108 protein-coding genes and 8 pseudogenes (1 of these 116 cut by a window edge) are annotated in these 111,167 nt (G+C 59.4%); 38 read left to right on the forward strand and 78 right to left on the reverse strand.

Annotation, left to right across the window (positions count from 1 at the left end; all coding sequences use genetic code 11):
- Nucleotides 1-41 precede the first annotated feature (41 nt).
- The 12 genes and pseudogenes from HYI44_RS17005 to HYI44_RS17055 form a co-directional block, all read right to left on the reverse strand.
- Nucleotides 42-677: a TetR/AcrR family transcriptional regulator gene (locus HYI44_RS17005; RefSeq protein WP_225569999.1), complete on the reverse strand. Its 636-nt coding sequence runs from the start codon at nt 675-677 to the stop codon at nt 42-44.
- A 31-nt stretch (nt 678-708) separates the two neighbouring features.
- A complete protein-coding gene (locus HYI44_RS29640) occupies nt 709-1,536 on the reverse strand; it encodes a methyl-accepting chemotaxis protein (RefSeq protein WP_412548496.1) in 828 nt (275 codons plus the stop codon).
- Nucleotides 1,537-1,566: 30 nt separating this feature from the next.
- Nucleotides 1,567-2,337 (reverse strand): annotated as a pseudogene (locus HYI44_RS29645) (cache domain-containing protein); the annotation flags it as partial.
- A gap of 65 nt (nt 2,338-2,402) precedes the next feature.
- Nucleotides 2,403-3,554, reverse strand: coding sequence for an acyl-CoA dehydrogenase family protein (locus tag HYI44_RS17015; protein ID WP_225570001.1), 1,152 nt, complete (start codon nt 3,552-3,554; stop codon nt 2,403-2,405).
- An 18-nt stretch (nt 3,555-3,572) separates the two neighbouring features.
- Complete coding sequence (locus tag HYI44_RS17020; protein ID WP_225570002.1) at nt 3,573-4,661, reverse strand: enoyl-CoA hydratase/isomerase family protein; 1,089 nt, start codon at nt 4,659-4,661, stop codon at nt 3,573-3,575.
- A 2-nt stretch (nt 4,662-4,663) separates the two neighbouring features.
- The gene (gene mmsB / locus HYI44_RS17025) at nt 4,664-5,554 is read right to left on the reverse strand and encodes a 3-hydroxyisobutyrate dehydrogenase (protein WP_225570003.1); all 891 of its coding nucleotides are present in this window, start codon (nt 5,552-5,554) and stop codon (nt 4,664-4,666) included.
- A gap of 25 nt (nt 5,555-5,579) precedes the next feature.
- Nucleotides 5,580-6,353, reverse strand: coding sequence for an enoyl-CoA hydratase (locus HYI44_RS17030; RefSeq protein WP_225570004.1), 774 nt, complete (start codon nt 6,351-6,353; stop codon nt 5,580-5,582).
- A 45-nt stretch (nt 6,354-6,398) separates the two neighbouring features.
- On the reverse strand, nt 6,399-7,907 hold the full coding sequence (locus HYI44_RS17035) for a CoA-acylating methylmalonate-semialdehyde dehydrogenase (RefSeq protein WP_225570005.1): 1,509 nt from the start codon (nt 7,905-7,907) through the stop codon (nt 6,399-6,401).
- A 101-nt stretch (nt 7,908-8,008) separates the two neighbouring features.
- A complete protein-coding gene (locus HYI44_RS17040) occupies nt 8,009-9,712 on the reverse strand; it encodes an AMP-binding protein (RefSeq protein ID WP_225570006.1) in 1,704 nt (567 codons plus the stop codon).
- Nucleotides 9,713-10,079: 367 nt separating this feature from the next.
- Nucleotides 10,080-11,330, reverse strand: coding sequence for an OprD family porin (locus tag HYI44_RS17045; RefSeq protein WP_225570007.1), 1,251 nt, complete (start codon nt 11,328-11,330; stop codon nt 10,080-10,082).
- A 168-nt stretch (nt 11,331-11,498) separates the two neighbouring features.
- Nucleotides 11,499-13,148 (reverse strand): cation acetate symporter, encoded by a 1,650-nt coding sequence (locus HYI44_RS17050; protein WP_225570008.1) that lies wholly within the window; start codon nt 13,146-13,148, stop codon nt 11,499-11,501.
- Nucleotides 13,145-13,474 carry a DUF485 domain-containing protein gene (locus HYI44_RS17055; protein ID WP_225570009.1) on the reverse strand — a complete coding sequence of 110 codons (330 nt, stop codon included), beginning with the start codon at nt 13,472-13,474 and terminating at the stop codon, nt 13,145-13,147. The genes HYI44_RS17050 and HYI44_RS17055 overlap by 4 nt, the downstream gene beginning before the upstream one ends.
- 397 nt (nt 13,475-13,871) lie before the next feature.
- On the opposite strand from HYI44_RS17055, the gene HYI44_RS17060 reads away from it, so the two are divergent.
- The gene (locus HYI44_RS17060) at nt 13,872-14,822 is read left to right on the forward strand and encodes a LysR family transcriptional regulator (RefSeq protein WP_225570082.1); all 951 of its coding nucleotides are present in this window, start codon (nt 13,872-13,874) and stop codon (nt 14,820-14,822) included.
- Nucleotides 14,823-14,928: 106 nt separating this feature from the next.
- Here the strand turns inward: HYI44_RS17060 and pqqE are convergent, their stop codons facing one another.
- The 7 genes from pqqE to HYI44_RS17095 form a co-directional block, all read right to left on the reverse strand.
- Nucleotides 14,929-16,062, reverse strand: a complete 1,134-nt coding sequence (pqqE, locus tag HYI44_RS17065) for a pyrroloquinoline quinone biosynthesis protein PqqE (protein WP_225570083.1) — start codon at nt 16,060-16,062, stop codon at nt 14,929-14,931.
- A gap of 13 nt (nt 16,063-16,075) precedes the next feature.
- Nucleotides 16,076-16,351, reverse strand: a complete 276-nt coding sequence (pqqD, locus tag HYI44_RS17070) for a pyrroloquinoline quinone biosynthesis peptide chaperone PqqD (protein ID WP_225570010.1) — start codon at nt 16,349-16,351, stop codon at nt 16,076-16,078.
- Entirely contained in the window at nt 16,348-17,100 is a 753-nt protein-coding gene (gene pqqC / locus HYI44_RS17075) for a pyrroloquinoline-quinone synthase PqqC (RefSeq protein ID WP_225570011.1), read from the reverse strand. Before pqqC ends, pqqD begins: the two co-directional genes overlap by 4 nt.
- A 286-nt stretch (nt 17,101-17,386) precedes the next feature.
- Nucleotides 17,387-18,298: a pyrroloquinoline quinone biosynthesis protein PqqB gene (pqqB, locus tag HYI44_RS17080; RefSeq protein WP_225570012.1), complete on the reverse strand. Its 912-nt coding sequence runs from the start codon at nt 18,296-18,298 to the stop codon at nt 17,387-17,389.
- A gap of 126 nt (nt 18,299-18,424) precedes the next feature.
- The gene (gene pqqA, locus HYI44_RS17085; protein ID WP_003243383.1) at nt 18,425-18,496 is read right to left on the reverse strand and encodes a pyrroloquinoline quinone precursor peptide PqqA; all 72 of its coding nucleotides are present in this window, start codon (nt 18,494-18,496) and stop codon (nt 18,425-18,427) included.
- A gap of 120 nt (nt 18,497-18,616) precedes the next feature.
- Nucleotides 18,617-20,713 (reverse strand): PQQ-dependent dehydrogenase, methanol/ethanol family, encoded by a 2,097-nt coding sequence (locus tag HYI44_RS17090; protein ID WP_225570013.1) that lies wholly within the window; start codon nt 20,711-20,713, stop codon nt 18,617-18,619.
- Nucleotides 20,714-20,767: 54 nt separating this feature from the next.
- Nucleotides 20,768-21,700: a transporter gene (locus HYI44_RS17095; RefSeq protein WP_225570014.1), complete on the reverse strand. Its 933-nt coding sequence runs from the start codon at nt 21,698-21,700 to the stop codon at nt 20,768-20,770.
- Between the two features lie 258 nt (nt 21,701-21,958).
- On the opposite strand from HYI44_RS17095, the gene HYI44_RS17100 reads away from it, so the two are divergent.
- A complete protein-coding gene (locus tag HYI44_RS17100) occupies nt 21,959-23,869 on the forward strand; it encodes a sigma-54-dependent Fis family transcriptional regulator (protein WP_225570015.1) in 1,911 nt (636 codons plus the stop codon).
- Between the two features lie 61 nt (nt 23,870-23,930).
- On the opposite strand, the gene HYI44_RS17105 is transcribed toward HYI44_RS17100, so the two are convergent.
- On the reverse strand, nt 23,931-24,203 hold the full coding sequence (locus tag HYI44_RS17105; protein ID WP_225570016.1) for a DUF4242 domain-containing protein: 273 nt from the start codon (nt 24,201-24,203) through the stop codon (nt 23,931-23,933).
- 98 nt (nt 24,204-24,301) lie between these two features.
- Complete coding sequence (locus HYI44_RS17110; RefSeq protein WP_225570017.1) at nt 24,302-25,792, reverse strand: aldehyde dehydrogenase family protein; 1,491 nt, start codon at nt 25,790-25,792, stop codon at nt 24,302-24,304.
- Nucleotides 25,793-26,203: 411 nt separating this feature from the next.
- Here HYI44_RS17110 and HYI44_RS17115 point away from each other — a divergent pair, with 411 nt between their 5' ends.
- The gene (locus HYI44_RS17115) at nt 26,204-27,499 is read left to right on the forward strand and encodes an NAD(P)/FAD-dependent oxidoreductase (RefSeq protein ID WP_225570018.1); all 1,296 of its coding nucleotides are present in this window, start codon (nt 26,204-26,206) and stop codon (nt 27,497-27,499) included.
- 280 nt (nt 27,500-27,779) lie between these two features.
- Here the strand turns inward: HYI44_RS17115 and HYI44_RS17120 are convergent, their stop codons facing one another.
- Both HYI44_RS17120 and HYI44_RS17125 read right to left on the reverse strand, forming a co-directional pair.
- Nucleotides 27,780-28,358: a transporter gene (locus tag HYI44_RS17120; protein WP_225570019.1), complete on the reverse strand. Its 579-nt coding sequence runs from the start codon at nt 28,356-28,358 to the stop codon at nt 27,780-27,782.
- A gap of 111 nt (nt 28,359-28,469) precedes the next feature.
- Nucleotides 28,470-29,654 (reverse strand): serine hydrolase domain-containing protein, encoded by a 1,185-nt coding sequence (locus HYI44_RS17125; RefSeq protein ID WP_225570020.1) that lies wholly within the window; start codon nt 29,652-29,654, stop codon nt 28,470-28,472.
- Nucleotides 29,655-29,922: 268 nt separating this feature from the next.
- Here HYI44_RS17125 and HYI44_RS17130 point away from each other — a divergent pair, with 268 nt between their 5' ends.
- The 3 genes and pseudogenes from HYI44_RS17130 to HYI44_RS17140 all read left to right on the forward strand — a co-directional run.
- The gene (locus HYI44_RS17130) at nt 29,923-30,351 is read left to right on the forward strand and encodes a tyrosine-type recombinase/integrase (protein WP_225570021.1); all 429 of its coding nucleotides are present in this window, start codon (nt 29,923-29,925) and stop codon (nt 30,349-30,351) included.
- Nucleotides 30,348-31,337, forward strand: coding sequence for a tyrosine-type recombinase/integrase (locus HYI44_RS17135; protein WP_225570022.1), 990 nt, complete (start codon nt 30,348-30,350; stop codon nt 31,335-31,337). Before HYI44_RS17130 ends, HYI44_RS17135 begins: the two co-directional genes overlap by 4 nt.
- Nucleotides 31,334-32,107: pseudogene (locus HYI44_RS17140) on the forward strand (tyrosine-type recombinase/integrase); the annotation flags it as partial. The gene HYI44_RS17135 and the pseudogene HYI44_RS17140, both read left to right, overlap by 4 nt.
- Before the next feature lie 120 nt (nt 32,108-32,227).
- Here HYI44_RS17140 and HYI44_RS17145 read toward each other — a convergent pair.
- Genes HYI44_RS17145 through HYI44_RS17155 form a run of 3 tightly spaced genes read right to left on the reverse strand, consistent with a single transcriptional unit; the run spans nt 32,228 to nt 35,402 of the window.
- On the reverse strand, nt 32,228-33,226 hold the full coding sequence (locus HYI44_RS17145) for a site-specific integrase (protein ID WP_225570023.1): 999 nt from the start codon (nt 33,224-33,226) through the stop codon (nt 32,228-32,230).
- Nucleotides 33,223-34,167 (reverse strand): tyrosine-type recombinase/integrase, encoded by a 945-nt coding sequence (locus HYI44_RS17150; protein WP_225570024.1) that lies wholly within the window; start codon nt 34,165-34,167, stop codon nt 33,223-33,225. The genes HYI44_RS17145 and HYI44_RS17150 overlap by 4 nt, the downstream gene beginning before the upstream one ends.
- On the reverse strand, nt 34,164-35,402 hold the full coding sequence (locus tag HYI44_RS17155; RefSeq protein ID WP_225570025.1) for a site-specific integrase: 1,239 nt from the start codon (nt 35,400-35,402) through the stop codon (nt 34,164-34,166). Before HYI44_RS17155 ends, HYI44_RS17150 begins: the two co-directional genes overlap by 4 nt.
- Before the next feature lie 169 nt (nt 35,403-35,571).
- On the opposite strand from HYI44_RS17155, the gene HYI44_RS17160 reads away from it, so the two are divergent.
- From HYI44_RS17160 to HYI44_RS29650, 10 genes and pseudogenes are all read left to right on the forward strand, one after another.
- A complete protein-coding gene (locus tag HYI44_RS17160; protein WP_225570026.1) occupies nt 35,572-35,790 on the forward strand; it encodes a hypothetical protein in 219 nt (72 codons plus the stop codon).
- 671 nt (nt 35,791-36,461) lie between these two features.
- On the forward strand, nt 36,462-36,779 hold the full coding sequence (locus HYI44_RS17165) for a DUF485 domain-containing protein (RefSeq protein ID WP_225570027.1): 318 nt from the start codon (nt 36,462-36,464) through the stop codon (nt 36,777-36,779).
- Nucleotides 36,780-36,804: 25 nt separating this feature from the next.
- Nucleotides 36,805-37,167: pseudogene (locus tag HYI44_RS17170) on the forward strand (integrase core domain-containing protein); the annotation flags it as partial.
- A gap of 189 nt (nt 37,168-37,356) precedes the next feature.
- Nucleotides 37,357-38,133: an ABC transporter ATP-binding protein gene (locus HYI44_RS17175; RefSeq protein ID WP_225570028.1), complete on the forward strand. Its 777-nt coding sequence runs from the start codon at nt 37,357-37,359 to the stop codon at nt 38,131-38,133.
- A complete protein-coding gene (locus HYI44_RS17180) occupies nt 38,130-38,852 on the forward strand; it encodes an ABC transporter ATP-binding protein (protein ID WP_225570029.1) in 723 nt (240 codons plus the stop codon). The genes HYI44_RS17175 and HYI44_RS17180 overlap by 4 nt, the downstream gene beginning before the upstream one ends.
- A 108-nt stretch (nt 38,853-38,960) precedes the next feature.
- Nucleotides 38,961-40,175, forward strand: a complete 1,215-nt coding sequence (locus HYI44_RS17185) for an ABC transporter substrate-binding protein (RefSeq protein WP_225570030.1) — start codon at nt 38,961-38,963, stop codon at nt 40,173-40,175.
- Nucleotides 40,176-40,246: 71 nt separating this feature from the next.
- Nucleotides 40,247-41,134: a branched-chain amino acid ABC transporter permease gene (locus HYI44_RS17190; protein ID WP_225570031.1), complete on the forward strand. Its 888-nt coding sequence runs from the start codon at nt 40,247-40,249 to the stop codon at nt 41,132-41,134.
- A 5-nt stretch (nt 41,135-41,139) separates the two neighbouring features.
- Nucleotides 41,140-42,141 carry a branched-chain amino acid ABC transporter permease gene (locus tag HYI44_RS17195; RefSeq protein ID WP_412548497.1) on the forward strand — a complete coding sequence of 334 codons (1,002 nt, stop codon included), beginning with the start codon at nt 41,140-41,142 and terminating at the stop codon, nt 42,139-42,141.
- Nucleotides 42,142-42,408: 267 nt separating this feature from the next.
- Complete coding sequence (locus HYI44_RS17200; protein WP_412548498.1) at nt 42,409-43,623, forward strand: OprD family porin; 1,215 nt, start codon at nt 42,409-42,411, stop codon at nt 43,621-43,623.
- A 116-nt stretch (nt 43,624-43,739) separates the two neighbouring features.
- On the forward strand, nt 43,740-43,913 hold the full coding sequence (locus HYI44_RS29650; protein ID WP_225570034.1) for a TetR/AcrR family transcriptional regulator: 174 nt from the start codon (nt 43,740-43,742) through the stop codon (nt 43,911-43,913).
- Nucleotides 43,914-43,966: 53 nt separating this feature from the next.
- On the opposite strand, the pseudogene HYI44_RS17210 reads toward HYI44_RS29650, so the two are convergent.
- Nucleotides 43,967-44,124, reverse strand: a pseudogene (locus HYI44_RS17210) (transposase domain-containing protein); the annotation flags it as partial.
- Between the two features lie 22 nt (nt 44,125-44,146).
- On the opposite strand from HYI44_RS17210, the pseudogene HYI44_RS17215 reads away from it, so the two are divergent.
- Nucleotides 44,147-44,362 (forward strand): annotated as a pseudogene (locus tag HYI44_RS17215) (transposase domain-containing protein); the annotation flags it as partial.
- Between the two features lie 3 nt (nt 44,363-44,365).
- Nucleotides 44,366-44,803, forward strand: a pseudogene (locus HYI44_RS17220) (plasmid pRiA4b ORF-3 family protein); the annotation flags it as partial.
- 643 nt (nt 44,804-45,446) lie between these two features.
- Here the strand turns inward: HYI44_RS17220 and HYI44_RS17225 are convergent.
- From HYI44_RS17225 to HYI44_RS17280, 12 genes are all read right to left on the reverse strand, one after another.
- Nucleotides 45,447-45,872 (reverse strand): hypothetical protein, encoded by a 426-nt coding sequence (locus tag HYI44_RS17225; protein ID WP_122840616.1) that lies wholly within the window; start codon nt 45,870-45,872, stop codon nt 45,447-45,449.
- A 327-nt stretch (nt 45,873-46,199) separates the two neighbouring features.
- Nucleotides 46,200-46,430: a hypothetical protein gene (locus tag HYI44_RS17230; protein ID WP_046038414.1), complete on the reverse strand. Its 231-nt coding sequence runs from the start codon at nt 46,428-46,430 to the stop codon at nt 46,200-46,202.
- Nucleotides 46,431-46,542: 112 nt separating this feature from the next.
- Entirely contained in the window at nt 46,543-46,764 is a 222-nt protein-coding gene (locus HYI44_RS17235) for a hypothetical protein (RefSeq protein WP_045058297.1), read from the reverse strand.
- Between the two features lie 135 nt (nt 46,765-46,899).
- A complete protein-coding gene (locus tag HYI44_RS17240) occupies nt 46,900-47,946 on the reverse strand; it encodes a DNA topoisomerase IB (protein ID WP_225570035.1) in 1,047 nt (348 codons plus the stop codon).
- 75 nt (nt 47,947-48,021) lie between these two features.
- Nucleotides 48,022-49,101, reverse strand: a complete 1,080-nt coding sequence (modC, locus tag HYI44_RS17245; protein ID WP_225570036.1) for a molybdenum ABC transporter ATP-binding protein — start codon at nt 49,099-49,101, stop codon at nt 48,022-48,024.
- Between the two features lie 3 nt (nt 49,102-49,104).
- The gene (gene modB, locus HYI44_RS17250) at nt 49,105-49,785 is read right to left on the reverse strand and encodes a molybdate ABC transporter permease subunit (RefSeq protein WP_122840612.1); all 681 of its coding nucleotides are present in this window, start codon (nt 49,783-49,785) and stop codon (nt 49,105-49,107) included.
- Nucleotides 49,786-50,553 (reverse strand): molybdate ABC transporter substrate-binding protein, encoded by a 768-nt coding sequence (gene modA / locus HYI44_RS17255; protein ID WP_225570037.1) that lies wholly within the window; start codon nt 50,551-50,553, stop codon nt 49,786-49,788.
- Nucleotides 50,554-50,707: 154 nt separating this feature from the next.
- Complete coding sequence (locus tag HYI44_RS17260; protein WP_225570038.1) at nt 50,708-51,775, reverse strand: NAD(P)H-dependent flavin oxidoreductase; 1,068 nt, start codon at nt 51,773-51,775, stop codon at nt 50,708-50,710.
- Between the two features lie 93 nt (nt 51,776-51,868).
- A complete protein-coding gene (gene ada / locus HYI44_RS17265; RefSeq protein ID WP_122840609.1) occupies nt 51,869-52,969 on the reverse strand; it encodes a bifunctional DNA-binding transcriptional regulator/O6-methylguanine-DNA methyltransferase Ada in 1,101 nt (366 codons plus the stop codon).
- 87 nt (nt 52,970-53,056) lie between these two features.
- The gene (gene alkB / locus HYI44_RS17270) at nt 53,057-53,722 is read right to left on the reverse strand and encodes a DNA oxidative demethylase AlkB (protein WP_122840608.1); all 666 of its coding nucleotides are present in this window, start codon (nt 53,720-53,722) and stop codon (nt 53,057-53,059) included.
- 49 nt (nt 53,723-53,771) lie between these two features.
- Nucleotides 53,772-53,942 carry a hypothetical protein gene (locus HYI44_RS17275; RefSeq protein WP_163019503.1) on the reverse strand — a complete coding sequence of 57 codons (171 nt, stop codon included), beginning with the start codon at nt 53,940-53,942 and terminating at the stop codon, nt 53,772-53,774.
- A gap of 35 nt (nt 53,943-53,977) precedes the next feature.
- Nucleotides 53,978-54,280, reverse strand: coding sequence for a DUF1883 domain-containing protein (locus HYI44_RS17280; protein WP_045058306.1), 303 nt, complete (start codon nt 54,278-54,280; stop codon nt 53,978-53,980).
- 210 nt (nt 54,281-54,490) lie between these two features.
- On the opposite strand from HYI44_RS17280, the gene HYI44_RS17285 reads away from it, so the two are divergent.
- Both HYI44_RS17285 and HYI44_RS17290 read left to right on the forward strand, forming a co-directional pair.
- Entirely contained in the window at nt 54,491-54,847 is a 357-nt protein-coding gene (locus HYI44_RS17285) for a hypothetical protein (protein WP_122840607.1), read from the forward strand.
- 72 nt (nt 54,848-54,919) lie between these two features.
- Nucleotides 54,920-55,150: a hypothetical protein gene (locus tag HYI44_RS17290; protein WP_045058308.1), complete on the forward strand. Its 231-nt coding sequence runs from the start codon at nt 54,920-54,922 to the stop codon at nt 55,148-55,150.
- 11 nt (nt 55,151-55,161) lie between these two features.
- On the opposite strand, the gene HYI44_RS17295 is transcribed toward HYI44_RS17290, so the two are convergent.
- Nucleotides 55,162-55,443 (reverse strand): lipoprotein, encoded by a 282-nt coding sequence (locus HYI44_RS17295; RefSeq protein WP_045058309.1) that lies wholly within the window; start codon nt 55,441-55,443, stop codon nt 55,162-55,164.
- Between the two features lie 150 nt (nt 55,444-55,593).
- Nucleotides 55,594-55,785 carry a hypothetical protein gene (locus tag HYI44_RS17300; protein WP_045058310.1) on the reverse strand — a complete coding sequence of 64 codons (192 nt, stop codon included), beginning with the start codon at nt 55,783-55,785 and terminating at the stop codon, nt 55,594-55,596.
- Between the two features lie 280 nt (nt 55,786-56,065).
- Here HYI44_RS17300 and galU point away from each other — a divergent pair, with 280 nt between their 5' ends.
- Together galU and gorA are read left to right on the forward strand one after the other, a co-directional pair.
- Nucleotides 56,066-56,905: a UTP--glucose-1-phosphate uridylyltransferase GalU gene (galU, locus tag HYI44_RS17305; protein ID WP_010460715.1), complete on the forward strand. Its 840-nt coding sequence runs from the start codon at nt 56,066-56,068 to the stop codon at nt 56,903-56,905.
- Between the two features lie 129 nt (nt 56,906-57,034).
- Nucleotides 57,035-58,393: a glutathione-disulfide reductase gene (gene gorA, locus HYI44_RS17310; protein WP_225570039.1), complete on the forward strand. Its 1,359-nt coding sequence runs from the start codon at nt 57,035-57,037 to the stop codon at nt 58,391-58,393.
- On the opposite strand, the gene HYI44_RS17315 is transcribed toward gorA, so the two are convergent.
- Nucleotides 58,390-59,400, reverse strand: coding sequence for a DNA-binding protein (locus tag HYI44_RS17315; protein WP_225570040.1), 1,011 nt, complete (start codon nt 59,398-59,400; stop codon nt 58,390-58,392). The genes gorA and HYI44_RS17315 overlap by 4 nt on opposite strands.
- Nucleotides 59,401-59,714: 314 nt before the next feature.
- Here HYI44_RS17315 and HYI44_RS17320 point away from each other — a divergent pair, with 314 nt between their 5' ends.
- The 3 genes from HYI44_RS17320 to ahpF all read left to right on the forward strand — a co-directional run bounded on the left by HYI44_RS17320 (nt 59,715) and on the right by ahpF (nt 63,055).
- Entirely contained in the window at nt 59,715-60,653 is a 939-nt protein-coding gene (locus tag HYI44_RS17320) for a site-specific integrase (protein WP_225570041.1), read from the forward strand.
- A gap of 138 nt (nt 60,654-60,791) precedes the next feature.
- Nucleotides 60,792-61,355 carry an alkyl hydroperoxide reductase subunit C gene (ahpC, locus tag HYI44_RS17325; protein WP_045058314.1) on the forward strand — a complete coding sequence of 188 codons (564 nt, stop codon included), beginning with the start codon at nt 60,792-60,794 and terminating at the stop codon, nt 61,353-61,355.
- Between the two features lie 137 nt (nt 61,356-61,492).
- A complete protein-coding gene (ahpF, locus tag HYI44_RS17330) occupies nt 61,493-63,055 on the forward strand; it encodes an alkyl hydroperoxide reductase subunit F (protein WP_122840603.1) in 1,563 nt (520 codons plus the stop codon).
- A gap of 80 nt (nt 63,056-63,135) precedes the next feature.
- Here ahpF and gloA read toward each other — a convergent pair whose 3' ends face one another.
- Entirely contained in the window at nt 63,136-63,657 is a 522-nt protein-coding gene (gloA, locus tag HYI44_RS17335; RefSeq protein WP_225570042.1) for a lactoylglutathione lyase, read from the reverse strand.
- A gap of 145 nt (nt 63,658-63,802) precedes the next feature.
- On the opposite strand from gloA, the gene HYI44_RS17340 reads away from it, so the two are divergent.
- Entirely contained in the window at nt 63,803-64,315 is a 513-nt protein-coding gene (locus tag HYI44_RS17340) for a DUF4946 domain-containing protein (protein WP_225570043.1), read from the forward strand.
- 197 nt (nt 64,316-64,512) lie between these two features.
- Here HYI44_RS17340 and HYI44_RS17345 read toward each other — a convergent pair whose 3' ends face one another.
- Nucleotides 64,513-64,878: a histone-like nucleoid-structuring protein, MvaT/MvaU family gene (locus HYI44_RS17345; RefSeq protein WP_045058318.1), complete on the reverse strand. Its 366-nt coding sequence runs from the start codon at nt 64,876-64,878 to the stop codon at nt 64,513-64,515.
- A 229-nt stretch (nt 64,879-65,107) separates the two neighbouring features.
- On the reverse strand, nt 65,108-66,643 hold the full coding sequence (locus tag HYI44_RS17350; protein WP_225570044.1) for an EAL domain-containing protein: 1,536 nt from the start codon (nt 66,641-66,643) through the stop codon (nt 65,108-65,110).
- Nucleotides 66,644-67,050: 407 nt separating this feature from the next.
- Here HYI44_RS17350 and hppD point away from each other — a divergent pair, with 407 nt between their 5' ends.
- Nucleotides 67,051-68,127, forward strand: coding sequence for a 4-hydroxyphenylpyruvate dioxygenase (gene hppD, locus HYI44_RS17355; protein ID WP_122840599.1), 1,077 nt, complete (start codon nt 67,051-67,053; stop codon nt 68,125-68,127).
- 89 nt (nt 68,128-68,216) lie between these two features.
- Here the strand turns inward: hppD and rarD are convergent, their stop codons facing one another.
- Nucleotides 68,217-69,098 carry an EamA family transporter RarD gene (rarD, locus tag HYI44_RS17360; RefSeq protein ID WP_045058321.1) on the reverse strand — a complete coding sequence of 294 codons (882 nt, stop codon included), beginning with the start codon at nt 69,096-69,098 and terminating at the stop codon, nt 68,217-68,219.
- Nucleotides 69,099-69,255: 157 nt separating this feature from the next.
- Here rarD and HYI44_RS17365 point away from each other — a divergent pair, with 157 nt between their 5' ends.
- The gene (locus HYI44_RS17365; protein ID WP_225570045.1) at nt 69,256-70,443 is read left to right on the forward strand and encodes a pyridoxal phosphate-dependent aminotransferase; all 1,188 of its coding nucleotides are present in this window, start codon (nt 69,256-69,258) and stop codon (nt 70,441-70,443) included.
- Between the two features lie 73 nt (nt 70,444-70,516).
- Here HYI44_RS17365 and HYI44_RS17370 read toward each other — a convergent pair whose 3' ends face one another.
- The 8 genes from HYI44_RS17370 to HYI44_RS17405 all read right to left on the reverse strand — a co-directional run bounded on the left by HYI44_RS17370 (nt 70,517) and on the right by HYI44_RS17405 (nt 80,990).
- Nucleotides 70,517-71,494 carry a 2-hydroxyacid dehydrogenase gene (locus tag HYI44_RS17370; protein WP_122840597.1) on the reverse strand — a complete coding sequence of 326 codons (978 nt, stop codon included), beginning with the start codon at nt 71,492-71,494 and terminating at the stop codon, nt 70,517-70,519.
- A gap of 13 nt (nt 71,495-71,507) precedes the next feature.
- Nucleotides 71,508-72,803, reverse strand: coding sequence for an MFS transporter (locus tag HYI44_RS17375; protein WP_122840596.1), 1,296 nt, complete (start codon nt 72,801-72,803; stop codon nt 71,508-71,510).
- A gap of 66 nt (nt 72,804-72,869) precedes the next feature.
- A complete protein-coding gene (locus tag HYI44_RS17380) occupies nt 72,870-73,895 on the reverse strand; it encodes a sugar kinase (RefSeq protein ID WP_225570046.1) in 1,026 nt (341 codons plus the stop codon).
- Nucleotides 73,888-74,670 (reverse strand): sugar phosphate isomerase/epimerase family protein, encoded by a 783-nt coding sequence (locus tag HYI44_RS17385; RefSeq protein WP_225570047.1) that lies wholly within the window; start codon nt 74,668-74,670, stop codon nt 73,888-73,890. Before HYI44_RS17385 ends, HYI44_RS17380 begins: the two co-directional genes overlap by 8 nt.
- Before the next feature lie 107 nt (nt 74,671-74,777).
- The gene (locus HYI44_RS17390; protein ID WP_122840593.1) at nt 74,778-75,803 is read right to left on the reverse strand and encodes a LacI family DNA-binding transcriptional regulator; all 1,026 of its coding nucleotides are present in this window, start codon (nt 75,801-75,803) and stop codon (nt 74,778-74,780) included.
- 115 nt (nt 75,804-75,918) lie between these two features.
- On the reverse strand, nt 75,919-76,560 hold the full coding sequence (locus HYI44_RS17395; RefSeq protein WP_122840592.1) for a DUF1345 domain-containing protein: 642 nt from the start codon (nt 76,558-76,560) through the stop codon (nt 75,919-75,921).
- 158 nt (nt 76,561-76,718) lie between these two features.
- Nucleotides 76,719-79,817, reverse strand: a complete 3,099-nt coding sequence (locus HYI44_RS17400) for an efflux RND transporter permease subunit (RefSeq protein ID WP_225570048.1) — start codon at nt 79,815-79,817, stop codon at nt 76,719-76,721.
- 15 nt (nt 79,818-79,832) lie between these two features.
- Nucleotides 79,833-80,990 carry an efflux RND transporter periplasmic adaptor subunit gene (locus HYI44_RS17405; protein ID WP_122840590.1) on the reverse strand — a complete coding sequence of 386 codons (1,158 nt, stop codon included), beginning with the start codon at nt 80,988-80,990 and terminating at the stop codon, nt 79,833-79,835.
- A 295-nt stretch (nt 80,991-81,285) separates the two neighbouring features.
- Here HYI44_RS17405 and HYI44_RS17410 point away from each other — a divergent pair, with 295 nt between their 5' ends.
- Together HYI44_RS17410 and HYI44_RS17415 are read left to right on the forward strand one after the other, a co-directional pair.
- Nucleotides 81,286-81,987, forward strand: coding sequence for a response regulator transcription factor (locus tag HYI44_RS17410; protein WP_045058331.1), 702 nt, complete (start codon nt 81,286-81,288; stop codon nt 81,985-81,987).
- 4 nt (nt 81,988-81,991) lie between these two features.
- Nucleotides 81,992-83,293 carry an ATP-binding protein gene (locus tag HYI44_RS17415; protein ID WP_122840589.1) on the forward strand — a complete coding sequence of 434 codons (1,302 nt, stop codon included), beginning with the start codon at nt 81,992-81,994 and terminating at the stop codon, nt 83,291-83,293.
- Between the two features lie 67 nt (nt 83,294-83,360).
- On the opposite strand, the gene HYI44_RS17420 is transcribed toward HYI44_RS17415, so the two are convergent.
- The 5 genes from HYI44_RS17420 to HYI44_RS17440 all read right to left on the reverse strand — a co-directional run bounded on the left by HYI44_RS17420 (nt 83,361) and on the right by HYI44_RS17440 (nt 86,965).
- On the reverse strand, nt 83,361-83,894 hold the full coding sequence (locus HYI44_RS17420; protein ID WP_225570049.1) for a tetratricopeptide repeat protein: 534 nt from the start codon (nt 83,892-83,894) through the stop codon (nt 83,361-83,363).
- Nucleotides 83,895-84,009: 115 nt separating this feature from the next.
- The gene (locus tag HYI44_RS17425; protein WP_225570050.1) at nt 84,010-84,963 is read right to left on the reverse strand and encodes a D-2-hydroxyacid dehydrogenase family protein; all 954 of its coding nucleotides are present in this window, start codon (nt 84,961-84,963) and stop codon (nt 84,010-84,012) included.
- A 13-nt stretch (nt 84,964-84,976) separates the two neighbouring features.
- Nucleotides 84,977-86,002: an alpha/beta fold hydrolase gene (locus HYI44_RS17430; protein WP_122840586.1), complete on the reverse strand. Its 1,026-nt coding sequence runs from the start codon at nt 86,000-86,002 to the stop codon at nt 84,977-84,979.
- An 82-nt stretch (nt 86,003-86,084) separates the two neighbouring features.
- Nucleotides 86,085-86,519 (reverse strand): YqaA family protein, encoded by a 435-nt coding sequence (locus HYI44_RS17435; protein WP_122840692.1) that lies wholly within the window; start codon nt 86,517-86,519, stop codon nt 86,085-86,087.
- On the reverse strand, nt 86,519-86,965 hold the full coding sequence (locus HYI44_RS17440) for a DUF411 domain-containing protein (RefSeq protein WP_045058336.1): 447 nt from the start codon (nt 86,963-86,965) through the stop codon (nt 86,519-86,521). Before HYI44_RS17440 ends, HYI44_RS17435 begins: the two co-directional genes overlap by 1 nt.
- 251 nt (nt 86,966-87,216) lie before the next feature.
- Between HYI44_RS17440 and HYI44_RS17445 the strand changes: the two genes are divergently transcribed.
- Nucleotides 87,217-87,405, forward strand: a complete 189-nt coding sequence (locus HYI44_RS17445; protein WP_045058337.1) for a hypothetical protein — start codon at nt 87,217-87,219, stop codon at nt 87,403-87,405.
- An 18-nt stretch (nt 87,406-87,423) separates the two neighbouring features.
- Here HYI44_RS17445 and HYI44_RS17450 read toward each other — a convergent pair whose 3' ends face one another.
- Nucleotides 87,424-87,795, reverse strand: coding sequence for a fe2+ zn2+ uptake regulation protein (locus tag HYI44_RS17450; protein WP_122840585.1), 372 nt, complete (start codon nt 87,793-87,795; stop codon nt 87,424-87,426).
- A 244-nt stretch (nt 87,796-88,039) separates the two neighbouring features.
- On the opposite strand from HYI44_RS17450, the gene HYI44_RS17455 reads away from it, so the two are divergent.
- A complete protein-coding gene (locus HYI44_RS17455) occupies nt 88,040-90,355 on the forward strand; it encodes an acylase (RefSeq protein ID WP_225570051.1) in 2,316 nt (771 codons plus the stop codon).
- A 63-nt stretch (nt 90,356-90,418) separates the two neighbouring features.
- Here the strand turns inward: HYI44_RS17455 and HYI44_RS17460 are convergent, their stop codons facing one another.
- Nucleotides 90,419-91,423 carry a FecR family protein gene (locus HYI44_RS17460; protein WP_122840583.1) on the reverse strand — a complete coding sequence of 335 codons (1,005 nt, stop codon included), beginning with the start codon at nt 91,421-91,423 and terminating at the stop codon, nt 90,419-90,421.
- 281 nt (nt 91,424-91,704) lie between these two features.
- Here HYI44_RS17460 and HYI44_RS17465 point away from each other — a divergent pair, with 281 nt between their 5' ends.
- The gene (locus HYI44_RS17465) at nt 91,705-92,745 is read left to right on the forward strand and encodes an Ldh family oxidoreductase (protein WP_225570052.1); all 1,041 of its coding nucleotides are present in this window, start codon (nt 91,705-91,707) and stop codon (nt 92,743-92,745) included.
- Between the two features lie 65 nt (nt 92,746-92,810).
- Here the strand turns inward: HYI44_RS17465 and HYI44_RS17470 are convergent, their stop codons facing one another.
- The gene (locus HYI44_RS17470; RefSeq protein WP_045058342.1) at nt 92,811-93,128 is read right to left on the reverse strand and encodes a DUF883 family protein; all 318 of its coding nucleotides are present in this window, start codon (nt 93,126-93,128) and stop codon (nt 92,811-92,813) included.
- 163 nt (nt 93,129-93,291) lie between these two features.
- Between HYI44_RS17470 and HYI44_RS17475 the strand changes: the two genes are divergently transcribed.
- On the forward strand, nt 93,292-93,543 hold the full coding sequence (locus HYI44_RS17475; protein ID WP_045058343.1) for a hypothetical protein: 252 nt from the start codon (nt 93,292-93,294) through the stop codon (nt 93,541-93,543).
- 74 nt (nt 93,544-93,617) lie between these two features.
- On the opposite strand, the gene HYI44_RS17480 is transcribed toward HYI44_RS17475, so the two are convergent.
- The 6 genes and pseudogenes from HYI44_RS17480 to HYI44_RS17505 all read right to left on the reverse strand — a co-directional run bounded on the left by HYI44_RS17480 (nt 93,618) and on the right by HYI44_RS17505 (nt 99,198).
- Nucleotides 93,618-93,977, reverse strand: a complete 360-nt coding sequence (locus HYI44_RS17480) for a response regulator (protein WP_225570053.1) — start codon at nt 93,975-93,977, stop codon at nt 93,618-93,620.
- Nucleotides 93,978-94,000: 23 nt separating this feature from the next.
- Nucleotides 94,001-95,443 (reverse strand): ATPase domain-containing protein, encoded by a 1,443-nt coding sequence (locus HYI44_RS17485; RefSeq protein WP_163019504.1) that lies wholly within the window; start codon nt 95,441-95,443, stop codon nt 94,001-94,003.
- A gap of 163 nt (nt 95,444-95,606) precedes the next feature.
- A pseudogene (locus HYI44_RS17490) lies at nt 95,607-97,470 on the reverse strand (TonB-dependent receptor).
- 76 nt (nt 97,471-97,546) lie between these two features.
- Nucleotides 97,547-97,960 carry a DUF2946 domain-containing protein gene (locus tag HYI44_RS17495; RefSeq protein WP_225570054.1) on the reverse strand — a complete coding sequence of 138 codons (414 nt, stop codon included), beginning with the start codon at nt 97,958-97,960 and terminating at the stop codon, nt 97,547-97,549.
- A 144-nt stretch (nt 97,961-98,104) separates the two neighbouring features.
- Nucleotides 98,105-98,593 carry a copper chaperone PCu(A)C gene (locus tag HYI44_RS17500; RefSeq protein WP_225570055.1) on the reverse strand — a complete coding sequence of 163 codons (489 nt, stop codon included), beginning with the start codon at nt 98,591-98,593 and terminating at the stop codon, nt 98,105-98,107.
- The gene (locus tag HYI44_RS17505; protein WP_163019502.1) at nt 98,593-99,198 is read right to left on the reverse strand and encodes an SCO family protein; all 606 of its coding nucleotides are present in this window, start codon (nt 99,196-99,198) and stop codon (nt 98,593-98,595) included. The genes HYI44_RS17500 and HYI44_RS17505 overlap by 1 nt, the downstream gene beginning before the upstream one ends.
- Nucleotides 99,199-99,440: 242 nt before the next feature.
- Here HYI44_RS17505 and HYI44_RS17510 point away from each other — a divergent pair.
- Nucleotides 99,441-99,809 (forward strand): annotated as a pseudogene (locus HYI44_RS17510) (response regulator transcription factor); the annotation flags it as partial.
- Nucleotides 99,810-99,896: 87 nt separating this feature from the next.
- Here the strand turns inward: HYI44_RS17510 and HYI44_RS17515 are convergent.
- The 3 genes from HYI44_RS17515 to HYI44_RS17525 all read right to left on the reverse strand — a co-directional run bounded on the left by HYI44_RS17515 (nt 99,897) and on the right by HYI44_RS17525 (nt 101,515).
- Entirely contained in the window at nt 99,897-100,346 is a 450-nt protein-coding gene (locus HYI44_RS17515) for a PTS sugar transporter subunit IIA (RefSeq protein WP_122840575.1), read from the reverse strand.
- Between the two features lie 250 nt (nt 100,347-100,596).
- Nucleotides 100,597-100,770 (reverse strand): hypothetical protein, encoded by a 174-nt coding sequence (locus HYI44_RS17520; RefSeq protein WP_225570056.1) that lies wholly within the window; start codon nt 100,768-100,770, stop codon nt 100,597-100,599.
- A 130-nt stretch (nt 100,771-100,900) separates the two neighbouring features.
- Nucleotides 100,901-101,515: an NADPH-dependent F420 reductase gene (locus tag HYI44_RS17525; protein WP_225570057.1), complete on the reverse strand. Its 615-nt coding sequence runs from the start codon at nt 101,513-101,515 to the stop codon at nt 100,901-100,903.
- Between the two features lie 122 nt (nt 101,516-101,637).
- Here HYI44_RS17525 and HYI44_RS17530 point away from each other — a divergent pair, with 122 nt between their 5' ends.
- The gene (locus HYI44_RS17530) at nt 101,638-102,537 is read left to right on the forward strand and encodes a LysR family transcriptional regulator (RefSeq protein ID WP_225570058.1); all 900 of its coding nucleotides are present in this window, start codon (nt 101,638-101,640) and stop codon (nt 102,535-102,537) included.
- Between the two features lie 80 nt (nt 102,538-102,617).
- Here the strand turns inward: HYI44_RS17530 and HYI44_RS17535 are convergent, their stop codons facing one another.
- A complete protein-coding gene (locus HYI44_RS17535) occupies nt 102,618-103,535 on the reverse strand; it encodes a LysR family transcriptional regulator (protein WP_225570059.1) in 918 nt (305 codons plus the stop codon).
- 156 nt (nt 103,536-103,691) lie between these two features.
- On the opposite strand from HYI44_RS17535, the gene HYI44_RS17540 reads away from it, so the two are divergent.
- Nucleotides 103,692-104,678 carry an aldo/keto reductase gene (locus HYI44_RS17540; RefSeq protein ID WP_122840572.1) on the forward strand — a complete coding sequence of 329 codons (987 nt, stop codon included), beginning with the start codon at nt 103,692-103,694 and terminating at the stop codon, nt 104,676-104,678.
- A 69-nt stretch (nt 104,679-104,747) separates the two neighbouring features.
- On the opposite strand, the gene HYI44_RS17545 is transcribed toward HYI44_RS17540, so the two are convergent.
- From HYI44_RS17545 to HYI44_RS17565, 5 genes are all read right to left on the reverse strand, one after another.
- Nucleotides 104,748-105,194 carry a PAS sensor domain-containing protein gene (locus tag HYI44_RS17545; RefSeq protein ID WP_045058345.1) on the reverse strand — a complete coding sequence of 149 codons (447 nt, stop codon included), beginning with the start codon at nt 105,192-105,194 and terminating at the stop codon, nt 104,748-104,750.
- A gap of 144 nt (nt 105,195-105,338) precedes the next feature.
- Nucleotides 105,339-105,899 carry a GTP cyclohydrolase I FolE gene (gene folE, locus HYI44_RS17550; protein WP_122840571.1) on the reverse strand — a complete coding sequence of 187 codons (561 nt, stop codon included), beginning with the start codon at nt 105,897-105,899 and terminating at the stop codon, nt 105,339-105,341.
- A gap of 90 nt (nt 105,900-105,989) precedes the next feature.
- On the reverse strand, nt 105,990-106,454 hold the full coding sequence (locus HYI44_RS17555; protein WP_201147893.1) for a thiol-disulfide oxidoreductase DCC family protein: 465 nt from the start codon (nt 106,452-106,454) through the stop codon (nt 105,990-105,992).
- Between the two features lie 194 nt (nt 106,455-106,648).
- Entirely contained in the window at nt 106,649-107,560 is a 912-nt protein-coding gene (locus HYI44_RS17560; RefSeq protein WP_122840569.1) for a magnesium transporter CorA family protein, read from the reverse strand.
- Between the two features lie 3 nt (nt 107,561-107,563).
- Entirely contained in the window at nt 107,564-109,144 is a 1,581-nt protein-coding gene (locus tag HYI44_RS17565; protein ID WP_225570060.1) for a RimK family protein, read from the reverse strand.
- Nucleotides 109,145-109,238: 94 nt separating this feature from the next.
- Between HYI44_RS17565 and HYI44_RS17570 the strand changes: the two genes are divergently transcribed.
- Nucleotides 109,239-110,333 (forward strand): GNAT family N-acetyltransferase/peptidase C39 family protein, encoded by a 1,095-nt coding sequence (locus tag HYI44_RS17570; protein WP_225570061.1) that lies wholly within the window; start codon nt 109,239-109,241, stop codon nt 110,331-110,333.
- A 118-nt stretch (nt 110,334-110,451) separates the two neighbouring features.
- Here HYI44_RS17570 and HYI44_RS17575 read toward each other — a convergent pair whose 3' ends face one another.
- Nucleotides 110,452-111,167, reverse strand: the 3' portion of a protein-coding gene (locus tag HYI44_RS17575; protein ID WP_225570062.1) for an ABC transporter ATP-binding protein. The gene runs 85 nt beyond the window's last position; only the last 716 of its 801 coding nucleotides appear in the window; the start codon falls outside the window, past its right edge; it ends in the stop codon at nt 110,452-110,454.

Genomic DNA, 111,167 nt, shown 5'->3' on the forward strand with positions numbered 1-111,167 from the left:
GAGCCACTTGTCACGGGATAGGTGCCTACACGGCCAGAGGCCTAAGTTGCCCGCAACGCACCCTGAAGAGCACTCATCACCATGTCATGCAGCAACTTGCGGCGTGCTCCCTTGCTTGCCTGGGGCTCCGCAACCCAGGCCGGCAGTTGGTTTAGCAGGGAAACGATGCTGCTCAAGGTGGCGCGTCGGGTGGCGTTGGCCGGTTTGCCGGTGAGCTGCTCTATCGTTTCCACCAGGTGCTCCTCGTAGCGTCGGCGCAGGCTCAGGATCGAGGCATGCTGTTCGCTGCTCAGGCAATGGAGGTCGTATTCCGCCAGACGGAAATGCGCCCCCATTCGCTCGTGCAGCAGCAGATGAGCGTCAAGCAGGCCTTGCAGTCGTATAGCGGGGGTAGATTTGCGACGATTTACCAGGTTGGCGCCATGAAGCAACTGTTCGTAGAGTTCCTCGATCAGTTCGAACAGCAGTGCCTCCTTGCTTTCGATGTGGTTGTAAATGGAGCCAGCCTTGATCCCCAGATAAGTGGCCAGGTCGCGCATGCTTACCCGGCTGAAACCACACTTCGCGAACAGCTCAAGAGCCTTCTGGCGGGTTTCCAGGTAGCGCGAGTCGATGGCCACCGGCAACAGGGTATTCGATTTGGCGCAACGCGACGTGAATGGCTGGGTGTGGGTCATGAAATCAGACCTCCATCGTTGCTCATCCACCTCATACGCGAAACTGCCCCAATAGCCGATTGAGCTGGCCCGCCAATTGTCCCAAATGCTGGCTGGCCTCGTTGGACCGGTCTGCTGCCTGGGCATTCTCGTAGGCCAGCGAAGCTGCGCGGGTGACATTCTGGTTGATGTCCTCGACCACGTGGGACTGCTCCAGAGTGGCACTGGCGATCGAGGCATTCAACTCGGTGAGGTTGCGTAGCGCGCTGGTGATCTGGTGCAGGCTTTCACCGGTTTGGCGTGCCTGTTCCACGGTTTGTTGAGCAGCTTCGCTGCTGGCATTGATGACATTCACCGCCGCCTCCGAATTGCCCTGCAGGCGCTCGATCATGCCCTGGATCTGCGCGGTGGACTGCTGGGTGCGCTGGGCCAGCAGGCGTACTTCGTCTGCCACCACGGCGAAGCCGCGACCTTGCTCGCCAGCGCGCGCCGCCTCAATGGCGGCGTTCAGCGCCAGCAGGTTGGTCTGTTCGGCGATCGCACGAATCACTTCCAGCACACTGCCGATCTGGGTGCTTTCCTGGGCCAGGTTCTGGATCACAGCGACGGCCTGGCCGATGGTCTCGGACAACTGGTTGATTTGGCGCAGGCTGCTATCGATGTTGTGCTGGCCCTGGCGTGCCTGCTCATCGGCCTGGCGTACTTCGTTGGCGGCGTGTTCGGCGTTCTTCGCCACTTCCTGCACGGCGTAGGACACCTCGTGAATGGCGGCGGCCACCAGTTCCATCTGCTGTGACTGCTGCTGACTGTGGCGCTGGCTGTCGCTGGCAATCTCACCGAGCGATTGCGAGGCCTTGTCCAGCCTGCCAGCGGTATGCATAGACTGGCCGATCACCGCGCGCAGTTTGCTGGTGAACGCGTTGAAGTGGCCGCTCAGAGCAGTCAGCTCGTCGCGCCAGCGGTTATCCAGATTGCGGGTCAAGTCAGCTTCGCCACCGGCGATGTTCTCCATGGCATCGACCACCTGCGCCAGCGGCGAGGCGATGCTGCGGGCAATCAGCAGGATCAGCGCGCTGAGCAGCAGGGCGATCGTCAAAAGTATGACGAAGGCCTGTATCAGTTGGCGGCGGAACTCGACTTGCACGTCGTCGATGTAAATGCCTGAGCCGACTATCCAGCCCCAAGGCTTGAACAATTCGACGTAGGACACCTTCTCCACCGGCGCATCGGTTCCCGGTTTGGGCCAGCGGTAATGCACCAGCCCCGCGCCATCGCGTTTGGCCACGGCGACCATTTCGTCGAACAACGCCTTGCCGTCAGGATCGCGTGTACCAGCCATGCGCTTACCTTCGAGTTTGGCATTGGGGTGCATGACCATGCGTGTGTCGAGATCTTCGAGCCAGAAGTAATCCTCGTGTTCGTAGCGCAAATCGCGCATCACTGCGATGGCCTGTTGCTGCGCCTGCTCACGACTCAGGCCTTGGCCTTCCAGGCTTTGGAAGTGGCGCAGGATGCCGCTGGCGGTCTCGACCACGTGGCGGGTTTTTAGCGCCTTGGCTGCATACAGGTCGTCATGGCTCTGCTTGAGCATCAGGCCGGCGAGCACTATCAGCATCAGGATGGATGCCAGCAAGATCAGCCACAGACGGCGGCTAATGGAAATATTGCGCAAGCCGAACATCGGTAACTCCGCGAGAGGGAATACAGTGAAGTCCGGACGCGGCAGGCGCGTCCGGCTGGAGGGGGTCAGAGCGCGTAGTGACTCAGTTCGCGGGCGATCACTAAGCGCTGGACCTCGCTGGAGCCTTCGTAGATCTGAGTGATACGCGCGTCGCGATAGTAACGCTCCACCGGGTAATCCTCCAGGTAGCCGTAGCCGCCATGGATCTGCATCGCGCTGGAGCAAACGCGCTCGGCCATTTCCGAGGCGAACAGCTTGGCCTGCGAGGCTTCGGACAGGCACGGTTGCCCGGCGCTTTTCAGGCGTGCGGCATGCAACACCAGCAGTCGGGTAGCATTGAGCCGGGTGTGCATATCGGCGAGCAAGTTGGACACGCTCTGGTGTTCGATAATTGGTTTGCCGAATTGGATGCGTTCGCGGGCATACCCCAGCGCGGCCTCGAAGGCGGCGCGAGCGATACCCAGGGCTTGGGCGGCGATGCCGATGCGACCGCCCTCGAGGTTGGACAGGGCAATGGCCAGGCCTTTGCCGCGTTCACCCAGCAGGTTGGCTTCGGGAATGGTGCAGTTGTTCAAGGTCACCGCGCAGGTATCGGAGGCCTTAATACCCATCTTGTGTTCGCGTCGGTCGACCACGAATCCGGAGTTGTCAGTGGGGACCAGGAAGGCCGACAGCCCTTTCTTACCCAGTTCCGCATCAGTGACGGCGAAGACGATGGCCAGCTTGGCCCGCTCCCCGTTGCTGACGAACTGCTTGGCACCGTTGAGAATCCACTGGCCGTCGCGCAGTTCGGCACGGGTGCGCAGGTTGTGCGCCTCGGAGCCGGCCTGTGGTTCGGTCAGACAGAAACAGCCGATCGCTTGACCACTGACCAGCAGCGGCAGCCAGCTGTCTTGCTGGGCGGGGGTGCCGTATTTGAGTAGCGGGCCGCAGCCCACTGAGTTGTGGATGCTCATCAGCGCGCCGAGGGCACCGTCGCCGGCCGAGATTTCTTCCACGGCCAGAGCGTAGGCCACATAGTCGGTATAACTGCCGCCCCAGGTGTCCGGTACGATCATGCCTAGCAGGCCCAGCTCGCCCATCTGCGTCACCACCGCGTCATCGATCCAGCCAGCCTTCTCCCAGGCTTGGGCATGCGGCGCGACTTCGCTGCGGGCGAAGTCGCGCGCCATGTCGCGGATCATGCGTTGCTCTTCGGTCAATTCGATATCGTGCATTGTAAAGTCTCCTGTCGATCAGGCGGTGCGTACGGGCTTGCCGGAGGCGCGTTCAAAGTCGTTGAAAAAGGCTTGCACCCGGGCAGGAACCAGCTCTGCCAAGGTTGGTGGGTTCCAGCAAGGGCGCTTGTCCTTGTCGATGATCAGGGCGCGCACGCCCTCCATCAGGTCGCCCTTGTCGAACCACTGGTAGTCGAGGTGCAACTCCAGGGCGAAGCACTCGGCCAGGTTCAGGTAACGACCACGACGCAACAACTCAAGCGTCGCAGCCATCGCCAGCGGCGAGCGGCTGTCGAGTAGCTTCACTGTCTGTTCGGCCCAGTCTTGCAGCTCGGGGCGTTGTTCGCGCTGCAGCGCGGCGCGAATGGCCGGGACATCGGACAAGGCGAAATATTCGTCGATTGCCTGGCGACAGGCCTTGAGCTCGGACCCGGCCAGACGCTCGGTGGCCATGTCGGAGAGCAGCTCCTGCAAGTCTTCGGCGGGTGCAGCGGTCCAGATCAAGTGGTCGATTCTGGCATCCAGTTCGGCCAGCCGTTCGCTGGGCAGGTAGTAGTCGGCAAGGTTCGCATAGAGGGCATCGGCGGCACGCACCTGACAGCCGGTGAGACCCAGATAGGTGCCTAGTTCACCTGGCAAACGCGGCAGGAAATAGCTGCCACCGACATCAGGGAAAAAACCGATGCCGACTTCCGGCATGCCCATCCGCGTGCGCTCGGTGATCACCCGTAGCGAGGCGGCCTGGGCTAGGCCCATGCCGCCGCCGAGGACGAAACCATCCAGCAGTGCCAGCACGGGTTTGGTGTAGCCGTGCAGGTACTCGTCGAGGGCGTACTCCTCCTCGAGGAACAGCTCATGCTGGTTGTCGCCGGCCTTGTAGCTGTCGTACAGCATGCGAATGTCGCCGCCGGCGCAGAAGGCCTTTTCACCGGCTCCGCGAATGGTCACGGCGACGATCTCCGGGTCCTGCTCCCAAGCCCACAGGTGCCGGCAAAGCAGACGCACCATGGGCAGGTCCAGGGTGTTCAACGCGCTTGGCCGATTCAGTGTCAGGTGGCCGATGCGGTTACGCACGCTGGCCAGTACTGGGGCTTGCTGCTCGCTCATGCTCAGGCTTCCCCGCGGAACAGTTTGATGATGGCGGAGAAGTCCAGACCGCCATTACCTTGCAGGCTGAAGGTCTGGTACAGCTGCTGGGCGGCAGCACCGAGCACCACCGGCTGACGCGCATGCTTGGCTGCTTCGGTGGCCAGGCCGAGGTCCTTGAGCATCAGGTCGGTACCAAAGCCGCCACTGTAACCACGCGAGGCCGGAGCGTTTTCCAGCACACCCGGGAACGGATTGTTGATCTCCGAGCTCCAGCAGCGACCGGTGGAGGTACCGATGACACCGGCCAGCACCTTGGCGTCCATGCCCAGGGCCACACCCAGGGCCATGGCTTCGGCGACGCCGACCATGGAGATGCCGAGCAGCATGTTGTTGGCGATCTTGGCCACCTGGCCGTTGCCCGCTGCACCGCAGTGGACGATGTTCTTGCCCATGGCGGAGAGGATCGGCAGGGCCTGGTCGAACACACTGTCCGGGCCGCCGACCATAAAGGTCAGGGTGCCTGCCGCCGCGCCGCCGGTGCCGCCGGATACTGGCGCGTCGAGCATCGGGTTGCCCTGGGCAAGGGCGTACTTGGCCACCTCGCGGGTGCTCAGCGGGTCGATCGTCGAACTGTCGATCAACAGCACGCCCTGGCCAATATTGGCCAACAGGCCGTCCTTGCCGCGATAGACCTGCTTCACATGGTCGGCGGTCGGCAACATGGTGATGATCACCTCAACCTTGGCTTTGGCCACGGCGGCGGGCGAGTCAGCGGCGCTGGCACCGGCCTCCACCAGGGCGGCGACCGCCTGCGGGAAAGGATCGAAGACGGTCAGGCTGTGGCCAGCCTTGAGCAGGTTGCGGGCCATTGGGCCGCCCATGTTGCCGAGGCCGAGAAATCCGATATGCATGATGACTACCTTTTGTGAGTGGGGATCAGCGGTGCAGGAAATTCGGCACGCGCTTTTCGACGAAGGCTTGCATGCCTTCCTTTTGGTCGTGGCCGGCAAACAGCGAATGGAACAGCCGGCGCTCGAAACGTATGCCTTCACTGAGGCTGATTTCTTCGGCGCGATTGACGCATTCCTTGATCATCATGGCCGCCGGCAGCGACTTGCCGGCAATGCCGCGGGCGACTTCCAGGGTCCGTTCCAGCAACTCCGCGACGGGGAAAACACGGGCCACCAGGTTGGCGCGCTCAGCTTCCTCGGCGCCGAGTTGGCGGCCGGTCAGGCACATCTCCATGGCCTTGGACTTGCCAACGGCGCGGCTCAGGCGCTGGGTGCCACCGATCCCGGGGATCACTCCCAGGTTCAGCTCCGGCAGACCGAAGCGGGCGTTATCGGCGGCGTAGATGAAGTCGCACATCAGCGCCAACTCGCAGCCGCCACCCAAGGCATAGCCGGCTACTGCGGCAATCATTGGCTTGCGCCGGGCGCCGATGCGGTCGGCGGCGGCGAAGAAATCGTCCAGGTAGATCTGCGGATAACCCAGCGCGGCCATCTCTTTGATGTCAGCGCCGGCGGCAAAGGCCTTGGTCGATCCGGTGATGACCATGCAGCCGACTTCGGGGTCGGCCTCCAGGCGGTGCAGAGCCAGGTTCAGCTCGGCGATCAACTGACTGTTCAGCGCGTTGAGCGCCTGCGGCCGGTTGAGCGTAATCAGGCCGACGCGCTGTTGCACATCAACCAGTAATGTCTGGTATTCCATCGTTCAGCTCCTGGCCGGCCGACGCTGGGCGCCGGCCGGCAGAGATCATTTCAGGGTGATGGTGGTGTTCACCGAGCCGCCGGTGTCATCCTCGTCGAACCAGCGCTGGGTGACCGTCTTGGTCTGGGTGTAGAAGGTCACCACTTGCTTGCCGTAAGGGCCCAGATCACCGAGCTTGGAGGCGCGCGAACCGGAGAAGGAGAACAGCGGAACCGGTACCGGGATCGGCACGTTGATACCCACCTGGCCGACGTCGATTTCTTCCTGGAAGTGACGGGCCGCAGCGCCGGAGCGGGTGAACAGGGCGGTACCGTTGCCATTCGGGTTGGCGTTGATGATCTCGATTGCCTCGCTCAGGCTGGCGGCATGCATGACGCACAGCACCGGGCCGAAGATTTCTTCGCGGTACACGGACATTTGTGCAGTGACGCCGGAGAAGATGGTCGGGCCGACGAAGTTGCCGTCCTGGTAGCCCGGCACGCTCGGGTTGCGTCCATCCAGTTCGAGCTTGGCGCCTTCTTCGATGCCGCTGGCGATCAGGCTGTTGACGCGATCCAGAGCCGCGCAGGAGATCACCGGGCCGATGTCGGTGCCAGGTTCGGTGCCGCCATTGATCTTGAGGGTCTTGGTCCGCTCGATCAGGTCCGGCAACCAGGTCTGCGCTTCACCCACCAGGATGACCACCGGCAGGGCCATGCAGCGCTGACCGGCGGCGCCGAAGGAGGCTCCCAGCAGGTTGTTCAACGTCTGCTGCTTGTTGGCATCGGGCAGGACGATGGCGTGGTTCTTCGCGCCCATCATGCACTGTGCACGCTTGCCGTTCTGCGTAGCGCGGTTGTAGACATGGGTGCCGACCTTGGTCGAACCAACGAAGGACACGGCTTTGATGTCCGGGTGGTCGCAGATCAGGTTTACCGCGTCGACGCCGCCGTGGATGACATTGAGCACGCCCTTGGGTACACCGGCCTCCAGGGCCAGTTCGACCAGGCGCATGGTCACCAGCGGGTCTTGCTCGGACGGCTTGAGGATGAAGGTGTTGCCGGTGGCGATGGCCATCGGGAACATCCACAGCGGGATCATCGCCGGGAAGTTGAACGGGGTGATGCCGGCGCACACGCCCAGCGGCTGCATCAAGGTATAGGTGTCGACGCCATTGGCGACGTTGTTGGCCAACTCGCCCATCTGCAGGTTGCCGATGGAGGTGGCGTGCTCGACCACCTCCAGGCCGCGGAACACATCACCTTCGGCATCCGGCAGGGTTTTGCCTTGTTCCGCGGTGAGCAGAGCGGCCAGTTCCTTGATGTTCTCGCGGATCAGTTGCTGGTATTTGAAGAAGATCCGGGAGCGGGCACCGATCGGAGTCTTGCGCCAGGTCTTGAAGGCTTCCTTGGCGCTGGCCACGGCGGCGTCCATTTCCTCGGCGGTGGCGAAGGGCACGCGAGCCAGGACTTCCTGGGTGGCCGGGTTGACCACATCGCGCCACTGGGTGCTGCGCGATTCGACGAATTCGCCGTTGATGAGGAGCTTGACGGTTGGAATGCTGGAAGAGGTCATTTTCAGTTCTGCCTACTTTCTTTGGGTCGAGTGAGGCCGCTCGGCCTGGTTGGCCGAGCGGTCGGATTTGAATTCAGAATGGCCGGCGTACCGGCCCGGGTTCAGCCCTTGAGCTGTGGGAAGTCTTCTTCGAAGTACTCTTGAGAGCCGCGTGTATCACTCTGCCGGCGCTGCACTTCCATTTGCCGCAGTTCCACCCGGCGAATCTTCCCGGAGATGGTCTTGGGCAGCTCACTGACAAATTCGATACGTCGCACCCGCTTGTAGGGCGCCAGGTGCTCGCGGGCGAAGGCGAGGATGTCGGCGGCGAGTTCGTAGCTGCCCGATGCGTCATGGGCCAGGATCAGATAGGCCTTGGGCACTGCCAGGCGCACCGGATCAGGGCTCGGCACCACGGCCACTTCCATCACCGCCGGGTGCTCGATCAGCGCGCTTTCCAGTTCGAAGGGGCTGATGCGGTAGTCGGAAGCTTTGAACACGTCGTCGGCACGGCCGACGAAGGTGATGTAGCCCTCTTCGTCGATCTGTGCGGTATCGCCGGTGCGGTAGTAACCGTCGCGCATCACTTCGGCGGTTTTTTCCGGGCTGTCCTCGTAGCACAACATCAGACCGAGGGGTCGCACGTCCAGCGGCAGGGCTACTTCACCCTCATTGCCGGGTACGCCATCGGGGTCAAGCATGGTCACTCGGTAGCCCGGCAGCGGACGGCCCATGGAGCCGGGTTTGAGCAGTTGGCCGGGTGTGTTGCCGACCAGGGCGGTGGTTTCCGACTGGCCGAAGCCGTCACGCAGCGGCAAGTCCCAGGCATGCAGGATCTGCTCGATGATCTCCGGGTTCAGCGGCTCACCGGCGCCCACCAATTCACGCAGGTTCAAGCGCTCCTTGTAACTGGCCAGGTCTTCCTGGATCAGCATGCGCCAGACGGTGGGTGGGGCGCACAGGCTGGTGACGCCGTAGCGCTCCAGCGCGCCGAGCAGAGCCGTGGCGCTGAAGCGCGCGACATTGTGGATGAAGATGCAGGCGCCGGCGTTCCACGGTGCGAAGAGGCAGCTCCACGCATGCTTGGCCCAACCCGGTGACGAGATGTTCAAGTGCAGGTCACCCGGCTGCAGGCCGATCCAGTACATGGTCGACAGGTGGCCGACCGGGTAGCTCTGGTGGCTGTGCAGCACCATCTTCGGCTTGGAGGTGGTGCCGGAGGTGAAGTACAGCAGCATCGGGTCAGTGGCCAGGGTGAGGCCCTCGACTTCGAACTGCTCTGAATATTCGCTGGCGGCGCTGTGCGGGGTCCAGCCGGCGGGGGACGGACCGACGCAGATGCGACTGCAGCCGTCACCCAGGCCGACGAACTTGTCGACATGGGCGCTGCCGACCACCAGGTGACGAACCTGGCCGCGCTCGATGCGGTCGCCCAGGTCATCGGGGGTCAACAGGGCGGTGGCGGGAATGACCACGGCACCGAGTTTGAAGGCGGCCAGCATGGTTTCCCACAGGGCGACGTCGTTGCCGAGCATCAGCAGGATGCGCTCGCCGCGGCGCACGCCAAGGGCACGCAAGTGGTTGGCCACCTGGTTGGAGCGCGAGGCCAGCTGCTCGAAGCTGTAGCGCTGTTCGCTGCCGTCTTCTTCGACTATCCACAAGGCGTTGGCGTGATTGCCCTGCGCCATAGCATCGAAGTAATCCAGCGCCCAGTTAAACTCGCTCAGTTGCGGCCAGCGGAAGTCACGCACCGCCGTGGCGTAATCGGTACGGTGGGAAAGCAGGAAGTCGCGAGCGGCGAGAAAGGGTTGGCTGTTGGTGTTCATTGTTCTCTCCATCATTCAAGGTGTCGATCGGCACGGGTAGCGAGTACGAAGCAGTCACGCGGCGAGAGTGGCATCGCTGTGCGCCGCGGGGCGTACGGGATAGGTGCGCAGACCTGATGATGGAGAAGCGGCCAGCAAGAATGGTTTCACGGTGGATTCCCTTGTTTATTTTTGTCGGGACTGACCTGGTTCACGACCAGATTTGAATCGAGTATAGGCATGCATAAAACAAATATGAATACCTAAAAAAGCCGGTATGTTGTGCAAAAATGCATGGGTCTGTTTGGCCTATGACGAGACAGAACCGCAAGGCGAATGCCACTCCCACCGCCAAGCGCTGGGAGTAGCATCCGGCGCGCGGGCATATTTACCAGAGCTTCAGGGTGTAGCTGATGATCAGGCGGTTTTCATCCAAGTCGCTGCCGAAGTTGGTCGAGCGCACCGTTGCGTTACGCCACTTCACCCCGACATTCTTCAACGGCCCGCTCTGCACGACATAACCAATGTCGGTATCGCGTTCCCATTCCTTGCCTTCCGGGCGGTTGCCGCCCAGGTCGATATTGTCGCCGGTGAGGTAGCGGGTCATGAAGGTCAGGCCCGGAACACCGATGGCCGCAAAGTTGTAGTCGTAGCGCGCCTGCCAGGACTTTTCGTCCTTGCTGGCGAAGTCGCCGATCTGCACGAAGTTCACCAGGAACGCATCGGTGCCGTTGACGTAGGCGTAGCCGGTGTCGCCGCTCATGCCTTGGTAACCCAGGCCCAACGCATGCCCGCCGAGGTTGTAGGTGAACATCGCGCCGATGGCATTGTTATCGACATTGCTGCCACCGTCGTCCGTGGAGCGAGCGAAGCGCAGATCCGTCTTCAGCGACTGGCCCGTCGTCATGGGCAACACGTAGGTCAAGTTGACCAGGTGCTGGCTGTAGAAATTGTCGAGGTGACCGTAGCTGTAGCCGGTGGCGAGGTTGCTGGTCCATTTGTAGTTCAGGCTGGCGAAATCGAAACTGTCGCTGTCGACATGACGTGTGGTAATGCCCTTGGCGCCGGTGCGGGTGATGCCCATGTCCTCGTAGTCCGAGGAGTCGCGCTGATTGACCTGCGTCAGTCGCCCGGCATCCACAGTCAGGCCTTCGAGTTCCAGCGACGTCAACTGACCGCCCTTGAAGGTTTGTGGCAACAGCCGCGAGTCGTTGGCCAGTACCGTAGGCAGTTTCGGCAACAGCGTGCCGAGTTTCAGCGTGCTTTTCGAGACACGCACTTTGGCGGTCAGGCCCAGTTCGCCGTACTCGTCCTGCGCACCTTTGCTCGTGTCGCGGTGACGTTTGAGCAGGCCGGAGCCTGCGCGATCAGGGCTGGAATCGAGCTTGACGCCGACCAGACCGATGGCATCGAAGCCGACACCGATCAAACCTTCGGTGAATCCCGATTCATAGCGCAGCAGGAAACCCTGCGCCCATTCCTCTTGTTTGGATTGGGCGGCGTTGTCCTGGCGATAGTCACGGTTGAAATAGAAGTTGCGTAGCTCAAGGCTGGCCGTGCTGTCTGCGAAGAAGTCGGCGTGAGCCTGTGCGGCGAGGCCGCTGCCGGCCAGGAACAGGGTAAGGGTGGTGGGTTTCATTGGATGCCTTTTGTTGTTTTTGTTGTCGACGAGCCGCTCCCGCGCCATTTGGAATTGGCGAGAGAAGGGCGCGGGTGTCCTGCGCCGCTCGGCGCAGGTCGGGCGTAAAAAAGCGCGAAGCAAAGGAGCGGACTCGCGCTCGGGACATCAGCCCCGGAAAAAGCAGCGTCAGTGACTGCTGGCCATGGAAGCTCCAAGGCCGGTCTGGGCACGGACGAATTGGTCGGCATAGGCGGCGCGCTCGCGATCGGCGCGCTCGCTACGGTCCAGCTTGGACGCCGCCACGATGACCAGGAAGGCCAGGGGCATTGAGAACAGCGCTGGCTGGTCGTAAGGGAAGAGCGCCTGGGCATGCCCCAGTACACCGACCCACACCGACGGAGAGCCGATGACCAGGGCTAGGGCGCTGATCAGGCCAGTCAGACCGCCATAGAGGGCGCCACGGGTGGTCAGGCCACCCCAGTACATGGCCATGATCAATACTGGGAAATTCGCAGAGGCCGCTATGCCAAACGTCAGGCCGACCAGGAAGGCGATGTTCTGGCCCTCGAACAGAATTCCGAGGGAAATCGCGACGATGCCCAGACCGACAGTGGCGATGCGCGACACGCGCATTTCCTGCTTCTCGTCGGCCTTGCCCTTCTTCAGTACCGAGGCATAAAGGTCGTGAGAGATGGCCGAGGCGCCGGCCAGGGCCAGGCCAGCCACCACTGCAAGGATGGTGGCGAAGGCCACGGCGGAGAGGAATCCGAGAAACAGGTTGCCGCCCACCGCCTTGGCCAGATGCATGGCCACCATGTTGCCGCCGCCGATCATGGCGCCGCCGAGCTTACCGTCGACATAGTACTGCGGGTCTGTGCCGACGATGACGATGGCGGTGTAGCCCAGGATGCAGACCACCAGAAAGAAGAAGCCGATGAACACCGTGGCGAATAGCACCGATTTGCGCGCCTCTTTGGCATTGGGCACGGTGAAGAAACGCATCAGAATGTGCGGCAGGCCGGCGATGCCGAAGACCAGTCCGAGGGACAGTGACACCGCGTTGATCGGGTCGGCCAGCAAAGTGCCCGGGCCCATAATCTGCACGCCGCTGGCATGCACCGCCACGGCTTGGGCTGCCAGCGTCTCGAAGCTGAAGCCGAAGCGGCTCAGGGCCATCAGCATTAGGGTCGTGCCGCCGGCCAGCAGCAGGACCGCCTTGGTGATCTGCACCCATGTAGTGGCGAGCATGCCGCCGAAGATCACGTAGACCAGCATCAGCAGGCCGACCACCACCACCGCCGTGCGATAGTCGAGGCCGAACAGCAGCTTGATCAACTGCCCAGCGCCGACCATTTGCACCACCAGGTAGCAACACACCACCGTCAGCGAGCCGAGGGCGGCGAAGCTGCGTACGCGAGTTTGATCCAGGCGGAAGGAGACGATGTCGGCGAAGGTGTAGCGGCCCAGGTTGCGCAGGCGCTCGGCCATCAGGAAGGTGACGATGGGCCAGCCAACAAAGAAGCCAATGATATAGATGAAGCCGTCATAGCCTTTGGTGAACACCAGGCTCGAGAGGCCCAGCAAAGTGGCCGCCGACATATAGTCACCGGCGATCGCCAGGCCATTCTGAAAACCCGTTATACCGCCGCCGGCGCTGTAGAAATCGGCGGCGGAGCGCGTGCGGCGGGAAGCCCACCAAGTGATCAGCAACGTGGCGAGGACGAAGACGAAGAACATGCCGATGGCATGCATATTGAGCGGTTGCTTCTCCGCGGTGATGGGTGCGGCGTTGGCCAGCAGGGGGCTGAGGGCGAGAAGGGCGAGTAGGCGTTTCATACGCGGGTCTCCTGGAGGATCTGCGCGCTGAGCGCGTCGAAACGGGTGTTGGCGGTATTCACGTACCAGGCGGTAAGCAACCAGGACAGCAGGATAATTGTCACGCCGATCGGCATGCCGAGGCTGAGGTGACTGCCGTCGTACAGCGGCAGGTGCAGCCAGGCAGGTGCGAAGGCCACTACCATGATGAAGCTGTAATAGACAGCCAGGACCACGCCGCTCAGTGACCAAGCTAACAACGCGCGCTGGCGGGTGAGGCGCTGGAACTTGGGATTGGCCCTGACCTGGGCGCAGGTCTGGGCGTGGTTCGGATGATCAGTCGTCATAGTGAGGCTCCGCTTTTAATTGTTGTTGTTTGCCGGCCTTTTTAGGGGCGTACGGGTACCCGGGCGACGTCCCGAAGTGGAGCGTCACCTGAATGCTGCTGGAGTCGTTGCTGCCCTGGCGATCTTCCGGAGGCGAGGGGATGTTGCAATGGCAGGTGTGGGCCGACAGGAAACCCGCCGTATGAGCCCTCGGCGGGCGCGAAAGTGGCAGTGATTGCGCTGCCGCGCAGCTGCCTGTTTTCGGCTTGAAAGCAGGCTTTTTACTCTGCATTCATGCCGTTAGCCCTGGTTGAAATCGGGGCCTTTCCGGTTGAGAAACGATGCTGGTCAAACCAGGCTGAATGCGAGTATATGTTGGCTAATTTCCAATATGTATTGGCAGAAAAGCCTGATGAATATGCAAAAACGCACAACGCAAAGTCACGTGAATTGGGACGATATGCGTTTCTTTCTCGAGGTCGCCCGTGCTCGCACCGCCAGTGGCGCAGCGCGCCGTTTGGGGGTGGACTACACCACGGTGTCGCGGCGCATCCGCGCCCTTGAGCAAAGCCTTGGCGCCCTGCTGTTCGAGAAGTCCCGAGCGTCGGGCTTCGTCATGACTGTCGAGGGGCAGCGCCTGGTCAGTCACGCCGAAACTCTGGAAAGTACGCTGCTGGCAGCCTGCGAGCAGGTTTGCGGCACCACCGGGGGGCTCGCCGGGCACCTGCGTATCGGCTGCACCGAAGCTTTCGGCTCCTGCTTCGTCACCACGCAGATGAGCCACTTCATCATTCACTATCCGCATATCTCCGTGGACATCCTGCCGGTCCCGCACTTCGTCAACCTGTCACGGCGCGAGGCAGACATCGCCATCACCCTGGAGCGGCCTGAGCGCGGTCCGTACGTGTGCTCGCGGCTGTGCGACTACCGTCTGCGTCTGTATGCGACACCGGAGTACCTGGCCAATCATTCGCCGATTACCAGTCGCGAGGATCTGGCCGGTCACCCATTCGTGACCTATGTCGAGGATCTGGCTTTCAGCTTCAAGCTGCTCTACCTGAACGACCTGCTGCCCGGCGCGCACAGCCGCCTGCGCAGCACCAGCGTAGTCTCCCAGTACCATGCGGCGCTGGAAGGGCGCGCGCTGGCCATCCTTCCCTGTTTCCTCGCCGGTCCGGATCCGCGCCTGTGTGAAGTGTTGCCGGATCAGGTGGAGGTCACTCGACAGTTCTGGATGTACTACAGCGAGGATCTGCGCAAGCTCAAGCGGATCACCTTGGTAGCCGACTACCTGCGCGCCTGCGCGGAGCTCAATCGTCCGCTGCTGATGGGCGAGTCGCACGTGATGGCCTATCTGCCGTCGCTCTGAGTTGCAAGTATGGGTCGCGGCTGCCGGCGCGTGCCCGGCGGCGCGGCGCCTACAGTCGCCGGCGAGGGCTCATTGGCTTGGCCACGGTGAGCCTGGATTCATGCATTCAGCGGACCTTGGCGATCAGCCGCGAGTTACGCGCATTGCGAAAGGCCAGTTGTTCGATGGTCTGGGTCGCGTGCTCGGCTTCTTCGCGGGCCTGGAGAATCACGCCGTGATGTTCCGACTTGCTGCACACCGGGTCGGCGTTGCTGGCGTCACCCGTGAGCATGAACGCCTGGCAGCGGCAGCCGCCGAAGTCCTTTTCTTTTTCATCGCAGGAGCGACACGGCTCAGGCATCCAGTCGTAGCCGCGAAAGCGGTTGAAGCCAAATGAGTCGTACCAGATGTGCTGCATGCTGTGATCGCGTACATTTGGGAACTGCACCGGCATCTGCCGCGCGCCGTGGCACGGCAGGGCGGTGCCGTCCGGGGTGACGGTGAGGAAGAGGCTGCCCCAGCCATTCATGCAGGCTTTGGGGCGCTCTTCGTAGTAGTCCGGGGTGACGAAAATCAGCTTGCATGGATGCCCTTCGGCTTCCAGTTTGACGCGGTATTCATTGGTGATGCGCTCGGCACGAACCAGTTGCTCTTTGGTCGGTAACAGGCCTACGCGGTTGAGCTGCGCCCAGCCATAGAACTGGCAGGTGGCGAGCTCGACGAAGTCGGCTTCCAGCGCGATGCACAGTTCGATGATGCGGTCGATTTTGTCGATGTTGTGCCGATGGGTGACGAAGTTCAGCACCATCGGATAGCCGTGGGCTTTCACCGCACGGGCCATTTCGAGTTTCTGTGCGAAGGCTTTTTTCGAGCCGGCCAGCAGGTTGTTCACCTGTTCATCGCTGGCCTGGAAGCTGATCTGGATATGGTCCAGCCCGGCTTTTTTGAAGTCGCTGATTTTCTGCTCGGTGAGGCCGATGCCCGAGGTGATCAGGTTGGTGTAGAAGCCGAGTTTGCGTGCTTCACCGATCAGCTCCGCCAGGTCCTGACGCACCAGCGGTTCACCGCCGGAAAAGCCCAGCTGTGCTGCGCCCATTTCCCGTGCTTCACGGAACACCTTGATCCACTGCTCGGTGCTCAGCTCCTTGCCCTGTTCGGCGAAATCCAGCGGGTTCGAGCAATAGGGGCATTGCAGCGGGCAACGGTAGGTCAGCTCGGCCAGCAGCCACAAGGGCAGGCCGATCTCAGCCTTGGGCGGCATCGGCTGCGCCTGCTCAGACAAGTTCGATCCAGTGCTGTGCACGGGCGACCTCCATGAATTGCTCTATGTCGTCACCAAGCTCGGGGACGCCGGGGAATTTGGCGTCCAGTTCGGCAATGATCGCTGCGACGTCGCGCTCACCATCGATGAGGCCGCCAATCAGCGCGGCACTTTCGTTGAGTTTGATCATGCCTTCGGGGTACAGCAGCACATGGCCTTTTTGCGCCGGCTCGTACTGGTAACGGTAGCCGGTCCGCCAGGCTGGGGTCTTGCTGCGATCGAAACTCATAGGGTGATTCCCTTATGCCAGACCCGCTGTTCGGTGACGCTGTGATAGGGCGGGCGGTTCAGTTCGTAGGCCATGCTCATGGCATCGAGCATGCTCCAAAGAATGTCCAGTTTGAACTGGAGAATTTCCAGCATGCGCTCCTGGCCTTCTCGCGTAGTGTAGTGCTGCAAGGTGATCGTCATGCCATGTTCCACATCACGTCGAGCCTGACCCAGACGAGTGCGGAAGTACTCATAACCGGCCGGGTCGATCCACGGGTAATGCTGTGGCCAGCTGTCGAGGCGTGACTGGTGGATTTGCGGGGCGAACAGTTCAGTCAGCGAGCTGCTGGCGGCTTCCTGCCAACGGGCCCGACGGGCGAAGTTGACGTAGGCGTCCACGGCAAAACGCACGCCGGGCAGGACCAGTTCCTGGGAGCGCAGCTGATCCGGATCCAGGCCGACTGCCTGGCCCAGACGCAACCAGGCTTCGATGCCGCCGTCTTCACCGGGCGCGCCGTCGTGGTCGAGCAGACGCTGAATCCACTCGCGGCGGACCTCGCGGTCCGGACAGTTGGCCAGGATTGCGGCGTCCTTGAGCGGAATGTTCACCTGATAGTAGAAGCGATTGGCGACCCAGCCCTGGATCTGCTCGCGGGTCGCCCGGCCTTCATACATCGCCACGTGGTAGGGGTGATGGATGTGGTAGTAGGCGCCCTTGGCGCGCAGCGCCTGTTCGAACTCGGTGGGGGACAGTGGTTGGTCAGTCATCTGGGCTCTCCGGTGAACAACTTCATGTCATCTGGGTAAACCGCCTTCGCGCAAACCCTGTGGTGAGGGGGCTTGCCCTAATACCGGTCAGTTAACGCAAATATTTAGTCTGGTGGGCATTTGTGGCGAGGGGGCTTGCCCCCGCTCGGCTGCGCAGCAGTCGTAAAGTTGGTGAACGCGGTGTGTCTGATACAAAGCGTTTGCAGGTTTTAGGGCCGCTACGCGCCCCAGCGGGGGCAAGCCCCCTCGCCACAGTTGCTCGCGATTGATCGTGAGACGATCTCGGTTACAGCTCAATACTCATTCCGTCGTAAGCCACCTCGACCTTTCGTCGTAGAAGTTCGGCACGTTCGGCCGAGTCTTCGTCGAGGATCGGGTTGGTGTTGTTGATGTGGATAAGCACTTTGCGCTGCCTGGGCAATTGCTCCAGCACTTCCAGCATGCCGCCGGGGCCGTTTTGTGCCAGATGGCCCATTTCCCGACCGGTACGGGTACCAACGCCACGACGCTGCATTTCGTCGTCGTCCCACAGCGTGCCGTCCACCAGCAGGCAGTCACTGCTGGCCATGATTTCCAGCAGCGGTGCATCGACCTTGCCCAGGCCTGGCGCGTAGAACAGCTTGCCCCCGGTGCGCAGGTCTTCGACGATCAGCCCGATGTTGTCGCCGGGATGCGGGTCGAAGCGGTGCGGCGAGTAGGGCGGCGCGGCACTGCGCAATGGCAGTGGGGTGAAGCGCAGGTTCGGACAGGCCGGGATGGTGAACGCGCCTTCGAGCTCGATGCGGTTCCAGTTCAGCCCGCCATTCCAGTGGGTGAGCATGGTGAACAGCGGGAAACCGCTGCTCAGGTCTTCATGGACCATGTCGGTGCACCAGACTTGATGCGGGCAACCTTCGCGCAGGCTGAGCAGACCGGTGGTGTGATCGATCTGGCTGTCCATCAGGATGATTGCGCTGATCCCGGTATCACGCAGGGCGCGGCCCGGTTGCATCGGGGCGAAGTTCTGCAACTGCGCGCGGATGTCCGGCGAGGCATTGCACAGCACCCAGTTCACGCCATCGTCGGAAATCGCGATGGACGACTGGGTGCGCGACTGCGCGCGCAAGCTGCCGTCGCGCATGCCGTGGCAATTGGGGCAGTTGCAGTTCCACTGGGGGAAGCAGCCACCTGCGGCTGAGCCAAGAATCTGGATGTGCATGGCCGGTTCCGACAGGCAGTCACGCGGGAGCGCGACTGCGGAAAAAAGGTCCCCAGCGAGCTGGGGCAAGGTTCGCGTGGCGCGACGCTCGTGGAGCGGACGGAGGCGCAGCACCACGTTCAAGGGTCAGCGGTTGGCGAAGTACATGGTGACTTCAAAGCCAATGCGCAGGTCGGTGTAGGCAGGTTTGGTCCACATGGTCGAGTTCCTCATTGTTTTTTGGATGGTAAATTCAAAAGCCTGTCGCGCATCCTTGCCCGGTATGGGGGCGAGTCCGGTCATTCTGACTCACCCCCCCATTGCGCTACCGCTGCGCAATCATGGCGTGGCCTTGGCCGCGGCCGGTTGCTGTTCCTTGAGGTAATCGGCGTATTCCCGACTCATCACGTAGAGCTTGATCTTCTCGACATCGGCGGGCTCCAGGCTGTCCTTGAAGGAGGGCATGCCCAGAGGCCGGAGTATCCCGTCCAGGACGATCTGCTGGAACAGGTGGCGTCGGGATTCGTCGGACTTGCGCAGGTCGGGGATCAACCCACCGCTGAGCGCGCCGACACCGTGGCAGACGGAGCAGTAGCCGCCGTACAGCTGCTGGCCGGCGGCGATATCCGCGGCGGGAGCGTCGACCGGTTTTGGCGTGCGGTTTACGGCCACCACGGTTTTCTCTGGCAGCGGCGGCAGGGAAGCCTTGCCTTCGAGCTTGAACACCAACAGGCGGCTGACGTTGCCCACTCCCGGCGCCAAGGCAGCATCGCCTCCGATCAGCGGGGCGACACCACCCCAGCCAGCCATCACGGCGATGTACTGCTCACCCTCCAGGCTGTAGGTCATGGGGGCGGCGACGATGCCGGTCTGTGCGCCGAACGACCAGAGCTTCTTGCCCTTGTCTGCAGAGTAGGCGATGAAGTTGCCATCGGCCGTGCCCTGGAACACCAGGTTGCCGGCGGTGCTCAGGGTGCCGCCGTTCCAGTAGTGAGAGTAGGGTACGCGCCAGGCTTCCTTCTGCTTGACCGGGTCCCAGGCCAGCAGTGCCCCGGAAACGGCCTCGCGGGGAATCTCGGTGGCGTCGGAGAAGCCTGCGCCGGTGTTGAAGCCCTTGCGCTTGACGAAGTCCTTGCCTTCGTTGCGATAGACACCTGGAATCTCCTGATAGGGGATATAAACCAGGCCGGTTTGCGGGTTGAATGACATCGAATGCCAGTTGTGCGCGCCGAAGGGGCTCGGCCACATGACGATGGGCTCTTTCTCGTAGCGCATACCGGGGGCCTCCACCGGCTTGCCGGTAGCCAGATCGATCTTCTCGGCCCAGGTTACCTTGCCGAACTTTTCGGCAGAAAGCAGTTCGCCGGTCTGGCGGTCGATGACATAGAAGAAGCCGTTCTTCGGGGCTTGCATCAGCACCTTGCGCGGCTTACCGCCGATCTCCAGGGTAGCCAGGGTAATCTGCTGGGTGGCAGTGAAGTCCCAGGTGTCGCCCGGGGTCACTTGATAGTGCCAGGCCAGCCGGCCGCTGTCCGGGTTGAGCGCGAGGATCGAGGACAGGTAGAGGTTGTCGCCGCCACCAGGGCTGCGCAGCTCGCGGTTCCACGGTGAACCGTTGCCGGTGCCGATGTACAGCAGGTCCAGTTCAGGGTCATAGGCCATGCCGTCCCACACCGTGCCGCCGCCGCCGAGCTTCCAGTACTCGTCACCCTTCCAGGTTTTGGCCGCTTCGGCCAGCTCAGGGTGTTCGTAGGGTTTGTTCGGGTCGCCGGGTACGGTGTAGAAACGCCAGGCCATCTCGCCGCTCTCGGCATCATAGGCGGAGAAGTAGCCACGCACGCCGTACTCGGCGCCGCCGTTGCCGATGATGACCTTGCCCTTCACTACACGCGGCGCGCCGGTGATGGTGTAGGGCTTGCTGTTGTCGGTGGTCTGCTGACTCCACACCTGCTTGCCGGTTTTTGCGTCGAGGGCAATCAGTCGGCCGTCCAGGGTGCCAATGAAGACTTTGCCGTTCCACAGCGCGACACCGCGGTTGACCGCGTCACAGCATGCGTCACGGGCCTTGTCGCGGGCGATCTGCGGATCGAAGGTCCAGAGCGTCTTACCGGTGCGTGCATCCACCGCGATCGCGCGGCTCCAGGACAGCGATGCGTAGAGCACGCCGTCGGCGAATAGCGGCGTGGCTTGCAGGCCGCGGTGGTTATCAAGGTCGAGGGACCAGGCCAGGCCCAGCTTGCCGGCGTTCTTCGCGGTGATCTGGTCCAGTGGGCTGAAGCGCTGTTCGTCATAGGTGCGGCCGTGGCTGAGCCATTGGCTACCGTCTTGCTTGCTGGCAATGATGGCGGCCTGGTCGACCTGTGTGGCGACGGCCAGCGGCGCCAGCAAGGCGAAGGCCAGGCCAGCGAGAATTCGGGATGCAGACTGCGTGTTCATAGACGCAGGACTCCTGTTATTTAATTGGAATGAGACCCTGGCGAGCGGCGGTGGCTAGAACAGCTGGAGGATGCGCAAGTTGATGCGGCTGTCCTCCTCGAAGCCGTTGTCCACCGCGATGTCCTGACCGTAATTGACCATCAACTGGGTGCTTGGGGTGACGAAGTACGACGTGCCGACAGTGAATTTGCTGGTGCCGGGCTTGTCGTCCATGTCCAGGTCACGGATGTTGCTTTCGCCGCCCCAGAGCTTCGAAATGCCAGCGCGCACATCGAAACGCTCGGTGAAGTTGTAGCGCAGAAAAGCCTGGCCCTGATACAGCGGGTCCTGTTTCTGGGTGACACTGGCGCTGCCGTAGTCATCGTTGTCGCCGAAGAAGGTCACGTCGCCGACCAGATCAAGGGTCAGCTTTTCGGTCAGGCCGGTGATGTAGCCGGCTTGCAGGGCGAACTTCCAGCGGTTCTCGCCGAGGTTGATCGCGTGGTCGTTGTCGTAGCTGCCGGTGGGCACGAAGAGGAAGGGGGTGATACCGAAGTAACGTCGCTTTTCCGGTTCATTCAGCAGCCAGACGGTGGCGGCGAGGATCAGGTCGCCAGTGCCGCTATCGTTGCCCAGGTCTTGCAGGTCATCCTTGGCTCGCACGTTGCCGAACGGCAGGAGGAACTGCGGGTCGACGATGTAATCGCCGATCTTGGTGAAGTGCACGCCGCGCAGGATACCGATGTCGGAATCCAATCCAGCCTTGATCGGTACCTTGTGGCCGTCGGCGTACAGTGCGTTGCGCTCGGCATGCTGGTAATAGACCAGTCCCAGGTTGGTGCCTTCGGGAAGGGCGGTATAATCGCCAGCATCGACGTCCACGGCCGAGGCGCTGAAGGAGATACCGGCCAGCAGGCCGAATAGCGAAGCGTGCAACAGATGCGCCAAACGGCGCTCGTGTGGCAGCCAGTCAGGGCTGCGGCGAGCCGGCTCTGTGCTCATTTTCATGACATCACCTTTATTGTTTTTGTTTATGATCAAACTTAGTGCCGGAGCGCTTATCCGACCTACCGTGAAGTCATTGAGCAGAGCCTGTGCCACTTTTTCATTTTTTGTAAAAGTGCTTTTAGATCAATGGCTTGAATAACAATAAGAGTTGTCGAACGAAGCGCGGGAGTCATCCCGCTGTATCGCTGCCTCAAATTGAGACAGCAGCTTGGGTCCGGGCTGGCCCAGTTCGAGACATTCGCCCGCGAGACGCATGCCATGCACAAGTTCAACACCCCTGCGACGCCCCCTTCGCGCGAGCGTTTCGTCGACCCCCAAGTGGTCGCACGCTCCTGGCAGCGCTCGCAGAACTACGGCTTGTCCCAGCGCGACCGTCTGTTGTTCGACGCCCCGGTGGTCGCCAGCGGCGCGCAGATCGCCGAAAGCAATCGCCTGCTACTTACCTGCTCCACCCCGGAGATGGAGCAGCTGCACGCCGCCCTGTCGCCAAAGGACTGGGTGCTGGCCTGCATCGATCTGGAAGGCGTGGTGCTCAGCAGCCTGGGCCGCCGCAGCTCCGACACCCGCGAGTTGAACCAGGTGTTCCGCATCGGCGCGCAGATTTCCGAGCAGAACGTCGGCACCACCGCGCCGAGTTGCGCCCTGACCGAGCGCGACTCGGTGTTTTTCGTCGGCGAGGAGCATTATCTGGAGGAGGCTCGCCAGTTCTCCTGCCTGGCCACGCCGATCTTCGGCCTGGACGGCGGCATAGTCGGGGTGCTGGACGCCAGCAGCAAGCACGGCGTGCCCTCGGTCTACGCCCTGGAGTCCCTGGTGTTCGCCGCCCGCGCTATCGAAAACCGCATGTTCGCCCAGCTCGGCGACGTGCTGCTGGTGCACCTGCACCACCGCCTGGACATCCTCGGCACGCCACTGGAAGGCTTGCTGGCCTTTGACCCGGCCGGCAAGCTGCGCTGCGCCAACCGCATCGCCGGTCAGTTGTTGCAGCTCGGCGAGATCCAGGCCGGCCTGGACTTCGCCGAGCTGTTCGACATGCCCTTCGCCCACGCCGCCTGCTACCGGCGGAACGACCTCAGCGCGCCGCTGCGCCTGCGCAGCCACCACGGCGGCGAACTGCGCGCCTGCATCACCCTCGGCCCAGCCCAGCAGTCACCACGACCACAGCGCACGGAACCGCTGCCGGCGCGCACCGCCGAGCGGTTGCCGCCACCGCAATCCGGCCCCTGCTTGCAAGACTCGGCCCTGCAGGACGCTCTGACCCGCGCACGCAAGGCCTTCGCCCGCGACATTCCGGTGCTGATCAACGGCGAAACCGGCACTGGCAAGGAGGTCTTCGCCCGCCTGCTGCACGAAGGCAGCAGCCGCGCCGGCGAAGCCTTCGTCGCGATCAACTGCTCGTCCATCCCGGCCAGCCTGATCGAGTCGGAACTGTTCGGCCACGTCGAAGGTGCCTTCACCGGCAGCCGCAAGGGCGGCGCCAGCGGCAAGATCGAACAGGCGCACAAGGGCACCCTGTTTCTCGACGAGATCGGCGACATGCCCCTGGAGCTGCAGGGTCGCCTGCTGCGCGTGCTGCAGGAGCGCAGCCTGACCCGTCTGGGCAGCAACCAAGTGATCAAGGTGGATTGCGCGCTGATCTGCGCCACCCACCGCGACCTCAAGCAGCTCAGCGCCAGCCAGGGCTTTCGCGAGGACCTCTACTACCGCATCAACGGCCTGCGCGTGGCCCTGCCCACCCTGCGCGAGCGCCAGGACCTGGCGGTGCTGATCCAGCACCTGCTACGCGCGGAAACCTCCGCGCACCAGCCGCTCACGCTGAGTGACGTGGCGTTGCAGGCATTGTTGGCTTACCGCTGGCCGGGCAATATCCGTCAGCTCTACCAGACCCTGCGCCTGGCTGCCGCGCTGGCCGAGGATGAAGGGGAAATCGGTCTGCAGCACCTGCCGGACGAAGTATTGGAGGCCTGTGAAACCCAGGCCGAATCAGCGGCAGCTGCAGGCACGCCGCAGCCGCAGCCGCAGGCGGGGGATACCCTGCAGGCCTCGGAGCTGCGCGCGATCAAGGCAGCGGTGGAAGCGAATGGCGGCAACCTCTCGGCCGCCGCGCGCAGCTTGGGGATCGGGCGAGCGACCCTGTACCGGAAGCTGAAAGGAATGGAGGAGGGTTAACGCTGGAGGCAAGGCCGCGCTCCGACAGAAGTGGGGGCCTTGCGCGCGGAGCGCGGTGGCACTATCCGGCGGTGTTTGGGCCGATGACCTCGAGCACTTCGGCCACGCTGTTAGCCGGGAAGCCGCCTTGCGCGGCGTGTTCGCGGATCAGCTGTTCGTTCGCCGCGATGTACAGACAGTAGACCTTGTCGTCTGTCACATAGCTCTGCAGCCATTGGATCTGCGGCCCCATGGTGCTGAGCACGGCACAAGGCTTCTGCGAGATGGCCTGGAGTTCCTGGGCCGAGAGTTTTCCCGCGCCCGGGATTTCCCGTTCGATGACAAATTTAGGCATGACAGTTTCCTTGATAGTTGAGTTGTGGATGGTGCTGGCGTGGCGCAGAGAAGAAAAAGCAGGCGGGGGCGGTTCAGACCGCCCCCGCCTGAAAGGGGCTACAGCTTGATCATCACTGTTTTCAGTTCGGTGTAGTGGTCGATGGCCGCCGCACCCATTTCGCGGCCGACGCCGGAGAGCTTGTAGCCGCCGAAGGGCAGGACCGGGTCGAGGGCGCTGTGGCAGTTGACCCAGACCGAGCCGGACTTGATGCGCGGGATCATGCGGTGCACCGCGCTCATGTCGTTGGACCAGATACTGGCGCCCAGCCCGTAGGGATTGTCGTTGGCCAGGCGCACGGCTTCGTCGAGGTCGTCGAAGGGCATGGCCACCAGCACCGGGCCGAAGATCTCCTCCTGCACCAGGCGATGCTTCTGGTCGACGTCGACGATCACCGTGGGTTGGACGAAGTAGCCGGGACCGAACTTCTCGCCGCCGCAGGCGATGGCGGCGCCCAGTTCGCGGCCCATCTCGATGTAGTTGTGCACCCGATCCTGTTGCTTGGCGGAGATCAGCGGACCCATGGCCACGCTGGGGTCGAGGCCGTTACCGAGCTTCATGCCATTGGCGATATCGACGATGTCGCCCACCACCCGGTCGAAGTGCTTGCGGTGTACGTATAGGCGCGAGCCGGCGCAGCACACCTGGCCCTGGTTGAAGAAGATGGCGCTGGCGGCGCCAGCGGCGGCCACCTGCAGGTTGGCGTCGGCCAGGACGATGGTTGGCGACTTGCCGCCCAGCTCCAGGGTGACGCGGGTCATGTTGTCCATGGCCGCTTTGCCGATCTGCTTGCCCACTTCGGTGGAGCCGGTGAAGGTCAGCTTGTCCACGCCTGGGTGGCTGGTCAGCGCCGCGCCAGCGTTGAGGCCGGTGCCGGTGACCACGTTGAACACGCCGGTGGGGTAGCCGGCCTCCAGCACCAGTTCGGCCAGCTTGAGGGCGCTCAGCGGCGTCTCGTCGGCCGGCTTGAGTACCAGGCTGCAACCGGTGGCCAGGGCCGGGCCGAGTTTCCAGCAGGCCAGCATGAAGGGGAAGTTCCAGGCGACGATGGCGCCGACCACACCCACCGCCTCGCGGCGGATGAAGGCGTGGAATTCGCTGTCCGGCATCAGCGGCAGGGACGGTTCCACGGTGCTGCCTGAGAGCTTGGTGGCCCAGCCGGCCATGTAGCGCAGGGAGTCGATGGACAGTTGTACGTCCACCAGGCGGGCCATCTGCACGCTCTTGCCGTTGTTCAGGCATTCCAGCTCGGCGATCACCTGGGCGTCGCGCTCGATCAGGTCGGCCAGGCGCCACAGCAGGTTCTGCCGCTCACGCGGACGCATGCGGCTCCAGGCGGAGTCGTCGAAGGCGCGGCGCGCGGCCTGCACTGCGCGGTCCACGTCGACATGGTCGGCGGACGGCACTTCTAGCAGGAGGTTGCCGGTGGCCGGGTTGCGCACGGCCATGGTCGCGCCGCTAGTGGCGTCCATCCATTCGGCGCCGATCAGCATACGCGATTGCCTGGAGAGGAATTCGACGGTTTTGGGATGCAGCGGTAGGTTTTCCATGGGCGATGCCTCGTTGTTGTGGGTCTTGTACCGGACCCCGGAGCAACGCCTGTGCCAGCCCCGCCGAAAGCGCCGCGGGCGCTGGGCGCCCGGCCTTACCGGTGGGCAACCCGGGCAGGAAAGGCGAAGCAAGGGCTGTATCGAACCCGTACAACTGTCTCAGAACGGGACAGTGGCACCCCGCGCTGATGTGACCAGGCCAGCGCAAAGGCCCGGACCATGGCGCTTCGCCCGGATTGGCATGTTTCCTGTTGGCTATCGTCGTGGTCTCTGCGCCAACTGCGTCAAAAGCTCCGACTACCACACCATGCCTGGCGAGCTGCTGACGGAGCTGGCTCGAGTGCCCACCCATTGCGCTTTGGGATAATGGGTGAAGGGCCTTTAACGGACATTGCATTTAGGGTAATCGTATTGACTCACGGTATCGTAATCGTCGGCGGCGGCGCTGGCGGGTTGGCGTTGGCAACTCGCTTGGGTAATACCTTAGGTAAATCAAATCGGGCCCACGTTACGTTAGTGGATACCAACCTGACCCATATCTGGAAACCGCTGCTGCACGAAGTCGCCGTGGGTTCTCTCAATCCCTCGGTTGATGAGCTCAACTATGTTGCCCAGGCCAAATGGAATCACTTTCACTTTCAATACGGGAGAATGAGTGGGCTCAGTCGCGAAGACAAAAAGATTCGATTGGCGACCAGCAACGATGGCACTGGCGAACCCATTAGCGGTGAACGCGAAATTGGATACGACACGCTGGTATTGGCTGTAGGCAGTCAAAGTAATGACTTCGGTATCCAGGGAGTCCAGGAACATTGTCTTTTTCTGGACAGTCGGGTTCAGGCCGAAAGGCTCCACAGAGCACTTCTGAGTCGTTATTTGAGAGCCCACGCCTCCAACGACACGCAGCCTTTGTGCATTGCCGTCGTAGGCGCTGGTGCGACGGGTGTTGAGCTCTGTGCCGAGTTGCACCATGCCGTACGCCTGATGCAAGGTTATGGCATGCGACAGGCGTGCCCGGAGGGTTTGAGCATTACTCTGATCGAAGCCGGGCCGCGAACTTTACCGATTCTACCGGAGCGCATCAGCCAGGCTGTTCATCGCGAGTTGCAAAAGCTCGGTGTGGAAGTGTTGAGGAACTGTGCAGTCAGTAAAGTGACTGGAGAGGGGGTAATTATCAGCGGCGACGAGTTGATTCAGGCGGATGTCCGGATCTGGGCAGCGGGGATTCGGGCACCAGCCTTTCTGCAAGATATTGATGGTCTCGAAACCAACCGGATTAATCAATTGGCTGTCCAAAGTACCTTGCAGACAACACGCGATGAGTCAATTTTCGCAATGGGCGATTGTGCCGCTTGCCCCATCCCGAAGACTGAAGGTCGTACTGTGCCGCCTCGCGCGCAGGCAGCTCACCAGCAAGCGGAGTTTATGGCACGAAACATAGCCCTGCGCATTGAGGGCAAGTCCATGCGAGAGTTTCATTACAAAGACTACGGAACGCTGGTTTCTCTGGGTTCGTTCAGCGCTGTGGGTACCTTGAAGGGCAACCTTGCCGGCAGCCTGTTTATCGAAGGATTTCTGGCCAAGGCTTTTTACCTTTCCCTTTATCGCAGGCACCAGGCTTCGTTGTATGGTGTTCGCAAGGTGATCTTTATGATGATCGCGGATTTTTTGCTACGCAAAGTTCGGCCGCGTCTGCACTTGCATTGATCAAAAGTTGAAGGGGGAGCGACGGAGGCCATGATGGGCTATTCGCGCGTCGGCTCCCAATCGCTTTTACGTGCTTTACGCACACCGAACCTGAATTCGTAGCCTGCCGATAACAGTCCGTCGGGCCATCAAAAAGCCCTTTACGAAGGAGCACAGGCGCTGGATGATCTCAAACCAGCGGACGCATCAATCCGACCCTAAAAAAAATAAAAACAGGTGTCTCTATGCTTCTCGAGCATGCGTTGTTAACCGATGTCAGCGGCAAGCCGATACGCCAGCATCACAAAAATTTTTCAGTGAGACCTGTCACATAGCCCGTCTGCAATGTCATCTTCCAACGGTTTTCGCCAAGGTTGAGTGCATCGTTTCGGTCATAGTTACCGGTCGGCACGTACAGGTAGGGCGCAATGCCCCAGTAACGGTTTTTCGCCGGATCATTCACGAGCCACAGGGTGGACGCCAGAATCAAATCACCCACGCCACTGGTTCGTCCCAACGAGTCGTTATCGCGTGTTCCTTCCAGGCGACCGAAGGGCAACAGGAACTGCGTATTGATTGTGTAGTCACCCAACTGCTGGTAATGCGCGGCGCGCAGTATGCCGATATCCGAGTCGAGCCCCGCTTTGATTGCAACCTTGTGACCATCACTGTAAAGCGACCGCCGCTGCGCATGCTGCAGGTAAAGCAAACCGATATTGCTGCCGGCTGGAAGCGCAGCGGTGTATTCGCCGGCGTCCACATCGATGGCCTGGGCGTTGCCCGCCAGAATCGCCAGCACGAGGCCGGCACCGATCGTTGAAGTGTCACGTGCGCGTACTATGGGCCGAACGCGCGCAGGGGTACGTGTGGAGATTTCCATGAGTCACCTGTTTTGTTTTTGTTGTTTTTCAGAAAGGGGACAGTTTTCTTGCACCATCGCCTGGAGCCCCTGGCGGGCTCTCATGCGACCTGAATCGAATCAGTGACTGGCTCAGCTGGTCAGATAGTGGTAGGCCGCCGTTTCGAAATCCATATAACCGTTGACCGAAACGGGGTCTGCGAACGGCAATATCTGGGTGGCCCAAAAACCACCGATGCCGTTCTTGCGGTCGATCCAATAGAAAAGATTGGCCAATCCGGCCCACGCCAAAGAGCCCGCAGGGCGACCGGTGGGTGCGTCTTGTTCGTTGATCATGAAACTCATCGCCCACGACTTTGGCATGCCCGGGAAGAACTCCGCGGTGTTGGAAATGCTGGGGATGACGCCGGGAAGGGCTTTTATTTTCAGGTTTTCGAGACCGTTTTTTTCAGCGAAACGAATCGTTTCCGCCTTGAGAATCCGTCCGTGATCACCCTGTCCATCATTAAGCCAGGCACGGATAAACTGACAGTAATCCTTCACGGTCGAATACAGGCCATGGCCTCCCATGTGCACTTCGGGGTCCTGTGGGAGGATGAAATCCTCGAGTGCGGTCAGCGATCCATCCTCTCCGCGCTGGTGCATGCTGGCTCGCCGCTGGAGCATCGACGGGGTCATGGTAAAGGCGGTATCGGTCATGCCCAGTGGCTCGAAGATACGCTGCTGCATGACTTCACCCAGACGTTTGCCGGTAATGGCCTCGACCACCAGGCCGGCCCAATCCATGTTGGAGCCGTATTCCCACTGTTCACCAGGCTCAAACAGCAAGGGTGTTTTAAGCGCCGCCAACGACCCGCTGATGATGCTGGGTTGTCCTTGTTCCTGGACTAGTCTGTTGTAGTTTTCGTTGAAGAACTCATAACCCAGGCCTGCCGTATGAAGCAGAAGCATTCGGGTGGTGATGTGTTTTTTGGGGGAGCGAAGCCGAGGAATGCCGTCGGTATCAAACCCCTCGAGCACCTTCAGTTCGCCGATCATCGGCACATAGTCCCTGGCAGGCGCATCGAGATCCAGTCGGCCCTCCTCGCCCAACTGAAGCACCGCCGTGGCGGTTATCGCTTTAGTCGTGGAAAACATGGCGAAAACACTGTCGGTCGTCATTGCACGGGCTTGACCGAACGTCCGTTGACCTGATGCACCCTCATAGACCAGACCGTCGCGCCCGATTATTGCTGCGACTACGCCTGGGACGCGCTGCGGTCCAGCCGTGACGGCATCGAGCAAGTGGTTGAGTGATGATGTAAAACCTGGATTCATAATTTTTATTCTCCTTACACCCGACCCATAGTCCGCTCGGCTGGAGCTTATGGCGGGGTGTGCAGTGGCAGGACTGACAGGCCCGACGTGAAGCGATGAACATTGGGGCCAGTGGAGAGTAAGAAAATAAAATCAGAGCGTCTGTCGGCTGCCGGCAAAGGGTATCGGAATCAGGTACTTATTTAAGTGCCGCGGAGGTGGGCGATGCGTAAACGACTGCCGCCAAGTCTGAGAGCTGGCTGGTGAAATAGGCCCTGATGTAAGCGCGATGAGCCTTTTGGGCGCCAGAAGCTGTGACCGGTTGCAAGTACCGCAGCGCAAGGCTGGCCACTGGACAGCCTATCCGTTGGCCAACGTGGTCGGAACGGCCATCCTGGAGTATTTGCAGCATGGCCGGCCGCAGACCGCGGATCGACATCTATTCTTCCGTACCCTGGCCCCCAGACTGCCACTGCGCGCCAGCGCCATCTCGCAGAGCGCAGGACTCTATCTGCGTCAAACCGGGATCACGGTACGGCGGGCAGGCGCCCATACGCTCCGGCACACCTGCGTCCAGCGCCTCGTTGACGCAGAATTCTCGCTCAAGGCCATCGGCGACTATGTTGGGCATCGCTCCCCATCATCCACCGAAATCTACGCCAAGGTCGCCACCGAAGCTTTGCGTGAAGTCGCTCTTGGCGATGGGGAGGCGCTATGAATACCCCTTTGGTTCCTGTCGGCGCCTCGATGCATCAAGTGATCAATGCTTTCCTGGCCTACAAGCGCTCCCTCAATCGCAAGTACGATACGGAAGAAGCCGCCCTGCACCTGCTGGAGCGATTTCTGGCCACCTCCGGAATCGAGGATCTGGCGGCCGTGACCACCCAGGACATCGAGCGCTTCCTCGCATCCCGCCCGCGATCAAGGCCCCGTAGTTACAACCATCCGCTTGGCGTACTGCAGCGCTTCTTCGGCTGGCTGGTGATGCAGGAGCTGATGACAAAGACACCGGTGAGCGCTGGCCCGCGGCGGAACACCGGGCAACGCATCCCGTATATCTTCAATCTCGCCCAGGCACGTCGGCTGCTGGAAACGGCACGGCAGTTGCCCGATCGTCCCAAAGGCCGGCACCGCGGCTTGATTTATGAAACCGTGTTTGCGCTGCTTTACGGCCTGGGGCTGCGGGTTGGGGAAGTTGCTCGGCTCGAGGTCGGTGATGTGGACCTGTCCCGCGATGTGCTCATGATCCGGCAGACCAAGTTCGCAAAGGATCGCCTTGTGCCGTTTGGCCCGCACATGGCGGCGCGGTTACAGCGCTATCTCGCCGAGCATTTCGGCACCTCGCCTCCCGATGCAACCCAGCCCCTGTTCGGCTTCACTCAGGGACAGGCAGTGAATTCGGGCACCATCAGTCAGACCTTTCACGCACTGGTGCCGAAACTGGCGCTGGAAAGTCGGCCTGGCGTCGCTGCGCCAAGGCTCCATGACCTACGTCATTCCTTTGCCGTCGGCACCTTGTTGCGTTGGTATCGGGAAGGGATTGATCCCAACCGCCGACTGCTTCACCTGGCCACTTTCCTCGGGCATGTCGATCCGGCCTCGACCGCCGTATATCTGACGATCACGAGTGAACTTCTGGGCGAGGCCAGTGCACGGTTCAGGAACTACGCGCACCTGTCACCACCGGCCGGAGAGCAGCCATGAACGAGCTCGGTACGGTGGTCAGGTCCTTCTTCGAGGACCATCTGAAGGTGCAGAAAGGTCTGCGCCCCAGTTCGATCCGCAGCTATCGTGATGTCCTGAAACTGTTTCTCAAGCAGATTGCAGATCGGCGTCAATGTCCCATCACCCGCCTCAAGCTCACGGATCTGGTTGCCGACGCGGTGCTCGCTTTTCTCCGGAGCCTCGAGGCGCAGCGCGGCAACCAAGTGCGCACCCGCAATCAGCGGCTGGCCGCGCTACGCACCTTCTTTCGCTACCTTGCAAGTCGTGCACCGGAGATGCTGGCCGAGGCAGAACGGGTTGAGGCCATTCCCACCAAGCGCTGTCCGCCACCACCGACCTATTACCTCGAGCGTGACGAAGTTGATCAATTGCTCGCGGCGATTCCGACGACGGCCGCCGGTCTGCGCGATCGCGCCATCCTGACCTTGATGTACAACACCGGCGCCCGAGTGCAGGAAATTGCCGATTTGCGCGTCCAGGATATCGATCTCGATGGCCCTCATCGAGTGAGGCTCCACGGCAAGGGGGACAAGTGGCGCGCTTGTCCGATTTGGCCCGAGACCGCACAGTTGCTCAAGCAGCTCGAGTCGGTCCATGAAGGTAAACCCGACGCCCCATTGTTCTATTCTCGGCTTCACGCCCCCCTGACACGCTTTGGCCTGTACAAGCTCGTCAAACGGTACGCGGCGAATCTACCGCAAGCCTCACCCAATAGCGGCGAGGCTCGGCGCATCTCTCCGCATGTGTTCCGGCACTATCTACCCTTCCTGACTATGTCTTGTAATGTGAGCGCGTCGGCAGGCACGACGGGAACTTGCTGGTCCCGTCGTGTCGCGAGCCGGTCAATCACTCGACATAGTTTGCTGGTGCTACAGACTGTTGAGGAAATCCAAGAGCTGGTCACTGGGTTGATATCGGCCAGGTCTGCCGTGCAGCGGTGTCGTTTTCGCGAGCGCCTGTTCCTTCATGGCGAGCGATGCGTCGAGATATATCTGGGTAGTTTCGACGCTCTCATGTCCGAGCCACAACGCGATCACGGAGCGTTCCACGCCTGACTGGAGAAGGTCCATGGCCATGGTGTGTCTCAAGCGGTGAACAGTGACACGCTTTTGTTGCAACGAAGGGCAGACCCTGGAGGCCGTCATACGATGCTTGTTCAGCAGGTATTGCACGCCATGAACGCTGAGACGTTCACCTTTGGCGCTGGGAAACAACACCTGACCATCACCGCGTTGCCGCTCTCGCAGCCACGCTTTTAGGACGGCGAGTGTGGGTTTGGCAATTGGTGTGCAGCGTTCCTTGCGGCCCTTGCCGATCACCCGCACGTGAGCGCCGGCACCGAGGATGAGATCCTCGCGTTTGAGCGCGGTCATCTCGGATAAGCGCAGACCGGTTTGTACTGCCACCAGGAGAAAGGCGTGATCACGCCGGCCAGACCAGGTGCGCTGATCTGGAGCGACCAGCAAGGCGTCGACTTCGGGACGGGTTAGAAACGGGACCAAAGTCCGCGTGAAGCGCTTGCTGGGTATGGCGAGCACCCGCTGAATCTGTGCGGAGTTTGCTGGTGCCTCGAAGGCTGCGTAGCGAAAGAAGGAGTGGATCGCGGTGAGGCGCAGATTGCGGCTGCGAACGCTTATGCCCTGGCGCTTCTCCAGGTCGTCCAAGAACGCCACGATCAAGGGGGCGTCGATCTCCTCGAAACTCAGGCGTGACGGCAGCTTATGCAGTCGCTTCTGAATGAACTTCAGGAATTGACGGAACGTGTCGCGATAGGAACTTATGGTATGCGGACTGGCCTGGCGCTGCTGCATCAGGCGCTGGGTAAAGAAGCGTTCCAGCAGCGCAGCGAAGCTGGTGGGATTGATCATGGCCTGCCCTCCCAGCAACGCTCGAGCCGGCGCATTGCCTCGCGCATTAGCTCCGGGGAGCCGCTCAGGTACCACTGCGTATCTTCGACGTGCACATGGCCGAGATAGGCCGACAAGATTGGCAGGAGGCGCTCCGGGTCCTGGTCGGACCTATACCAGTGCACGAGTGTGTTGGTTGCGAATCGATGTCTCATATCATGCAGACGTGGTCCGTGATGGTCGGACGCGCCGCGCAGGCCGATCTGCCGAGACAACGCATAGAAAGTACGATGGATCTCTCCGCCATCCAAACGATTGCCCCAGCTGGAGACGAATAGGTAGGAGGACACCGGACGTTCCGCCCAATGGCGGTTGCGTCTGGCGATGTAATCGGCGAGCACTTTGCAGGTCGAGGCATGCAATGGCACGAGGCGATCTTTGCCGAACTTGGCGCCGCGGATGGTCAACACAGCTGCATTCAGATCGACATCTTGAAGCTCGAGGTTGCGTGCTTCGCCGAGGCGCAGGCCTGAGACGCTCAGTAGCCCAAATAGGCAGTAGAAGACCCAAGGCCTCAGCTCGCCGCGTTTGTAGCGGTATGGCATATCGAGAGCAGCACGCAGTAAGCGGTGGATCTCATCATCCGAGTACAGATACGGTCGCGCCCGCTTCGGTTGGAATGGCAACAAACCTTGCGGTGGAATCTGCGTTCGCGGATCGGTCGCGCTGCGATAGCGCGCAAAGCCGCGTACGAAGCTCAGCCGTTGTGCCCAGTGTGCCGGTTGTACGTTCGCAGGTTGTTGCGCCCAGGCGAGAGCCAATGCCTGGGTGATGTAGGACGCGCGGCGCTGCTGCATGAACGCGGCGAAATCGAGCAGATACTTGCCAGCCTCCCGGAGCTTGAATCCCAGATCCCGCCGCATACTCAGATACTCTTCAATGGCCTGCCGAAGTGTGTTCATTGCGCACCTCCCGGCCACGGCAAGGCAAGCGTACGCAATGCCACGATATCAATCTTGGTATAGATCTTCGTGGTCTGTAGATGGCGATGGCCCAACACGTCGCCGATCTCACCGAGCGAAGCGCCCTTGCGCAACATCTCAGTGGCTAGTCCATGGCGGAACTGATGCGTTCCAGTTGTTGGGGCATCAACGCCGGCGCGCTGGAGTGCATGCCGAACGATTGATCCAACGCCACTGGCACCTTGAAAGCCGCGGACCGGCGCTTTGGCGCGCAGAAATACGCAACGACTGGTGCTGTGCGGTCGCCCACGCTGCAGGTACGCGGCAATCGCCTTGCCGACTTCCGGAGGCAGGGGTAACCCGCCTCGATGGCCACTCTTGCCGCACACGGTCAATCGCCCCACGCGCCAGTCAATATCATCGAGTTTGAGAGACGCAACCTCACCCGAACGCAGACCCAGTCGTGCGAGCAGGAGCAAGATGGCGTAGTCGCGACGTCCAATCGCAGTGCGCCGATCAATGCTGGCCAGCAACTGACGGACTTGATCTGGCGCAATCGCGCGCGGGATCGACATCATCGACCAGTTGGGTACGATTGGCACGGCAGCTGCCAAGTCCACAGCCACGTCACCGCGATAGCGCGCGTAGCTCAGGAAAGAACGCAACGCACTCGTCATGAGCTTCGCTCGCCTCCGATGCAAGCGCGGCGCTTGGCACTGTACGAATCGCACGACATCGCCGGCACACAGGCGCGAGAGCATGACCGGCCCGTCGCCGAAACGGTGGCTGAGAAAATCGCGAATGAACGGCACGTAGTTGACGATCGTGGCCCTGGCCAACGCGCGCGCTTCGCGCAGGTACTGCTCGTATGCTTCTGCGCAGCGATCAATCGGGGTCAGCTGCTGTACGGCGATCTTCTCGGCGGGAACCACACCCTCACGCCGCAGAAAGTCAATGAAATGTCTGAGCGCGGCAAGGTCGCCAGGGCAAGACCGCAGATGTTGAGCGCGACATTGCAAATACCGCACCGGATGATCGGCGGTGACGCTTTGCAGTGCCACTCGTTCTTGTCCAAGCCATCGGCTAAAACACGCAGCGATCCGAACCTGCCGATGAACCGAACTCACGGCATATCCGAGGGTGTTCAACGCGTTGGCAAACGAGCCGATATAGGCCGCAAGCGGCCCTTCTGGCGTTCGCGAAAGAACCACTTGGCTGCTGATGACGGCGCTCATGATGGACTCCTTGCCCCACTTGGGGCTGATGGAAGGAGTCCAAGACTATGTCTGGCCCGGTCCACGTATCACTCAGGAATACGCGGCCGTCGATCAAATACAAGACATAGTCAGGGAGGGTAGATAGTGCCGGCTATTTCTCTCAAGACATAGTCGGCATACCGCAGCGATGCACCTGCTTGAGGCCGGAGTTGAAATCAACGTCATTCGGGCCTGGCTGGGTCACGTCGGTCTGGAAACGACGAACCGTTATGCTGAGATCAACATCCGGACCAAGGAGGCTGCCGTCGCTCTGTGCGCTCCACCCGATCAATCCTCGGCGGCATCCTCCCAAGAAGGCGCTTGGCACCGGGACGTCGACTTGCTGAAATGGCTCGATTCCCTTTGATTCTTATGTGCCCCTCGGCTCGAGCGCCACCCATCATTCCTGGGGCTGCCGAGCCAGTGCCACATAACGGCGAAGGGAACAAAAACCCGATAATCTGCGCAGCGGCGTCACCAAGACGCATCGCTACGAGCCGGACATCAACCCCAGCTACCGCGATCTGGCCGAGCATTATGGAGTCGCCGTGCTGCCCGCTCGCTCGCGTAAATCAAGAAAGAAACGTATGTTTTCCCAATTCACTGACTTTTCGCTATGCATTTTTGCATGTCAATTAGGCGTTTCTGCCAATTCTTATTGTAAAAAAGCCACCCTATACTCGCGATCAAGCTGGTTTACCCGCATCGTTTCCTAGCCAGTAAGCCACTACAAAAACAATATAGGGCGAACAGCATGAGTGCATGGGTTGACGTCGGCGTATACGCCGAACACAAGCAGTTGTGCAGCTACGCAATAACGGCACCCCTCACTGTGCTCCGCTGGCTCGTGCCACTGCTCATAACGCATTGGTACGACATCGACTTCCCACATCGCCCTCCCATCCCCGGACGTCCATTCGACCGGCAATGAGTCCTGCAACCGCATTCAGGTGACGCCCCCGCACGGGCGTCGCCCGAGTACTCGTCTGCCTCTGAAAAGGCGGAAACAACAACAAAAATCACACTCGGAGCCTCACTATGACGACTGACCATCCGAACCACGCCCATACCTGCGCACAGGTCAGGGCCAATCCCAAGTTCAAGCACCTCACCCGCCAGCGCGCGCTGCTGGCCTGGTCATTGAGCGGCGTGGTTCTGGCTATTTATTATAGTTTCATCATGGTGGTGGCTTTCGTCCCTGCCTGGCTGCACCTGCCGCTGTACGACGGCAGTCACCTCAGCCTCGGCATGCCGATCGGCGTGACAATTATCCTGCTGTCCTGGTTGCTTACCGCCTGGTACGCGGGGCCGACCACGGGTCAGCAACGACAATCCTTACTCGGAGTCGCTGTTTAGAACACTGAAATACTGCCCGCAATGNCGGGGCCGACCACGGGTCAGCAACGACAATCCTTACTCGGAGTCGCTGTTTAGAACACTGAAATACTGCCCGCAATGGCCGCAGAATGGTTTTGCCAGTTTGGACGCCGCACGAGCGTGGGTGAGGGACTTCATGCGTTGGTACAACCACGAGCACCGGCATAGCCGTATCCGGTTCGTCACACCGGCTGAGCGGCATCGAGGACTGGACCATCAGGTCTTAGCCCGGCGACATGAGCCGTACGAACGAGCCAAAGAGAAAAGGCCGGAACGGTGGTCGGGTCGAACGCGTAACTGGGAGCCGATCGGCACCGTGCTGTTGAACCCGGATCGAGAGCAACAGGTCGAGAAAAGAGCGGCATAGTTAGACGGTTGACGCGACAACTACCTTGAAATGGTTCGATAGAGGCTATTGGATATCAGCGTGTCTGAGTCCATCTGGAGAGCTTGTATTTGAGTAGATTTTTTTGTATGGGCGGCGTAGTTTACGTAAACGTCAATTTGCGCTGTAGCACCATAACCAATAAAAATAATCAAGGTTAGAGGGCTTCAAATGTCGTCAGAAATCGTGTTGGAAACGCGTGGCTTGACCAAAGAATTTCGCGGTTTCACTGCAGTGGATTCGGTCGATCTACGTGTGCAGACGGGACACATTCATGCACTGATCGGGCCCAACGGAGCCGGAAAAACGACCGTTTTCAACCTCCTCACCAAGTTTCTCCCGCCCACCCACGGTGAGATCCTCTACCGTGGCCAGTCGATCACCCGTTTGAAACCCAATGAAATTGCCCGCTTAGGTTTGGTGCGGTCATTTCAGATATCCGCAGTGTTTGGCCACATGAGTGTGGTGGAGAACGTCCGGGTGGCACTGCAGCGCAAGCTGGGTAACTCCTTTCACTTCTGGAAGTCCGAGCGCAGCCTCGATGGTCTTAATGAGCGGGCTTTACAGATGCTGGAGCAGGTCGGGCTGCTCGACTACGCCAATACCCTGACCATCGAGCTGCCTTACGGCCGTAAACGCGCACTAGAGTTGGCCACTACCCTGGCACTGGATCCGGAGGTGTTGCTGCTCGACGAGCCGACCCAAGGCATGGGCCACGAGGACGTCAACATGGTCATTGACCTAGTACGTCAGGCCGCCGTAGGGCGCACGGTATTGATGGTCGAGCATAACCTGGGAGTGGTCAGCGAGCTGTGCGACCGCATCACCGTGCTGGCACGGGGGGCGATTCTCGCCGAAGGAGACTATGCCAGCGTCTCCGCCAATCCGTTGGTGCGCGAGGCCTACCTTGGCAGTGAAGCTGTCAGCCTTGCAGGAGGGCACGCATGAACAGTCTGCACACTCCGGATTTCGAGCAGCTGCGGGTCAGCGACCTGCATGCTTTCTATGGCGAATCTCACATCTTGCACGGTATCGACCTGCAGGTACGGCGTGGCGAACTCATCACCTTGCTTGGACGCAACGGCTCCGGGCGATCCACCACGCTGCGCGCGATCATGAATATGGTGGGCCGACGCACTGGCTCGATCGTGGTCAATGGCAACGAGACCATCGGTCTCGCCGCGCACCTAGTCCCACGACTGGGTGTCGGCTACTGCCCGGAAGAGCGCGGTATTTTCGCCAGTCTCAATGTCGAGGAGAACCTGCTGCTGCCACCGATGGTGCGCAGCGACGGCATGAGCCTCGACGAAATCTACGAGATGTTTCCCAATCTCTATGAGCGGCGTTTCAGCCAGGGCACACGCCTGTCCGGTGGCGAACAGCAGATGCTGGCCATGGCGCGGGTCCTGCGCACGGGCGCCAATCTGTTACTGCTGGATGAAATCACCGAAGGCTTGGCCCCGGTGATTGTACAGAAGCTGGCCGAGGTACTGATCAAGCTCAAGAAGAAAGGCCTGACCATTGTGTTGGTGGAGCAGAATTTTCGCTTCGCAGCACCTTTGGCTGACCGTCATTACTTGATGGACCACGGTGAGATCGTAGAGGAAATCAGCGCCGCTGAGCTCGAGTCGAAACAAGAACTCCTGCAGAACTGTCTCGGCGTCTGAGATTCGCTTTATCCCTGCGACATGTATGTCGACGCGGCGTCAGACCCGCCGATATGGGGTCGTTTTGCCCGAAACAACAACAATAACTGTGAAGAGTGGGTGAACTAAATGAAGGTTTTTCAGAAGACTGCACGTGCAATTCTCGTCTCCAGCCTGCTCGTCAGCGCCGCCCAGGCTCAGATCAGCAATGACGAGATACGAATCGGTTATCTGGCCGATATGTCCGGAACTTACCGAGATCTTTCCGGCCCCGGCGGTCTGGAAGCGCTGAATATGGCCGTTGAGGACTTTGGCGGTCAGGTCAACGGCAAAAAAATCGTGGTCTTCAGTGCCGATGACCTGAATAAGCCGGATGTTGGTGCTAACACCGTGCGTCAATGGGTGGATGAGCGCAATGTCGACATGGTCACCGGCATGGTGGCTTCCTCGGTAGTGCTGGCGGCGAGCAAGGTGGTGGAGCAGGCCGGCAAACTGGCGTTGATTTCTGGCGCAGCGGCCTCCAGTCTGACCAATGAGTTTTGCTCACCCAATCACATTCACTGGACCTATGACTCCTACGCCTTGGCCAATGGAACCGCCAAGGCTGTGCTCGCGTCTGGCGGCAAGAGTTGGTTCATCCTGACAGCCGACTATGCCTTCGGCCATGCGATGGAAGCGGACATCACCAAGGTCGTCGAGGCCAATGGCGGCAAGGTGCTCGGCAAGGTTCGCCATCCATTTCCAACCAGCGACTTTTCCTCCTACATCTTGCAGGCTCAGGGATCAGGCGCAGAAGTGATTGCATTTGCCAACGCCGGTTCCGATACCGTCAATTCGCTAATGACTGCCAGTCAGTTTGGCGTCGCGCAATCCGGGCAGAAGCTAGCGGGCATGGTGGTGTTCCTTAACGACATACATGCCATGGGCTTAGCGGTGACTCAGGGGCTGATGTTGACCACTGGCTGGTACTGGGACATGAACGATGAGAGCCGCGCTTGGGCTCAGCGCTACTTCAAGCGCACTGGCAAGATGCCGGGCATGGTGCCGGCAGGCATCTACTCGGCAACCACTAATTATCTGAACGCCATCAAGGCCACTGGCAGCGATGATGCGCAGACGGTACGCGCACAGATGGTGGCGACTCCGGTCAATGACATATTCGCCAAGAACGGCAAGATCCGCGTTGATGGCCGGATGGTTCACGACATGTACCTCGCTCAGGTCAAAACTCCAGCGGAGTCGAAAGGCGAGTGGGATCTGTACAAAATCATTCGCACCATTCCGGGCGAGGAAGCCTACCGTCCTCTGGCTGAAAGCAAGTGCAAGCTGGTGACAAAAAACTGAACGGTTGTGACTCCAGCTATGACCCGGCTGTTGCCAGCCGGGTGTTACAGACTTCCAGCGGGTGGTAAATCATGACAGTCATATTCGGTATCCCCCTGAGCGTAATGTTAGGCCAGTTGCTCCTGGGGCTGATCAACGGGGCCTTCTATGCTTTGCTGAGCTTGGGCCTGGCGATCATCTTCGGGCTCCTGCGGATCATCAACTTCGCCCATGGCGCCCAGTACATGCTGGGTGCCTTCACAGCCGTGCTCGGGTTCAATTACCTGGGCGTGAATTACTGGGTGGCATTGGTGCTGGCGCCGTTGCTGGTGGGTGCACTTGGCATGCTCATTGAGCGCGGCCTGTTGCGGCGGATCGCCGGAGAGGATCATCTCTACGGTTTGCTGCTGACCTTTGGCCTGGCGCTGATCGTCGAGGGCTCATTCGTCAAGTTGTTCGGAGTGTCCGGTTCTTCCTACCCGATGCCGGAGCAGCTCAAGGGCGGCTACAACCTCGGTTTCATGTTCCTTCCCGCCTACCGCGCCTGGGTGATAGTCGCTGCGTTGGTCGTGTGTCTGGCCACCTGGTTCATGATCGAGCGTACACGTCTGGGCTCCTACCTGCGTGCCGGCACCGAGAATCCAAAGCTGATGCAGGCGTTTGGCATCAACGTCCCCCTATTGATCACCCTGACCTATGGCTATGGCGCGGCTCTGGCGGCGTTCGCTGGCGTGCTGGCCGCGCCGATCTACTCGGTGACGCCGACCATGGGAGCCAACCTCCTGATCGTGGTGTTTGCCGTGGTGGTGATCGGCGGCATGGGATCGATCATGGGGGCCATTGTCACCGGTCTGGCCATGGGACTGATCGAGGGGTTAACCAAGGTCTTTTATCCAGAGGCGGCCAACACCGTGGTGTTCTTGGTCATGGTGCTCGTGTTGTTGATTCGTCCTGCGGGACTGTTCGGAAAAGAGGCGTAAACATGATGAGTCTGGAAATCAAGCAAGGCGCTCAGATCCTGCAGCCGAATGCCGACCACGAGCGGCGTCAGGCCGCTGTACGACGCAAGCGTTGGTTTTATCTGACAGTGTTTATCGTAGCGCTGGCCGCGCCGTTGGCGATCTACCCGGTGTTCCTGATGAAGCTACTGTGCTTTGCACTGTTTGCATGCGCCTTCAACCTGTTGCTCGGCTACGCCGGTCTATTGTCCTTCGGTCATGCGGCCTTCCTCGCCAGCGGCGGCTATGTCACTGGCTATCTGCTCAGTCACTATAGCGGCCTAGGGACCGAATTGGGCATTCTCGCCGGAACCTTGGCATCCGCTGCCCTTGGCTTGTTGTTCGGCCTGCTAGCAATCCGGCGCCAGGGTATCTACTTCGCCATGATTACTCTCGCGTTGGCGCAGTTGGTGTTCTTCATCTACGTGCAGGCACCATTCACCGGTGGTGAGAACGGTATGCACGGCGTGCCCCGTGGCCAGTTGCTGGGTCTGTTCGATCTGAACAACAACATGACGATGTACTACTTCGTCCTTGCAGTATTTGTGTTCGGTTATGCGGTGATCCAGCGCACCATCCACTCGCCCTACGGGCAGGTGCTCAAGGCGATTCGTGAGAATGAGCCGCGGGCGATTTCCCTGGGTTACAACGTCGACGCGCACAAGTTGTTGGCCTTCGTCATCTCCGCCGCGCTGACCGGCCTGGCCGGATCAACCAAGACAGTCGTGTTCCAGTTGGCCTCTTTAACCGATGCCCATTGGCATATGTCGGGAGAGGTAATCTTGATGACGTTGCTTGGGGGAGTGGGAACCGTACTTGGCCCTTTCGTAGGGGCCGCGGTAGTGGTCACACTGCAGAGCTACTTGTCTAACGGACCACTGGGTGAATGGGTGCATGTAATCCTGGGCGCGATCTTCGTTATCTGCGTGTTGCTGTTCCGCGTCGGGATCGTGGGCTGGGTACTCAAGTTGGCGCGACGTAACTTCTAAAGCCAGTAAGCAGTTGTCCCTCCAGGCGCGGATCAAAATCCGCGTTGGGGGACTCTGTTGGCCTGATTTAGCCGTTCGAGTCGTTAGTGGGTTGTTTGCGACGCGTGGGAAAACAAAACAAAAACAGGTCGGTTCCACCGACCACCACCCAGGGTATTGCTTTGCAGCGGCCTGTTCCGGGATCGCATTACCCACCTATGAGAGGAGAGCCTTATGTACCTACATCGTTCTGCGCCATTCTGCACTTTGTCGGGTCTTGCTGCTGCTATGTGCGTCTCGGCGCCGGCCTCGGCTGACTTTATCAGCGACAGCAAAGCCAATCTGGACACGCGTAATTTCTACATGAATCGCGACTTCCGTCAGAACGGTGCTGTGCAGTCCAAGGCCGAGGAATGGGCTCAGGGTTTTATATTACGCGTTGAATCGGGTTACACCGACGGCCCGATCGGCGTGGGCGTCGATGCGATAGGCCTGCTCGGCGTCAAGCTCGATTCCAGCCCTGACCGAGTCGGCACCGGCATCCTCAAGAGTGATCGTGAAGCCCCACGACGGGCCCAGGACGAGTACGGCGAAGCGGGATTCACTGCCAAGCTGCGCGCGTCCAAGAGCACCCTTAAACTGGGTACGCTGCAGCCGGTGGTGCCAGCGCTGATGCGTAATGACAGTCGTCTGCTGCCACAGACCTTCCGCGGTGCCTGGCTCAATAGCAACGAGGTGAAAGACCTGACACTCGATCTGGGGCGCATCGATCGGGTCAACCAGCGCGACTCCTCGGATAACGAAGACATGACCGTGTTCAACGGCGGCAGACGCAACATTGTGCTGGGCAACGTCAAGGCCAGTGACGAGTTCCTGTTCGGCGGCGGCAGTTACAAATGGACACCTCAACTATCCACCAGTTACTACTACGGTGGTCTTGACGGCATCTACAAGCAGCACTTGGTTAACTTGGTGCACCAGTTGCCACTGGGTGAGGGGCAGAGCTTCAAGACCGACCTGCGTTTCGCGCGCTCCACCGATGACGGCGGCAGCAATGTCGATAACGATGCCTTTGGCGCGCTATTCACCTATCGCCTCGGCGCCAATGGCTTCACCGCCGGCTATCAGCGTCTGAGTGGCGACACCGGCTTCGCTTACGTAGCGGGTGCCGACAACGCGCTGATCAACCTGGTGCAGATCAACGATTTCGGTAACCAGGACGAGCACTCCTGGCAATTGCGATATGACTTTGACTTCGCCGCCCTCGGCGTGTCGGGGCTGAGTTTTATGACCCGCTACCTGTCCGGCGATAACGTCGACCGTGGTGCAGGGCTGAGCGAGGGTAAGACCTGGGAGCGCAACACCGACATCGCCTATGTGTTCCAGGACGGGCCGCTGAAGAACCTTGGCCTGCGCCTGCGCAACGCCACCACCCGAAGTAACATCGGTAGCGATCTGGACGAGAACCGTTTTATTGTCAGCTACAGTTTGCCAATCTGGTAAGCGCGACCCTCATCAGGATTACGGCCGCAACAAGCGGCCGCAATCTTCAATTATTTATATGAATTAAAAGTTCACTGTGGAGCGAACACTATCATTGTATTCGTGGAGGTACAGCGATGTCCGTCAGCCACTCAGAAATTCGCCCACTCAGGCCTACACAAGAGGTCATTCTTGAAGCTGCCTGTGAGTTAATGGCCTCCCACGGCTTCGGCGGAATGTCCATACGTGCGCTTGCGCAGCAAGTTGGTATACACCCGGGTAGTATTTATAATTATTTCAGTTGCAAGTAGGATATTTGTAAGCGCCCCATAAACCACACATGGCAAAAAACCGATGTGTGCATTTAGCGCGAGATAGTCGGGGTGCAGCTCCACGGCAGCAAGGCTTCGAAGTCTTCAATCGAAGCCGCCAGCGGCAAGCGCTCCAGTACGTGGCGCAGCCACGTATAGGGCTCCTGGCCGTGGCGCCCTTGGGCGTATCGCTGAACAACCAGTTCTTGCGATTATGCCAAGCTTGGCATAATCGTAAAAATTACCTGTTTGTCGGTTCCAATGCCGGCGGAGAACGAGCGGCTGCGATTTACAGCCTGGTGGGTTCGGCCAAACTCAATGACCTGAACCCGCAAGCCTATTTGACACACGTGCTGGAGCGCATTGCCGAACACCCGATCAATCGGGTCGACGAACTGCTGCCCTGGAACGTTTCTCTCACCCCCACGGAACTCTGCGAGGCCGCCTGATCCATGGTCAAAACTGTTCGTTTGCCAAAACCCGAGCCTGACCTGTTGCTACTGCACATTGAATTGAAGTGGATCGAACCTGCCATCTGGCGCCGCGTGGCCGTGCCCGAGAACATCACTTTGGGCAAATTGCACACGGTGATCCAGTTCGCGATGGGCTGGGAGGGCGGGCATCTGCACGAGTTTGAAATTGCCGGTGAGAATTACGGCACTCCCGACCTCGAGGGGTGGGGCCCACCCGTTAACCCGGAGGCCCGCAAGACCCTGATCAAAGCGTTATATGGGAAAAAGACGTTTCGCTACCTCTATGACTTTGGCGACAGCTGGGATCACCGGATCGAAGTCGAAAAAGTGCTGCCTGCTATTGCCTGTCCCCAGGTGCCGTATTGCGTCGACGGTGCCAATGCTTGTCCACCGGAAGACGTGGGTGGTGAGCCGGGTTGAATTGCGCAAGGGTTGTCCCTGTGAGCTATAGGCACAGCCCTGAAAGAGTTTTCGCAAGACAGCCCCAAGACCATTCAATCCATGAAAGCTGGGTGGTCTTGGGTTTCTAAATCAGGTGGTTTGAAGGTTTTCGCAAAACCGATCGACTGCATTTATCGACTGATGCTGCCTGTCGCCATCGACAGTATTGGGTCGTTCCCTGCTGATCAAATCCGATGAAATCGGTGGTCTGCGACCCGTTTCTGGTCCAACCGGAGTTAGGTTCGCTGTCGTTCATGCGGTGCTCTACTGCGTTCCAGTCGTACAATTGGAAAAGTCCACTCACCGAAGGACCCTTCCGTGTGGACGACCACACCCGAATTTTCCATGGCGATTACTCGGTGGAAACCGGTAGCAACGCTCAATACCGGATACTGAGGCTGTTCGCAGACTGAGGATACACATAGAGGTAGAAAATTTTTCGAACTCAAAATTTCCCTTTATTTTCAATAACAAAGATAAAAGTTCGATTCCGGCTTCGGGCACCACATATATCAAGGGCTTGCATGAGATACTTCATGCAAGCCTTTTTTGTTGCGCCTCCATAAACCTTTGCCTTTTGCATGAGGGTCGATGGTCCAGACCGGGCGAAGCGTATCCGCTACTTGGCTTTCCAGCTGCCACCGCCGCTCTCGCAGTCGATCTTCGATTGCCGCAGATTCTCGGCTCCGTAATAGAAGGTGCTGATTTTCGCATTGTCAGGGATGTTAATGGACTGGCTGTCCTTGTCCTTGCTGGTTGATTGCGGGTTGGCCAGGGATTCCTGGGTGAGGGTTGCAAGGCAGGTGGCCTGGTAGTGATCGCCACACTGCTGGACCTTCTTCTTGGTGCTGGTCAGCATTTCCCGGCTTTCATTGCTGCAGGACCAGTCTATGGCATCTACCGGCATGCCTTCGTATTCATAACAGGTGTGGGATTCGACCACCGGCACGGAAGGGCTCTGTGATCTTGTGGTGACGTCGCATCCTTGGGCTACCACCATGCCTGGGCTCAGGCAGGCGAGCAAAAGCAGGAGTTTACTGTTCATCGGGATTTCCTCTCCGAAGCGCCCCAGGGTCAATTCGGGGGCATATGGAGTTTGAAAAGCGCTGAACGGCCTCGTTCCATTGGATTGGGCGCCCACTGAATCCCGGGCAAAAAAATGACCCGCATGCGGGCGGGCCAAGGGGATTCATCAAAGGAGTGAATCCACTGTAGGGCACTCGATGTGAAAGGGACGTGAAAAGAGTTTCGCAAGGCCTTGTGGTTAAAAAGAGGTCATTTCAATCAGACAAGGACGCATCCGGTGACGGTGGCGTCGCCGTTAATGCGTCCTGAATCAGAACAGCGCTTGCATCGGGGCGTCCTGTGCTTACTACCTGAAGCGCGGCAGCGGCCTGTCAACCGGTTGCAGTGAGGACAGGGTGTTGCGGATGAGCGGCGTGTCTTTTTCAATGTCATTGAGCCGATCGCGGATTCGCAGGGCAGTTGGGTGCCCGCCTTGATGATCGACCCAGTCGGCAATTTCCTTGCACGCAGCCGCCAGTCGCGCCTGGCGTGAATCAAGCAGGGTAAGCAGGGTGGTGATGGACTCTTTTTCGGACATGACACACCTCCGTTCAAGAAACCTGGTAAATGGCAGCAAACAACCCGCAAGGTGCGAGCAGGCTGTCGATGGGTAAGCCGCTCCGTCAGCGCTTCAAGTATAGACCCGTACTTCAGCCCTGTCGGACCGTCACACGGGACCTGTCATTGAGACGCTGACATTCACGGCGCGCGTCTTCTTCCAAATCGAATCCGTCGCCGATGAAGCCGCGGGTGCGGGTGTCTGTCACCCTGTACCAGACCGAGGCATCGGGTGGCGCATGGCTGACTTCACCGGCTCGGCGTCCGTGGATGATGATCTTGTTGCACCGCTTGACGACGAATATGTCTTCCATGGCTCCACCGCTGCAGATTCTTGTTCACATCAACTATAGAAGCCATTTGCAATCGTGCAAAAAATCCGCAGGGCCAAAGCTCTATGGGTCCGGCACATTCGGTGCCAGCCACATGCCCTGCTAGCCCTTCGAGGGTCATCGCATGTCGGCGATCTGCGTCGTTTCGACCATTTTCTCCAGGAACATGGCCAGTCCGACTTCCTCGGCTCGCAGCCCCTTGCGGGTTCTGGGCTTTGGCAGCTCAGCTAGCGCGCCCAACAGAAAATGCTCCAGCACCGCCGGATGGATGTAGCACTTACGGCACACCGCCGGGGTATTGCCCAGTTGTTTGGCGACATTTTTCACCATTTCAACCACGTGGCGCTTGGCGTCTGATTCCGGCTCCCAGTGCAATTCGCGTAACACCGACAACGCCAGCGCGCTGCCGGCCCAGGTGCGGTAATCCTTGGCGGTGAAGTCGGCGCCGGTGAGCGTTTGCAGATAGGCGTTTACGTCTGAAGAACTCACCGTGCGGCGCTCACCGTTTTCGTCCAGATACTGGAACAGGTTCTGTCCGGGTATCTCCAGGCAGCGCTTGATTATTCGCGCCAGGCGCCGGTCCTTGACGGTGATCTGATGCTCTACGCCGCTCTTGCCGCGGAACTGGAACAGGATCGCACTGCCATTGACTTCAACATGGCGGCTGCGCAGGGTCGTCAGGCCGTAGGAGCGGTTGTCCCGGGCGTATTGAGCGTTACCGACGCGGATCAGTGTCGCGTCAAGCAAGGTGATTACGGTGGCCATGACCTTGTCACGGCTGAAGCCGGGAGCCTCGAGCAATGCTTCAAGTTGCTTGCGTAACTTGGGCAAAGCCAGGCCGAAATCTCTGAGGCGTGAGTATTTGTCGGCGTCGCGTACTTCACGCCAGCGCGCATGATAACGATACTGCTTGCGACCCCGTGCATCACGTCCGGTGGCCTGCAGATGGCCGCGTGGATCGGCGCAGATCCACACGTCGGTGTAGGCCGGCGGCACCGCGAGGGCATTGATGCGTTTGACCTCGTCCGGATCGGTGATGTGCTGGCCGGTCGAGTCGAAGTAGCAGAACTTGCCGCGTAGTTTCCGGCGGGTGATTCCAGGTTGCGTGTCATCGACATAGTGCAGATCGGGAGGCAACGCAACGGGCAGATCGGTATCGGGCATGGCGGTAGTCCTGGCTTGCAATCAATTGGCCGTTACAGCGATTGACCGCACGCAATCGCAGTGGTGCCGGCGAATTTAAGCCAGCACCGCCACCGCCTTGATCTGCGCCCACAATTGCTGGCCGGGATGCACACCCAACTGGTCCCGGGAGTAACGCGTGATGCGCGCCAGCAGCGGCGTGCCACCGGCTTCCAGGCGTATCAAAACGTGAGCGGCATTGTCCGCGGGCATTTCACTGATCACCGTGACGGGCAGGCGATTGAGAATGCTGCTGTGCTCGGCGGCGTGCAGGCTCAGGCTGACATCTCGTGCCTGCACCTTGCACCGCAGCGCCTGGCCCAGGGTCATTGGCGAGTGCGCTACGCGAATGTTCATGTCGCAGGCGGGCAGTTGCAGCGTCAGCAACTGGTAGTGGGCATCGTAAGCGACAACCAGGCCCTCGATCACCACGCCTGCTTCGTCTCCCAACGCGAGCGGCAGGTCGAGACGCGCCAGGGTGGCGCCGATCGGTCCGCTGGCCAGGGCCTTGCCATCGCTTAGCAGAACAATATGATCGGCCAGGCGCGACACTTCATCCTGTGAGTGGCTGACGTACAGGACGGGGATTTCCAGTTCGTCGTGCAGGCGCTGCAGGTACGGCAGGATCTCGTTCTTGCGCTGACTGTCGAGCGCCGCGAGTGGCTCGTCCATCAAAAGCAGCCGGGGACTGGTGAGCAATGCGCGGGCTATGCCGATGCGCTGGCGCTCGCCGCCCGACAGGTTCTGCGGATGTCGATCAAGCAGATGGCCAATGCCCAGCAGCTCGGTCGCGTGCGTCATGTCGACCCGCCGCTGGGAGGCGGGAATGCGCTTGAGGCCGAACTGCAGATTGGCCAGCACCGACAGATGCGGAAACAGGCTCGCTTCCTGGAACACATAGCCCAGGGCGCGCTTGTGTGCTGGCACGAAAACCCCCTTCGCGCTGTCTTGCCAGACTTCATCATTGATCTGGATAAAAGCCTGACCAGCCTTCTCCAGCCCGGCGATGCACCGCAGGCAGGTGGTCTTCCCGGAGCCGGAATGTCCGTACAGCGCCGTCACGCCACGGCCGGGCAATTGCAGATCGACGTCCAGGGCAAACCCCGGATAGTCCAGTTTCAAGCGCATATCAATCATCGATCAGCTCCAGCCCGCGCGGGTCTTGCGGCTGGAGTAGAGCGCCAGCAACACGGCAAACGAAAAGACCAGCATCGCCCCGGCCAGCCAATGGGCCTGGGCGTATTCCATCGCTTCGACATGGTCGTAGATTTGTACCGAGACCACCCGGGTTTTGTCCGGGATGTTGCCGCCGATCATCAGTACGACTCCGAACTCGCCGACCGTATGGGCAAAGCCGAGAATGGCTGCCGTGATGAAACCGGGACGTGCCAGGGGCAGGATCACGCTGAAAAAAGTGTCCCAGGGATTGGCCCGCAGCGTCGCAGCCACTTCCAGTGGCCGCGTACCGATAGCGGCAAAAGCATTTTGCAGGGGTTGCACCACGAATGGCATGGAATAGAGCACCGAGCCAATCACCAGGCCGGCAAAACTGAAGGTCAGGGTGCCGAGCCCGAGTGATTGGGTGAGCTGGCCGACGACACCGTGGGGGCCCAGCGCGATCAACAGGTAAAAACCAATCACCGTAGGGGGCAAGACCAGGGGCAGGGCGACGATCGCCCCGACCGGACCGCGTAGCCAGGAGGTGGTACGCGACAGCCACAACGCGATCGGAGTGCCGATCACCAACAGGATGACCGTCGTCAGCGACGCCAGTTTCAGGGTCAGCCAGATGGCAGCAAAGTCGGCACTGGTCAGGCTCATTTAAAGTTGATAACCGTAGGATTTGATAACGGCAGCGGCTTTCGGCCCCTTGAGGTAGTCAACCAGCGCCTTGGCGGCTGGATTGTCCTTGCCCTTGTTGAGGATCACCGCGTCCTGCTTGATCGGGTCATGCATGTCCGCCGGAACGATCCAGGCCGAGCCGCCGGACACTTTGCCGTCTTTGTAAACCTGCGACAAGGCGACGAAACCGAGCTCGGCGTTGCCGGTGGACACAAATTGGTAAGCCTGGGTGATGTTCTGGCCTTCGACGATCCTGGCTTTGACTTGATCGGTCAGGCCCAGCCGGGCCAGCACTTGGGTAGCCGCCAGCCCGTACGGCGCAGCTTTCGGGTTGGCGATGGCCAGATGCTGATACTGGTTATCGCTAAGGACTTTGCCCTGGCTGTCGACGTATCCGCCCTTGGCCGACCAAAGCGCCAGGGTGCCAATGGCGTAGGTGAAACGTGAGCCCTTGACGGTATCGCCCTCGTTTTCAAGCTTCTGCGGCGTGCTGTCATCGGCTGACAGGAACACTTCGAAGGGCGCGCCATTCTTTATCTGGGCGTAGAACTGGCCGGTGGCGCCGTAGGCAGCTATCAGCTTGTGACCGGTGTCTTTCTCGAAATCGGCAGCGATCGCCTGGAGGGGGGCGGTGAAATTGGCCGCGACCGCGACCTGGACTTCGTCGGCCTGGGCCGATCCAGCCGTGCAGACAGCCAGCAGGCTCATAAGGGCAGCAGGGGCAAAACGTGAGGCGCGAGGGGTCATGAACGGCTCCGTGACGGGCAGGTACAGCAGTGGGTACTAAACGCTATGTAGCGAAATATATAGCGAAATACCTGCAAACGGAACTCGATTGTATACATGTTGCCGAGAACGATCCCCGTAGGCGCCTTTGCCAGCTCCTACAGAGTGAGGCGGCTCAGGTCAAGTGGATCAGCTTTGCCAACCCTTCCTCTGCCAGTTTGCGGGTCAGTTCTGCCGTGCTCAGCTCCTTCCCGAGGGGAAACGCCTGCCCTGCCCAGAGGTTGCTGAAGTCGGCTTCTCCCTTGGCACGCAGTGGCAACAACGCGCCCCCGGCAAGCGGAAAGGCCGGGGCCTTGTCACTCATTGGCCCCAGCTCGCGCATCACTCGATTGAGAATGCCCCGTGCCGGGCGGCCGGTGAAAAGATTGGTCACGGCCGTGTCACTTTCCCTGGCGGTGCGCAGTGCCTTGTGATGAGAGGCGCTGACCTTGGCTTCCGGGGTGAACAGGTAGGCGGTACCGACCTGCACCGCGCTCGCTCCCAGCATGAACGCAGCCGCCACGCCACGGGCGTCACTGATGCCGCCTGCGGCAATCACCGGGATTTTCACGGCATCGACTATCTGCGGCACAAGGGCGAATGTACCCACCTGGCTACTCAGGTCGTCGCTGAGGAACATGCCCCGATGCCCCCCCGCTTCATTGCCCATGGCAATGATCGCGTCGCAACCGTGCTGTTCCAGCCAGATCGCTTCTTCGACCGTAGTAGCGGACGACAGCACTTTTGCGCCGGTCGCCTTGACGCGGTCGAGCAGTGACTTTTCCGGCAGGCCAAAATGAAAGCTCACCACTTGCGGTCGCAGTGCCTCTACGACTTCGCAGGTGGCGTTATCAAACGGCGCGCGATTGGACACCGGCGTCGGCGCATCGAAATCCACGCCCAGTTCGCTGTAATAAGGCTCCAGCAGATTCTTCCAGTCCCGGGCACCTTGTTCGTCGGCCACGGGCGGTTGATGGCAGAAAAAATTCACGTTGATCGGGCGTTGGGTCTGCGCGCGAATGACCTTCAGTTCTTCGCGCAGTTGGTCGGTGCTCAACAGGGCTGCGGGCATGGACCCCAGGCCTCCGGCGTTGCTCGCCGCGATCACCATGGCCGCACCCGTCGCGCCAGCCATGGGCGCCTGGATGATCGGCAGCTCGATGCCAAGCAGGTCAAGAATGCGGGTATCTGGCCATTGACTCATTTTGGGGGCTCTCCGGCAGGTAGGCAGGGCAGGGACAGTCGGGCTGGATTTGTACCAGCAATCGCGGCGCCAAGGCCAGTGCTGCCGCAGCGCTCATTTCAAACAAGTCTCACGTCCAACAGCCGTATCGGGGCGTGCTTCGCGCTCCAGCAACTCTCGCTTGCGCTCCACACCCCACCGATACCCCGACAGGTCGCCGTCACTGCGCACCACGCGATGACAAGGAATCGCCACTGCCAGATGATTTGCGCCACACGCCTGCGCTACCGCCCGGAAAGCTTTCGGGGCGCCGATCTGCCGGGCAATTTCAGCATAACTGGCGGTGCTACCCGGCGGAATATCCCGCAGCGCCTGCCATACCCGCTCCTGAAACGCCGTTCCGCGCACATCCAGGGGCAAATCCAGGCCCAGGGCCGGGGCTTCGATGAAGCCGACGACCTTGGCAATCAATTGCTCGAAGGCCTGATCAGCCCCCAGCAGATTGGCCTGACGAAACCGATCCTGCAGATCGCAGACCAACTGATGCGGGTCGTCCCCCAGCAGGATCGCGCACACCCCGCGCTCGCTTTGCGCCACGAGGATCGCGCCGAGTGAGCACTGGCCCACGGCAAAAAGAATGTCGTTGTTCTGGCCGGCGGCGCGGTAATCGGTCGGTTTCATGCCCAGTACATTATCCGCCGCTGCGTAGAAGCGGCTATTGGAGTTAAATCCGGCGTCGTAGAGCGCCTCGGTGACCGAGCCGCCATCGCCCAGGCGCTGGCGCATTTTGCGCGCGCGATGGGCGCAGGCATAACCCTTGGGGGTCAGGCCAGTGATCGCCTTGAACACCCGATGGAAGTGAAAGCTGCTCATGCCTGCTGCCGAGGCGAGATCATTGAGCACCGGCACTTGCTCGGCGGTTTCTATCTGGCGGCACGCCGCTGCTACAGTCGCGGCATGCTGCGCGGCGAGATCACTTTGATCCTTCGCCGCCCTGTTGCTTGGGCGATATCCTGCTGCCTGGGCTTGCTCGGCAGTATCGAAGAACTGCACATTCTTTGGATTGGGCAAGCGCGCCAGGCTACTGGGGCGGCAATAGACCCCCGTGGTTTTCACCGCATAGACGAATTGCCCGTCTGCGCGCGGATCGCGCGCAACCACGGCAGCCCAGCGGGGATCGTCCTCGATGGCGCCAGTCGTCGAAGGAGTGGTCATGGCTTCACCTGCATGGAAGGGTTTGATCCAGCTTAGGGGGTCGCGCGCTACGCAACACTCCGCGGCTTGCGATTGAACTCGAAAGGCTCACCGCGCCGCCCGGAAGGTGAAGTTGATGCGCTGCTCCCCCAACCGTGGATGCTGGCCGTCCTTGATAGGCAATACCCCGTGATAGCGCAAGCGATCGACACCGCCCCATACCACCACATCGCCATGAAACAGCGACACTTTCTGGCATTTGTCACCGCGTTCGAATCCACCAAACAGGAAGACCGCCGGCAACCCCAGGGATACCGAGACGATTGGCGCTGCCATGGACGTCTCGTCCTTGTCCTGATGCAATGACATTTTTGCACCGGGGGCATACCGGTTGATCAGGCAGGAGTCAGGAACAAAGCCTGCAAATCCAGCTTCCAGGGCGGCTGCCTGGGCAAGGTGGAGAAACACCTCGGGCATTGGCGGCCAGGGCTTGCCGCTCGATGGATCGTGGCGGGTGTAGTGATAGCCACTGCGGTCGGTGGTCCAGCCCCAGGTACCGCAGCTGCTCAGCGCGGCCGACATGGTGAAGCCCCCTGGGGTCACCATTTGCCGAAAAGGCGCGGCCGCGAGGACAGCATCCAGCTCCGGCAGCAAACGTTCAAGCCAGGGCAGGACGAAACCCCGCAGCACCCAGGATTGCTCGGCAATCTGCTCGCGCTTTGGCGGTTGCTCAGGTTCGTGATCGGCGAACAGGTCCAGGGTGAAAGAGCTCATAGGTGGTCACTCATCGAGACGATGATCAGCGATTCGCAAGATGTCGGCGTTACAGTGCCTTGCTCACGCTGATCTCGCTGATGACATCTTCGCCCTGGCCGTGAATCACGTCCAGCGCGGCCTTGGCTTCTTCGGCAGTGCCGTTTTCAAGCTGGGCGAACTCAAACCGGCGTTCGCCGTTGAGCTTGTATTTGATGACGTACTTGGTCGTCTGGGCCACGGTCATACCTGCAAGTCGGGAGGTGGAAATGCCACTCAGCTCAGTTTCGAGCTGGAGCGGCGGATGATCTTGATCGAGTGCGTGAGGGTCGGCTTGCGGGTCACGCTGATCGCCCGGTTGGTCACCGTGTCGATTGTGATGTTCCAGAAACCGGTGCTCGGTGCGGTAATCCGCGCCGGAAAAGTGTCGAACGCGCCGCCGTGGTACGTGTGGCGACCACCATTCTTGAAGCTGCGGAAGTTGGCGTCGTTCATCAAGCGGATGTTGCAGGTTTGCGAGCATTGAATGACGACAATGTCGTCTTCGTTCAGGTGCTCGCGCTGGTGGATAAATTTCATGAGGCGCCTCCAGAAGGGCTTTTTCTACAAAATCAAAACGATAGCTGGGCAATTGCCGCAGTTTATCAGCCCGAACAGGTTATTATCCGGTCGCCTTGGTCCACTTTGGCAATAAATGCAGAATTTTGGACATCCATCAGCGATTAATGCAGGCAGCCTCGGAGAAAAACAGCATTTGTGCTGTCGGAGGGTCTTTATCGGAGGTTTTATATGAAGTGGGGTGTAGGGTTACTGCCGTTGGCGTTGGTGATCAGTGGTTGCGCAAGTGTCTCGGAGATCAATGAAACGCTGCCGACCATGAGCGTGATCTCCGGCAAGAAACCCCATGAATATGCGCAGTGCCTGACCGAAAAGCTTGCCAGCAGCCGTGGCGCCTTGCAGGTTGAGCCGCACAAGGATGGCGTGCGCGTCATCGTACCGCAGAAGTTTTCCTCGGGGCCGGCCGCCGTATTTGATATCGAGGACCGTTCCAGTGGCAGCAGCATCAAGCTGCACGAGCGCATTTCCAATGTGCCGTTGCGCCCCACGGATGTGCGCGACGCTGCAACTGCCTGCATTTCCGGCTGATAGAATACCGCCGGTCAGCACTGATGCCGCCTCAGCGACGCTTTGGCGGCATTGTCATTTCTGGAGTCGAGCATGAAGCGAGAGCAAGTACGGGAACGTCACGCCGAAGGGAGTATTTCGGCCACCCATGTGATTCAGAATCCGGCGAACTCGGGGGAGTGGATCGTTTTCTTCAAGAAGAGCGCCGGGCGCAGTTACTTTCTGGTGGATGATAACGACGAAGTCGAGTCCTTCAGCCGTCTCGACGATCTGATCGAGACCGTTCGCGGCCTCGGGATCAAATTTGCGGAAATCCACATGTAGGGCAGGGCGCCTTACTTGCAGACCACCACCACACTGCGGTTTTTGAAGTTGCCGACGTCCACCCCAAGGGTTTTGTCGCTTTCCTTCAACGAAGGTGTGCCGTCGGTGCCGACGATCCGGTAGCCGGTGCCAGCGCAGGAGGCATCGGCTTTTTCATAGCAGGTGGCCCAGGAATTTGCCTCTCCGGAACAGTCGATGGCCAGGCCTTGTTCCCCGTTGTTGAGGTAGGTGGTTTCAGAGGTGGCGCAGCCGCTCAGGGCCAATACTGCAATCAGTGGCAAAAATTTATTCATGTCGTTGTCGTCGTCAGGATGATGGGGCTAAGCCTGTGACAGCGCTGGCATCAAAAGGTTATAGCCAAAGGCCACTTATTACCGTCTTATCTAAAACTGCCCGCAAAAAAAGCCCTGCGCGAGTCAGGGCTTGGGTGCGACAGGTACTGATCAGCGCTTGTCTTTGCCACGTCGGCCAGTGCTGGCGTGTTCCAGCTCCAGTACCGATGCTACCTCAATCGCCATCGCCTCTGTCGGGAAGGCTCCGGCGCCGACATCTTCACCGTTGGCACCCGCTACTCGCCATTCGCCAGGCTTGACTTGCTTGATCTGGTAACCGTTGACTATTTTTGCTTCCGACATGTATCTGCCTCGTTGGCTGGTTCAATTGCGCAATGATAACGCCAAATGCACTCACCGGGTGCTGATGGGCGTATGGTGGTGCGATTGCGCGCCGATTTTCCCGTCGGCGCACGGCGTCCAGCTTTTCTGCTATCTATAGGAGGCGAATTGTTCTGGGGAACTATCCGACAGAATATTTCTCTATGATGGCATCGGTTAGCCAGTGCGGGGCATTGTAAGGTGCCCGCCGCCTGATTAGACTGCGCCGAAACTCGTACACACAGCCCTTACAAGGACTTTTATGATCAAGAAATGCTTGTTCCCAGCAGCCGGTTACGGTACTCGCTTCCTGCCAGCGACTAAAGCCATGCCCAAGGAAATGCTGCCGGTGGTAAACAAGCCACTGATCCAGTACGGCGTTGAAGAAGCCCTGGACGCTGGGTTGACCGAAATCTCCATCGTGACCGGCCGCGGCAAACGCGCGCTGGAAGATCACTTTGACATCAGCTATGAGCTGGAAAACCAGATCAAGGGCACCGACAAGGAAAAATACCTGGTCGGCATCCGCAAGTTGCTCGACAACTGCTCGTTCTCCTACACCCGCCAGACCGAAATGAAAGGTCTGGGCCACGCCATCCTGACCGGCCGTCCGCTGATCGGTGACGAACCCTTCGCCGTGGTCCTGGCGGATGACTTGTGCGTGAACCTTGAAGGCGACGGCGTACTGACCCAGATGGTCAAGCTGTACAAGCAGTTCCGCTGCTCGATCGTGGCCATCCAGGAAGTTGATCCGCAAGAGACTCACAAATACGGCGTAATCGCCGGTGAGATGATCCGCGACGACATCTACCGCGTTCACAGCATGGTTGAAAAGCCAAAACCTGAAGATGCGCCGTCGAACCTGGCGATCATCGGTCGCTACATCCTGACTCCGGACATCTTCGACCTGATCGAACAAACCGAGCCAGGCAAGGGTGGCGAAATCCAGATCACCGACGCCCTGATGAAACAGGCACAAAACGGCTGCGTGATGGCCTACAAGTTCAAAGGCAAGCGTTTCGACTGCGGTGGTGCCGAAGGCTACATCGACGCGACTAACTTCTGCTTCGAGAACTTCTACAAGACTGGCAAGGCTTACTGATAGCCAGGCGTGCTTGTAATGAAAAGCCACCTTCGGGTGGCTTTTTCTTTTTCAGGCCCCAAATAAACGCCCAGCACTTGCCCAGCATGCGTGTGCAGGTATGCTGTTGACCTGCCGAGGAGATTGAAGATGGCCTACGATTTTGACCTTTATGTGATTGGCGCCGGTTCTGGCGGTGTGCGGGCTGCTCGATTTGCTGCCGGTTTTGGCGCGAAAGTGGCCGTGGCCGAGAGTCGCTATCTGGGTGGCACTTGTGTGAACGTCGGCTGCGTGCCGAAAAAGCTGCTGGTCTACGGCGCGCATTTTGCCGAGGACTTCGAGCAGTCGTCCGGTTTCGGCTGGACACTGGGCGAGGCGAAATTTGACTGGGCGACCCTGATTGCCAACAAGGACCGCGAGATCAATCGCCTCAACGGCATCTACCGCAATCTGCTGGTCAACAGCGGTGTGACGTTGCACGAGGGGCATGCCAAGATCGTTGATCCGCATACGGTCGAGATCAATGGCGAGCGTCACACGGCGAAGAATATCCTGATCGCCACCGGCGGCTGGCCGCAGGTCCCGGAAATTCCAGGGCACGAGCATGCCATCAGCTCCAACCAGGCATTCTTCCTGAAAGAGCTGCCAAAGCGCGTGCTGGTAGTCGGTGGCGGCTACATTGCCGTCGAGTTTGCCGGGATCTTCCACGGCCTGGGCGCCGACACCACCTTGCTGTATCGCGGTGATCTGTTCCTGCGCGGCTTCGACGGCGCGGTGCGCAAGCATCTGCAGGAAGAGCTGACCAAGCGCGGCATGGACCTGCAGTTCAACGCCGACATCGAGCGCATCGACAAGCAGGCCGATGGCAGTCTCAAGGCCACCCTCAAGGACGGTCGTGAGCTGGAAGCCGATTGCATTTTCTACGCCACGGGCCGCCGGCCGATGCTGGATAACCTCGGGCTGGAAAACACGGGCGTCAAGCTCGACCAGAAAGGCTTCGTCGAAGTTGACGAGCAATACCAGACCGCCGAGCCGTCGATCCTGGCGCTGGGTGATGTCATCGGTCGGGTCCAATTGACGCCTGTCGCGCTGGCTGAGGGCATGGCGGTCGCGCGACGCCTGTTCAAGCCCGAGCAATACCGTCCAGTGGATTACAAAATGATCCCGACCGCGGTGTTCAGCTTGCCGAACATCGGCACTGTCGGCTTGACCGAGGAAGAGGCGCGGGACGCCGGGCATGAAGTGGTGATCTACGAAAGCCGTTTCCGCCCGATGAAGCTGACCTTGACCGAGTGTCAGGAGCGTACCCTGATGAAACTGGTGGTCGACGCGAAGTCCGACAAGGTGCTGGGTTGTCACATGGTCGGCCCCGACGCCGGTGAAATCGTTCAGGGCCTGGCGATCGCGTTGAAGGCTGGTGCGACCAAGCGCGACTTCGACGAAACCATCGGCGTCCATCCGACGGCCGCCGAAGAATTCGTCACCATGCGTACGCCGGTCGATCGTTAATCGGCTGTTGCCGCGTCTGGGGCTGTCGCAACGGCAGTCGCCAGGCGCATGCTTTCATCAAGGCTCGCCCGGGTCTTCTGCAGTTCTGCTTCCAATCCCTTGTTGAGCTGCGACTGCTCTTCAACGCTCTGTTTAAGCGACTGGCTTTCCAGCAACGCCGCGCGCAGGCGTTCCTGGAGGAGGGTGCGCTCGCTGTCGATGCGGTTGACCTGCTCCAGCAACTGATCCTGGCGGTTATGGGTGTGCTTGAGCTGTTCCTGCAACAGGCTCAGCTCGCGCAGCGTGCCACGGTTCTCCGTCAGCAGGCGTTCATTGTCCCGATGCAGCTGCGTGATTTCGTCCTGGCGTATCAAGGCGCTCTGCTGGGCCTGGCGCAGCTCCATCTGAATCTGTTGCACCTGCCCTTCATGGCGGCGCTGCTCCTGCTCACGCTGTTCCTTGACCGCGTTGCGATAGTGCTCCAGCGCGTCGCGGGCGTGCAGGTGCTTTTCTTCCAGAGAGCGAATCTGCTCATCCTTGTCCTGCAAGCGTAATTCGAAATCTGCCAGCGCCTGGTTGAGTCCAGCGTTGCGCGTCTGCTCGGTCTGCAATAACGCGAGCGTGTTCTGCAGAGTGTCCGATTCCTGGGTCAGGGCCAGTGTTTGCACTTCGTATTGCTGTTGCAGCTCGGTGTTGGCTTCCATCGCTTGGGCCAGCTGTGCGTCCAGTGCCTTTTTTTGCTGATCGAACTGCGCGCGAGCTTGGTCAATGGGTTCCTGCGCCTGCTCTTTAAGCCGTTGGGCGAGGCGGGCGACCAGCCCGGCGAGCTCGTCATCGATCGGTTCGCTGGTCGCATCTGCAGGCTCGCCAGCGTCGTCGAGCTCCTTCAAATATCGGTGAATAGTAGTCTTTGAGCCCGTATTGCCCATTTCTATGCGTACAGCGTCAATGCTCGGGTGTTCGCCCCGGGCAAGGATTGCCAGGCGTGCCGTTTGAACCACTGCTTTGTTAATGCCGCCGCGAGCCATGAGCTCTCCTACGATTTCGTACTGTGGTACATACCACTAAAAAACGATTGTACCATGATTAGATAAGCAGATAAAATCCTTGAATCCTAACATGGGATATATTGGTATTATCCCGTGTGATATGCTTTCTCAGGTGTCAGCGGCCCCCAAATCCGTACACAACGCCCTGTAGGAGCGAGCTCGCTCGCGAAAAACCGCAAAGCGCCGCTGGCCATCTGACCCACCGCATCATCGTTAACGACCATCGCGAGCAAGCTCGCGCCTACAGAAGGCAAGTTCCATGAGCGGGTTTGATCGTCCAGAAGGCAGGTCGCATGAGCGAGCTTGATCGTTACCTTAATGCCGCCACCCGCGACAACACCCGGCGCAGTTACCGCGCCGCGATCGAGCACTTCGAAGTCAGCTGGGGCGGCTTCCTGCCCGCGACCGCCGACAGCGTCGCGCGTTATCTGGTGGCGCATGCCGGCGTGCTTTCGATCAACACCTTGAAGCTGCGCTTGTCGGCGCTGGCCCAGTGGCACAGCAGCCAGGGATTTGCCGACCCCACCAAGGCGCCGGTGGTGCGCAAGGTGTTCAAGGGCATCCGCGCACTGCACCCGGCACAGGAAAAGCAGGCCGAGCCGTTACAGCTGCAGCACCTGGAGCGGGTGATTGCCTGGCTTGAACGAGAGGCGCAGATCGCTCAGGCCGAACACGATCAACCGGGCTTGTTGCGCGCCAGGCGCGACACCGCGCTGATCCTCTTGGGATTCTGGCGAGGATTTCGCAGTGACGAGTTATGTCGCGTCCAGATCGAGCACGTCCAGGCCAGCGCCGGTGCCGGAATCAGCCTGTATTTGCCGCGCAGCAAGGGTGACCGTGACAACCTCGGCAAGACCTACCAGACGCCAGCGCTCCAGCGCTTGTGCCCGGTGCAGGCCTATATCGCCTGGATCAGCGCCGCCGCGTTGGTGCGGGGCCCGGTGTTCCGCGGTATCGACCGCTGGGGACATTTGAGCAAGGAGGGCTTGCACCCCAACAGCGTGATTCCTCTATTGCGCCAGGCGTTACAGCGCGCAGGCATCGCCGCCGAGCACTACACCAGCCATTCCCTGCGCCGGGGTTTTGCCACTTGGGCCCATCAAAGCGGCTGGGATCTGAAATCGCTGATGAGTTACGTCGGCTGGAAAGACGTGAAATCGGCGATGCGTTACGTCGAGGCCAGTCCGTTCCCCGGCATGACCCGCCTGGTCGAAAAGCCACTGGCGTCCTAGATTCCGTTTTCTTCTATTAATACTGTCGGCTAATAGCGAAAACCAATCAGCAGCATGAGCTTTGCCAATGAGCCATCGAGGGATTGGATAGGTAGGATTCATCTCATCAACTTTTCAACCCCTGACGGAGAGTCATCGATGCCTATCATCAACAGCCAAGTTAAACCGTTCAAAGCTGACGCCTTCAAAAATGGCGACTTCGTAAAAGTCTCGGACGCTGACCTGAAAGGCAAATGGTCGGTCGTATTCTTCTACCCGGCGGACTTCACCTTCGTTTGCCCAACCGAGCTGGAAGACCTGGCCGACAACTACGAAGCGTTCCAGAAGCTGGGCGTTGAAATCTACAGCGTGTCCACCGACACCCACTTTGCCCACGCTGCCTGGCACAACACTTCGCCAGCCATTGGCAAGATCCAGTACACCATGATCGGCGACCCTACCCATGCCATCTCCCGCAACTTCGACGTGCTGATCGAAGACGCTGGCCTGGCTGACCGTGGCACCTTCGTGATCAACCCTGAAGGCCAGATCAAGATCGTTGAACTCAATGATGGCGGCGTTGGCCGCGACGCTTCCGAGCTGCTGCGCAAAATCAAGGCCGCTCAGTACGTTGCTGCTCACCCAGGTCAGGTTTGCCCAGCCAAGTGGAAAGAAGGCGAGGCTACCCTGGCTCCGTCCCTGGACCTGGTCGGCAAGATCTAAGACTGTGAAAGCACTATCAGGGCGGGTTTCCGCACCTCAGTAAGCTGCAACCGCCCACTAAAAACGCCCGGGCGAGACTTGCTCGGGCGTTTTTTTATGCCTGCTTTATATGAATTCGAAAAAAGGAAATCGCCCGTATGTTGGACGCCAATCTTAAAGCCCAGTTGAAGTCATACCTGGAACGGGTCACCCAGCCGATCGAGATCGTTGCTTCCCTCGACGACGGTGCGAAATCCCAGGAAATGCTCGCGTTACTGAAAGACGTTGCCAGTCTTTCCAACCAGATTACCTTGCTCGATAACGGTGACGATGCACGCAAACCATCGTTCTCGATCAATCGCCCAGGTGCCGATATCAGCCTGCGTTTCGCCGGCATCCCGATGGGCCACGAATTCACCTCGTTGGTGCTGGCCTTGCTGCAAGTCGGCGGTCACCCTTCGAAAGCCAGTGTGGAAGTGATCGAACAGATCCGTTCGCTCAAAGGCGAGTTCAGTTTCGAGACCTACTTCTCGCTGTCCTGCCAGAACTGCCCGGACGTGGTCCAGGCGCTGAACCTGATGGCGGTGCTGAACCCGAATATTCGCCACGTGGCGATCGACGGCGCGCTGTTCCAGGCTGAAGTCGATGAGCGTCAGATCATGGCCGTGCCGAGCATCTACCTCAACGGGGTCAACTTCGGTCAGGGCCGCATGGGCCTGGAAGAGATCCTTGCCAAGATCGACACCAGCGGCATCGAACGTCAAGCCGAGAAAATCAGCGGCAAGGAAGCCTTTGACGTATTGGTCGTCGGCGGTGGCCCGGCCGGTGCGTCGGCCGCGATCTACGCTGCCCGCAAAGGCATTCGCACCGGCGTCGCGGCCGAGCGTTTTGGCGGCCAGGTGCTGGACACCATGGCCATCGAAAACTTCATCTCCGTGCAGGAAACCGAAGGGCCCAAGCTGGCCGTGGCCCTGGAAGAGCACGTCAAGCAATACGACGTCGACATCATGAACCTGCAACGTGCCGACAAACTGGTGCCGGGCAAGGAGGGTGAGTTGCACCAGATCCACTTCGCCAGCGGCGCCACCTTGAAAGCCAGGACCGTGATCCTGGCGACCGGTGCGCGGTGGCGTGAGATGAACGTCCCTGGCGAACAGCAGTACCGCAACAAAGGCGTGGCGTACTGCCCACACTGCGACGGTCCGCTGTTCAAGGGCAAGCGCGTGGCGGTGATCGGCGGCGGCAACTCGGGCGTCGAAGCGGCCATCGACCTGGCCGGGATCGTGTCCCACGTGACCTTGCTGGAGTTCGACGTACAGTTGCGTGCCGATGCGGTCTTGCAGCGAAAGTTGCACAGTTTGCCGAACGTAACAGTCATCACCAGTGCGCAAACCACCGAGGTGACCGGCGACGGGCAAAAGGTTAATGGGCTGCGGTACAAGGATCGCAAGTCAGATGAACTTCGCACCGTCGAGCTGGAAGGTATCTTCGTGCAGATCGGTTTGTTGCCCAACACCGATTGGCTCAAAGGCACCATCGAGTTGTCCCCTCGCGGCGAGATCGTCGTTGATGCTCGCGGTGAGACGTCGATGCCAGGCGTGTTCGCTGCCGGCGACGTGACCACTGTGCCGTACAAGCAGATCGTGATTGCGGTAGGCGAGGGCGCGAAGGCTTCCTTGAGCGCATTCGATCACCTGATCCGCACCTCTGCCCCGGCATAAACGCCGAGGGCTGAATACACAAAAACCCCATGAGCGATCATGGGGTTTTTGCGTTTTGGACGAGCCAAATGTGGTTTGGTTTACATTGGGGCTGGCTGGATGATTTCGACCCAGTAGGCGTCCGGATCCTTGATGAAGGCCAGGCTCTTCATGCGGCCATCGGTCAGGCGCTTCTGGAAGTCGCAGCCCAGTGCCTCAAAGCGCTCGCAGGCGGCGACGATGTCCGGGACCGAGATGCAGATATGACCAAAACCCCGCGGGTCGGTGTTGCCATTGTGATAGGCAAACGCCGGATCATTCTCCGTGCCGTGGTTATGGGTCAGTTCCAGGATGCCTGGAATCGACTTCATCCATTCGGTGCGCGCAGCAGCGTCAGCCGGGATCTGGTCTTTGTCGACCAGCGCCAAGAAGTACAGGCTGAATTCCGCCTCCGGAAAATCGCGTTTTTCCACCAGTGAGAAACCGAGGATTCGCGTGTAGAAATCCAGTGACTTGGTGATGTCCTTGACCCGCAGCATGGTGTGGTTGAAGACGAACTTCTGCGTGGCAGTGTCAGGTTGGGCAGTGACACCGGGGAAGGTGTTCAATTCGTGCAGGCTCATGGGCCCTCCGGTCAGTAAATGGGCTATCGAATGGCAGCAATGATACGCAAGGGATCCGACATCACCAAACCCAAAGCGTCCGCTATTGCCTGACGGGCGGGGTGGGCCCAGACTTGCTGACTCAGCCTTTGAGTACGACCTTGCGATGATTCGATTCTGTTTACTGATAAGCCTGCTGTCGGTAATCACCGCCGCCCATGCTGAACCGGCGCTGATCACCTGGCCCAGTGGCTGGGAAGTGGAAGCCGTGCCCCAGGCAGACGCTGCATCGAAAGTGTCGCGCCAACGTGCAGTAAAAAACGATGTGGGCGGTACTCCCGTGCTGGTGATGGAATTGACCATGACCCCAGTGGAACCCGGGCATCAGGTCAATCTGCAGGGCGTGTTGCTGGAGATGCGCAAGTCGCTGCAAAAGGACTTTTTCCAGGGCGGGTATCAAAGTGTTTGCAACAAGATCCACGAAGCACGCTTGAGTAATTTGCAGGCGCTGGAGACAACTTGCACCATTACCCAGAACGGACGGCACGTGCTCTCTCAGACATTGGTCGCGGCCGTGGGCGCGGATAACGCCTATGTACTTTCTTACGCCGGACAAGCCGAAGCGTACAAGGCTAGTCAGGACGAAATAGCTGCCGCTCGTAACAGTTTGAAACTTTAGCGGTGACTAAAAATTGGAGTAGGACAGCTCTAAAGAATTAAGCATAAAGTAAGTATCTAAACGTAAAAAAGCTCTGCGTTGGCAGTAACACTGAAAGAGCGGGCTTGCTCGCGAAAAACGTCAACGATAACGCGTAAGGCCTGACTAAGCGCGATGTCTCTGGGTTCTTCGCGAGCAAGCTCGCTCCTACGATGATCTTAGCCGCGAAGCCATGACTCGACCGTAGACGCCCCGTACTGTTCCTTCCATGATTTCAGGCCGCGGTGGTTGCCGCCCTTGGTTTCAATCAGTTCACCAGTGTGCGGGTTGTGGTAGACCTTGACCACGCGAGCGCGCCGGGTTTTCGGCGCAGACGCCACCTGCAGGCCCGATTTTGCCGGGTTCGGATCGAGAATGGCGATCACATCCCGCAGGCTCTTGCCATAGGTTTTCATCAGCCCCTGGAGCTTCTCTTCGAATTCCATTTCCTTCTTGAGTCCGGCGTCGTTCTTCAAGGTTTCCAGCTGCTTGAGCTGCTCTTGAAGGGCCTTTTCAGCTGCACGAAATTCAGCAAGTCTGGACAATATCTTCACTCCAATAGTTGTGTGATTGATGCCAGCCGTAAATAAAGCTATAAGCCAGGCGCTTTGAAGCGTTTCAGTGCTAAGGGCTCGCTGGCGCATCTTTGTGTGAACAGTAAAAAGTGTAGTGGTTAATACGAAAAGAGTAAATCATGACTTTTTTACATGTAACAACTCCACCTGTCGAAGTGTTCACAGGCGGCGTTATTAGTACGTCGTTTGAGTCGATAAGTTAACGCCCTGTTAATGCGTTAATGAACTGCGCGCCCGGCATGGGTCGCGCAAACAGATAACCCTGCAGGAAGCCGACCCCACGTGCGGTGAGATAATCACTCTGCTCTTCGGTTTCCACACCTTCTGCAACGATGTCCAGATTCAGCTTTACCGAGAGCTCGATGATGCTGTCGAGGATGTGCCGGGACAACACGTCGGCGCCGATCATCGCGACGAAACTTTGATCGATCTTGAGGAAATCTACGTTGAACTGGCGCAGGTAGCCGAGGCTTGAATGGCCGGTACCGAAGTCATCGATGGCGATCTTCACCCCCAGTTCATGCAGTTGTTCGAACAGCCTGTGAGTGATATCAGTGGGCTCGATCAGTTCTCGCTCCGTCAGTTCCAGCACCAGGCAGACTGAGCCCTGGGTGAAATGGCTAAGGAATGTGCGGCAATCGTTGATCAGTTGCAGGTCCCTGCAGTGACGGGCGGTGATGTTGACGCTGATGCGCAAGGGTTGCTCGAATGAGCTGGCGATGGGCGCCAGCAGTTCGGCGGTTTGCTGCATCAGCGAGCGGGTCATGGGCACGATCAGCCCGGAGTGCTCGGCAAAGGGGATGAACAGGTCCGGCCGCACCAGGCCTTCTTTCGGATGGTTCCAGCGCATCAGCACTTCGGCGCCAGACCACTGTTTACTGTCCCCCGACACGACCGGCTGGAAGTACGGAACAAACTCCCTGGCTTCCAGCGCCCGTTGCATCTCGACACTTGGCGACGTCGAGCGCTTCTGCAGAATGTGCCCGATCAGCCCGGACATCACGCCAAAAAATATCAGCAGGCTGAACAGCGGAGGGTACTCGCTGCTGATATAGCGCCAGGTCTCGCCTTCGGGGAAACCGGCAGTCACATGAAAGGCATAACGCTGCGAGCCCAAGGTGATTTGCGCCACGGGCAGGACGGGCAGGGGGCCTTCGTGGATCTGCCCGTCGGCATCCAGCCAGTCCGCACCTACTTGCAACAAAATGATGGTCTTGCGCCCGATCAGGCGCAGGATATTGCTCAGGTGGTAACCGTCCAGGGTGCTCATCGCCCCCTGTTTGCCTTTGCTGAGTCGATACACCAGCAAAGCGGTGTCAGGTGTCACCCGATTGCCCTTCATCAGCAGTAGCTGCCCGTGGCTATAATCACCCGGTGCTATTTTTTCGTGGGTTTCACCGAACAGCGAGCTGCAATAAATGGTGTCGTCCCACAACAGGTTTGTCGCGCGCACAAAGGGGCGGCGTGTGACTTGTTCGCGCAGGGCAAGATTGACGTCTACACAGGGTTGCCCCGCCAGCGGCAGCAGGTTTTCTGCGGCCTGGGCGGTGTTTTCGAGCATCAGGTCGAACTGGAGGACGGCTTCTTCGGCGGTCAGGCGCGAACCCTGTTCCAGAGTGCGCTGCGCTTGCAGGTAAAGAATGACGCCACCCAGCACGATGGGCAGCAGTGCGCTGAGCAGGGTCACGACAATCCGGGAGCTGCGTTTGCGGCGGGTCTTGGCGCTTAATGGCATTTTTTGTAAGCCCGGGTAACGGGATAGGGCTGTCAACGGCTGGCAGGACCATCACAGGCCCTCCAAAAGAGGCAGACAGCGGCCATGATAGTCGGCCTTTTGCCAGTCTGCCCGGGCCGATGCCCCCTTGCACAGCGGCGTTGAACAGGGATTTGATACACAGGGCGGACAAATATGTTTACGCTGTGTAGAATCGGGTTACGCATACAAGAATAATCGTCTTCTGGCAGCAGAAGCCTCGCCCGTCTTAGCCTTGGGTCGACAATGAAGATATTTGGGTTTCAACTGATCTATGGTGACTTCCTCGCGCGCAGCGTGAGAGGTATCTCCTGCGCGCCGCCCGCCGACCTCAGCATCGCCAGCAACTGACATTTGTTAATTCTGAAAAGCATGATGAGGCGCCGACCATGGCAGATTTATACGAAAACCCAATGGGCCTGATGGGCTTTGAATTCATCGAATTCGCATCGCCGACCCCAAACACCCTGGAGCCGATCTTTGAGATCATGGGCTTCACCAAGGTGGCGACCCACCGTTCCAAGGACGTGCACCTGTATCGCCAGGGCGCAATCAACCTTATCCTCAACAATGAACCCAACAGCGTAGCCTCGTACTTTGCGGCCGAACACGGCCCGTCGGTGTGCGGCATGGCGTTTCGCGTCAAGGATTCGCAGAAGGCCTACAAGCGCGCCCTGGAACTTGGCGCCCAGCCGATCCACATCGAGACCGGCCCGATGGAGCTGCACCTGCCGGCCATCAAAGGTATCGGCGGCGCGCCGCTGTACCTGATCGACCGTTTCGGCGAGGGCAGTTCGATCTACGACATCGACTTCGTGTTCATCGAAGGCGTGGACCGTAATCCAGAAGGCGCGGGCCTGAAGATCATCGATCACCTGACCCACAACGTGTATCGCGGCCGCATGGCGTACTGGGCGAATTTCTACGAGAAGCTGTTCAACTTCCGCGAGATTCGCTACTTCGATATCAAGGGTGAATACACTGGCCTGACCTCCAAGGCCATGACCGCACCGGACGGCATGATCCGCATTCCGTTGAACGAAGAGTCGTCCAAGGGCGCCGGGCAGATCGAAGAATTCCTGATGCAGTTCAACGGCGAAGGCATCCAGCACGTGGCCTTCCTCAGCGACAACCTGATCGACACCTGGGACCGCCTGAAGAAGATTGGCATGCGCTTCATGACCGCGCCGCCTGAAACTTATTACGAGATGCTGGAAGGCCGTCTGCCGAACCATGGCGAGCCGGTTAATGAACTGCAAATGCGCGGGATCCTGCTCGACGGTTCGTCGGAGTCCGGCGACAAGCGCCTGCTGCTGCAGATCTTCTCGGAAACCCTGATGGGTCCGGTGTTCTTCGAATTCATCCAGCGTAAAGGCGATGATGGGTTTGGCGAGGGCAACTTCAAAGCGCTGTTCGAATCGATCGAGCGTGATCAGGTTCGTCGTGGCGTGCTGTCCACTGACTGATTTGGTTCAGGACAAGAGATCGCAGCCTTCGGCAGCTCCCACAGGGTGCCCCCCCTGTAGGCGCTGCGGAAGGCTGCGATCTTTTGCTTTCAAGGCCGCCGCTGCCGCATCAAATGCTTGAACCCCTCAAACATCAACACCACCACTGCCAGCCAGATGGGTATGTAGGTCAGCCATTCCCCCTCCTTGATGCTTTCCCCCAGCAGCAACGCCACCCCCAGCAACAGCACCGGCTCAACATAACTGAGCAGCCCGAACAAGCTGAACGGCAACAACCGGCTGGCGATGATGTAGACCACCAGCGCCGACGCGCTGATAACCCCAAGCAGCGGAATCAGCAGCGACAACCACGGGTACTGATCAAACACCGCAAAGCCCTGATCGCCACTCTGCACAAACCAGAATGCCACCGGCAGGGTCAACGCCATGTCCAGCCACAGGCCGCCCAGGTTGTCTGATTTCAAGCGCTTGCGCAGGACAAAAAATGTCGGATAACCAACGCACACGAGCAGGGTCGCCCAGGAAAAACCACCCACCTGGTACAGCTCGTTGATGACCCCGAGGCAGGCGAACACCACCGCGACTTTTTGCAGATAGGACAGGCGTTCGCCAAAGGCGATTCTTCCAGTGAGCACCATGGTCAGCGGCAACAGGAAGTACCCCAGCGAAACATCAAGGCTGTAGCCGTTGAGCGGCGCCCACATGAACAGCCACAGCTGCACGCCGAGCAGGGCAGAGGAGGCGACCAGGCCGGCAATAAGTTTCGGCTTGGCGATAAGTCGTCGCACCAGCTCGACCACCCGCTTCCACTCCCCGGACACCACCATGTACACAGTCATGCACGGTACGGTCAGCAGCATCCGCCAGCCAAAAATCTCCACGCCGCTCAAGGGGGTGAGCAGCGAGGTGTAGTAATACATGACGGCAAACAGCACCGAGGCCGTGACCGATAGAGCGATACCTTTAGACAACGTGTCCTCGCGGCAGTGAAGGTATAACGGGGTATGAAGGATACGTGGTTTTCAGGATTTCTGTTGCCTGCCCCGATCGTCGATTTCACCACGGTACTGGCGCGTGGCGCGATTTGAGATAGGGTTGACTCAGGAACTCGCGCGATTGGAGAAATACATGCGCTATTCAGGCTTGACCCAACGCATCGCCGGGGAAGGCGCCGCGGCCTGGCAGATTCATAATCGCGCGCTGCAAATGCGCGAAGAGGGCGTCGACGTACTGCTGCTGTCGGTTGGCGACCCGGATTTCGATACACCCCGGCCCATCGTCCAGGCCGCTATTGATAGCTTGCTGGCGGGCGACACCCACTACTCTCAGGTGCGGGGCAGTCGGGGTTTGCGAGACAGCATTGCCCAGCGTCATCGGCGTCGAAGTGGGCAGGTGGTGGACGCCGACCATGTGATCGTGATGCCCGGCGCGCAATGCGCGGTGTACTCGGTTGCGCAATGCCTGCTTGATCCAGGCGACGAAGTGATCGTCGCCGAGCCGATGTACGTGACGTATGAAGGGGTGTTCGGCGCGTGCGGGGCCAAGGTGATGCCGGTGGCGGTGCGTCCGGAGAACGGCTTTCGGGTTGATCCTGCCGACGTGGCAGCCCGTATCACCCCCAGGACCCGGGCGCTGTTACTCAACAGCCCGAACAACCCCTCCGGCGCCAGTTTGTCGCTGATGATCTGGCAGGAGCTGGCGTTGCTGTGTGTGCGACACGACCTTTGGTTGATCAGCGACGAGGTCTACGGTGATCTGCTGTACGAGGGTGAACATATCAGCCCGGCCAGTCTGCCGGGCATGGCCGAGCGTACAGCGACCATCGGCAGCCTGTCCAAGTCCCACGCCATGACCGGCTGGCGAGTGGGTTGGGTGATCGGCCCCAAACGCTTGAACGATCATCTGGAGCATCTCTCGTTGAGCATGCTGTTTGGCATTCCGGAGTTCGTGCAAAAGGCGGCGCAACGGGCGCTGGATGAAGACCTTCCGGAGGTGGCACTGATGCGCGATGAATATCGTCAGCGCCGCGACCTGGTGTGTACGAGCCTGAACCAATGCCCGGGTATCCGGGCCATTCAGCCCGATGGCGGAATGTTCGTGATGGTCGACGTGCGCCAGACCGGGCTGTCCGCCCAGCATTTCGCCGAGCGGCTGCTGGAGGGGTATGGCGTATCGGTGCTGGCGGGCGAGGCGTTCGGGCCGAGCGCGGCGGGGCATATCCGCATCGGGTTGGTGGTGGACCAGCGCAAACTGGCGGATGCCTGTCGAAGGATTGCGCTGTGTGCAATGGACCTTCTGGAAGCGCGTCGAGCCTAATAAAGGATCGCTGCCTCCAGCAGCTCGGATGTACGTTACCGTAGGAGCTGCCGCAGGCTGCGATCGTTTGATCTTAATCTTTCCAGACCGAAGGATTCACCAGATTGGCCGGCCGCTCACCCGCCAGGGCGGCCAACAGATTATCCACCGCACAACGAGCCATCGCCTCCCGTGTCTCATGGGTCGCCGAGCCCATGTGCGGCGTTGCCACCACGTTATCCATCTGCAACAACGGCGAGTCGAGGTTCAGCGGCTCACGCTCGAACACATCCAGCCCCGCCGCGCGAATCCGCCCCGAACTCAATGCCTCGATCAACGCCGCTTCATCCACGACCTTGCCTCGGGAGATGTTGATGAAGATGCTTTGCGGGCGCATCTGGGCAAATTCCTCGGCGCCGATCAGTCGCTCGGTTTCAGCCGTCAGCGGCAGCGTCAGGCAGATGAAGTCCGCCTCTTGCAACAGCTCGCCCAGGCTGCGGTATTGCGCATTGAAACGCTGCTCTACCGCCGGTTTCGGCGAGTGGCTGTGGTAGATCACCGGCATGCCGAAACCGCAATGCCCACGCTGGGCCAGTGCCTCGCCGATGCGGCCCATACCGATGATGCCCAGGGTTTTGCCGTGCACGTCGCTGCCAAAATGCGCGGGGCCGAGGTTACGACTCCACTGGCCTGCTCGAACCATGTTCGCCAGTTCGACTACACGTCTGGCGGTCGCCAGAATCAACGCAAAACCGGTATCGGCGGTGGTTTCGGTAAGCACGTCTGGCGTGTTGCTCAGCAGGATGCGTCGCTGGGTCAGGTAGTCGATGTCGTAGTTGTCGACGCCCACCGAGACGCTGGCGATGGCTTCAAGGTCGGGCGCCAGATCCAGCAACTCGGCATCCAGCTTCAGGCTGGCACCGAGCAAACCGTGGGCTCGGGGCAGGGCATCGCGCAATCGGGCGAGGCCATCGGCGTCGAGACTTTCGATCAGCGTCACTTCGGCCTGTTCGTGCAAACGAGCCATCAGCGGCGCCGAGAGTTTCTTGTATAGAACAACCTGCTTTTTCATTGTCGTCATCCAGTCAGGAATGTGCGGCGGTGCGGGTTAATGCGACCGTGGGCCGCTCCCGGTCACTGGCGCCGGGCTTGAGGAAAATAGTCAGCACCACCGAGAGCATCAGCGCGCCGCTCATCAACAAGTAAGACGCGCCGGGCGAACCCGTGGAACTGTTCAGATAGCCGACCAGGTAGGAACCGCCGAACGAACCAAGGGCGCCCATGCTGTTGATCAGCGCCATGGCGCCGCCCGCCACGTTAGCCGGGAGGATTTCCGGGATGATCGCGAAGAATGGTCCGTAAGGCGCGTACATGCAGGCACCCGCAATCACCAGCAGGGTGTAGGACCACCAGAAATGTTCGGCGCCCAGGGCGTAGGAGCCATAGAAAGCGAACGAGGCGATCAGCAGTGGTGGCCAGACGAAGCGTTTACGTTTTTGCAGTTTGTCCGACGCCCAGGACACCAGCAACATGCCGATGACGGCGGCCAGGTAGGGCAGCGCCGACAGCCAACCCGCTTCAACCATGTCCATTTGTGCACCGGCCTTGAGTATCGACGGCAGCCACAATACGAAGCCATAGACGCCGATGCTCCAGCAGAAGAACTGCAACGCGAGGATGATCACCCTTGGCGAGCGAAAGGCTTCGGCATAGTTTTTCACCGCCTTGATGCCGACCTGTTCGGCCGCCAAGGCGCTTTCCAGGTCATGTTTTTCCTGGTCACTGAGCCATTTGGCCTGGGCCGGACGATCGTCGGCCAGGCGCCACCAGATGAACGCCCACAGCACCGCAGGCAAGCCTTCGATGATGAACATCCAGCGCCAGCTGTAGTGCTGTACCAGATAGCCTGAGACCACCGACATCCACAGCATGGTCACCGGGTTGCCGAGGATCAGGAAGGTGTTGGCCCGCGAGCGTTCGGCGCGGGTGAACCAGTGGCACAGGTAGATCAGCATCGCCGGCATCACCGCGGCCTCGACTACGCCGAGCATGAAGCGGATGACGATCAACCAATAGGCATTGGAGACGATTCCGGTCAGGGTTGCCAGGCTGCCCCAGAGGATCAGGCTGACGAAAATCAGTTTCTTCACGCTGTGTTTCTGCGCATAGATCGCCCCCGGTACCTGGAAGAAAAAGTAGCCGAGGAAGAACAGGGCGCCGAGCAGGGAGGACAGGCCCGGGGTAATCATCAAGTCGGCGGCCATGCCGGAGGCGGCGGCGAAGCCGTAGTTGGCGCGATCCAGGTACGCCAGGCTGTAGGTGATGAACACGATGGGCATGATGTACCACCAGCGGCGGGTGGCGAGGGTTGCGGTTTTCATGGTGGTGCTCCTGAGCTTGTTGTTTTTGTCGCAGCAGGTAACGAATTCGGAATCTTCAGTGAATGGTCAGGCCTTATCGCGAGCAGGCTCGCTCCCACAGGGCATTTGGGTTGGAACCCTATCCAGTGCTGGAGCCAGCCCGCTCGCGACGGCGGCCTCTAACTCAGCGCTCATCTCGGCCCGGGTAGGCAACCCCTCCATATCCCCCCGACTCTGCACCGCCCGGCTGCCAACCCAGTTGGCCCGCTTCACGGCCTCGGCAAAGCGGTGGTTTTCCAGCAAGGCGCTGATCATGCCCACGGCAAAGCCATCACCGGCACCCACCGTGTCGACCACTGCCTGCACCGGCACGCCGGCGACAAAACCCTGATCCTGATGAGTCCGGTAATAGGCACCGTGCGGGCCCAGCTTGATCGCCACAGCCTCTACGCCCTGGTCGAGGTAAAAAGCAGCGATATCGGCAGGGTCTTCGAAGCCGGTGAGCAACCGGCCTTCGCTCAAGCCCGGCAGCACCCAATGGGCGAGGGCAGCCAGGCGGTTGGTTTCGGTGACCATCTGTTGCGTGCTGGCCCACAGGCTCGGCCGCAGATTGGGGTCGAACGATACGCTGCGTCCTGCATCGCGCATGCGTGTCATCAATTCCAGCGACAGTTGCCGTGCGCTTGCTGACAGGGCCGCAGGAATACCGGTGGCGTGCAGGTGCCGGGCGTTCAGCAATTGGGGGACAATTGACTGCGGGGACAGGTGACTGGCGGCCGAACCACGGCGGAAATACTCCACTACCGGATCGCTGCCGTCCTCGGTGCGGGACTTGAGCTGGAATCCGGTCGGGTGCGCGACATCAATGTCGACATGACGGCAGTCCAGTCCTTCCTTTTCAAGCGTGTCAATCACGAACCTGCCAAGTGAATCGCCACCGACCCTGCTCAGCCAGGCCACTTTGAATCCAAGCCGCGACAGGCCGATGGCGACGTTGCTGTCAGCACCGGCGATGCGCTTGTGGAACCGGGTGATGCTGGCCAGGTCGCCGGGTTCTTCGGCGACAAACATCGCCATGGTCTCGCCAAACGACAGGATATCGATCTCAGACATGAGCGCTCTCCAGTCGCGATTGACCCAGGCGGGCGAGGGCGGCGACGTGTTCGCCGGTGAGTTGCGCGAGGTCGTCGCCCTGGAGTGGATACTCCACCGCCCGCATGACGCCCTGGGGCATGTGGCGAAGCAGTTGTTCCCATTGCTGCAGATCCGCCGGGGCGGGCGGGGTGGCAATCAGTTTGCCATCGGGCCGGCGCGTCACGGCCTTGCAGTGCACGTAGCCGACGTGACGACCGAGCATTCGAGCGGCGCTTGCAGCGCACTGGTCCTGCCAGTGCCAGTTGCCGATATCGAAGGTCATTCTGATGGGCAGTTGGTGTTGCTCCACTTCGCCGAAAAAGCGTTGAAAGGGTTCGATGCGGCCTCCGTGCAGGGTCTGGTCGTTTTCTACCAGCAGTTGCACGCCGCAGTGGCCCAGGGTACGGGCCAGACCTTGCAGGTCATTATTATCGGTAAAATAGCCCAGCGAGACTTTCAGCCATTTGGCGCCGAAGGCCTGGGCGCTGTGAAGGGCTGCAGTCAACGCGGGATTAGGGTTTGAATGGCCCGCCAGCCATAGCTCGATGGGTGAGGAGTAGATGCTTTCCAGGCCATGGTTGGAGGTGGCTTGGGCCAGTTGCGTGGCGTGTTCGTGGGTCAGTAATTCCTCACGCCATTCGATGTGGGAAGCACCGGCGGCGGCGAGGATTTCGATGAAACTGCCTTGGCCGCGCTGGCGTACCAGTTCGGCGCCGTAGCTGGAAAGGCTGATGGAGACGGGGGATTTTTTCATTGTTATATACCTCTGAAACCGGTTTCATTTTTAGTCAAAAATATCGTTTCTGGCTGGTGTGCAGATCCCCTGTGGGAGTAAGCCTGCTCGCGATGAAGCCTGCTCCATCACCGAGAACTCCCGAGCGTCGAGCCCCGCACGATCAGCTGCGCCGGAAAATCCAGCGTTCGAACCGGCCCAGCCTGCCCCCGCAGTCGCTTGAGCAGGCACTCGAATGCACTTGCTCCAATTTGCGCGGTCGGCTGGGCGAGGGCGGTAATGCCACTGCCCACCAGCGGGTACCAATCCAGGTCGTCCAGGGCAATCAAGCCCACATTCGCAAACAGATCGCACTGCAGTTCCCGCAGTGCGTGGGTGCTGGCCAGTGCCGCAATGCCGTTGGCGCAGAAGAGCGCTTTCGGGCCGGGGCCAGGAGCGTCCAGGAAAGCCTTGAGATGAGCCGTGAGTTGGCTGCCGGTTTCGATAATCGTGCCTCGCAGTGAAGGCCGCTGGGCGATCTGCGATTTGAAACTGCTGACGCGCTCGATACGCGAACTGGTGCCGTCATATGGCTCGGTCACCAACAGTACATCGCGATAGCCCTGAGCTTCGAGGTGCTCGATGGCCATCTCGACCGCCTGCGAGTTATCCAGCCCGACCATGTCGCTTTCCAGGTGCTCGACCTTGCGATCCACCAGCACCAGGGGCATTTCCCGATGCAGTTCGTGCAATTCGTCGCGGTGATGGCCCAGGGTGTTCACGATCAAGCCTTCGATGTTGTACGAACGTAACAGGGCCAGGTGTTGACGCTCCTGTTCGTCATCGCGATCGGTATTGCACACCACCAGGCTGTAGCCGTGCTGACGGCAGGCGGTTTCCACCCCGTGCATCACGGCAATCGAATAAGGGTTGCGGATGTCGGCCACCAGCATGCCAATGAGGCGCGTGCGTCCGCGCTTCAAGCCACGGGCCATCTGGTTTGGGCGGTAGCCCAACTCGGCAATCGACTGCTCGATGCGCAACGCAATGGCATCGGAGAGCAGGGCGCGGTCTTCGCCAATGAATCGCGACACACTGGCCTTGGAAACCCTGGCGTGTTCAGCGACATCAAGCATGGTCACGCGGCTGCGCTGGGCGGCGGAAAAGTCGTTCACGGGTTGAGAACCTTGTTATTGGATTTATAAGGTTGGCGCTTGGCGCTGAAACCGGTTTCAGGAAACACCAGGATTATGCCCCGCGTCAAGCCCCTGGCAGAATGTTCGTCGCCTTTTACCCGAACAATCCCGCCGCGATATTGATCGAAAAGCCCAATATCGCGGTATTAAATACAAATCCGACCAACGACTGCGCCAGCACGATCTTGCGCATATCACGAGTGGCGACACCCACATCGGCGGTCTGCACCGCCACGCCGATGGTGAACGAGAAGTACAGGAAATCCCAATAGTTGGGCGTGGTCAGGCCCTCGGCGAATCGCAGTGCCGGGTCCTTGCCGCGCCAGGTGTAGAACAGGCGCGCGTAATGCACGCTGAATATCACGCCGATCAGCAGCCATGACCCAATCACGGTCAGCGCTGTGAAGCCGTAGTGCAGCAGTCTGGTGGTGGTTTCCAGTTGCTTGCTGCCCGCCAGTTCGAAGGCGATGGTGGCCAGGCTGGCGATGGCGGCGATGCACACCACGAGCAGCACCAGGCCGGCGTTTTCATCTTCGACTTCAGCGATGCGCTTTACGTCAGGCGCTTTGGCGCGGGCGGTGAGCCAGAGCATCAGTACCAGGTAAGTCCAGACCCCGGCATTCCAGCCAAAGAGGATTTTGCTGATGATCGAATCGGCGGGAGCCAGGATGCCCACCGCGATGCCGAGGGTGGCGGCGGCGGACAGGCGCGGGTGGGTGCGGGCTAGGAAGGGCATAGCGGCTCACTGTAGCAGGACGTCAGTGCACCATAGCGCGGTCCTGTTGCAGGAGCGAGCTTGCTCGCGATGGTCGTTAACGATGACGCTGGGAGCCTGACACCCAGCAGCGTTCTTGCGTTCATCGCGAGCAAGCTCGCTCCTACAACGGGGGGCGGCTACAGGTCCTTATGGCGCTTGCGCACAAGCTTCATCACCACCACAAAAAACACCGGCACGAACAACACCGCCAGGGTCGCGGTGATCATGCCGCCGATGACTCCGGTGCCGATCGCTTGCTGGCTGGCCGAGCTGGCGCCGGTGGCGATGGCCAACGGCACGACGCCGAGGATGAACGCCAGGGACGTCATCACGATCGGCCGCAATCGCAGGCGTGCGGCTTGCAGTGTCGCGTCGATCAGGTCGTGACCTTCGTCATACAGGCTCTTGGCGAACTCGATGATCAGGATCGCGTTCTTCGCCGACAGGCCGATGATGGTGATCAACCCGACCTTGAAAAACACGTCGTTAGGCATTCCGCGCAAGGTCACGGCCAGTACCGCGCCCAGCACGCCGAGCGGTACGACCAGGAGCACTGAAGTCGGGATCGACCAGCTCTCGTACAAGGCCGCCAGGCACAGGAACACGATCAGCAAGGACAATCCTAAAAGGATCGGCGCCTGGCTTCCGGACAGCCGTTCCTGCAGCGACAAACCGGTCCATTCCTGGCCCAGACCCGCAGGTCCCAGCGCAACCAGGCGCTCGATCTCGGCCATGGCTTCGCCGGTGCTGTGCCCCGGCTTCGGTTCACCGGAAATGCTGATCGCCGGGTAGCCGTTGTAACGGGTCAGTTGCGCCGGGCCCTGGGTCCATTTGGCCTCGACGAAGGCCGACAGCGGCACCATTTTCCCGGCGTTGTTGCGCACGTGCATTTGCAACAGGTCCGCCACCTGGCTGCGCTGATCGCCTTCGGCCTGGACCACCACCCGTTGCATGCGCCCCTGATTGGGGAAGTCGTTGACGTAGCTGGAGCCGACGGCGGTGGACAGTACATTGCCGATTTCGGCGAACGACACGCCCAAGGCGTTGGCCTGCTTGCGGTCGACGATCAATTGTACCTGCGGTGCCTCGGCCAGGGCGCTTTCGCGCACGTTCATCAGGATTGGGCTTTTGTCTGCTGCCTCCAGCAACTCGGTGCGTGCCTGCATCAGCGTGGCATGACCGAGGCCGCCACGATCCTGCAGGCGGAACTCGAAACCACTGGAAGTGCCCAGGCCGTCCACCGGTGGCGGCAGCACCGAGAACGCCACGGCGTCCTTGATCTGGCTCAGGGCGATGTTGGCCCGGTCGGCAATCGAGCTCGCCGAATCGTCGCTGCCGCGTTCGGACCAGTCTTTCAACGTGGTGAATGCCAGCGCCGCGTTCTGCCCGCTGCCGGAAAAACTGAAGCCGAGGATCACCGTACTGTCGCCCACTCCCGGCTCCTTGGCGTTATGCGCTTCGATCTGCTCGACCACTGCGACTGTACGGTTCTTGCTCGCACCCGGCGGCAGTTGTACGTCGGTGATGGTGTAGCCCTGGTCCTCCACCGGGAGGAACGAGGAGGGCAGGCGTACGAAGCAAATACCCAGGGCGATCAGCAGCACGCCGTAGATCAGCAGATAGCGCCCCGTACGTTTGAGCGCGTAAGCGACCCAGGCTTGATAACGTTCGGTCAGTTGCTCGAAACGTCGATTGAACCAGCCGAAGAAACCGCGCTTTTCATGATGTTCACCCTTGGCGATCGGTTTGAGCAAGGTCGCGCACAGGGCCGGGGTCAAGGTCAGGGCGAGGAACGCCGAGAACAGGATCGAGGTGGCCATCGACAGGGAGAACTGCCGGTAGATCACCCCGACCGAGCCCTGCATGAACGCCATGGGAATGAACACGGCCACCAGCACCAGGGTGATGCCGATGATCGCCCCGGTGATCTGCTGCATCGCCTTGCGCGTCGCTTCCTTGGGCGACAGGCCCTCGGTGACCATGATGCGCTCGACGTTCTCCACCACTACGATGGCGTCATCGACCAGGATGCCGATGGCCAGCACCATGCCGAACATGGTGAGCACGTTGATCGAGAAGCCCAAAGCCAACATGGTGGCGAAGGTGCCCATCAGCGCGACCGGCACTACCAGGGTCGGGATGAGCGTGTAGCGAATGTTCTGCAGGAACAGGAACATCACCGCAAACACCAGCACCATGGCTTCGACCAGGGTGTAGACGACCTTAGTGATCGAGACCTTGACGAAGGGCGAGGTGTCGTAAGGGATCTTGTATTCGACGCCTGCCGGGAAATACCGCGCCAGCTCGTCCATCTTGGCCCGCACCAGGGTCGCGGTTTTCAGGGCGTTGGCGCTCGGCGCCAGCTGCACGCTGACGGCGGTCGACGGCTTGCCGTTCAGGCGGGTGCCGAACTGGTATTCCTGGCTGCCGATTTCCACCCGGGCGACATCGCCGATGCGCACGGTGGAACCGTCGGGATTGGCCTTGAGCACGATGTCGGCGAATTCTTCCGGGGTCGAGAGCTGGCCTTTGACCAGAATGGTTGCAGTGATTTCCTGGGTGCTGCGGGTCGGCAAGTCGCCGATGCTGCCGGCCGAGACCTGGGCATTCTGTGCAACGATGGCAGCGTTGACGTCAGCTGGGGTCAGGTTGAAACCGATCAGCTTCTGCGGGTCGATCCAGATACGCATGGCCCGCTCGGCACCGTATAACTGCGCCTTGCCGACGCCGTCCAGGCGCTTGATTTCGTTCATCACGTTGCGCGCCAGGTAATCGCTGAGCGCAGTCTCGTCGAGCTTGCCGTCGCTGGAGGTCAGGGTGATCAACAGCAAAAAGCCGGAGGACACTTTTTCCACCTGCAAACCCTGCTGGTTCACCGCCTGGGGCAGTCGAGATTCGACTACTTTCAAGCGGTTCTGCACGTCGACCTGGGCCAGCTCCGGGTTGGTGCCGGGCTGGAAAGTGGCCTTGATCGTCGCGCTGCCCAGGCTGCTCTGGGACTCGAAATACAGCAGATTGTCGGCGCCGTTGAGCTCTTCCTCGATCAGGCTGACCACGCTCTCGTCGATGGTCTGCGCCGATGCACCGGGGTACACGGCATAGATTTCCACCTGCGGCGGCGCGACGTCGGGGTACTGCGCCACCGGCAACTGCGGGATGGCCAGGGCGCCCGCCAGTAGAATGAACAGGGCGACTACCCAGGCGAAAATCGGGCGATCGATAAAGAACTGCGGCATAAAAAAGCGTCCTGCTTACTGGCCAGAAACCTGGGCAAGTGGAAGAGGGGTGTCGTCGATCTGGACTTTCTCACCGGTACGGGCGTGCTGCAGGCCTTCGATGACGATGCGGTCGCCCGGCTTCAGGCCACCGGTGACGATCCAGCGATCGTTCTGCACGGCCCCCAGTTCAACCGGCTGCTGGCCGACGCGCTGTTCGCCATCGAGCAACAACACCTGGGCCACGCCGGCGCTGTCGCGCTGGATGGCCCGCTGCGGCACGCTGATGCCCTGCTGGTCGATGGCCTGTTCCAGGCGCACCCGCACGAAACTGCCGGGCAACAAATCGAGATCCGGGTTGGGGAATTCGCTGCGCAGGGTGATCTGGCCGGTGCCCGGGTCCACCGTGATATCGGTGAACAGAAGCTTGCCCGGTAGCGGGTAGAGGCTGCCGTCGTCCTGGATCAGCGTAGCCTTGGCCTGGCCCTGACCTACCTGTTGCAATTGGCCGGAGCGAAACGCGCGGCGCAGGTCGTTGAGCTCGCGGGTCGATTGAGTCAGGTCGGCATGGATCGGGTTGAGCTGCTGGATCAATGCCAGGGGCGTGGTTTCGTTCTGCCCCACCAGGGCGCCTTCCGTGACCAGGGCGCGGCCGATGCGACCGGAAATCGGTGCAGTGACTGTGGCGTAGCCGAGGTTGAGGCGGGCGCGCTCGACCGCGGCCTTGTTGCCGGCGACGTCGGCGGCAGTTTGCCGCACGGCGGCCCGGGCGTTGTCGTAATCCTGGCCGCTGATGGCGTTGCCTTCCACCAGCTGGGCGTAGCGCTGCTCCTGCAAGCGCGCCTGGAACGCGTTGGCCTCGGCCTTGCGCAGCGCAGCCTCGGCGCTATCGAGGTCAGCCTTGAACGGCGCCGGGTCGATACGAAACAGTACGTCCCCCTGCTTGACGTCGCTGCCTTCGCGAAAGGTCCGTTGTAACACCACGCCAGGGACCCTGGCGCGGACCTCGGCCATGCGCGGCGCGGCAATCCGCCCGCTCAGTTCGCTGGTAATCGACAGTGGCCGCGCCTCGATGGTTTCGATGCGCACGGTAGCCAGTGGCGCGGTCTCCTCGGCGATCGACGACTTGTCACAGGCGCTCAGCGTCAGCGCAAGTGCAATCAGACTGAGCCTGGCGAGCAGTTTCTTCGACATGTATTACCCCAATAGTGACCCCCCGGCATCCTACGGGGAGGGGGCGAGAGTAGCGGTGAAGCTTTGTACGTGCAGTGTGAAATTGTGTAAGGGTTTTACTCAGGAGTGGATGATGGCGTATATCCTGCAACCCTTGATTCCTATTGCGTCTGTCATGCCGCCTCCGCGAGCAAGTCCGCTCCCGCAGTGGATCTGTGGTGTACACAGGATTTGTGTCCAACGAGAATCCCTGTGGGAGCAAGGCTTGCCCGCGATCGCCATCTCACAGTCGCCACCGCACTTTCTGGAAACACCCATGCCTAACATCCTCCTGGTCGAAGACGACACCGCGCTCGCCGAACTGATTGCCAGCTACCTGGAACGCAATGGCTACTCCGTCAGCGTGATCAGCCGTGGTGATCATGTGCGCGAGCGCGCGCGGCTCAATCCGCCGGATCTGGTGATCCTTGACCTGATGCTGCCGGGGCTCGATGGCTTGCAGGTCTGCCGCCTGCTGCGCGCCGACTCGGCGACCTTGCCGATCCTGATGCTCACCGCCCGGGACGACAGCCACGACCAGGTCCTGGGCCTGGAAATGGGCGCCGACGACTATGTCACCAAGCCTTGTGAGCCCCGAGTACTGCTGGCCCGGGTGCGCACGCTGTTGCGCCGCAGCAGCCTGGGCGAGCCGCAGACCGCCAACGACCGGATCCTCATGGGCAACCTGTGCATCGATCTGTCCGAGCGCACCGTGACCTGGCGTGGGCAGCTCGTGGAGCTGTCCAGCGGCGAGTACAACCTGCTGGTGGTACTGGCCCGGCACGCGGGCGAAGTGTTGAGCCGCGACCAGATCCTGCAACGTCTGCGTGGCATCGAGTTCAACGGCACCGACCGTTCGGTGGACGTGGCGATTTCCAAGCTGCGGCGCAAGTTCGACGATACCGCCGCCGAGGCGCGCAAGATCAAGACGGTGTGGGGCAAGGGTTACCTGTTCAGCCGCTCCGAGTGGGAATGCTGAAGCCATGTTCAGAATCCTGTTCCGCCTGTACCTGGTCACGATCGTCTCCTACAGCGCGGCGATTTACCTGGTACCGGACCTGGTGATCAAGCTGTTTCACGAGCGCTTTGTCAGCTACAACCTCGACTATTCCCGCGGCCTTCAAAGCCTGATCGTCAAGCAGTTTCATGGCGTGCCGCAGGAGCAGTGGCCTGGCCTGGCCGAGCAGATGGACAAGGAGTTCGCGCCGCTGCACATCGTGCTGTCACCCATCGACGACGCTGATTTCTCTCCGGCTGAGAGCCAGCGCCTGCAGCGCGGCGAGAAAGTGGTGCGCATCGGTGACTGGGGCTGGCGCACCCTGGCGGTGGCGCCTCTGAACGAGCAAACCGTGGTCAAGATGGTGGTGCCGCCGGATCCGCTGGACGTCAACCTGTTGTACTGGAGCATTAACCTGCTGATTGGCGCGACCATGCTCGCCTGCCTGTTACTGTGGCTGCGCGCGCACTGGCGTGATCTGGAGCGCCTCAAGGGTACCGCCGAACGTTTCGGCAAAGGGCAACTGAGTGAGCGCACGAATATTTCGCCGCGCTCCAATATCGGCAGCCTGGCGAACGTGTTTGACACCATGGCCAGTGACATCGAAAGCCTGCTCAACCAGCAGCGAGACCTGCTCAATGCCGTCTCTCACGAACTGCGCACGCCCCTCACACGCCTGGATTTCGGCCTGGCGCTGGCACTCTCCGATGACTTGCCAGCGGCCACTCGCGAGCGCTTGCAAGGCTTGGTGGCACACATTCGCGAACTGGATGAACTGGTGCTGGAGTTGCTGTCCTACAGCCGCCTGCAAAATCCTGCGCGTCTGCCTGAGCAAGTCGAGGTCTCGCTGGATGAGTTCATCGACAGCGTGCTGGGCAGTGTCGACGAAGAGCTGGAGTCGCCGGACATCGTCATCGACGTGTGGCTGCATGGCCAGCTTGAGCGCTTCAGCCTCGACCCACGCCTCACCGCGCGGGCGCTGCAGAACCTATTGCGCAATGCCATGCGCTACTGCGAGAAACGTATCCAGGTCAGCGTGCAGGTGCTGGCGCACGGCTGCGAAATCTGGGTGGATGACGACGGGATCGGAATCCCTGACGACGAACGTGAGCGAATTTTCGAACCCTTCTACCGCCTTGATCGCAGCCGCGATCGCGCCACCGGAGGCTTCGGGCTGGGCCTGGCCATCAGCCGTCGAGCCCTGGAGGCCCAAAGCGGCACACTTACGGTGGAGGCTTCGCCCCTGGGCGGCGCCCGGTTCAGGTTGTGGTTGCCGAATGCGGCATGAGATGGACAAACGGTCCCGCCAGCGCCCAGGGCCTGGTGCGGATTCAGCCTGAGGCGTCGCTGTCGTTTCAGGTTTTCGATGAGGCGTTGATCGCCTCGGCCAGATCCTGATAAGCCTCGCAGCGGGTGTCGCCGCAGATGGACTTGATCTGCTGCAACTGCTCCTGTGCCAGGTCCAATCGGCCCTTGATCACATAGGCTTCGCCGAGGTATTCGCGCACCTGTGCATACTGCGGATCAAGTTTGACCGACTGCAGGTAATAGCCGATGCCTTCGTCGGTGCGCCCCAGTTTGCGCGTGGCGTACCCGCGATAGTTCAGGGCCTTGGCGGTGTGGGGTTGTTTCAGCGTGTCGAGCAGCGCCAGGGCTTCTTCGTAGCGACCATCCTTGGCCAGGCGATAGGCGTAAGTGGTGCGGTCGGCGTCAGGCAGCAGGCTGCTGTCTTGCATCAGGCATTTTTGCTGCTTGCTGTCCCAGACCTGGCCTTTGGGACAATTGGGCTTGGCCGGCTCCTCTTCTTCGTCGGCGTTGGCGAAGGCAAGGGAGCTGGATAGCGCAGCGGCCAGCAGCAGGGGGGAGCACCAGGCAAGACGAGTATTCATGAGCCAATCCTCAGGGGTGATACTTATAGAACATCGCCGCGCCGGCAAATGTTCATTTCTTTGCAGCGCTCCCTGTAAGCAAAGCTCAAATGATGGTGTCCTGCCTGACTGCTGATCAGGTCAGCAGGCGGATCGGTGCTCCCGTTGACCAGGCCTGGATGTCTTCAATCATCTGCGAAAAGAACAGCTGATAGTTCTGCCGGCTCACGTAGCCCACATGCGGTGTTGCCAACACAGTGTCGAGTGTTCGGAACGGGTGATGGGCTGGCAAGGGTTCCTGTTCGAACACATCGAGTGCCGCGCCGCCCAATTGCTGTTTTTGCAACGCCTTGATCAGCGCCGCCTCGTCCACGATCGGTCCGCGTGCGGTGTTGACCAGCAGCGCGTGGGGCTTCATCCACCCTAGCGCCTCGGCGTCCACCAGCCCACGGCTGCGCTCGCTGAGTACCAGATGCACCGATAGTACGTCGGCCTGCTCGAACAACTGCTGCTTGCTGACATGAGTCACGCCGACGGCCGCCGCGCGTTCGGGGGTCAGGTTTTCGCTCCAGGCGATCACCCGCATGCCGAAGGCCTGGCCGAAACCGGCGACTTTCTGGCCGATGCTGCCCAGGCCAAGAATGCCCAAGGTCTTGCCGTGCAGATCGCCCCCCAGGCCTTGCTGCCAGTGGCCGGCCCGCAGGGCGTTGGCTTCGGCGAGCAGATTGCGCGTGGCAGCCATGATCAACGCCCAGGTCAACTCCGGGGCGGCGTGCTTGTAACTGTCGCTGCCGCAGACCTGAATTCCCAGGGCTGCCGCGGCCTTGAGGTCCAGGGCCGCATTGCGCATTCCCCCGGTCACCAGCAGCTTGAGGTTAGGCAGGCGGCGCAGCAGGTCTTCATCGAAGCGCGTGCGCTCACGCATCACGCAGATCACCTGGAAGGCCTGCAAGCGCTGGGCGAGGGTGGCGTTATCGGCCGGGAAGTCGTGAAGGAAACTCACCTGGCCAATGGCGTCCAGTGCTGTCCAGTCCACCACGTTGCGCGCCACGTCCTGCCAGTCATCGAGCACCGCAATCTGCACAGCCATTGGCCTTACCTCATCAAGGAACGGAGTTGGTCTTGCTCAACCAGGCGAGCAAGGCCTGGTGAAATTGTTCCGGTTCTTCCATTTGCGGTGCATGGCCCATGCCGGGGAACTCCACCAGGGTCGACTGTGGAATCAGTTTGGCCACTTGTTTACCCAGCACTTCGTAATGGCCGATTTTCGCCTTGACCTGCGGCGGTGCGATGTCCTTGCCGATGGCCGTGGTATCGGACGTGCCTATCAGCAACAGCGTGGGCACCTTCAGGTCCTTGAATTCGTAGTACACCGGCTGGGTGAAGATCATGTCGTAGATCAGCGCCGAATTCCACGCCACCTGGGTCTTGCCCGGCCCTTTGGCCAGGCCTGCATACATGTCGACCCAACGGTCGTATTCAGGCTTCCAGCGCCCGTCATAGTAGGTGCTGCGCTCGTAGTCGCGGATGCCTTGTGCGGTTACTTTCAGCTCACGCTCATACCATTGGTCCACGGTGCGATAGGGCACGCCGAGGGCTTTCCAGTCTTCAAGGCCTATGGGGTTTACCATGGCCAGTTGGTCGACTTGTTCGGGGTATTGCAGCGCGTAGCGGGTGGCGAGCATGCCGCCGGTGGAATGCCCCAGCAGGGTGGCCTTCTGGATGCCCAGGGCCTTGAGCAGTTGCTGGGTATTGGTCGCCAGTTGCTGGAAGCTGTACTGGTAATGTGCTGGCTTGCTTGAGGTGCAGAAGCCGATCTGGTCCGGTGCGATGACCCGGTACCCGGCTTTGCTCAGCGCCTTGATCGAGGTGTCCCAGGTCGCGCCGCAGAAATTCTTGCCATGCATCAGCACCACGCTTCGGCCGTTGGCCTTGCCTTCGGCAGCGACGTCCATGTAACCCATTTGCAGTGATTCACCTTGGGACTCAAAGGCAAAATGCTTCACCGTGTAGGGGTACTCGAAGCCCTGCAATTGCGGGCCATATTCCGGACCTTCGGCGTAGGCAAGAGCAGGCAGCGCAGCGCTCAACATCAGGCCGGGCAGCCAGCGGGAAAAGGCGAGGGGCATGGGTGAACTCCTTGGTAATCGACCAATCCTGGGATGGCCTCATTAGGGCAACATTAAACAGGCAATACGCGGGGCTGATCGTTCAACCGGCCCAGCCCAGGGTCGCTGCGGCCAGTACACCGTAACGCGCGCCCTTGGCGAAAGTGACAATCAGCAGGAATCGCCCCAATGGCTCACGCATGACGCCAGCCACCAGGGTCAGCGGGTCGCCAATAATCGGCAGCCAACTGAGCAGCAGCGACCAATGGCCATAACGCTGGTAGTGGACCCGGGCTTTTTCCAGGTGTCGGGGGCTCACCGGAAACCAGCGACGATCACGAAAGCGCTCGATACCGCGCCCCAGCCACCAGTTCACCAGTGATCCCAGGACGTTGCCAAGTGTCGCCACCGCCAGCAGTGCCCAGAGCCAGTACTTGCCACTGAGCAGCAAACCCACCAGCAGGGCTTCCGATTGCAACGGCAGCAAGGTGGCGGCGCCGAACGCGGCGAGGAAAAGCCCCAGGTAGGCCCCAACAATCACTTGGCCGGATAGTCCGCCACCACCACGTCAGCGCCAGCCTTGTTCAGGCCGATCACCTGATAAGCGTCGCTCATGCCGTCCATTTCCATTCCGGGCGAACCCATGGGCATGCCGGGGGCGGCCACGCCCAGCAAATCGTCGCGCTTGCTCAAGGCCAGCACCTGATCGGCCGGCACGTGACCCTCGACAAATTTGCCATTGATCAGGCCGGTGTGGCAGGACGCCAGTCGAGGCGGCACGCCGTGTTTCTGTTTGAACGCGCTCATGTCGGCTTCAACGTGGTCCTCGACCTTGAAACCATTGGCTTCCAGGTGGCTGATCCACTTTTTGCAGCAGCCGCAGTTGGCGTCACGATGGACCTCGATCGGGATGAGGTCGGCGGCCTGGGCCAGGGAAGAAATGAACAAGGCGCTCAAGGCAGCCAGTCGCAGGTGGGTTCGCATGGGGAGTCTCGTCTCGAATTGCGGCCGGAAACGTGCATTTTGACCTTTTTCGACGGCCAGGCCTTCAAGGAGTGTTTCCAAGTACTACAAAAATGCGCAGGAAGGATCAAGGCGGATCCATCCTGAGGCAAAGCTTGGGGTGCAACTGCACCGCAAACCATCGGTGCCGGCTGGAATCGAGTCCTGTAACATGATGAGCCGCCTGCGCCCCGACAGGCAGGCGGCTATATTTTCACGTTCAGGAATGACCCATGACCCAGTCACAACGTTTGAAGTATTCGATTTTGATCTCGCTGGTAGTGCTGGCGATCATGTTTGGCTTGTCTTATCTGCAGAACACCGGCGTCATCGGCGAAAAAACCTTCCAGTACATCGCCATTGGCGTGGCGGTGCTGGTGGTCGTGATCAACGGCGTCATGCGCCGCAAGGTCAAGCCCTGAACGACGCACACTGGATGATTATTCGCCGTGCAATGCGGCGAATGCCTGGGGATTGAGGCTGTAGCTCTTGTCCGGGTTGAGGCTGATCACCCCTTCGCTGCACAAGCGTTTCAACACTTCGCGCACGCTGAGAAAGGACAGGGGGATATCCAGGTCCAGCAGTTGGCTGTGCACCCCGCGCACGCCCAGCGAACGCTCCTGTTCGGCGGCGCTCAACAGGGCGTCGATGACTTTGAGGCGGATCAGGCTGGTGCGCAGGCCGAAGCTCTTGAGCAGGACCCTGATGCGTTCGTTGCCATGGCGATCGGTACGTTGATCGAAAACGCCGGCACCAATGGATGTTCCCATTGGCGCAATGCTACCGTCCGTTGGCAGTTGCGAGTTGTACATGCAAAAACTCCTTTTCCGAGCTTTGTCCGGTAAATGATGGGTGCTCTCATTTAATAAGACGGATGAGAGGGGCAAATCATGAAGGCTCAAATGTAGAAATTTTGTCGACGCCATGTCGGCAAGGTGTGAGCGGCCTTGCAGACCGGGTTGCAGGCGCTAAATTTTTGCCCGGGATTTTCGTTCTTGGGGGAAGGCCAGTCGCGTACGTACAGCCAATGACTGGCATTTTCGATCAGGAGCGAGCGTGATTATTTCCAGGCAGTTGACCCGATTGAGCCTTGCGGGTGTATTGGCAGCGGTGAACGTTGCGGCAAGCGCGCAGCCGACCGAGGCCTTTGCAGATATCCGGCGTACCAGTTTTGGCGTACCGCACATCCGCGCCGACAACGAGCGCGGCCTGGGCTACGGGATCGGTTACGCCTATGCGCAAGATAATCTGTGCTTGCTGGCGAACGAGATTGTCACGGTCAATGGCGAGCGCTCGCGCTACTTCGGTCCGACCCAGTTGACCGTGGAAGAGCGGGAGAACCAGGTCAGCGACGTGTTTTTCACCTGGCTCAACACGCCCCAGGCGGTTGCCGCATTCTGGCAGGCGCAAACGCCCCTCGTGCGCGACCTGATGGAAGGTTATGTGGCGGGTTTCAATCGCTCCCTGAAAGAAACCCGGGCCAAGGGCCTGCCCCCGCAGTGCCAGGGCGAATGGGTGCGCGACATCACCGCGCAGGATCTGGTCAAGCTGACCCGGCGCTTGCTGGTCGAGGGAGGGGTCGGTCAGTTTGCCGAAGCACTGGCGGGTGCCTCGCCGCCCCAGGCAGGCGCTGCACAGGCCGGTCCGCCGGCTTCGTTCCAGGTGGCGTCCACGCGCCTGCAGCGCTTTGCCCTGGATCGCGGCAGTAACGCCGTGGCAGTGGGTAGCGAGCGTTCCTTCAACGGGCGCGGGATGTTGCTGGCCAACCCGCACTTTCCCTGGGTCGGCGGCATGCGCTTCTACCAGATGCACCTGACCATTCCCGGCCAGCTGGACGTGATGGGCGCCGCGTTGCCCGGGCTGCCGATGATCAACATCGGTTTCAACCAGCACCTGGCCTGGACCCACACGGTGGATTCGTCCAAACACTTTACCTTGTACCGCCTGCAGCTCGATCCCAAGGACCCGACCCGCTATTTGCTGGATGGCAAGTCGCTGCCGATGACCCGGCAGACCGTGATGGTAAAGGCAAAAACTGCGGACGGTCAGGTGCAGTCGATGGCACGCGAAGTCTACAGCTCGCGATTCGGCCCCGTGGTGCAATGGCCCGGCAAGCTGGACTGGGATTCGCAGTTCGCCTACAGCCTGCGCGATGCCAATCTGGAAAACGATCGGGTGCTACAGCAGTGGTACTCGATGAACCGCGCAACCAGCCTTGGCCAGTTGCAAGCGTCGGTGCACAAGATCCAGGGTATCCCCTGGGTCAACACCCTGGCCGCCGATGATCAGGGCCAGACGCTCTACATGAACCTTTCGGTCGTGCCCAACGTGAATGCCGCGAAACTGGCGGCGTGCAGCGACCCGCGCGCCGGCCTGCAGATGATCGTGCTCGATGGTTCTCGCAGCGAATGCGCGTGGGACGTCGATCCCCAGGCTGTGCAACCCGGTATTTATGCCGCTGCCGACTTACCGCAACTGCTGCGCAAGGACTTCGTGCAGCACTCCAACGACTCGGCGTGGATGGTCAACCCTGCGCAACCGCTGACTGGATTCTCCCCGTTGATCAGCCAGCAGGAGCAGCCGCTGGGGCTGCGTTCGCGCTTCGCGCTGCAGCGCCTGCAGGCCTTGGCAAAGGGGCGTATTGGCGCCGCCGACCTGCAACGCATGGTGCTGGATGATGAGGTCTACCTCGCTGGCCTGGTGATGCCGGATATGCTGCAGCTATGCGCTTCAGGCCAAGGGGCTGATGCGCAGCAACTCGCTGCGGTATGCAATAGCCTCAAAGCCTGGGACCGCAGGGCGAATCTGGACAGCGGTATCGGATTTGTGCACTTCCAGAACCTCATGCAGGCGCTGCAGGAGTCGCCTGATGCATGGCGTGTGGGTTTCGATCCACAAGACCCGCAGCACACGCCGCGCGGGCTGCGGGTGGATGAGCCGCAGGTTGCCGAAACGATTCGTGGAGCAATGTTGGCGTCGTTGGAGAAGGCGGCCAAAATGGGCTTGAACGAGCACAGTCGCTGGGGCGACATCCAGGTGGCCAGCAGTGGCGGGCAGCAAACGCCGATCCATGGCGGGCCAGGCACCTTGGGTGTGTACAACGCGATACAGAGCGTGCCCAGGAGTGACGGCCGGCTCGAGGTGGTCAGCGGCACCAGTTACCTGCAGGTGGTGACCTTCGATGAAAAGGGGCCACACGCCCAGGGACTGCTGGCGTTTTCGCTGTCGAGCGATCCCCAGTCAAAGCATTCGCGGGATCAGACCGAGGCGTTTTCCCGGAAGAAGCTCAGCGTCTTGCCGTTTACCCAACAGCAGATCGAGGCAGATCCGCAGTACCGGGTCGAGCGGATCAGCGAGGGGGATGGCCGCTAGGCGCGACCCTGCGAGAGCAAGTCTTTGCACATGAGCCTGTGATAACAACTTTGTGGGCGAGTATCAGATTTTTGGGGCCTGTTGCGGCATGGCGTTGAGCACCGGGTTACCGTCCTTGTTGCGGGTCACGTACACCGGCAGCACCTTGGGCAGCGAGGCCACCAAAGAATTGAGCTCCTTGATGTTGTAGATTCCGCCGATCCGCAGCGCACCGGTGTTGTGGTCGGCGACCGCCAGGGGTTTGCTTAGATAGCGGTTGATCAGGGGCAGGGCGTTGCTCAGCGTCAGGTCATCGAGTACCAGCTTGCCGCTGCGCCAGGCCAGCGAATTGTCGTTGTCGTAGGTCTGGCTGATGCGCGCAGTGTAGTCTCCGCGACCATAGCTGGCCTGCATGGCAGGACCCAGGCGCAGGCCATCACCTGGAAGGTCATCGTTACTGCTGACCAGCACCGAACCCTCGATCAGGTTGACCCGTACCTGATCCTCATACATCCAGACATTGAATTGAGTCCCGGTGACCCGAATCCGGCCGTCAGCGGCCTTCACGATGAACGGGTGGCTCGTGTCGTGGCTGACTTTGAAAAAGGCTTCACCCTTGTTCAAGGTAACGCGGCGCTGATCCTTGTAGTTGGTAAACGTCAGGTTACTGCCCAGGTTCAGCTCGACTTCGCTGCCATCACTGAGGGTCACATGGCGCACCGTATCGCCCGCTTCAATGTGCTCGTAGGCATTGGGCAGCCAACCCAGGTTCCAGCCGCTGTAGGCGGCCAGCGGTAGCGCCAGCCCACAGACCGCGGCTGCAATACCGAAGGTTCGCCAAGGGGAGGCAGGCTTGAAGGGGAGGACGGCCGCACCTTCGGTGGCCGGACGCGGCAGGTCGCCAGCGACTTCCCAGATCTCCAGCATCGCTTCGTACTCAAATGCGTGCAGCGGATGAGCATCCAGCCACTGCTCAAACGCCAGGCGCTCTTGCGCGGTGCAGTCGATGGCATGCAGACGCATGCACCAATGCGCAGCGGCATCGGTAATGGCGTCATATTCGGCTTGCGGAAGGGGGGTGTCGGTCATTGACTCATCCTGATTTCCTGCATTCTAACCTTTGCAGGAAGTCGGCGAGAACACCGTCATGGCAATTACCCATCAAACAGCAATGTTTTTCATTTAAACCTGCCGTTCAAAGGGCCGCCTGGTAAATAGTTATCGCCAAATTTCCCGCCGGGTCGGTTACATTGATCCGGTTGAACGCCGCCCGGTCGAAAGATTGACAGGCCGTGCAGCTCACTTTGTTTAATCGGTTTGTTTGTCATTACACGCTGTTGCCCCCTCCAATAATTAATCTGGAGCTTCAGATGTCCGCGCCACACGAACTTGCCACGCCCACGGCTTCGCAAAATCTGTCTTTTGATGAATTGACCCAGTTACTGGAAAAGATCTTCCTGCGCCATGGCACCAGCGCCGAAGTCGCCCGCACCCTGGCCCTCAACTGCGCGGGCGCCGAGCGGGACGGCGCGCACAGCCATGGCGTGTTCCGCATTCCCGGGTATGTATCGACCCTGCAAAGTGGCTGGGTCAACGGCCAGGCCATCCCGCTGGTAGAAGACGTGGCCTCAGGCTTCGTCCGGGTCGATGCCGGCAACGGGTTTGCCCAGCCTGCGCTGGCGGCAGCGCGCGCTTTGCTGGTGGAGAAGGCTCGCAGTGCGGGCATCGCAGTGCTGGCAATCCGCAACTCCCATCACTTCGCCGCGTTGTGGCCCGATGTTGAACCCTTTGCCTACGAAGGGCTGGTGGCTTTGAGCGTGGTCAACAGCATGACCTGCGTGGTGCCGCACGGTGCCGACCGGCCGCTGTTTGGCACTAACCCGATTGCCTTTGCCGCACCACGCGCCGACGGCGATCCCATCGTCTTTGATCTGGCCACCAGCGCGATTGCCCATGGCGACGTACAGATCGCCGCGCGCAAGGGCGAGCGTCTGCCAGCGGGCATGGGCGTCGACAGCCTTGGCCAGCCGACCCAGGACCCAAAGGCCATCCTTGAGGGCGGCGCTTTGCTGCCGTTTGGCGGGCACAAGGGCTCAGCACTGTCGATGATGGTGGAGTTGCTGGCGGCAGCGTTGACAGGTGGGAATTTTTCTTTCGAGTTCGACTGGTCCAACCACCCGGGAGCCAAGACCCCGTGGACCGGACAGTTGCTGATTGTGATCGACCCGAGCAAGGCCGCCGGGCAGAGTTTTGCCGAGCGCAGCCAGGAGCTGGTGCGGCAGATGCATGGTGCAGGGCTTAAACGTTTGCCGGGGGACCGCCGTCATCAACAACGGACCAAGTCAGCGGCTGGAGGTATCGAGCTGGACGAGGAGACCTTGGACAATCTGCGGGCGCTTGCGGGGGGCTAGACCTGCCTGAGGCTGAAACGCCGAAGCAGCTGGCAACGCCAGCCGCTTCGGAGGTTGCGGTTGTATCAGCGGCGGCCGAGCAGCAGTCCCACCACCAGGCCGAAACCTGCGGAGATCGCCACGGTCTGCCATGGATGGCCACCGATGTAGGTCTCGGTGGCTTCTACGGCAGGCTTGGTCCGATCGCGCACGCTGCTGACCGAGTCCATGGCTTGCTGGAGTTTCTGGGCAACCTGTCCGCGAAGGGTTTCTGCCTCTTCACCGACCAGTGATGCGCTGCTCTTGAGCAGTTTGTCCGACTCTTCGATCAACGCTTGCAACTCGCTGAATGCTTGATCCTTGATTTGATCTTCGGCGATTTGCGCGGCAGTTTTCCGGGCCATTGAAGTACTCCTTGCTGATGGATGGACAGTGAACAATGGAGTGTAGAGCGGCAGGAAAAGTTGCAGGGATCTAGCGCGAAAATGTGTTCCTTGAGAAAATCCAGCGCAGGACATTTCCTGCCAGGGTGTAAGATGTCGCCAATTTACACAGCAGGTAAACCCCATGAGCTTCAATCTGGCCGACAAACCCCTTTCCGAGCGCGCCGCGCTTGAAGATGAAAAATCCCGTCTGTTCGATCTCTGGCAGAGCAACCTGGGCAAAGCCAAGGGCGAGGCCGCACGGTTGTTTGGCGAGCGCGCCAAACGCAAAGGTAAATGGGCCGAGTGGGTCCGTTCCGAGCTCGACGCCATGTCGCCCCCGGAATTTGCCAACATGGTGCGCAGTGAAGTCAATCGCCTGATGGCTGCCAAGTAACCAAGCGGGCTCCCTGGGGTCGCTGATCGCCGCGCACTTGGGCGGCTCTCATTGCCTTGAGCGGTTGCGGGCTGCTACGCCCCCAAGAGTTTTCTGACTTCGGCAATGATCAAGTCGATGTTGAATGGCTTCGCCAATACAGCATCAAACAAATCCGACCTGTGCATTCCGATATGTGCCTGAGCACCGCTCATCAGGATGATCGGCAACCGATCAGCGCAAGGAAGGCCCCGGACGGCTGTGGCGAATTCCAGGCCGTCCATGACCGGCATCATAAAGTCGGTGATGATCAGGGCAGGCTGTTCTCTACCAAGAACCTCGAGCCCTTTTCGACCATTGCTGGCCGTTACCACCATGAACCCCTCATCCTCAAGTGCGATGCTGAGAATGTCGGCGATCAAATACTCGTCGTCGACGACCAGGATGGTGGTCATGTCAAGTCAACCCGCTCATAAGCTTAAGACGTTGAACCGGGAGATGACTCAGTAGGTACTGATGGTTCATGTCTTGAAGCCTTTTTCAGGAAAACATCATGATCACGGATGACGACCTCAAATCGAGAGGGATCGTAAGAGCTGTCTCTTACTTTAAGAATGGATAGCGTCCTGCTTAGTTCAGAGTGATTCTCAGAGAACCTCATCAGCATCAGATTGTCGACGATGCTGGACAGGTCAGAGTTTGGTGCGCTGACCTCGGAGCCAAAAAGATCGCGCATTTCCCAGGAGGCAAATACCGTAACGCCCCTGGATCGCAGCTCGTTCATCAAGGCGCTCAAGAAGTCAGTAATCCGCGCCGGATTTGTCGAGACTCTTGTCATGCCGTTAAGGCTATCGATGAACACGCGCTTGATGCCCTTTTCTTCAACCAGACTCAGCAGTCGTGCGCCCAGTCCATCCAGCAGGCCTTCAGTAGTAGGCTGCCAGGCAATGCTCAGGGCGCCGCTGTCTTCCATACCTTTGATATCGATACCCAGTGATTGGCCTTTGAGTCGCAACCGTTGTGGGCTTTCGTAGAAACCAAAATGCAGGCCCGGGGTTTCCACGGTCGACTCTGCCAAAAATTTGAGACCAAGGGTTGTTTTACCAATCCCCGAGGGGCCCATGACCAGAGACACACTCGAACTGTAAAGACCTCCGCCCAATATGCCGTCCAGCGACTCGATGCCACTGGCAATACGCGTCATGTCGGCGCTGTCGGGGGCGGACGGGTGGCTGTAGAGACTTTCGAGTCGGGGGTAAACCACCAATCCGTTGTCGGTAATCTCACACTCATGAAGCCCTGTCATTGCTCCACTGCCGCGAGTTTTACGCAGTTGGATACGACGCACTGAGCGAGTGCCATAGAGCTCCTCACCCATCTCAATCACGCCATCAACCATGGTGTGCTCAGGGCTGCCGTCATCGAGTCGGGAGCTGGTAAGAAACAGTACGGTGCAACCGGCGAAAGCAGCGTGGCCTTGCAACTCCGAAATGAATTTCTTGGTGTCGATGTGCGAATCGGCTTTTGAGCGTGCGTTGAGCAAGCCGTCTACTACCATCACCGTGGCTTTCTGGCGGCTTATCTCGCGCCGCAGCAGCTTTACTACCTCACCCAGACCTTCGTTTTCCAGGGTGTCAAACGCGCTGACAAACTGAATGTCGGCGCCGACTTTGGAAGAGTCGAAAAAGCTCAGGGTAGAAAGAAACTGAAAAAGGCGGTCATGTGACTCGGCCAGCAGGGTGGCGACCAGAACCCGGCCTCCATTACTCGCGTGATGGAACCCGAGTTGGTTGGCCAGGATCGTTTTTCCAGACCCAGGGCGCCCCTGGATTATGTACGAAGCGCCTGCGACCAGCCCTCCCTTGAGCAGCGCGTCGAGACCTTCTATTCCACTTTGGAGGCGTTTTAGCTTTTCCACGATGCGACCCTGATCTGAAAAAAACGGGCTGTTTAAGCCGAGTGGACTCAATGCTATCGCCATTTTAGCTCTGGAGCCATTTACGCCTGGAGCATGGTTGGCTAGCCGACATGGAGCAACATTACCCCGACGCCAACCACAGCGCCATAACATCGCTGCACCTCGCTTAGAAGCGTGTATCCACTGCTATTTCGAAAGTTCGGGGTGCGCCCTGGTAATACAGGGTGCCGTACGCCTGCTTGGCATAGATTTCATCGGTCAGGTTGCGCACGCGGGCGGTAACCGCCGTCTGTTCATCAACTTTGAAGCGGGCGAATGCGCCGTACAAAGTGTAAGAGGGCGCTTTCAACGTATTGGCGTTGTCGGCATAGACCGACGCCACGTAGCGCGCATCCATCCCTACCTGCCACGCCGGCACAATTTCGTAGGTCAGTCAGAGGTTTCCAACATGATTGGGCACATTAGTTGGGGTGTTGCCTTTACGTGATACCGCCTGGCCGCCCACGTTCTCGGTAAACTCGTCGTACTGGGCATCGACGTAGGCGAAGTTAGCTTCCGCCATCAGCCTGGAGGTGACTTGCAGCTTGCCCGCCAGCTCGATTCCCTTTGAAGTCTGCTGACCGGCCTGCGTTGTATTGTTGATGTTGTCAGGGTCAGTGACCGAAAAGTCTTTACGAACGATTTGGTAAGCGGCGAGTGTTGCCGCGCCACGACCATCGAGGAAGTCGAACTTGCTGCCGACCTCAATCTGTTCGCCGGTGGTCAGGTCGGCGTTCTGCGCCTGGGAAAAGGTCGCCGAGGCCAGGTTGCCTGCCGGCGGATCAGCGGCTGTGCTGTATTGCACGTAAACATTGAGTGCTGGAGTGAAGGCATAGACCAGACCGACCCGCCCGGTGACGGGTTCCCAAGTGCGCTCAAAAAACGCCGGGCTGGTGGGAGTGACCGCGCCGTAGTTGTTCACCTCCATATGCAAGTGGTCGTAGCGCAGGCCGGTCAGGAGAGCCAGTTTATCCGTCAGTACAAGGCGGTTTTCCAGAAAGCCAGCCAAGGTAGTGACCTGGTGCTTGCGCACTTTTTGTAAGCCGTTGTTGACGCCAGAGATGTCGGCTGGTGCTGTCGTTGACCTGATAATCGATGATCGAACGCACCCAGCGGACGCGCTGCTCGTAACGTCCATTGCCCACGTTATAGTTTTCAAAGCGTCGTCTTTTGTCGATCTTCATGGTATCGCCGACCGGGTTCAGAATCGGCGACCCCCAGTAGGGGCTCTCTTCTTTGTCTTCCTGGTATTCAAGCGCAAGGGTGTGACTGAGCTGCGGCGTCAGGTCACTGAGGATGGAGAACGCGGTGCTTGTGGAGTCGCGTTTATTGCGATCCATGTAGCCATTACTGCCGGTACGGCTGACATCCAGGCGAGCAAAGTGATGCGGATCCGCGCCGCTACTCAGGGCATGGTTGACCCCGAGCGAAAGCTCTGAGGAGTCATGGCTGCCATAGCGCACGCGGCCTTCGACTGCCTGTTCTTCCCGGCTGGCCAACTTGGTGATGTAGTTGATCGAACCACCCACAGCCCCGGCACCGTAGAGGAATGTAGACGGCCCTCCGATGAGTTCCACCCGATCATAAATCCAGGCATCCACCGGGCGTGTGGCACTGCTGTAGCTCATTCCGATGCCGTTGTAGAGCTGGGTGATTTGATTCTGAGTAAAACCACGGTAAGACACAAAGCCGCCGAAGCCCGGGTTTGCCGATGCATTGATCCCGGTCATGGAATTGATGACATCCTGGGTGTCCTTGGCGCCGCGTTCCTCAATGATCGCACGGTCTGCAACACTCACCGATGCGGGCGTTTCGCGGGCAGTCAGACCGAGGCGTGAACCGGTCTTGATTGGCTGGTCGAGAATTACGCCTGAGGGCGGTTCCTGGCGAGCGGAGATAGTAGTGGCCGGCAAGTCGAGGGCATTTTCTTCGGCCCAGGCCAGATTGCAGGCACCGATCATCAGCACCAACGAAGTGTTTCTTGTGCTCATGGACAACTTCCACGCAAAAGTGTGAGGGTCGTACCTGAAAACCCCTAAGGCTGCGCAAATGCACAGGCAGGCAATATCAGGCCGAGAGAGTCACTGCGAGTGAAGCGTCGGGAGATGCTCGAGGGTTGAGCGCAGGCCACACATAGCGTGGTGGTGGCTGCGCCAGGCTGCTTACGAATATCGGTCTCAGGGTGCCGCCTGGCACATAGTCAAGCGCCGAGGCCAAGGTGTTGATGGCCAGCGCGACGGCAAAGGACGAACACAGGGGGCAGGAAAACTGGGTCGCCAGATGTGGCGCAGGATCATCTGGATCGCTGGCATCCATATAGGGGCCGTGTTCGTTGCTGACAGAGCAAAAGCCGCCGTTCAATCCGCTCAAGCTCAGGGCGCCCATCTGCCCGTGATGAATTGCGCAGGCGAGCAGACTGAACAGGAGGCTGGCGTACAGCACCCATGCAATAGACGACAGGTCTTTGCGGCCAGTTTTCATGGGGGCGACTCTGGCACCGAGTTTTTTTCAGGGGGAACAGTCGCCGGGGGAGACGAATCGCCGCAGCTCGTTCCATGGCGCAACGCAATCCTGGATCAGTGACGTTTTCTGGGTCAAACGTCACCGATTTTATTCTTCAGCTCATCAATTCATCTTGCTGTGATCAGGCATATTCAGTGCCCGTGCCGTTGCCTCAACCTTGATCGACTCCTTGGCGCCTGTGGCATTCTCAACCGTCAGCGTCAGCGGTACCTTGTCGCCTTCTTTGACCTGTTCAACCAGATCAATAAGCATAATGTGGTAGTTGTGGGGATCCAGTGTGACGGCTTTGCCAGCAGGCAACGCGACGAACTCAACCGGTTGCATGCTCATCACGTCGTTCTTCATGGTCGACTGGTGAATTTGCACGGTTTTAGCCACAGGTGACTGCGCACTGAGCAGTTTGCTGTCGCTGCCTGCCGTGATAGTCATGAACGCCCCAGTCGCCTGCTGCCCTGCGACTGTGGCGCGAACCCAAGCGTCGCCTACCTGCGTCTGGGCCGATACCTGACAAGCCAGGCCGATGAGAGACAACCCGAGTACGACCTGTCTGACGCGTTGAGCAATGCTGGCTTGATTGAGAGTCGAGTTCATTAGCAGACCTCCATGACGGTGAGCAAATCTTCCGCACACTCTTGTGCAGAAAGCGAGTGAGACAATCCAAGGCGTAGCGTTCCCCTGGAGTCATAAACATAGCTCGTCGCGGTATGGGACAGGGTATATGTTGATCCGCTCGGGACTTTTTCGTAAAACACGCCGAACTCTTTGGCCGTAGCAGCCGTTTCTTCCAGTGTTCCGTAAAGTGCGACAAATGAAGGGTCGAAGGTTTTGACGTAGGCGTCGAGTACGGCAGGTGTATCCCGTTCGGGATCCAGTGTGATGAAGATGACCTGGAGGCGGTCGCCATCCTTGCCCATCAGTTTCTTGATTTTTACTGCGCGAGCCAGGGCGGTGGGACAGATCGCCGGGCATTGGGTAAATCCGAAAAACACCATCGGCATCATGCCTCGATAACTCGAGAGCATTCTCACCTCGCCGTCAGTATCCTTTAACTTGAATGTGCGCCCAAGGATCTGATTGCTCAGATCTTTGCCGTATTTGTACGACAGCTCTCCTCTGGAATCGCAGCCGGTCAGGATGCCCAGACCGAGCAACCCCATACCAGCAACCACCTTGCGGCGAGTCAACAAAACACTCATGGATTAAGGCCTTTTGGATCGTCCAGCAGTTCAGTCAACCCTGTGGACGTATCATCTAAAAAAATCCCATGGTATCAAAATGACGGTGATTGATACCGCCTGACTGGACGTTAGGTCATGCGTAGCCCAAATATGATGATTGAGCGCATGTGTCCTGCCAACCGAAGGTGAGTTGAAGAGTCTACCAATGCCTGTCGCCTTGTTAGTCTGCGACATTTTGGCGCGGGCGATGCCTTAAGCACATCCCCATGTCGGTGAGAGCCATGAAGGCGGGCGCTCTAGAGTTTTTGACGAAGCCGTTTCGCGAGCAGGACCTTCTCGACGCCATTGAACGAGGCCTGCGCCATGACCGCGAAAGGCGTGAGGCGGCCGCGGCTTTGAATGATTTGCAGGGTCGTCATGCCTGTCTCTCCGTAGGAGAGCGTGATGTCATGAACCTGGTGGTCACCGGGCTGTTGAATAAACAGATCCCCGCAAGGCTGGGCGTCAGCGAAGTCACTGTGAAGGTACGGCGCGGCGCCTTGATGCGCAAGATGAAAGCCGACTCCCTCGCCGAACTGGTCAAGTTGTCCGAACATCTTAAGGAGGGCGGTCGCCAGAAAAATTTTTAGGCAGCGATGGGAAAAAAGAACTGCAACGCCTTATTCCCCACCGACTCATAATCTCTTGAGCCTTAAGTTGCGAGGGTTTTATGCTGATCAACTACGATCAAGAAGACTCATGATTTCCTGTTCATTTTCACACTGATCAAGCTCTTCGCGAAAATTTTGATCGGAGAACAAGCGTGCGATTTCTGCAAGCAGATCGAGATGCAGAGGCGCTGCGGGGGCGGGCACGAGAAGCACAACAATATCGGAAACCGGCTTTCTGTCGGAAGCATTAAAAGCCATAGGGCCCCTCGGCCGTAGATAAAGTGCATGAATCGTATCAAGTTCACTCAGCCTCGCATGAGGTACCGCCACTCCATCCCCCAAGCCGGTGCTGCCCGCCTGCTCTCGTCGTAAAAGACTGGTCGTAACGCAGTGCCGAGGCAGTTTATGTGTCTGTTCCATATGCTGGCCAACAAGTTCAAACAGTCCTGATTTATTAGGTACATCTACTCCGAGCAGGATGTCATTAACAGAGAGGTGTTCGGCGAGCTTAACCATTTGCGTGTCTCCCACTTAATAATCCCCATCGTTTTTTGTGAATTTAGATCGTCTCCGGCGTGGAGCCGCGCGCCAGGCCCACCCGGCTGAACAATAGCGCTCCGAGTACTAAAAAGATGAAGTCCATGGCATTCTCCCCAGCAATGAAGGCAGCCTGTCTCGATAGATGGTAAATTGTTAAAAGCATTGGCAGCGAAAGAATAAAGATTTTATAAAGATTAAAGTGGTGTGGTTAAATCAGGGTAATTTTTTAGTAATGGGTATTTTTCTTTGGCCGGGCTTCACGTTGTCGCTTTTCCATCGGGGAGTTCTGATAGTTGGTTTTGGTTGAGCGGTTACGGCTCAAATGCTCAAAAACAAAAGATGCCAATCCGAACAATCCAATAATTGAAATGATCATAATTCCCAGGTCTGAGCTGCTCATAATGTTCTTCCGTCGAAATGTATTCCGGAGGATAAAATATCTATGGCGGAACTCAAGGCGATCTACGATTTCTTTACGATTTTTTTGCTACTGCGCAGCCATCGCCAAAGAGGGTCACTCAGCTGTCCGATTATTGATATTTGACGATATTTTGAAGGATGAGCGCGCCGCCTAGCCCTAACAGTTTTCCTCCTTCATCGATCGTACCAAGCGATATCGGGGCGAAGCCCAACTGATCGACCAGTTCGGTAACGATAATGTTGGCATCTTGATCTCGGCTCCAAACAAACATCACTCTGCGCCCTCCATCCTGCGTAGGGTGTTCGGCTAATCGTGCGGCAGGAAGCTGATTGAAGGTTTTGACTACCCGGGCTCCCACGAATGAGGTGGCGACAACGTCGGTTGATGCTCGATCACCGAGTTCCTGGGGCGGCACTCCATATGTATTCATCGCATCGATGACGATCTTGTCGTTCCAGCAAGTCATCTTCCGACCGATGTCCCGATGAGCGCTGAAAGGGATGGCCAGAATCACAATGTCCGCGCTCAAGGCCTGTTCGAGGGGCTGCGCAACGATGCTGTCGCCCAGCTCGTGGGTGAGGGCTGCAAGGCTGAGTGGACCTCTTGTGTTGGCAATCCCGACCGGGATGCCGCTTCGGGCGAACTGGCGGGCGAGGGCGCTGCCCACTTTGCCGGAACCAATGATGGAGTAAGTCATGCTCGAATCGAGGTGGAGGATTTGCATGATGAAGTCACCAGGGTCGTGTGAATGAAAAGCTCACGGACAAGATGACCTTGTTAGTTGAATCTTAAAAGACGGTATATTGAGATACGATGTATCTCTTTTAGAGATGGGCCGGAGGAAAAATGCTCGACGGCGTATCGCTTGATCAGCTAAGAACCTTCATCGCTGCGGTGGATGAAGGGAGTTTTTCGGCCGCCGCCAGAAAACTCAACAGAGTGCAGTCGGCTGTCAGTGGCTGGGTCGGCAGTCTGGAGGATCAAATCGGCGTGGTGCTTTTCGACCGCTCGGGACGTTTCCCCAAGCTGACGCCGCAAGGGGCACTGTTGCTTATAGATGCGCGCAATATTGTTTCCGGCGTGGATATTTTGAAAGCGCGGGCCAAACTCATGGCGTCCGGCCTTGAGCCGGAATTGTCTGTGGTCGTGGACGTGTTTTTCCCCACCTCAGCGATCACAGCCGTCGTCAAAGAGTTTGCCGAGCGCTTCCCTTTGACCCGCTTGAAGATTTTCGTAGAGGGCCTCGGTGCCGGCTATCAGCCGATACTGGACGGCCGTTGCAGCCTTGGCATCCTTGCATCGTTGCCCATAAATTTTCCCACACTGTCCAGCGAGCGCATTGGCGAATTTTCCCTGGTCATGGTCGCTGCCATCGATCATCCGTTGTCACGACTCAGTGGCAAAATCTCCAGGCGCGAACTTTCCACGCACATTCAGTTGGTGTTAACCGATCGCTCGGAAATGTTGGCAGGACAAGATTATGGCGTGATATCGCCACTGACTTGGCGTTTGGCCGATCTTTCAACCAAGTACGCTTTTCTGAAAGATGGTGTGGGGTGGGGCAGTATGCCGTTGCACATGATCGAGCAAGATCTGGCGGACGGAACGCTGGTGATGCTGGATGTCGAGACTGTCCCCAGAGACGGTGTAAAGATCGATATTTCTGCGGTTCATGCAACCAGCACATTGCCCGGCCCAGCCGGGCGGTGGTTGATAGATCGGATAAAAATCAGTCCGATTGGCTAGCGTTTCCGCTTCGATTAAAGATGATTTTGTGAGTTCGACAGGAGAAGAACTCAGCACGCTGCAGACGTGTGAAAAATTGCCTACATCAGGTTTGGAAGGGATTGCTGTTCTCTTATAATGTTGATCAGTATATGCAGTGCTGGGTGATTATATTTACGACTACCGTAATATATATGGAATGGATCTTCCGCGGATGCGTGCTGGGGAAGTATCAATCTCAGTGTTCCAGACTTTAATTCCGGTGTTATTCGTGCTTCAAGCACATAGGCGATGCCCACGCCTGCTTTAGCGGCAGAGATAGTTGTGGCTGTATCATTGATGGTCACCAATCCTGGAACACGAATTTTCCTGCGCTCACCCTCAACCTGCAGCTCCCAGCGAAAGCTCGAGTTATCTCCCAAAAGTAGTTGAAGACAGGTGTGATGCTCCAGATCTTCTATGGTCATTGGCGCTCCGTGTTGCTCGACGTAGCCTGGCGAGGCCACCAAAACCCAGCGCTGAGGCCCGCTCAACGGCAATGCGACCATATCTTTCGGAACATGATGACCGTAGCGTATACCCGCGTCGTATCCCTCGGCCACAATATCAATAGGCCTGTTATCGACCACTACCGTTAGACGCACGCCTGGGCAGCGTCGGACGAATTCAGGGAGTGCTGGTGCGATCAGCAGATCGGCAGCATCTGCAAATACATTGAGACGAATCTCACCCAGATTGCCGACGCCTGGCGCTTCAAACGTTTCAAGCGCGGCGCCGATCTTGTTGAAGCCATCTTCCAGACGCTCCGCTAAATCCAGCCCCAAAAAAGTGGGCGATACGGCTCGACTTGTCCTGTTCAGTAATTTTGCGCCCAAGCGGTCTTCGAGCCGCCGTATGGCATGGCTCAAAGCCGAAGGAGTCAGGCCCAATTCTTTAGCTGCTGATTTGAAACTTCCCCATCGGACGATGGACAGGAAAACTTTCAGGTCTGCGAAATCGATGCGATTTTTCTGAGTCATAGATGATTCGGCTTCACTGACTGGATGAACTGATTTCAGTTTAGCCTGTGCGATTATCACCACCCCGTCAACGAGCCGATGGCATCGCCAAACGACCGCGTGATTGGGAATATCCGCCAGTGGCGTCATGCAGGGCTAAGAGAAGAGGAATCAGATATGCATCACCGAGTCATTGGACGCACGGGCAGAAAAGTCTCAGAAATTGGATTTGGTGCATGGGCCATCGGTGGAGCCTGGGGTGAGGTTTCCGAGTCCGATGCCAAAGCGGCACTTCACGCGGCATTGGATCAAGGCACGACGTTCATCGATACCGCAGACGTCTACGGTGACGGACGATCAGAGCGCATCATTGCAGATGTGATGAAAGAGCGAGGCGGGGATCGGCCCTTTATCGCGACGAAAGCTGGAAGGAGGTTAAATCCTCATGTGGCTGAAGGCTACACGCGAGCGAATCTGAACGATTTCGTAGACCGCTCCCTCCGAAATCTGCAAACAGATTGTCTCGACCTTGTTCAACTTCATTGCCCACCTACCGAAATTTACTATCAACCCGATGTCTTTCAGGTAATGGAGGACATGATCACCGCGGGGAAAATACGTCACTACGGTGTTTCGGTGGAAAAGGTCGAAGAGGCGTTGAAGGCTATCGAATACCCTGGTGTCGTTTCGGTTCAGATGATCTACAACATCTTCCGTCAGCGGCCCGCTTCTCTTTTCATGCACGAGGCTAAAAAACGTGGAGTTGGGGTTATCGTTCGCGTGCCTTTGGCTTCCGGCTTGCTAAGTGGAAAAATGACCAATGCTACTACTTTCGCTGCGGATGATCATCGCTTGTTCAATCGAAATGGCGAGGCGTTCGATAAAGGGGAAACCTTCGCCGGCGTACCCTTTGATGTAGCGCTGGAAGCCGTCGAGCGACTTCGGCCCTTAGTGCCGCAGGGCGTCACAATGGCGCAATTTGCATTGCGCTGGATTTTGATGGAGTCCGGGGTGACGACTGTCATCCCGGGGGCCAAGAATCCACAGCAAGCCAAAGCAAATAGTGATTCGAGTGACTTGGCGCCCATTTCTGACGAGTCGATGCAAGCGGTTCGTGACCTGTATGAATCGAAAATCTCCTCTCATGTGCACCACCAATGGTAATTCATTGACTTCAAACGTCATTGGTCTTGAAAGGAGCAGCGGGCATCAATTCATTAGACGCAGTCAGGCTTAGCGTCGCAATTGCGCCAATTGTTCCTTTAACCGCGCCACTTCACTTTCAAGTTCACGGACTCGCTCGCGAGCCTCAACCTCAACGCTGACGTCCTTCTGGATACCGATGAAGTACGTCAGTTGATCTGCGTCGTTAAACACAGGGGTAATCGACAGTTCGTTCCAGAAAGCGCTGCCATCCTTGCGATAGTTGCGGATGATTTGCCGGCAGGGGTGAAAGTTCTTTATTGCCTCCCGGATTGTAGCCAGGCCGCTTTGGTCGCGGTCATTGCCCTGAAGAAAGCGACAGTCCTGGTAAAGGATGTCGTCAACACCGTAGCCCGTCAGGCGCTGGAAGGCGGGGTTGGCGTAGATCAGTATGTTCTCGTCGCCTTCCTGCTCTGCTACCACGATGCCATCGTTGGATGCTTCAACCATCAGTTGCAGCAGTTCTGCATTGATCATTTTCTGAGCCCCAGTGAATGTCACATCATTTTAGGACAACTTGGGGTTTCAAAATGCTTTCGACACAATTCGACAGCATTCCCATGACTGACCAAGGCGCCGCCAGCAAGAAAGGTATGCGCGGACAGGCGCGACCTTTTGGTGTCAAGCTGGTCGCCCGATCAGTTGCAGGAACTCGTGGCGCGTAGCGGACGACTCGCGAAAGGCGCCCAGCATCACTGATGAGGTCATCACCGAGTTTTGCTTCTCAACGCCTCGCATCATCATGCACATGTGCTTGGCCTCTATGACCACAGCCACGCCGGCGGCATCGGTGATGTGCTGAATGGCGTCGGCAATTTGTTTTGTGAGGTTTTCCTGAATCTGCAAGCGGCGGGCAAACATATCAACCACTCGTGCAACCTTCGACAGCCCCAGTACCCTTCCGGTGGGGATGTATGCGACGTGAGCCTTGCCGATGAAGGGCAGCATGTGATGCTCACACAGTGAATACAGTTCGATATCACGCACGATGACCATTTCATCGTTTAGCGATTCGAACAGTGCACCATTGATCACTTCTTCAAGGCTCATCGTGTAGCCGTTACACAGGTATTGCATTGCCTTGGCTGCGCGTTTGGGCGTGTCCAGCAATCCTTCACGCTCAGGGTTCTCGCCGACGCTGACGAGAATTTCACGGTAGTGCTCGGCTAATGATGGGTTCATTTCTATTCCTCGCAGCCATGCTGCGGTTCATGTGACGGCCATCCTTGGCTTAGGGGCGTTCGGGCTGGGGAAGAACCTGAGCGAAGCATTCTAGGGCTGCTTAATTTTGCAGGTGAGATGCTCGTCGGGTTCGGGTTTTGATGCCGGCATTGTGCAAGAGCTGTCGACGCATCGACGGCGACCATCCGGATGAGGCAACCAGGCCAAATGGGGGCGTAATCGGCAGAAGAGGCGATAACCCACGGCGAGCAGAGGGCGAATTGCACGCCATGTCAGTGGCGTTGCCCAGAACCCCAGGCCGGCGGCTCGCCAGCTCCATAGAGTGGCGTCCAGTCCGGTTAACCAGCGGCCATCGGCAAAACGGGCATGCAGCGAGGACTGCATTTGCTCGAGCGTGAACCCGAGTGTCCTGGCGTCGAATGCATCACTGCTGATGTCTACAAACAGCAGTCGACTCTCTACGGCGTGTCGCTGCAGGATCTTGATTTCGCGCGCGCACAGCGGGCATGTACCGTCGAAGTACAGCGTCAGTGGCCAATGCTCTTTATTGTACATTGATGGTTATCTTGTATAGGTTTTGTACAAGATAAGCTTAAAAAAACGAACTGACAATCGTGGGCATTCCTTTGCCGTGAAATTGGTCCGCCCGCCCGCCGGGCAGCGTTCAAAGTAGAGATCATAAGCGCAGCAACAGCGCTACGAGCGGCGGGCGGCATAGTCCTGCTCGGTCCAACTTCAAGCGTGGCTCGTCAAGCCACTCGCCGCAGTGCAGCGGCCATGCCGCCGCCTATCGAAGCCATGCCAACAACCAAACAGGGGAACGACACCCACCAAGGTATGGCGGCGGTCATCATGCTGAACTCCGACATGCCGCCAATGCTTGCGATCAGGTTGAGTGGCAGGAAAACCACGTTTATCAGGGTCAGGTTGCGCAGCGCCAGGTTCATGCCATTGTTCGCCAGATTGCCACGTGCCTCGATCAGATTCGCAAACACCTTGGCGTGGATCTTTGCCTGTTGATAGCTCTGCTCGTTCTCGATAATCAGATCGTTGAGCGAGTCCAGCTGACTTGGGCCGAACCCGTGGCGCTGGCCATGGCTTCGAAGCAGGGCGAGTACCGCGCCATTGCTCTGAATGGCGTTCACGTAGTACACAAGGCTTTCGCTCAAGTTGTACATCTGCACCAGTTGCTGGTTATCCATTGTGCGGCTGACTTGTTGCTGTACCTCGCGGGCCATCTGCTTGACAACACGCAGGTGGCCCAAATAGTGATGCACGCTTTCAGCCAGCAGCGCCATCAGCACATCCAGAGGGCCGCTCAGCGCTGAGTCGCTCTCCAAACCTGCTAGAAGTGAGTTGCTCGCGCAGATCACCACCAACCTCTGCTCGCTCAACACCACTCCGAACGACGACACATTGAACGCTCGGCCATCGAAGCTCTCCGGTCGCTTCCAGATCAGGAACAGATGGTCTGGCTTGATCTCGATTCGCGCTACTTCGTCCGGGTCCAGGGATGACTCCAGCGCCTGGGCGCCGATCCCCAATCGTTCCCGGAGCAGCAACTGCTCGCCGGCATCCGGTGCGACGCACAGCCAGACGCTGGCTTGATCGTCGGGCGCCTGGCACAGGTTACCTTCCTGAATGCTGTAGGCTTCGATCATCGCTTACCACGCCTGGCCGCGATGTTTGAGTTCCAGCCTCTGGATAAATGCTTGAAGCACCCGCCGATACAGCTCATCGCCTAAAACGGCGTCTTCGGTTCCTGCATCCAGGTTAGGGTTGTCGTTGACTTCAATCACCAACACCCGGTCACCGGCTTGTTTAAGGTCGACGCCATAAAGGCCGTTGCCGATCAGCCGTGCGGTGTCGACTGCAAGTTGCACAACCTCTGGCGGCGCTTGCTCGATCGGGACGGCCTTGCACATGCCGTTTATTTCACCAGGCACGGCTTTGTGGTTGTAGATTTGCCAATGCCCCTTGGACATGAAGTATTGACAGGCATAAAGGGCTTCGCCGTTAAGTACGCCTACGCGCCAGTCATACTCCGTGTAGCAGTATTCCTGAGCGAGCAGCAGCACTGAATGCTCGAACAATTCCTGTGCTGCCGACGACAGCGCCTGCGCATCGGCGACTTTGATGACACCCCGCGAGAAGCAGCCGTCGGGAATTTTCAGTACAAGAGGAAAGCCCAACCGACGGCCTGCCTGCTCCAGTTCCTGAGGTCGATCCTTGTAGAGGATTTCCGTCGCTGGCATTCCCAGGCCGCGTCGCTTGAGCAGGTCAGTCAGGTACACCTTGTTGGTGCAACGAAGGATGGAAGATGGATCATCGATGACCACCAGGCCTTCACTCTCGGCTCTTTTGGCAAAACGGTAGGTGTGGTCGTCTACGCGGGTAGTCTCGCGAATGAACAACGCGTCGAATTCTGCCAGGCGCGCATAGTCTTTTTTCTCGATAAGTTCGACATCGATGCCAAGCTGTTTGCCGGTTTCAATAAATCGCTCCAGCGCCAATGAATTGGAAGGTGGCAGCGCCTCGGCGGGATCTTGCAATATTGCCAGGTCGTATCGAGCCATCCGCTTGGACGCCGGTTGTCGCCATGTGCGCCGATTGAAGGCATCCAGGGCGTTGGCAAAAACATGCTGTTGCTCATCACGCAGTTTGTGCAATGCGCCGGGTTTTATTCCGGCGATCTGCCACGTCTCACCACGGCGAAATTCCACCAGCAAAATAGGGCAGGGGAACGCCTCAAAAAGCTGACGGCCAATCTCTTGCAATGACTCAATGGTGGCTTTGCCAAAATACAATGACAGGGTAAAGGCTTCGGTATTGCCATAAGGATGGTTGGCCAGCGCCCGCTCCAGGGTGCGCTCAAGATCATCCAGACCCACCCCGTACAGCGCCTTGCGCGACAGCTCGCTGATGATGCGCACCGACGGGAATACCTTGTGCCCGCGCGCTTCGGCAAGCAAAGAGCAGTAGTAGCCTTGGCCCAGGTACTTGTAGTTGCGGCAGAGGTTGATCACTTGCGTGCGACCTGGGAGGTCGTCGCTGTGCTCAAGGTAATCCTGGGCAAGCATCAGGCTTTCACTGGGGAGGTAGCTGGCCCAGTCTTCCTTGCGTTCGACGAGGATCAGCAACTGGCTGCCTGAACGCCCCGTGCTGGGAGGCTCCTCGACGAGAGATATTGTGGAACGTTCCGATTTGTCCAATACTTCGTTCACGTTGGTTTGCACCGCTGACATGAGTAATCGATCCCTATTGAAGAACACGCCGCTTCAATAAATCACGGACATCCGGGTCTGTCCCGGTTCGTTACTCAAACATTACGGTGCCACCATGCTTTTTAACTTTCGCGTTGCAGCGACGGACGATATCGACGAATTGGTCGCGTTGGAACAGGAGTGTTTTACGCTTGATCGGTTGAGCCAGCGCAATTTTCATTGGATGGTCAGCCGTGCCAATAGTTGTTTGATTGTCGCCGAATGCCAGGAAGAACTGGCGGGATATGCCCTTTTGCTCTTTCATCGTGGCACATCACTCGCACGCCTGTATTCAATCGCTGTCAGTCAGGCATGGCGAGGCCATGGCCTCGGCCAGAGGCTGCTGGAAGAGGCACAAACGCGTGCGCTTTCCCGGAACTGCGCATGGTTGCGTTTGGAGGTCAGAGCCGATAATCCCCCTGCCATCAGCCTGTATGAGGCCAATGGATACCAGCGCTTCGCAGTCGTGGAGGACTACTACGAAGATCATGCCGAAGCGCTGCGTTACGAGAAGCGTATTCTCCATCAAGCTCCGTCGCCGACACGTCAAGTACCCTATTACCAACAGACCACCGAATTCACATGCGGCGCGGCCTGTCTGCTGATGGCTATGGCTGCCATCGAGACGAGCCGGCCAATGAGTCGCAAGGAGGAAATTCAGCTCTGGCGCGAGGCGACCACCATCTTCATGACCGCAGGACACGGTGGCTGCAGTCCTCAGGGCTTGGCTTTAGCTGCCTGTCGGCGCGGTTTTGAGGTGCGTCTGGTGGTTAGCCAACTTGGCTCGCTGTTTCTGGAGGGCGTACGCAGTCCGGAAAAAAAGGCCATCATGAAGCTGGTAGAAGACAGCTTTGCTGAGGATTTGGCGCAAGCGGGCGTCATGCAGGAGCAGGCTTCCAATTTTGATATCCGCGCAGCACTTGTGGCTGGATTCAAACCAGTGGTACTGATCAGTAACTACCGATTCACCCGGTTGAAGGCCCCTCATTGGGTACTGATAACAGGGTGCGACGACGAGTTTGTGTATCTGCACGATCCGGATGTGGATCACAGCCGCCACCGTCAGAGCATCGATTGCCAGCACCTGCCAGTGAGTCACGAAGAGTTTGTGCGCATGAGCACGTTTGGCTCTCGCCGAGTACGGGCTGCCGTCATGCTGCGAGCACGTTAAAGGGGGGCTCGTCGGGTGAAACGGTAGCGTTTTGCTGGCCGGGTGATTGTTGTTTGAAGACATCACTCGCACCCTCCATGCTGCGCGGGGTCTTTGGCTAGCAAACGGTAATCTGAATTTAATGGGCTGCTCGTTGTTCAGGCGTCAGTACAGATACTGGATAGATCGCGGTGAATGTCCCCGCGTCGACACTCAATGCGCGGCAATCGACGCCATAGACGTGCGCAAGGTTTTCCGGTGTCAACGTGGCGCCTGTCGAACCGCTGCAATGCACATGGCCCTGGTGCAGCATCATTGTGTCGTCGGCATAGCGACTGGCCAAATTCATGTCGTGGAAAATCGCCAGCGTGACGATGTTATGTTTGCGCGTATAGCTGCTGACAGCATCAAGTATCTGTAACTGATTGGCCAGATCCAGCGCAGAAGTCGGCTCGTCCAGTAGCAATAACCGGGGACTGCGAACAAGGGCCAAGGCTAGGGATATCATCTGCCGCTCGCCTCCAGACAGTTGCCCTGGCTGATGCTCGGAGAAACGTTGCAGGCCCAGCAGTTCGAGCATTTCAGCGGCCTTTCGTCGAGCATTCTGACTCGTCCTCCAGCCTCGTGTAGTGCCTTGTTGAGCCAGCAGGAGTAACTCATAGGTGGACAATCTAACGTCGAGACTGGCGAGGTCTTGCGCGACATAGCCAATCAGTTGAGCGCGGCGGGCAGGGGAAGCATCCATTAGCGGGGTGCCGTTGATGGTGGCCGAACCCTGCGCCGGTACCAAGCCACACAGGCCTTTCATGAAGGTCGATTTACCAGCGCCGTTAGCGCCTAGTAAAGCGAGTGTGC

This window comes from Pseudomonas sp. Y24-6 (assembly GCF_020295325.1).
Lineage (GTDB): Bacteria > Pseudomonadota > Gammaproteobacteria > Pseudomonadales > Pseudomonadaceae > Aquipseudomonas > Aquipseudomonas gregormendelii.

Bases quoted from the DNA above. Each gene is read 5' to 3' on its own strand.
- HYI44_RS17030 (WP_225570004.1), bottom strand. From the start codon at position 6,353: ATGGAATACCAGACATTACTGGTTGATGTGCAACAGCGCGTCGGCCTG.
- HYI44_RS17420 (WP_225570049.1), bottom strand. From the start codon at position 83,894: ATGAATACTCGTCTTGCCTGGTGCTCCCCCCTGCTGCTGGCCGCTGCG.
- HYI44_RS17450 (WP_122840585.1), bottom strand. From the start codon at position 87,795: ATGTACAACTCGCAACTGCCAACGGACGGTAGCATTGCGCCAATGGGA.
- ada (WP_122840609.1), bottom strand. From the start codon at position 52,969: ATGACCACTCCTTCGACGACTGGCGCCATCGAGGACGATCCCCGCTGG.
- HYI44_RS17180 (WP_225570029.1), top strand. From the start codon at position 38,130: ATGAACAGTCTGCACACTCCGGATTTCGAGCAGCTGCGGGTCAGCGAC.
- pqqC (WP_225570011.1), bottom strand. From the start codon at position 17,100: ATGACTGACCAACCACTGTCCCCCACCGAGTTCGAACAGGCGCTGCGC.
- HYI44_RS17505 (WP_163019502.1), bottom strand. From the start codon at position 99,198: ATGAGTGTTTTGTTGACTCGCCGCAAGGTGGTTGCTGGTATGGGGTTG.
- HYI44_RS17175 (WP_225570028.1), top strand. From the start codon at position 37,357: ATGTCGTCAGAAATCGTGTTGGAAACGCGTGGCTTGACCAAAGAATTT.
- HYI44_RS17145 (WP_225570023.1), bottom strand. From the start codon at position 33,226: ATGATCAATCCCACCAGCTTCGCTGCGCTGCTGGAACGCTTCTTTACC.
- HYI44_RS17400 (WP_225570048.1), bottom strand. From the start codon at position 79,817: ATGCCGCAGTTCTTTATCGATCGCCCGATTTTCGCCTGGGTAGTCGCC.
- HYI44_RS17350 (WP_225570044.1), bottom strand. From the start codon at position 66,643: ATGCCATTAAGCGCCAAGACCCGCCGCAAACGCAGCTCCCGGATTGTC.
- HYI44_RS17415 (WP_122840589.1), top strand. From the start codon at position 81,992: ATGTTCAGAATCCTGTTCCGCCTGTACCTGGTCACGATCGTCTCCTAC.
- HYI44_RS17340 (WP_225570043.1), top strand. From the start codon at position 63,803: ATGATTCGATTCTGTTTACTGATAAGCCTGCTGTCGGTAATCACCGCC.
- HYI44_RS17525 (WP_225570057.1), bottom strand. From the start codon at position 101,515: ATGCAAATCCTCCACCTCGATTCGAGCATGACTTACTCCATCATTGGT.
- HYI44_RS17190 (WP_225570031.1), top strand. From the start codon at position 40,247: ATGACAGTCATATTCGGTATCCCCCTGAGCGTAATGTTAGGCCAGTTG.
- HYI44_RS17165 (WP_225570027.1), top strand. From the start codon at position 36,462: ATGACGACTGACCATCCGAACCACGCCCATACCTGCGCACAGGTCAGG.
- HYI44_RS29640 (WP_412548496.1), bottom strand. From the start codon at position 1,536: ATGCATACCGCTGGCAGGCTGGACAAGGCCTCGCAATCGCTCGGTGAG.
- HYI44_RS17120 (WP_225570019.1), bottom strand. From the start codon at position 28,358: ATGGAAATCTCCACACGTACCCCTGCGCGCGTTCGGCCCATAGTACGC.
- HYI44_RS17405 (WP_122840590.1), bottom strand. From the start codon at position 80,990: ATGTCGAAGAAACTGCTCGCCAGGCTCAGTCTGATTGCACTTGCGCTG.
- HYI44_RS17200 (WP_412548498.1), top strand. From the start codon at position 42,409: ATGTGCGTCTCGGCGCCGGCCTCGGCTGACTTTATCAGCGACAGCAAA.
- HYI44_RS17015 (WP_225570001.1), bottom strand. From the start codon at position 3,554: ATGCACGATATCGAATTGACCGAAGAGCAACGCATGATCCGCGACATG.
- HYI44_RS17565 (WP_225570060.1), bottom strand. From the start codon at position 109,144: ATGTCAGCGGTGCAAACCAACGTGAACGAAGTATTGGACAAATCGGAA.
- HYI44_RS17100 (WP_225570015.1), top strand. From the start codon at position 21,959: ATGCACAAGTTCAACACCCCTGCGACGCCCCCTTCGCGCGAGCGTTTC.
- folE (WP_122840571.1), bottom strand. From the start codon at position 105,899: ATGAACCCATCATTAGCCGAGCACTACCGTGAAATTCTCGTCAGCGTC.
- HYI44_RS17235 (WP_045058297.1), bottom strand. From the start codon at position 46,764: ATGGAAGACATATTCGTCGTCAAGCGGTGCAACAAGATCATCATCCAC.
- HYI44_RS17020 (WP_225570002.1), bottom strand. From the start codon at position 4,661: ATGAGCGAGCAGCAAGCCCCAGTACTGGCCAGCGTGCGTAACCGCATC.
- HYI44_RS17380 (WP_225570046.1), bottom strand. From the start codon at position 73,895: ATGTCTGAGATCGATATCCTGTCGTTTGGCGAGACCATGGCGATGTTT.
- ahpF (WP_122840603.1), top strand. From the start codon at position 61,493: ATGTTGGACGCCAATCTTAAAGCCCAGTTGAAGTCATACCTGGAACGG.
- HYI44_RS17150 (WP_225570024.1), bottom strand. From the start codon at position 34,167: ATGAACACACTTCGGCAGGCCATTGAAGAGTATCTGAGTATGCGGCGG.
- HYI44_RS17055 (WP_225570009.1), bottom strand. From the start codon at position 13,474: ATGACGACTGATCATCCGAACCACGCCCAGACCTGCGCCCAGGTCAGG.
- HYI44_RS17110 (WP_225570017.1), bottom strand. From the start codon at position 25,792: ATGGAAAACCTACCGCTGCATCCCAAAACCGTCGAATTCCTCTCCAGG.
- HYI44_RS17410 (WP_045058331.1), top strand. From the start codon at position 81,286: ATGCCTAACATCCTCCTGGTCGAAGACGACACCGCGCTCGCCGAACTG.
- HYI44_RS17320 (WP_225570041.1), top strand. From the start codon at position 59,715: ATGAGCGAGCTTGATCGTTACCTTAATGCCGCCACCCGCGACAACACC.
- HYI44_RS29650 (WP_225570034.1), top strand. From the start codon at position 43,740: ATGTCCGTCAGCCACTCAGAAATTCGCCCACTCAGGCCTACACAAGAG.
- HYI44_RS17370 (WP_122840597.1), bottom strand. From the start codon at position 71,494: ATGAAAAAGCAGGTTGTTCTATACAAGAAACTCTCGGCGCCGCTGATG.
- HYI44_RS17365 (WP_225570045.1), top strand. From the start codon at position 69,256: ATGCGCTATTCAGGCTTGACCCAACGCATCGCCGGGGAAGGCGCCGCG.
- HYI44_RS17045 (WP_225570007.1), bottom strand. From the start codon at position 11,330: ATGAAACCCACCACCCTTACCCTGTTCCTGGCCGGCAGCGGCCTCGCC.
- HYI44_RS17495 (WP_225570054.1), bottom strand. From the start codon at position 97,960: ATGAAAACTGGCCGCAAAGACCTGTCGTCTATTGCATGGGTGCTGTAC.
- HYI44_RS17285 (WP_122840607.1), top strand. From the start codon at position 54,491: ATGAAGTGGGGTGTAGGGTTACTGCCGTTGGCGTTGGTGATCAGTGGT.
- HYI44_RS17445 (WP_045058337.1), top strand. From the start codon at position 87,217: ATGACCCAGTCACAACGTTTGAAGTATTCGATTTTGATCTCGCTGGTA.
- HYI44_RS17090 (WP_225570013.1), bottom strand. From the start codon at position 20,713: ATGAACACGCAGTCTGCATCCCGAATTCTCGCTGGCCTGGCCTTCGCC.
- HYI44_RS17105 (WP_225570016.1), bottom strand. From the start codon at position 24,203: ATGCCTAAATTTGTCATCGAACGGGAAATCCCGGGCGCGGGAAAACTC.
- HYI44_RS17545 (WP_045058345.1), bottom strand. From the start codon at position 105,194: ATGATCAATGCAGAACTGCTGCAACTGATGGTTGAAGCATCCAACGAT.
- modA (WP_225570037.1), bottom strand. From the start codon at position 50,553: ATGACCCCTCGCGCCTCACGTTTTGCCCCTGCTGCCCTTATGAGCCTG.
- HYI44_RS17500 (WP_225570055.1), bottom strand. From the start codon at position 98,593: ATGAACTCGACTCTCAATCAAGCCAGCATTGCTCAACGCGTCAGACAG.
- HYI44_RS17040 (WP_225570006.1), bottom strand. From the start codon at position 9,712: ATGAACACCAACAGCCAACCCTTTCTCGCCGCTCGCGACTTCCTGCTT.
- HYI44_RS17375 (WP_122840596.1), bottom strand. From the start codon at position 72,803: ATGAAAACCGCAACCCTCGCCACCCGCCGCTGGTGGTACATCATGCCC.
- HYI44_RS17005 (WP_225569999.1), bottom strand. From the start codon at position 677: ATGACCCACACCCAGCCATTCACGTCGCGTTGCGCCAAATCGAATACC.
- pqqB (WP_225570012.1), bottom strand. From the start codon at position 18,298: ATGCACATCCAGATTCTTGGCTCAGCCGCAGGTGGCTGCTTCCCCCAG.
- pqqE (WP_225570083.1), bottom strand. From the start codon at position 16,062: ATGCCGCCCAAGGCTGAGATCGGCCTGCCCTTGTGGCTGCTGGCCGAG.
- HYI44_RS17295 (WP_045058309.1), bottom strand. From the start codon at position 55,443: ATGAATAAATTTTTGCCACTGATTGCAGTATTGGCCCTGAGCGGCTGC.
- HYI44_RS17315 (WP_225570040.1), bottom strand. From the start codon at position 59,400: ATGGCTCGCGGCGGCATTAACAAAGCAGTGGTTCAAACGGCACGCCTG.
- HYI44_RS17520 (WP_225570056.1), bottom strand. From the start codon at position 100,770: ATGAGCAGCTCAGACCTGGGAATTATGATCATTTCAATTATTGGATTG.
- HYI44_RS17470 (WP_045058342.1), bottom strand. From the start codon at position 93,128: ATGGCCCGGAAAACTGCCGCGCAAATCGCCGAAGATCAAATCAAGGAT.
- ahpC (WP_045058314.1), top strand. From the start codon at position 60,792: ATGCCTATCATCAACAGCCAAGTTAAACCGTTCAAAGCTGACGCCTTC.
- HYI44_RS17480 (WP_225570053.1), bottom strand. From the start codon at position 93,977: ATGACCACCATCCTGGTCGTCGACGACGAGTATTTGATCGCCGACATT.
- alkB (WP_122840608.1), bottom strand. From the start codon at position 53,722: ATGAGCTCTTTCACCCTGGACCTGTTCGCCGATCACGAACCTGAGCAA.
- HYI44_RS17225 (WP_122840616.1), bottom strand. From the start codon at position 45,872: ATGAACAGTAAACTCCTGCTTTTGCTCGCCTGCCTGAGCCCAGGCATG.
- HYI44_RS17430 (WP_122840586.1), bottom strand. From the start codon at position 86,002: ATGCCCCTCGCCTTTTCCCGCTGGCTGCCCGGCCTGATGTTGAGCGCT.
- modB (WP_122840612.1), bottom strand. From the start codon at position 49,785: ATGAGCCTGACCAGTGCCGACTTTGCTGCCATCTGGCTGACCCTGAAA.
- HYI44_RS17555 (WP_201147893.1), bottom strand. From the start codon at position 106,454: ATGTACAATAAAGAGCATTGGCCACTGACGCTGTACTTCGACGGTACA.
- pqqD (WP_225570010.1), bottom strand. From the start codon at position 16,351: ATGAGTTTCGATCGCAGCAAGACCCCAGCCTGGCGGACCGGCTACCGT.
- HYI44_RS17050 (WP_225570008.1), bottom strand. From the start codon at position 13,148: ATGAAACGCCTACTCGCCCTTCTCGCCCTCAGCCCCCTGCTGGCCAAC.
- HYI44_RS17135 (WP_225570022.1), top strand. From the start codon at position 30,348: ATGAATACCCCTTTGGTTCCTGTCGGCGCCTCGATGCATCAAGTGATC.
- HYI44_RS17060 (WP_225570082.1), top strand. From the start codon at position 13,872: ATGCAAAAACGCACAACGCAAAGTCACGTGAATTGGGACGATATGCGT.
- HYI44_RS17540 (WP_122840572.1), top strand. From the start codon at position 103,692: ATGCATCACCGAGTCATTGGACGCACGGGCAGAAAAGTCTCAGAAATT.
- HYI44_RS17185 (WP_225570030.1), top strand. From the start codon at position 38,961: ATGAAGGTTTTTCAGAAGACTGCACGTGCAATTCTCGTCTCCAGCCTG.
- HYI44_RS17130 (WP_225570021.1), top strand. From the start codon at position 29,923: ATGAGCCTTTTGGGCGCCAGAAGCTGTGACCGGTTGCAAGTACCGCAG.
- HYI44_RS17230 (WP_046038414.1), bottom strand. From the start codon at position 46,430: ATGTCCGAAAAAGAGTCCATCACCACCCTGCTTACCCTGCTTGATTCA.
- HYI44_RS17460 (WP_122840583.1), bottom strand. From the start codon at position 91,423: ATGACCGACACCCCCCTTCCGCAAGCCGAATATGACGCCATTACCGAT.
- HYI44_RS17465 (WP_225570052.1), top strand. From the start codon at position 91,705: ATGTCCGCGCCACACGAACTTGCCACGCCCACGGCTTCGCAAAATCTG.
- HYI44_RS17560 (WP_122840569.1), bottom strand. From the start codon at position 107,560: ATGATCGAAGCCTACAGCATTCAGGAAGGTAACCTGTGCCAGGCGCCC.
- HYI44_RS17155 (WP_225570025.1), bottom strand. From the start codon at position 35,402: ATGAGCGCCGTCATCAGCAGCCAAGTGGTTCTTTCGCGAACGCCAGAA.
- hppD (WP_122840599.1), top strand. From the start codon at position 67,051: ATGGCAGATTTATACGAAAACCCAATGGGCCTGATGGGCTTTGAATTC.
- HYI44_RS17160 (WP_225570026.1), top strand. From the start codon at position 35,572: ATGCACCTGCTTGAGGCCGGAGTTGAAATCAACGTCATTCGGGCCTGG.
- HYI44_RS17475 (WP_045058343.1), top strand. From the start codon at position 93,292: ATGAGCTTCAATCTGGCCGACAAACCCCTTTCCGAGCGCGCCGCGCTT.
- gloA (WP_225570042.1), bottom strand. From the start codon at position 63,657: ATGAGCCTGCACGAATTGAACACCTTCCCCGGTGTCACTGCCCAACCT.
- HYI44_RS17195 (WP_412548497.1), top strand. From the start codon at position 41,140: ATGAGTCTGGAAATCAAGCAAGGCGCTCAGATCCTGCAGCCGAATGCC.
- HYI44_RS17095 (WP_225570014.1), bottom strand. From the start codon at position 21,700: ATGAAAATGAGCACAGAGCCGGCTCGCCGCAGCCCTGACTGGCTGCCA.
- HYI44_RS17385 (WP_225570047.1), bottom strand. From the start codon at position 74,670: ATGAAAAAATCCCCCGTCTCCATCAGCCTTTCCAGCTACGGCGCCGAA.
- HYI44_RS17440 (WP_045058336.1), bottom strand. From the start codon at position 86,965: ATGCGAACCCACCTGCGACTGGCTGCCTTGAGCGCCTTGTTCATTTCT.
- HYI44_RS17240 (WP_225570035.1), bottom strand. From the start codon at position 47,946: ATGCCCGATACCGATCTGCCCGTTGCGTTGCCTCCCGATCTGCACTAT.
- HYI44_RS17515 (WP_122840575.1), bottom strand. From the start codon at position 100,346: ATGGTTAAGCTCGCCGAACACCTCTCTGTTAATGACATCCTGCTCGGA.
- HYI44_RS17395 (WP_122840592.1), bottom strand. From the start codon at position 76,560: ATGCCCTTCCTAGCCCGCACCCACCCGCGCCTGTCCGCCGCCGCCACC.
- modC (WP_225570036.1), bottom strand. From the start codon at position 49,101: ATGATTGATATGCGCTTGAAACTGGACTATCCGGGGTTTGCCCTGGAC.
- HYI44_RS17125 (WP_225570020.1), bottom strand. From the start codon at position 29,654: ATGAATCCAGGTTTTACATCATCACTCAACCACTTGCTCGATGCCGTC.
- HYI44_RS17425 (WP_225570050.1), bottom strand. From the start codon at position 84,963: ATGGCTGTGCAGATTGCGGTGCTCGATGACTGGCAGGACGTGGCGCGC.
- HYI44_RS17290 (WP_045058308.1), top strand. From the start codon at position 54,920: ATGAAGCGAGAGCAAGTACGGGAACGTCACGCCGAAGGGAGTATTTCG.
- HYI44_RS17300 (WP_045058310.1), bottom strand. From the start codon at position 55,785: ATGTCGGAAGCAAAAATAGTCAACGGTTACCAGATCAAGCAAGTCAAG.
- HYI44_RS17530 (WP_225570058.1), top strand. From the start codon at position 101,638: ATGCTCGACGGCGTATCGCTTGATCAGCTAAGAACCTTCATCGCTGCG.
- HYI44_RS17535 (WP_225570059.1), bottom strand. From the start codon at position 103,535: ATGACTCAGAAAAATCGCATCGATTTCGCAGACCTGAAAGTTTTCCTG.
- HYI44_RS17570 (WP_225570061.1), top strand. From the start codon at position 109,239: ATGCTTTTTAACTTTCGCGTTGCAGCGACGGACGATATCGACGAATTG.
- gorA (WP_225570039.1), top strand. From the start codon at position 57,035: ATGGCCTACGATTTTGACCTTTATGTGATTGGCGCCGGTTCTGGCGGT.
- HYI44_RS17035 (WP_225570005.1), bottom strand. From the start codon at position 7,907: ATGACCTCTTCCAGCATTCCAACCGTCAAGCTCCTCATCAACGGCGAA.
- galU (WP_010460715.1), top strand. From the start codon at position 56,066: ATGATCAAGAAATGCTTGTTCCCAGCAGCCGGTTACGGTACTCGCTTC.
- mmsB (WP_225570003.1), bottom strand. From the start codon at position 5,554: ATGCATATCGGATTTCTCGGCCTCGGCAACATGGGCGGCCCAATGGCC.
- HYI44_RS17280 (WP_045058306.1), bottom strand. From the start codon at position 54,280: ATGAAATTTATCCACCAGCGCGAGCACCTGAACGAAGACGACATTGTC.
- HYI44_RS17260 (WP_225570038.1), bottom strand. From the start codon at position 51,775: ATGAGTCAATGGCCAGATACCCGCATTCTTGACCTGCTTGGCATCGAG.